Source organism: Streptomyces sp. NPDC002276, assembly GCF_053891435.1.
In genome coordinates this window covers 52313-166015 of sequence record NZ_JBSFCQ010000005.1, presented here as the reverse complement: position 1 = coordinate 166015, position 113703 = coordinate 52313, and the positions used below count along the sequence as shown (strand labels likewise).

At 71.0% G+C, this 113703-nt stretch carries 104 protein-coding genes, 1 tRNA gene, 1 pseudogene and 1 riboswitch (1 of these 107 running past the window's edge); of the genes and pseudogenes, 39 read left to right on the top strand and 67 right to left on the bottom strand.

The features are described 5' to 3' along the window. The 16 genes and pseudogenes from ACWIHT_RS15365 to ACWIHT_RS15290 form a co-directional block, all read left to right on the top strand. On the top strand, nucleotides 1–844 hold the 3' portion of the coding sequence (locus ACWIHT_RS15365) for a GH3 auxin-responsive promoter family protein (RefSeq protein WP_456168291.1). It extends 836 nt beyond the left edge of the window; only the last 844 of its 1680 coding nucleotides appear in the window; its start codon lies beyond the left edge, outside the window; its stop codon occupies nucleotides 842–844. A 26-nt stretch (nucleotides 845–870) separates the two neighbouring features. Next, complete coding sequence (locus ACWIHT_RS15360) at nucleotides 871–1728, top strand: class I SAM-dependent methyltransferase (protein ID WP_456168289.1); 858 nt, start codon at nucleotides 871–873, stop codon at nucleotides 1726–1728. Beyond that, nucleotides 1725–3170 carry an NAD(P)/FAD-dependent oxidoreductase gene (locus ACWIHT_RS15355; RefSeq protein ID WP_456168287.1) on the top strand — a complete coding sequence of 482 codons (1446 nt, stop codon included), beginning with the start codon at nucleotides 1725–1727 and terminating at the stop codon, nucleotides 3168–3170. Before ACWIHT_RS15360 ends, ACWIHT_RS15355 begins: the two co-directional genes overlap by 4 nt. Beyond that, nucleotides 3170–4294 carry a hypothetical protein gene (locus ACWIHT_RS15350; RefSeq protein ID WP_456168285.1) on the top strand — a complete coding sequence of 375 codons (1125 nt, stop codon included), beginning with the start codon at nucleotides 3170–3172 and terminating at the stop codon, nucleotides 4292–4294. The genes ACWIHT_RS15355 and ACWIHT_RS15350 overlap by 1 nt, the downstream gene beginning before the upstream one ends. Next, nucleotides 4291–5040 carry a DUF6182 family protein gene (locus ACWIHT_RS15345; RefSeq protein WP_456168283.1) on the top strand — a complete coding sequence of 250 codons (750 nt, stop codon included), beginning with the start codon at nucleotides 4291–4293 and terminating at the stop codon, nucleotides 5038–5040. The genes ACWIHT_RS15350 and ACWIHT_RS15345 overlap by 4 nt, the downstream gene beginning before the upstream one ends. Nucleotides 5041–5042: 2 nt before the next feature. Beyond that, nucleotides 5043–5702, top strand: coding sequence for a LysR substrate-binding domain-containing protein (locus tag ACWIHT_RS15340; protein ID WP_456168281.1), 660 nt, complete (start codon nucleotides 5043–5045; stop codon nucleotides 5700–5702). Then, nucleotides 5699–6478 (top strand): alpha/beta fold hydrolase, encoded by a 780-nt coding sequence (locus ACWIHT_RS15335; protein WP_456168279.1) that lies wholly within the window; start codon nucleotides 5699–5701, stop codon nucleotides 6476–6478. The genes ACWIHT_RS15340 and ACWIHT_RS15335 overlap by 4 nt, the downstream gene beginning before the upstream one ends. Nucleotides 6479–6483: 5 nt before the next feature. Then, entirely contained in the window at nucleotides 6484–7359 is an 876-nt protein-coding gene (locus ACWIHT_RS15330; protein WP_456168277.1) for a class I SAM-dependent methyltransferase, read from the top strand. Between the two features lie 42 nt (nucleotides 7360–7401). Next, a complete protein-coding gene (locus ACWIHT_RS15325; protein WP_456168275.1) occupies nucleotides 7402–8736 on the top strand; it encodes a cytochrome P450 in 1335 nt (444 codons plus the stop codon). 290 nt (nucleotides 8737–9026) lie between these two features. Then, entirely contained in the window at nucleotides 9027–10325 is a 1299-nt protein-coding gene (locus ACWIHT_RS15320) for a lysine N(6)-hydroxylase/L-ornithine N(5)-oxygenase family protein (RefSeq protein ID WP_456168273.1), read from the top strand. 61 nt (nucleotides 10326–10386) lie between these two features. Next, on the top strand, nucleotides 10387–11055 hold the full coding sequence (locus tag ACWIHT_RS15315) for an FMN-binding negative transcriptional regulator (protein ID WP_456168271.1): 669 nt from the start codon (nucleotides 10387–10389) through the stop codon (nucleotides 11053–11055). Then, nucleotides 11052–12203 carry an N-methyl-L-tryptophan oxidase gene (gene solA, locus ACWIHT_RS15310; RefSeq protein WP_456168269.1) on the top strand — a complete coding sequence of 384 codons (1152 nt, stop codon included), beginning with the start codon at nucleotides 11052–11054 and terminating at the stop codon, nucleotides 12201–12203. The genes ACWIHT_RS15315 and solA overlap by 4 nt, the downstream gene beginning before the upstream one ends. A gap of 53 nt (nucleotides 12204–12256) precedes the next feature. Continuing rightward, nucleotides 12257–12442, top strand: coding sequence for a 2-hydroxymuconate tautomerase (locus tag ACWIHT_RS15305; RefSeq protein ID WP_456168267.1), 186 nt, complete (start codon nucleotides 12257–12259; stop codon nucleotides 12440–12442). Nucleotides 12443–12602: 160 nt separating this feature from the next. Beyond that, the gene (locus tag ACWIHT_RS15300; RefSeq protein WP_456168265.1) at nucleotides 12603–13619 is read left to right on the top strand and encodes a cation diffusion facilitator family transporter; all 1017 of its coding nucleotides are present in this window, start codon (nucleotides 12603–12605) and stop codon (nucleotides 13617–13619) included. Between the two features lie 115 nt (nucleotides 13620–13734). Continuing rightward, nucleotides 13735–14223, top strand: a pseudogene (locus ACWIHT_RS15295) (hypothetical protein). A 73-nt stretch (nucleotides 14224–14296) separates the two neighbouring features. After that, complete coding sequence (locus tag ACWIHT_RS15290) at nucleotides 14297–15259, top strand: alpha/beta hydrolase (protein ID WP_456168263.1); 963 nt, start codon at nucleotides 14297–14299, stop codon at nucleotides 15257–15259. Here ACWIHT_RS15290 and ACWIHT_RS15285 read toward each other — a convergent pair. Beyond that, nucleotides 15252–16043 (bottom strand): helix-turn-helix domain-containing protein, encoded by a 792-nt coding sequence (locus ACWIHT_RS15285; protein WP_456168261.1) that lies wholly within the window; start codon nucleotides 16041–16043, stop codon nucleotides 15252–15254. The two genes, ACWIHT_RS15290 and ACWIHT_RS15285, sit on opposite strands and share 8 nt — an antisense overlap. A 244-nt stretch (nucleotides 16044–16287) precedes the next feature. On the opposite strand from ACWIHT_RS15285, the gene ACWIHT_RS15280 reads away from it, so the two are divergent. The 3 genes from ACWIHT_RS15280 to ACWIHT_RS15270 all read left to right on the top strand — a co-directional run bounded on the left by ACWIHT_RS15280 (nucleotide 16288) and on the right by ACWIHT_RS15270 (nucleotide 18710). Next, nucleotides 16288–16953: a DUF4097 family beta strand repeat-containing protein gene (locus tag ACWIHT_RS15280; RefSeq protein WP_456168259.1), complete on the top strand. Its 666-nt coding sequence runs from the start codon at nucleotides 16288–16290 to the stop codon at nucleotides 16951–16953. A gap of 58 nt (nucleotides 16954–17011) precedes the next feature. Beyond that, on the top strand, nucleotides 17012–17830 hold the full coding sequence (locus ACWIHT_RS15275; RefSeq protein WP_456168257.1) for an alpha/beta fold hydrolase: 819 nt from the start codon (nucleotides 17012–17014) through the stop codon (nucleotides 17828–17830). A gap of 262 nt (nucleotides 17831–18092) precedes the next feature. Beyond that, nucleotides 18093–18710, top strand: a complete 618-nt coding sequence (locus ACWIHT_RS15270) for an FHA domain-containing protein (RefSeq protein WP_456168255.1) — start codon at nucleotides 18093–18095, stop codon at nucleotides 18708–18710. An 8-nt stretch (nucleotides 18711–18718) separates the two neighbouring features. Here ACWIHT_RS15270 and ACWIHT_RS15265 read toward each other — a convergent pair whose 3' ends face one another. From ACWIHT_RS15265 to ACWIHT_RS15255, 3 genes are all read right to left on the bottom strand, one after another. Beyond that, nucleotides 18719–20671, bottom strand: a complete 1953-nt coding sequence (locus tag ACWIHT_RS15265; protein ID WP_456168253.1) for a potassium transporter Kup — start codon at nucleotides 20669–20671, stop codon at nucleotides 18719–18721. 184 nt (nucleotides 20672–20855) lie between these two features. Beyond that, nucleotides 20856–21461: a dihydrofolate reductase family protein gene (locus ACWIHT_RS15260; protein WP_456168251.1), complete on the bottom strand. Its 606-nt coding sequence runs from the start codon at nucleotides 21459–21461 to the stop codon at nucleotides 20856–20858. A 90-nt stretch (nucleotides 21462–21551) separates the two neighbouring features. Further along, nucleotides 21552–22160 carry a TetR family transcriptional regulator gene (locus tag ACWIHT_RS15255; RefSeq protein ID WP_456168249.1) on the bottom strand — a complete coding sequence of 203 codons (609 nt, stop codon included), beginning with the start codon at nucleotides 22158–22160 and terminating at the stop codon, nucleotides 21552–21554. 193 nt (nucleotides 22161–22353) lie between these two features. Here ACWIHT_RS15255 and ACWIHT_RS15250 point away from each other — a divergent pair, with 193 nt between their 5' ends. Beyond that, a complete protein-coding gene (locus tag ACWIHT_RS15250) occupies nucleotides 22354–23337 on the top strand; it encodes an aldo/keto reductase (protein ID WP_456168247.1) in 984 nt (327 codons plus the stop codon). Between the two features lie 42 nt (nucleotides 23338–23379). Here ACWIHT_RS15250 and ACWIHT_RS15245 read toward each other — a convergent pair whose 3' ends face one another. The 4 genes from ACWIHT_RS15245 to ACWIHT_RS15230 all read right to left on the bottom strand — a co-directional run bounded on the left by ACWIHT_RS15245 (nucleotide 23380) and on the right by ACWIHT_RS15230 (nucleotide 25424). After that, entirely contained in the window at nucleotides 23380–24126 is a 747-nt protein-coding gene (locus tag ACWIHT_RS15245) for a phosphotransferase family protein (RefSeq protein ID WP_456168245.1), read from the bottom strand. Between the two features lie 162 nt (nucleotides 24127–24288). Further along, on the bottom strand, nucleotides 24289–24519 hold the full coding sequence (locus ACWIHT_RS15240) for a hypothetical protein (protein WP_456168243.1): 231 nt from the start codon (nucleotides 24517–24519) through the stop codon (nucleotides 24289–24291). A gap of 13 nt (nucleotides 24520–24532) precedes the next feature. Then, nucleotides 24533–24904 (bottom strand): hypothetical protein, encoded by a 372-nt coding sequence (locus ACWIHT_RS15235; protein ID WP_456168241.1) that lies wholly within the window; start codon nucleotides 24902–24904, stop codon nucleotides 24533–24535. Nucleotides 24905–25076: 172 nt separating this feature from the next. Continuing rightward, entirely contained in the window at nucleotides 25077–25424 is a 348-nt protein-coding gene (locus ACWIHT_RS15230) for an ATP-binding protein (RefSeq protein ID WP_456168239.1), read from the bottom strand. Nucleotides 25425–25927: 503 nt separating this feature from the next. Here ACWIHT_RS15230 and ACWIHT_RS15225 point away from each other — a divergent pair. The 3 genes from ACWIHT_RS15225 to ACWIHT_RS15215 all read left to right on the top strand — a co-directional run bounded on the left by ACWIHT_RS15225 (nucleotide 25928) and on the right by ACWIHT_RS15215 (nucleotide 27919). After that, nucleotides 25928–26803: a helix-turn-helix domain-containing protein gene (locus ACWIHT_RS15225; RefSeq protein WP_456168237.1), complete on the top strand. Its 876-nt coding sequence runs from the start codon at nucleotides 25928–25930 to the stop codon at nucleotides 26801–26803. A gap of 1 nt (nucleotide 26804) precedes the next feature. Next, the gene (locus ACWIHT_RS15220; protein WP_456168235.1) at nucleotides 26805–27041 is read left to right on the top strand and encodes a DUF397 domain-containing protein; all 237 of its coding nucleotides are present in this window, start codon (nucleotides 26805–26807) and stop codon (nucleotides 27039–27041) included. Nucleotides 27042–27103: 62 nt separating this feature from the next. Further along, on the top strand, nucleotides 27104–27919 hold the full coding sequence (locus ACWIHT_RS15215; protein ID WP_456168233.1) for an SAM-dependent methyltransferase: 816 nt from the start codon (nucleotides 27104–27106) through the stop codon (nucleotides 27917–27919). Nucleotides 27920–28086: 167 nt separating this feature from the next. Here the strand turns inward: ACWIHT_RS15215 and ACWIHT_RS15210 are convergent, their stop codons facing one another. Next, nucleotides 28087–28989: an NAD-dependent protein deacetylase gene (locus ACWIHT_RS15210; protein ID WP_456168231.1), complete on the bottom strand. Its 903-nt coding sequence runs from the start codon at nucleotides 28987–28989 to the stop codon at nucleotides 28087–28089. 438 nt (nucleotides 28990–29427) lie between these two features. Between ACWIHT_RS15210 and ACWIHT_RS15205 the strand changes: the two genes are divergently transcribed. The 4 genes from ACWIHT_RS15205 to ACWIHT_RS15190 all read left to right on the top strand — a co-directional run bounded on the left by ACWIHT_RS15205 (nucleotide 29428) and on the right by ACWIHT_RS15190 (nucleotide 34939). Beyond that, nucleotides 29428–29970 (top strand): EF-hand domain-containing protein, encoded by a 543-nt coding sequence (locus tag ACWIHT_RS15205; RefSeq protein ID WP_456168229.1) that lies wholly within the window; start codon nucleotides 29428–29430, stop codon nucleotides 29968–29970. Nucleotides 29971–30134: 164 nt separating this feature from the next. After that, a complete protein-coding gene (locus ACWIHT_RS15200) occupies nucleotides 30135–30686 on the top strand; it encodes a hypothetical protein (RefSeq protein ID WP_456168227.1) in 552 nt (183 codons plus the stop codon). Further along, nucleotides 30683–33727, top strand: a complete 3045-nt coding sequence (locus ACWIHT_RS15195; protein ID WP_456168225.1) for a M48 family metalloprotease — start codon at nucleotides 30683–30685, stop codon at nucleotides 33725–33727. Before ACWIHT_RS15200 ends, ACWIHT_RS15195 begins: the two co-directional genes overlap by 4 nt. 147 nt (nucleotides 33728–33874) lie before the next feature. Further along, nucleotides 33875–34939: a LacI family DNA-binding transcriptional regulator gene (locus tag ACWIHT_RS15190; RefSeq protein ID WP_456168223.1), complete on the top strand. Its 1065-nt coding sequence runs from the start codon at nucleotides 33875–33877 to the stop codon at nucleotides 34937–34939. 1004 nt (nucleotides 34940–35943) lie between these two features. Here ACWIHT_RS15190 and ACWIHT_RS15185 read toward each other — a convergent pair. Genes ACWIHT_RS15185 through ACWIHT_RS15170 form a run of 4 tightly spaced genes read right to left on the bottom strand, consistent with a single transcriptional unit; the run spans nucleotide 35944 to nucleotide 40610 of the window. Then, nucleotides 35944–37338, bottom strand: coding sequence for a glycoside hydrolase family 32 protein (locus ACWIHT_RS15185; RefSeq protein WP_456168221.1), 1395 nt, complete (start codon nucleotides 37336–37338; stop codon nucleotides 35944–35946). Further along, complete coding sequence (locus tag ACWIHT_RS15180; RefSeq protein ID WP_456168219.1) at nucleotides 37335–38222, bottom strand: carbohydrate ABC transporter permease; 888 nt, start codon at nucleotides 38220–38222, stop codon at nucleotides 37335–37337. The genes ACWIHT_RS15185 and ACWIHT_RS15180 overlap by 4 nt, the downstream gene beginning before the upstream one ends. Nucleotides 38223–38235: 13 nt before the next feature. Beyond that, entirely contained in the window at nucleotides 38236–39204 is a 969-nt protein-coding gene (locus tag ACWIHT_RS15175) for a carbohydrate ABC transporter permease (RefSeq protein ID WP_456168217.1), read from the bottom strand. Next, nucleotides 39201–40610 carry an extracellular solute-binding protein gene (locus ACWIHT_RS15170; RefSeq protein ID WP_456168215.1) on the bottom strand — a complete coding sequence of 470 codons (1410 nt, stop codon included), beginning with the start codon at nucleotides 40608–40610 and terminating at the stop codon, nucleotides 39201–39203. The genes ACWIHT_RS15175 and ACWIHT_RS15170 overlap by 4 nt, the downstream gene beginning before the upstream one ends. A 149-nt stretch (nucleotides 40611–40759) precedes the next feature. Here ACWIHT_RS15170 and ACWIHT_RS15165 point away from each other — a divergent pair, with 149 nt between their 5' ends. Further along, complete coding sequence (locus ACWIHT_RS15165; protein ID WP_456168213.1) at nucleotides 40760–42319, top strand: glycoside hydrolase family 32 protein; 1560 nt, start codon at nucleotides 40760–40762, stop codon at nucleotides 42317–42319. Nucleotides 42320–42377: 58 nt separating this feature from the next. Here ACWIHT_RS15165 and ACWIHT_RS15160 read toward each other — a convergent pair whose 3' ends face one another. The 4 genes from ACWIHT_RS15160 to ACWIHT_RS15145 all read right to left on the bottom strand — a co-directional run bounded on the left by ACWIHT_RS15160 (nucleotide 42378) and on the right by ACWIHT_RS15145 (nucleotide 46226). Beyond that, on the bottom strand, nucleotides 42378–42806 hold the full coding sequence (locus tag ACWIHT_RS15160; protein ID WP_456168211.1) for a VOC family protein: 429 nt from the start codon (nucleotides 42804–42806) through the stop codon (nucleotides 42378–42380). A 63-nt stretch (nucleotides 42807–42869) separates the two neighbouring features. Next, a complete protein-coding gene (locus ACWIHT_RS15155; protein ID WP_456168209.1) occupies nucleotides 42870–44438 on the bottom strand; it encodes an oleate hydratase in 1569 nt (522 codons plus the stop codon). Nucleotides 44439–44727: 289 nt separating this feature from the next. Further along, nucleotides 44728–45189, bottom strand: a complete 462-nt coding sequence (locus ACWIHT_RS15150) for a hypothetical protein (protein WP_456168207.1) — start codon at nucleotides 45187–45189, stop codon at nucleotides 44728–44730. Between the two features lie 194 nt (nucleotides 45190–45383). After that, on the bottom strand, nucleotides 45384–46226 hold the full coding sequence (locus ACWIHT_RS15145) for a helix-turn-helix transcriptional regulator (protein ID WP_456168205.1): 843 nt from the start codon (nucleotides 46224–46226) through the stop codon (nucleotides 45384–45386). Nucleotides 46227–46357: 131 nt separating this feature from the next. Here ACWIHT_RS15145 and ACWIHT_RS15140 point away from each other — a divergent pair, with 131 nt between their 5' ends. Together ACWIHT_RS15140 and ACWIHT_RS15135 are read left to right on the top strand one after the other, a co-directional pair. Beyond that, nucleotides 46358–47317 (top strand): quinone oxidoreductase family protein, encoded by a 960-nt coding sequence (locus ACWIHT_RS15140; protein WP_456168203.1) that lies wholly within the window; start codon nucleotides 46358–46360, stop codon nucleotides 47315–47317. Nucleotides 47318–47620: 303 nt separating this feature from the next. Next, entirely contained in the window at nucleotides 47621–48367 is a 747-nt protein-coding gene (locus ACWIHT_RS15135) for an IclR family transcriptional regulator (RefSeq protein WP_200710473.1), read from the top strand. A 1-nt stretch (nucleotide 48368) separates the two neighbouring features. Here the strand turns inward: ACWIHT_RS15135 and ACWIHT_RS15130 are convergent, their stop codons facing one another. The 6 genes from ACWIHT_RS15130 to ACWIHT_RS15105 all read right to left on the bottom strand — a co-directional run bounded on the left by ACWIHT_RS15130 (nucleotide 48369) and on the right by ACWIHT_RS15105 (nucleotide 55567). After that, nucleotides 48369–49499, bottom strand: coding sequence for an aromatic ring-hydroxylating oxygenase subunit alpha (locus tag ACWIHT_RS15130; RefSeq protein WP_456168201.1), 1131 nt, complete (start codon nucleotides 49497–49499; stop codon nucleotides 48369–48371). A 76-nt stretch (nucleotides 49500–49575) separates the two neighbouring features. After that, the gene (locus ACWIHT_RS15125; RefSeq protein ID WP_456168199.1) at nucleotides 49576–50745 is read right to left on the bottom strand and encodes an NAD(P)/FAD-dependent oxidoreductase; all 1170 of its coding nucleotides are present in this window, start codon (nucleotides 50743–50745) and stop codon (nucleotides 49576–49578) included. Continuing rightward, on the bottom strand, nucleotides 50742–51104 hold the full coding sequence (locus ACWIHT_RS15120; RefSeq protein ID WP_456168197.1) for a bifunctional 3-phenylpropionate/cinnamic acid dioxygenase ferredoxin subunit: 363 nt from the start codon (nucleotides 51102–51104) through the stop codon (nucleotides 50742–50744). Before ACWIHT_RS15120 ends, ACWIHT_RS15125 begins: the two co-directional genes overlap by 4 nt. Before the next feature lie 170 nt (nucleotides 51105–51274). After that, nucleotides 51275–51943 (bottom strand): hemerythrin domain-containing protein, encoded by a 669-nt coding sequence (locus ACWIHT_RS15115; protein ID WP_456168195.1) that lies wholly within the window; start codon nucleotides 51941–51943, stop codon nucleotides 51275–51277. Between the two features lie 8 nt (nucleotides 51944–51951). Further along, complete coding sequence (locus ACWIHT_RS15110; protein ID WP_456168193.1) at nucleotides 51952–52869, bottom strand: LLM class F420-dependent oxidoreductase; 918 nt, start codon at nucleotides 52867–52869, stop codon at nucleotides 51952–51954. A gap of 115 nt (nucleotides 52870–52984) precedes the next feature. Further along, nucleotides 52985–55567 carry a BTAD domain-containing putative transcriptional regulator gene (locus ACWIHT_RS15105; protein WP_456168191.1) on the bottom strand — a complete coding sequence of 861 codons (2583 nt, stop codon included), beginning with the start codon at nucleotides 55565–55567 and terminating at the stop codon, nucleotides 52985–52987. 148 nt (nucleotides 55568–55715) lie between these two features. Here ACWIHT_RS15105 and ACWIHT_RS15100 point away from each other — a divergent pair, with 148 nt between their 5' ends. Continuing rightward, nucleotides 55716–56387 (top strand): phosphatase PAP2 family protein, encoded by a 672-nt coding sequence (locus tag ACWIHT_RS15100; RefSeq protein WP_456168835.1) that lies wholly within the window; start codon nucleotides 55716–55718, stop codon nucleotides 56385–56387. A gap of 7 nt (nucleotides 56388–56394) precedes the next feature. Here the strand turns inward: ACWIHT_RS15100 and ACWIHT_RS15095 are convergent, their stop codons facing one another. The 24 genes from ACWIHT_RS15095 to ACWIHT_RS14980 form a co-directional block, all read right to left on the bottom strand. After that, nucleotides 56395–57726, bottom strand: coding sequence for a glutamate-1-semialdehyde 2,1-aminomutase (locus tag ACWIHT_RS15095; protein ID WP_456168189.1), 1332 nt, complete (start codon nucleotides 57724–57726; stop codon nucleotides 56395–56397). Nucleotides 57727–57733: 7 nt separating this feature from the next. Then, entirely contained in the window at nucleotides 57734–58285 is a 552-nt protein-coding gene (rfbC, locus tag ACWIHT_RS15090) for a dTDP-4-dehydrorhamnose 3,5-epimerase (RefSeq protein ID WP_200710454.1), read from the bottom strand. After that, entirely contained in the window at nucleotides 58282–59508 is a 1227-nt protein-coding gene (locus ACWIHT_RS15085) for a polysaccharide pyruvyl transferase family protein (RefSeq protein ID WP_456168187.1), read from the bottom strand. The genes rfbC and ACWIHT_RS15085 overlap by 4 nt, the downstream gene beginning before the upstream one ends. Next, complete coding sequence (locus ACWIHT_RS15080) at nucleotides 59505–60452, bottom strand: glycosyltransferase family 2 protein (RefSeq protein ID WP_456168185.1); 948 nt, start codon at nucleotides 60450–60452, stop codon at nucleotides 59505–59507. Before ACWIHT_RS15080 ends, ACWIHT_RS15085 begins: the two co-directional genes overlap by 4 nt. Continuing rightward, entirely contained in the window at nucleotides 60449–61744 is a 1296-nt protein-coding gene (locus ACWIHT_RS15075) for a hypothetical protein (RefSeq protein WP_456168183.1), read from the bottom strand. The genes ACWIHT_RS15080 and ACWIHT_RS15075 overlap by 4 nt, the downstream gene beginning before the upstream one ends. Further along, complete coding sequence (locus tag ACWIHT_RS15070; RefSeq protein WP_456168182.1) at nucleotides 61741–63015, bottom strand: DUF4910 domain-containing protein; 1275 nt, start codon at nucleotides 63013–63015, stop codon at nucleotides 61741–61743. Before ACWIHT_RS15070 ends, ACWIHT_RS15075 begins: the two co-directional genes overlap by 4 nt. After that, complete coding sequence (locus tag ACWIHT_RS15065; RefSeq protein ID WP_456168833.1) at nucleotides 63012–64037, bottom strand: NAD-dependent epimerase/dehydratase family protein; 1026 nt, start codon at nucleotides 64035–64037, stop codon at nucleotides 63012–63014. The genes ACWIHT_RS15070 and ACWIHT_RS15065 overlap by 4 nt, the downstream gene beginning before the upstream one ends. A gap of 5 nt (nucleotides 64038–64042) precedes the next feature. After that, the gene (locus ACWIHT_RS15060; protein ID WP_456168180.1) at nucleotides 64043–64690 is read right to left on the bottom strand and encodes a PIG-L deacetylase family protein; all 648 of its coding nucleotides are present in this window, start codon (nucleotides 64688–64690) and stop codon (nucleotides 64043–64045) included. Next, nucleotides 64687–65481 (bottom strand): sugar phosphate nucleotidyltransferase, encoded by a 795-nt coding sequence (locus ACWIHT_RS15055; protein ID WP_200710460.1) that lies wholly within the window; start codon nucleotides 65479–65481, stop codon nucleotides 64687–64689. Before ACWIHT_RS15055 ends, ACWIHT_RS15060 begins: the two co-directional genes overlap by 4 nt. After that, nucleotides 65478–66713 carry a methyltransferase domain-containing protein gene (locus tag ACWIHT_RS15050; RefSeq protein WP_456168178.1) on the bottom strand — a complete coding sequence of 412 codons (1236 nt, stop codon included), beginning with the start codon at nucleotides 66711–66713 and terminating at the stop codon, nucleotides 65478–65480. The genes ACWIHT_RS15055 and ACWIHT_RS15050 overlap by 4 nt, the downstream gene beginning before the upstream one ends. After that, the gene (locus tag ACWIHT_RS15045) at nucleotides 66710–67951 is read right to left on the bottom strand and encodes a glycosyltransferase family 4 protein (RefSeq protein WP_456168176.1); all 1242 of its coding nucleotides are present in this window, start codon (nucleotides 67949–67951) and stop codon (nucleotides 66710–66712) included. Before ACWIHT_RS15045 ends, ACWIHT_RS15050 begins: the two co-directional genes overlap by 4 nt. A gap of 2 nt (nucleotides 67952–67953) precedes the next feature. Continuing rightward, the gene (locus ACWIHT_RS15040) at nucleotides 67954–69303 is read right to left on the bottom strand and encodes an O-antigen ligase domain-containing protein (protein ID WP_456168174.1); all 1350 of its coding nucleotides are present in this window, start codon (nucleotides 69301–69303) and stop codon (nucleotides 67954–67956) included. Between the two features lies 1 nt (nucleotide 69304). Further along, entirely contained in the window at nucleotides 69305–70840 is a 1536-nt protein-coding gene (locus tag ACWIHT_RS15035; protein WP_456168172.1) for a right-handed parallel beta-helix repeat-containing protein, read from the bottom strand. Then, nucleotides 70837–72807, bottom strand: coding sequence for an alginate lyase family protein (locus ACWIHT_RS15030; RefSeq protein ID WP_456168170.1), 1971 nt, complete (start codon nucleotides 72805–72807; stop codon nucleotides 70837–70839). Before ACWIHT_RS15030 ends, ACWIHT_RS15035 begins: the two co-directional genes overlap by 4 nt. After that, on the bottom strand, nucleotides 72804–74993 hold the full coding sequence (locus ACWIHT_RS15025; protein ID WP_456168168.1) for a bi-domain-containing oxidoreductase: 2190 nt from the start codon (nucleotides 74991–74993) through the stop codon (nucleotides 72804–72806). Before ACWIHT_RS15025 ends, ACWIHT_RS15030 begins: the two co-directional genes overlap by 4 nt. A gap of 15 nt (nucleotides 74994–75008) precedes the next feature. Then, on the bottom strand, nucleotides 75009–76943 hold the full coding sequence (gene asnB, locus ACWIHT_RS15020; RefSeq protein ID WP_456168166.1) for an asparagine synthase (glutamine-hydrolyzing): 1935 nt from the start codon (nucleotides 76941–76943) through the stop codon (nucleotides 75009–75011). Between the two features lie 2 nt (nucleotides 76944–76945). Continuing rightward, nucleotides 76946–78499 (bottom strand): Wzz/FepE/Etk N-terminal domain-containing protein, encoded by a 1554-nt coding sequence (locus ACWIHT_RS15015; protein ID WP_456168164.1) that lies wholly within the window; start codon nucleotides 78497–78499, stop codon nucleotides 76946–76948. Beyond that, nucleotides 78496–79866, bottom strand: a complete 1371-nt coding sequence (locus tag ACWIHT_RS15010; protein ID WP_456168162.1) for a Wzz/FepE/Etk N-terminal domain-containing protein — start codon at nucleotides 79864–79866, stop codon at nucleotides 78496–78498. The genes ACWIHT_RS15015 and ACWIHT_RS15010 overlap by 4 nt, the downstream gene beginning before the upstream one ends. Next, the gene (locus ACWIHT_RS15005; protein WP_456168160.1) at nucleotides 79863–81128 is read right to left on the bottom strand and encodes a glycosyltransferase family 4 protein; all 1266 of its coding nucleotides are present in this window, start codon (nucleotides 81126–81128) and stop codon (nucleotides 79863–79865) included. Before ACWIHT_RS15005 ends, ACWIHT_RS15010 begins: the two co-directional genes overlap by 4 nt. Next, a complete protein-coding gene (locus ACWIHT_RS15000) occupies nucleotides 81118–82434 on the bottom strand; it encodes a nucleotide sugar dehydrogenase (RefSeq protein WP_456168158.1) in 1317 nt (438 codons plus the stop codon). Before ACWIHT_RS15000 ends, ACWIHT_RS15005 begins: the two co-directional genes overlap by 11 nt. Before the next feature lie 70 nt (nucleotides 82435–82504). After that, nucleotides 82505–84004 (bottom strand): sugar transferase, encoded by a 1500-nt coding sequence (locus ACWIHT_RS14995; RefSeq protein ID WP_456168156.1) that lies wholly within the window; start codon nucleotides 84002–84004, stop codon nucleotides 82505–82507. A gap of 824 nt (nucleotides 84005–84828) precedes the next feature. Then, on the bottom strand, nucleotides 84829–85782 hold the full coding sequence (locus ACWIHT_RS14990) for an ornithine cyclodeaminase family protein (protein ID WP_456168154.1): 954 nt from the start codon (nucleotides 85780–85782) through the stop codon (nucleotides 84829–84831). A 102-nt stretch (nucleotides 85783–85884) separates the two neighbouring features. After that, on the bottom strand, nucleotides 85885–87519 hold the full coding sequence (locus ACWIHT_RS14985; RefSeq protein WP_456168152.1) for a Rieske 2Fe-2S domain-containing protein: 1635 nt from the start codon (nucleotides 87517–87519) through the stop codon (nucleotides 85885–85887). 98 nt (nucleotides 87520–87617) lie between these two features. Then, nucleotides 87618–88883 (bottom strand): glycoside hydrolase family 3 N-terminal domain-containing protein, encoded by a 1266-nt coding sequence (locus ACWIHT_RS14980; protein ID WP_456168150.1) that lies wholly within the window; start codon nucleotides 88881–88883, stop codon nucleotides 87618–87620. 199 nt (nucleotides 88884–89082) lie between these two features. Here ACWIHT_RS14980 and ACWIHT_RS14975 point away from each other — a divergent pair, with 199 nt between their 5' ends. Further along, nucleotides 89083–90375 carry an MFS transporter gene (locus ACWIHT_RS14975; protein WP_456168148.1) on the top strand — a complete coding sequence of 431 codons (1293 nt, stop codon included), beginning with the start codon at nucleotides 89083–89085 and terminating at the stop codon, nucleotides 90373–90375. A 62-nt stretch (nucleotides 90376–90437) separates the two neighbouring features. Here the strand turns inward: ACWIHT_RS14975 and ACWIHT_RS14970 are convergent. Continuing rightward, a tRNA-Pro gene (locus tag ACWIHT_RS14970) sits at nucleotides 90438–90511 on the bottom strand. A 158-nt stretch (nucleotides 90512–90669) separates the two neighbouring features. Between ACWIHT_RS14970 and ACWIHT_RS14965 the strand changes: the two genes are divergently transcribed. Further along, nucleotides 90670–91377, top strand: a complete 708-nt coding sequence (locus ACWIHT_RS14965; RefSeq protein WP_456168146.1) for a transketolase — start codon at nucleotides 90670–90672, stop codon at nucleotides 91375–91377. 55 nt (nucleotides 91378–91432) lie between these two features. Next, on the top strand, nucleotides 91433–92353 hold the full coding sequence (locus tag ACWIHT_RS14960) for a transketolase family protein (protein ID WP_456168144.1): 921 nt from the start codon (nucleotides 91433–91435) through the stop codon (nucleotides 92351–92353). Between the two features lie 24 nt (nucleotides 92354–92377). On the opposite strand, the gene ACWIHT_RS14955 is transcribed toward ACWIHT_RS14960, so the two are convergent. The 9 genes from ACWIHT_RS14955 to ACWIHT_RS14915 form a co-directional block, all read right to left on the bottom strand. Continuing rightward, a complete protein-coding gene (locus tag ACWIHT_RS14955) occupies nucleotides 92378–92737 on the bottom strand; it encodes an MmcQ/YjbR family DNA-binding protein (RefSeq protein WP_456168142.1) in 360 nt (119 codons plus the stop codon). Between the two features lie 30 nt (nucleotides 92738–92767). Next, complete coding sequence (locus tag ACWIHT_RS14950) at nucleotides 92768–93307, bottom strand: N-acetyltransferase family protein (RefSeq protein WP_456168140.1); 540 nt, start codon at nucleotides 93305–93307, stop codon at nucleotides 92768–92770. Next, on the bottom strand, nucleotides 93304–93852 hold the full coding sequence (locus ACWIHT_RS14945; RefSeq protein WP_456168831.1) for a helix-turn-helix domain-containing protein: 549 nt from the start codon (nucleotides 93850–93852) through the stop codon (nucleotides 93304–93306). The genes ACWIHT_RS14950 and ACWIHT_RS14945 overlap by 4 nt, the downstream gene beginning before the upstream one ends. 68 nt (nucleotides 93853–93920) lie before the next feature. Next, on the bottom strand, nucleotides 93921–94823 hold the full coding sequence (locus tag ACWIHT_RS14940) for a LysR family transcriptional regulator (protein ID WP_456168138.1): 903 nt from the start codon (nucleotides 94821–94823) through the stop codon (nucleotides 93921–93923). Nucleotides 94824–94888: 65 nt separating this feature from the next. After that, complete coding sequence (locus tag ACWIHT_RS14935) at nucleotides 94889–96082, bottom strand: glycine C-acetyltransferase (protein WP_456168136.1); 1194 nt, start codon at nucleotides 96080–96082, stop codon at nucleotides 94889–94891. A gap of 14 nt (nucleotides 96083–96096) precedes the next feature. Continuing rightward, the gene (gene tdh / locus ACWIHT_RS14930) at nucleotides 96097–97125 is read right to left on the bottom strand and encodes an L-threonine 3-dehydrogenase (protein ID WP_456168134.1); all 1029 of its coding nucleotides are present in this window, start codon (nucleotides 97123–97125) and stop codon (nucleotides 96097–96099) included. A 164-nt stretch (nucleotides 97126–97289) separates the two neighbouring features. Then, complete coding sequence (locus ACWIHT_RS14925; RefSeq protein ID WP_456168132.1) at nucleotides 97290–97664, bottom strand: YybH family protein; 375 nt, start codon at nucleotides 97662–97664, stop codon at nucleotides 97290–97292. Between the two features lie 15 nt (nucleotides 97665–97679). Further along, on the bottom strand, nucleotides 97680–98393 hold the full coding sequence (locus tag ACWIHT_RS14920) for an SDR family NAD(P)-dependent oxidoreductase (RefSeq protein ID WP_456168130.1): 714 nt from the start codon (nucleotides 98391–98393) through the stop codon (nucleotides 97680–97682). Between the two features lie 180 nt (nucleotides 98394–98573). Then, nucleotides 98574–99494, bottom strand: coding sequence for a LysR family transcriptional regulator (locus ACWIHT_RS14915; protein ID WP_456168128.1), 921 nt, complete (start codon nucleotides 99492–99494; stop codon nucleotides 98574–98576). Between the two features lie 138 nt (nucleotides 99495–99632). Here ACWIHT_RS14915 and ACWIHT_RS14910 point away from each other — a divergent pair, with 138 nt between their 5' ends. Then, a complete protein-coding gene (locus ACWIHT_RS14910) occupies nucleotides 99633–99926 on the top strand; it encodes a muconolactone Delta-isomerase family protein (RefSeq protein ID WP_456168126.1) in 294 nt (97 codons plus the stop codon). A 30-nt stretch (nucleotides 99927–99956) separates the two neighbouring features. Then, on the top strand, nucleotides 99957–101273 hold the full coding sequence (locus ACWIHT_RS14905) for a YbfB/YjiJ family MFS transporter (RefSeq protein WP_456168124.1): 1317 nt from the start codon (nucleotides 99957–99959) through the stop codon (nucleotides 101271–101273). Between the two features lie 117 nt (nucleotides 101274–101390). On the opposite strand, the gene ACWIHT_RS14900 is transcribed toward ACWIHT_RS14905, so the two are convergent. The 6 genes from ACWIHT_RS14900 to ACWIHT_RS14875 all read right to left on the bottom strand — a co-directional run bounded on the left by ACWIHT_RS14900 (nucleotide 101391) and on the right by ACWIHT_RS14875 (nucleotide 106391). Then, nucleotides 101391–101990, bottom strand: a complete 600-nt coding sequence (locus tag ACWIHT_RS14900; RefSeq protein WP_456168122.1) for a TetR/AcrR family transcriptional regulator — start codon at nucleotides 101988–101990, stop codon at nucleotides 101391–101393. A gap of 23 nt (nucleotides 101991–102013) precedes the next feature. Then, nucleotides 102014–102589, bottom strand: coding sequence for a GAF domain-containing protein (locus ACWIHT_RS14895; RefSeq protein ID WP_456168120.1), 576 nt, complete (start codon nucleotides 102587–102589; stop codon nucleotides 102014–102016). Between the two features lie 71 nt (nucleotides 102590–102660). Then, on the bottom strand, nucleotides 102661–103278 hold the full coding sequence (locus ACWIHT_RS14890) for a GTP-binding protein (protein ID WP_200708952.1): 618 nt from the start codon (nucleotides 103276–103278) through the stop codon (nucleotides 102661–102663). Further along, nucleotides 103256–103627: a DUF742 domain-containing protein gene (locus ACWIHT_RS14885; RefSeq protein ID WP_200708959.1), complete on the bottom strand. Its 372-nt coding sequence runs from the start codon at nucleotides 103625–103627 to the stop codon at nucleotides 103256–103258. Before ACWIHT_RS14885 ends, ACWIHT_RS14890 begins: the two co-directional genes overlap by 23 nt. Nucleotides 103628–103629: 2 nt before the next feature. Further along, nucleotides 103630–104064, bottom strand: a complete 435-nt coding sequence (locus ACWIHT_RS14880) for a roadblock/LC7 domain-containing protein (protein ID WP_019069670.1) — start codon at nucleotides 104062–104064, stop codon at nucleotides 103630–103632. Between the two features lie 71 nt (nucleotides 104065–104135). After that, a complete protein-coding gene (locus ACWIHT_RS14875; protein WP_456168117.1) occupies nucleotides 104136–106391 on the bottom strand; it encodes an ATP-binding protein in 2256 nt (751 codons plus the stop codon). 559 nt (nucleotides 106392–106950) lie between these two features. Here ACWIHT_RS14875 and ACWIHT_RS14870 point away from each other — a divergent pair. Next, entirely contained in the window at nucleotides 106951–107337 is a 387-nt protein-coding gene (locus ACWIHT_RS14870; protein WP_456168115.1) for a hypothetical protein, read from the top strand. A gap of 91 nt (nucleotides 107338–107428) precedes the next feature. On the opposite strand, the gene ACWIHT_RS14865 is transcribed toward ACWIHT_RS14870, so the two are convergent. Continuing rightward, nucleotides 107429–108667, bottom strand: a complete 1239-nt coding sequence (locus ACWIHT_RS14865) for an MBL fold metallo-hydrolase (RefSeq protein WP_456168113.1) — start codon at nucleotides 108665–108667, stop codon at nucleotides 107429–107431. 255 nt (nucleotides 108668–108922) lie between these two features. Between ACWIHT_RS14865 and ACWIHT_RS14860 the strand changes: the two genes are divergently transcribed. Next, the gene (locus ACWIHT_RS14860; RefSeq protein WP_456168111.1) at nucleotides 108923–110101 is read left to right on the top strand and encodes a Glu/Leu/Phe/Val dehydrogenase dimerization domain-containing protein; all 1179 of its coding nucleotides are present in this window, start codon (nucleotides 108923–108925) and stop codon (nucleotides 110099–110101) included. Nucleotides 110102–110145: 44 nt separating this feature from the next. Beyond that, entirely contained in the window at nucleotides 110146–110760 is a 615-nt protein-coding gene (locus ACWIHT_RS14855) for a TetR/AcrR family transcriptional regulator (RefSeq protein ID WP_456168109.1), read from the top strand. 271 nt (nucleotides 110761–111031) lie between these two features. Here the strand turns inward: ACWIHT_RS14855 and ACWIHT_RS14850 are convergent, their stop codons facing one another. From ACWIHT_RS14850 to ACWIHT_RS14840, 3 genes are all read right to left on the bottom strand, one after another. Further along, nucleotides 111032–111817 (bottom strand): SGNH/GDSL hydrolase family protein, encoded by a 786-nt coding sequence (locus tag ACWIHT_RS14850; protein ID WP_456168107.1) that lies wholly within the window; start codon nucleotides 111815–111817, stop codon nucleotides 111032–111034. A 189-nt stretch (nucleotides 111818–112006) separates the two neighbouring features. Next, nucleotides 112007–112927: a M23 family metallopeptidase gene (locus tag ACWIHT_RS14845; RefSeq protein WP_456168105.1), complete on the bottom strand. Its 921-nt coding sequence runs from the start codon at nucleotides 112925–112927 to the stop codon at nucleotides 112007–112009. Nucleotides 112928–112931: 4 nt separating this feature from the next. Further along, nucleotides 112932–113094: riboswitch (cyclic di-AMP (ydaO/yuaA leader) on the bottom strand. Between the two features lie 301 nt (nucleotides 113095–113395). Next, nucleotides 113396–113703, bottom strand: a 308-nt coding sequence (locus ACWIHT_RS14840) for a GH36 C-terminal domain-containing protein (RefSeq protein ID WP_456168103.1), incomplete at its 5' end; no start/stop codon positions are given.

Below are 113703 nucleotides of genomic sequence, written 5' to 3'. Positions count from 1 at the left end.
GCTCGCCGACTACTTCGGTGTCGTGGAACCGGCCCATGTGTGGCCCCGGATCCGTGCGTTGTTCGGTTGGACGACGGGTGTGGCGTCCCTCTACCTGCCCGCGCTGCGTGAGCGGTTCGGTGCCGGTGTCGCGGCCCTGCCGGCGCCGGTCGCGGCGTCCGAGGGGCCCGTCGGGGTGCCCCTGGACCGGCACGGCTCCGCCGGAAGTCTCGTCGTGTCGGCGGCCGTGTACGAGTTCGTGGACGCCGACGCCGATCTCACGCCCGACACCCAGACCCTGCTGCCGCACGAACTGGAGGTCGGGCGCGAGTACCACGTGATCTTCAGCCATGTCGGCGGGCTCTACCGGTACGCCGTCGGCGATGTCGTCCGGGTCGAGGACCTGTTCGACGGAGTGCCGCGGGTGGCGTACGCGGGCCGGGCCAATCGTTCCGACGCGGTCGGTGAGCGGCTGCGCGAGTCCCAGGTCGTCCGGGCCCTGCGAACCGCCCTCGACGCCACCGGCCTCGGTGTCTCCAACGTCGCCTGCCGGGTCGAACGCCAAACGGGGGCCCCGCACTACGTCTTCGCGGTGGCCCCGCACACCTCCTGGCAGGACGCCGAGTCCAGCCGCTTCGCAGTTCTGCTGGACGCCGCTCTCCAGCGGGAGTCCGCCGACTACCGGCGAGCCCGTACGGACCGTCGGCTCCACGCCCCCGTACTCCGGCTCCTCGACCCCACCGCCTTCCACCGGGACTGGCACGCCGCGGTAGGCAGCGGAATCCGCCCGACTCAGGTCAAGGACCGGCTCTTCAGGCAGGACGACCTCCTGTGGCAGCGCCTGACCGGCACGACACCGGCCTGACCCGTACCGAGAAGCGAGGAACTCCGATGACCGACCTTCTGAACCCGGTGGAGCGGACCGCGTTGCTCACCGCCGCCCTGCGCGCCGCCGAAACCCTGCGTGCGGACCGCCTGTACGAGGACCCCTACGCGGCCAGGCTCGCCGGAGAGGCCGGCCCGCAACTGTTCGCCGAGGTGTACGCGGCGACCTTTCCGCCCGACCGGCCCCGGTCCCTGCCGAGCACTCCCGACTACAACGCGATCCGCACCCGGTTCTTCGACGACTTCCTCATGGGCGCGGCGCGGGACCGGCGGATGAGCCAGATCGTGCTGGCCCCTTCGGGCATGGACTCCCGGGCCTACCGGATGTCATGGCCCGACCACATTCGCTATTTCGAGGTCGACCGGCCCGCCGTCCTGGACTTCAAGAGCGAGCGGCTCCAGGGAGTCGCCCCGCGTGTGGCCCACCGGTCGGTGGCCGTGGACCTCACCGCCGACAACTGGGAGAGCCAGTTGTTCGACGCCGGATACGACCCGACGCTGCCGTCCACATGGCTGCTCGAAGGGCTCCTCTATTACATCCCCGAACCGGACACCCACCGCATGCTGGAGCGGGTCGCCGCCATCACGGCGCCCGGCAGCCGGATAGCGGCCGATGTGGTCAACGCCGCCGCGCTGAACCTGCCGCACATGCGGGGACTGCTCGACCTCTTCGCCAACTGGGGCTGCCCGTGGCTCTTCGGCACCGATGAGCCCGAGGACCTTTTCGACCGCTATGGGTTCAGCGTCGAGGCCACGCAACCCGGCGAGCCCGGCGCGGACTTCGGCCGCTGGCCGGACCCGGTCCCGCCGCGTCACGTCAAGAACGTCCGCCGGGTCTTCTTCGTCCATGGAACACGCCGATGACCGGGCCCGCTGTCGTCGTGGGCGGGAGCATCGCCGGTCTCGCCACGGCTCTGGCACTCGCCGAACGAGGCTTTCCGGTACGGATCCTGGAGCGCTCGGCCCCGCCGCCCGAAGGCCCGGCCGGCAAAGCGGCCGAACTCTGGCAGCGCCCCACCGTCCCGCAGAGCGACCACTCGCACATCCTCACGTCGCTCGGCGTGCGTGTGCTGCGCCAACGGGCCCCGCACCTGCTGGAGACCGCCCAGGAGGAAGGAGCACGGCTCCTCGACCTCACCAGGGCGGCACCCAAGGACACATGTGAACAGGAGGCGGACGACCACGAGTTGGTCGCTCTGGCCGTCCGACGCCCCTTCCTCGAACTGCTGCTCCACCGTGCCGTGCGTGCCCTTCCCGGGGTGACCATCGACCACGGAACCGCGGTGCGGGGGCTGATCCTGGACCCGGCCCGGTCCCGTGTCGCCGGTGTGGTGACGGATCGGGGCGAACAGGTGCCCGCGCGGTTCGTGGTGGATGCCACTGGCTGGAAAGCGGCGGCCCTGACCTGGCTCAGGGAATCAGGGATCCCGATCGGCGAAGACCTGGTCGGCACCACGCAACTGCGCTGTTTCACCCGGTTCTACCGACTGGATTCGCCGGGAGCCGACTGGCCGGGGCCGCTCAACCGGGGCAACGCGGCGGGAGGCATCTGGGACCACTACGCGGCGGTCGTGCACCCTGCCGACAACGGCACCTTCGCCATCGCCGTAGGAGCCCTGACCTCCGACCCGGCCACCACGATTCTGCGCGAACCCGCCGCCTTCACCGCCGCTGCCCGGATGTCCCCCTACGTGGCGGCATGGATCGAGGAGGGGACCGCGACGCCACTGGCGGACGTACGCGCCATCACCATGCCGCCCAATGTCCTGAGGTCCACGGCCCGCGGCGGGCAGCGCCGGATCGCCGGGCTGTTCTCCGTCGGTGATGCCGCCTGTGTCACCGACCCGCTCTTCGGCCGCGGCATGTCCCTCTCCCTCCAGCACGCCTTCCAGCTGGCCGATCTCCTCGCCGCTCGTCCGACGGCGGACGAGCACCAGAGCGAGAACGCCGTCCGGCTGGCCGAGGAGATCCATCGCCCGTGGTACGAGCAGGCCGTCCACGACAGCCGGGTGTACGGCGGGCTGTGGCGGGCCCGCGCCGAGGGAGTCGCACCGTCTCCGGTGCCGCCCGCGGTTCCGGGCCGCCCCTCCATGGCGGACGTGGCCCGGGCCGCCGGAGTCGACTCCACGGTCTGGCGCGGCCTCCTGCGCGTCCTGATGGGCCTCGACACCCCCGCGAAGATCTTCGACAGTGCCGCGTTCCGGGACAGGGTGCGTGCCGTCCCCGCCGACGGTGTCCCGCCCGGCCCCCGGCCGCCGACCCGGCAGGAACTGCTGGCGGCCGTCACAGCCGGGAGGGAGGGCTGATGGGCGCCACCCGCCGGAAAGTACTGCTGGCTCCGATCACCGTCACACCGTCCAAGCCGTTGACTCCGAGCCATCTCAAAGGCCTGCTCTGGGCGGACGTGATGTACCGTGCCACGGCTCAAGTGGCCGATGTGACCTACCGCTACAGCCACACGACGTACCACCCGACCGAACAGACCCTGGGCTTCTGGGAGTTCCTCGACCGGACCCGGGGTGACACCGACTACTCCTGCCTCTCGGAGGAGGAGATCGGTGAGCTGTACGTGCGCTACCGGGCCGAGGGGGCGGCGCCCTCGGTCAGGATGGCCCCGTACGCCGAGGCCGTCGAACACACCGACTACGTCCACCCGGCGGGGGCCCGCGTCCTGCGCCTGTGGGCCGGCCACTACGAACGGCTCGGCCTGCACGATCCCGGACTGCTGGCACACCAGCCGCCCAGGCTCGGCCTGCGCGAGATGGTCGACGAACTGGTCGCGGAGGAGCTGGGTCTGGACCAGCGGGACCTGGGCGGCCCGGTCTATCTCGACGCCACCCGATTCGGCCTGCCCCTGCGGCAGATAGTCGCCGCCGACGGGCGCCCCAACTACCTCGCGTGCGCGTTGCGCGAACTCCTGCCGCTCGCACCCGAGTACGACGAGGTCGTGCTGCTCTACGACCGTGAGCTGGACCCCGACTATCAGCTCCTGGAACGGGTTCTGACCCACAAGGGAACCATCGTGCACCGGGTCCCCATAGGCAGGGTGCCGATCGACGGGAAGATCACCTCCGCTCGGCAGGGCGGCTGGCACGACCACACGGTGAGCGCGTTCCTGCGCTCCGTCGGCGACGACCACGAGCCCGCGGCGCTACGGCTCGGTATGCGTCTGTACTTCATCGCCGGACTCGGGCCCGGCCAGCAGGAGTCCTTCCGGTTCGATCTGCTCCGCAAGAGCCTGAGGCGCGCCGAGAAGCTGCTGAGTTCGGCGGAAGAAGCGCCGAAGGGCGACCGGAGTGCCCTGTTCGGGCTGTTGGACAGGCATCGGCGCGGCCACACCCACATCGACCCGTACCGGCTCACCTCGTCTCTGCTCGGCCGGGGAGACCGTGCTCCCGGCCGAGCCCTGCTCAGCGCGGTGTTCCTATGACGCTCAGCCCTGATCTCCTGCTCACCGTGGCCGCCGACCGACTGCGGGCGACGCGGCCCGAGTTGGCCGCGCACCTCGACCTGTCCACCTCCGAGGCGCTTCGCAGGGCCAAGGCCACCCTCGCGGGCGGGGAGGCGGACGGGCCGCACGACGGTACCGCCGTTGTCATGGTGGTCGGCCGCTTCTCCCTTCCGGACTGGGTGCGGGAGACCTGCCGCTTCGCCCTGTCGGTGCCGCCGGACCGGACCGGACCGTGGCAACGCTCGTTCACCCGCACCCTCTTCCTCGCGGGCCGGCCGAACAACCTCAAGGAGAGATTCACCTTCGACCACATCGCCGACGACGGGTCGACGGCCTGGATCGGACCCGCTCCGGACGAGGCCACGACCGCGCTGCGCCGGTTGCTCAAGTCGTTCGACGGCACACGGGAGTTGCCCGCCCGGGCCCCGACCACCGTGGCGATACCCGTGCCTGTCGGTGAACGGTCCGCCCGTTGCCGTCCGGTCCACCGCGACCTGTACATCGCCACCGCGGGGGTGACTGTCTCCGACGCACTCATCCAGGTCAACCACCTGCTCGCCGAAGCCGTGCTGGACGGGCTGATCCAGCCCGGCGACCGGCTGACCCTGCGTTCCGTGCCGCGCCTGGCCGGCCTTGCCATGCGGTTCGCCGCCCTGCGCGTCGACACCGACACCCACCGGCCCGACGAGCTCCGGGCCTACGCCGGACTGACCGAGGAGATCTGAACATGCCCGCCCCAAGTACCACCCCGACACCCGACGCCACGCGACCTCTGCGTTTCGGCATCCACGGCTCGCCGCACCTGGCCACCCGCATCATCACCGCCGCGGGCCATGGACCGCAGGAGGTCGAGTTCGTCCCGTACGACGTCGCCGACCCGTTCGGCCCGCTGCGGGACCGTTCCCTGGAGATCATGATCGTCAAATACGGACTGCGGGAACCTGACATCGCTGTCAGCCGGCCCGTGAGCTTCGACGGCCGCGCTCTGCTCGTCTCCGCCGACCACCCGCTCGCCGAGCGAAAGACCGTGTCGGTCGAGGAGGCAGCGGAATACGACGCCTTCCGCTGCCCGGGGGACTTTCCTCCGTATGTCTGGGACAAGGTGGTGCCGCCGCTCACCCCCGGCGGAACTCCGATCCGCCGCGTCCACCCCATGACGACGGTGGAGGCGATGACCGAGATACTCGCCCGCACGAACGCCGTCCATCTGTCGTTCCAGTCACTGGAGTCGTTCCTGCCGCCCCACATCAAGGCCGTTCCGGTCCACGACCTGCCGCCCGCACCCGTGACGCTCGCCTGGCTGCGTAAGGTGGCGCTGTCCCCACGGGCAGCCACCCTCGTCGCCGATGCGGAGCGGAGCGCGGTCGACGAGCGGGCCGGGCGATGACGGGGAGCCAGGACGCGCCCGTCGTCCTGCTGCACGCCCTGCCGCTCAGCTCCGCCATGTGGCAGGAACAGGCGGCGGCGCTGCGAGCCCGCGGGCACACGGTCATCACCCCCGACCAGCGCGGATTCGGCACCGCGCCGCTGGGAACCGCCGAGCCCTCCCTCGACACCGTGGCGGCCGACCTCGCCGAACTCCTCGACGAGCGCGGCATCGACCAGGTGACGCTCGTCGGATGCTCCATGGGCGGCTACGCGGCGATGGCCTTCCTGCGGCGCTGGCCCCACCGCGTCCGTGCCCTCGCGCTGTTCGCCGCCCGAGCCGGCGCCGACCACCCCCAAGCAGCCGCCGAACGCCTGAAGTTCGCCGATCTGATGCTCGACGACGCCACCCGCGATCACGTGGTGGCTCGCACTACACCGCTGCTCCTCGGCGCCACCACCAGGGCTCGGCGCCCCGACCTGGTGGACCGGGTCATGACGATGACGAAGGCTGCCTCGCCCGAGGCGACGGCCTGGGCGCAGCGTGCCATCGCGGCGCGTCCCGACTCGTTCCCCGTGCTGCGGAACACCGACGTGCCCGCCGTGGTCGTCACCGGCGAGGAGGACGAACTCGTCGCCCTGGACGAGGCGAGGAGCACGGCCGACGCTCTGCCGAGGGGGCGGCTCGTCACCGTACCGGGTGTCGGGCATCTCCAGCCTCTGGAGGCACCGGACCAGGTCACGGACCTGCTCACCGCACTGCTCGACGAGGCCGCGACAGCGGACCGGAAGGGGTGACGCGCATGCCGACGAAAGACCATGCCTCTTGGGGGTACGCCGCATCGACCGGACTGGGTTTCACTCATGAGGAGATCGTCGAAGCCCACTTCGAGGCCTGCGAGGTCCCGTACCGGACGGCACTGGAGCTGGCCGACATCCGAGCCGGATGGCGCGTGCTGGACGCCGGTTGCGGCAGCGGCGCCTTCCTGCCCTGGCTGGCCGACCTGGTCGGCTCCCGCGGCCATGTGACGGCCATCGACCTCGCCGAGGAGAACGCGTCGCTCGCCGCCGAGCGCATGCGCCGCAGCCGCCCCAGTTGCTCCTTCGATGCCCGGCAGGGGGACCTGCGCGACCTGCCGTACGAGGACGACACCTTTGACGCGGTCTGGTGCGCGAACACCACGCAGTACCTCGATGACGATGAACTCGACCTGGTCCTACGGGAGTTCAGTCGCGTGGTTCGACCGGGAGGGGTTGTGGCGATCAAGGATCTCGATGCCTCCCTGATCACCGCGCGTCCCGGAGACCCCTTCTTGTTCACGGACTTCTTCCGGCACGCGTCCCGCACGCCCGGCTACGCCCGCCAGCTGCTGCGCACTCGCGATCTGCACCGCCGGCTCGACGGGGCCGGCCTGGTCTCGGTACGGCAGAAGACGATGCTGATCGAACATCACGCGCCGCTGCGGCCCGCTGCCCAGCGGTTCTACGCACTGGCCTGCGCCCGCATCGCTCAGCAGGCCGTCGACATGGGGCTCCAGGGAGACTGGCGGCCCTTCCTGGACCCGGACAGCGCGGACAACCCCCTGAGCCACCAGGACGGTTACATCAGCGAAGGCAACACCGTGGCCGTGGGCCTGGTCCCACCGGCCGAGGGCAACTCGTCCGTCGCCGCCCGATGAGGCACCGCCTCGGACACACTCGATCGATTCAGGAGCTCGCCGATGCCCATTCCCGCGTACTGCCCACCCGCCCCCGGACGGGTACCCTTCCTCGGCCACGGTCCCGCCCTGCTGCGGAGACCCCTGTCGTTCTTCGAAGCGACACGGACCGCCGACCCGCTGGTCCGCGTCGGGTTCGGGCCGGCCAGCCTGTTCCTGGCCAACGAACCGGCCCTGGTCCACCGCATCCAGGTGGACACCGACACCTTCGAACGCGGCCGCTTCTTCGAGGCGCTGGCCGGCAACTTCGGCAACCCGCTCATCGCGGCCAGCGGCCCACTGCACCGGCACCAGCGACGTACCCTGAAGCCCACCTTCAGCCGTCGTAGCGTCCGCAACTACACCGAAGTCATCACCGACGAGAGCGCGGCGCGCATCGGCAGTTGGCAGGCCGGTCGGACGGTGGCCGCCGACCAGGAGATTTCCGACCTGGTCGCGGCGGTGGTCCTGCGCTGTCTGTTCAGCACCGAGCTGAGCCACGCCACCGTGCGCGACTTACGTGAAACCATGTACGCGATCTCCCGGCGGCTCCTCCCCCAGACCATCCTGCCGGCGGTCCTCGGCACCATCCCCACCCCCGGCAACCGGCGTTTCATCGCTGCCGTGAACCGGTTCCACGCCACCGTCGACAAGCTGATCCGCGAGCGTCGTGCCGCCCCGGAGCGGCACCACGACGTCCTGAGCGCGCTCCTCGACTCCCGGCATCCCGAGACAGGCGCTCGCCTCACCGACATCGAGATCCGCAGCGAATTCCTCATCCTGCTCTTCGCCGCGCTCGAAACCACCAGCACATCGCTGAGCTGGGCGGTCTTCGAGTCCGTCGTGCGACCCGACGTGCAGCGGCGTCTCCAGGAAGAGGCCGACCGGGTCCTGGGGGACGGCCCGGCGACCTACGACAGGCTCACCGACCTGGTGTTCACCCGGAAGGTCATCGACGAGACGCTTCGGCTGCATGCCCCGATGCTGTTCACCCGCCGCGCCAAACGCGCCGTGACCCTGGTCGGGGTCGTCATCCCCGAGGGCGCCGAGGTCGGCTACAGCCCGCGCGCCATGCACCGGGCCGCGGACCTCTACGAGGCCCCGAGGGACTTCGATCCGGACCGGGCCGGACCCGACGACGGGACCGACCGCCCGCGTGGCGCCTACTTCCCCTTCGGTACCGGACCGCACCGGTGCGTCGGAGAGCATCTCGCCCTGACCACCATGACGGTGGCCCTCGCCTCCCTCGCCGCCCGCTGGGACCTCCGGATAGCGCCGGGCACCGGGCGGATCACCGAAGTCAACAGCTCCCTGCCCCACCTCAGCAGCCTGCCGCTGCTCCCCACCCCCCGCGTCTGACCACGTGACGTGGAGAGAGCCGAGACCGGGAAACCGTCGGGAGTATCCGAACCGGCCAATTCCCGATCGGCTCAAAGTGATCCAGAAGTAAATAAAACTACTCAGGATCATGTGTGAACCGGCCAAAACGGATCGTGATCGGGTCATCGCCGACAACGCGGCTTGTCTGGGCGGAGGGCCCGATCAAGGATGAATCCGGTCCCGCCCGGCCCCGGCCGCACGACGGTCCACGGGGGCATCGCACACGTCGGGACGCAACCCGTTCTCCACTTCGTCAGAGGAGCCCCACCATGCCGGAAACGGTGCTCGACCTGGTCGGCGTCGGATTCGGACCGTCGAACCTGGCCGTCGCGCTCGCGCTGGACGAAGCGGGCGCGACCGCCGGGTGCGACGCGTTGTTCCTGGAGCGGCAGCCGGACTTCGGCTGGCACACCGGAATGCTGCTGGACGAGGCGACGATGCAGGTCTCGTTCCTCAAGGACCTGGTCACCATGCGGAATCCGACCAGCCCGCACAGCTACCTGTGCTACCTGCGGGACCGGGGCCGACTCGCCGCGTTCATCAACCAGAAGTCGCTGTTCCCGCTGCGCATCGAGTTCCACGACTACCTCGCGTGGTGCGCCGAGCGGGTCGGACACCTGGTGCGCTACGGCGCGCGGGTGGTGGACATCCGTCCGGTGTCCGGCCCGGACGGGGCCGTCGACCTGCTCGACGTCGTGGTGCACCGCGACGGGGCCGAGGAGGTGCACCGCACCCGGAACGTGGTGATCGCCGCCGGTCTGCGGCCCTGGCTGCCGGACGGCGTCGAACGGTCGGACCGGGTCTGGCACACCTCCGAACTGCTGCACCGGCTGCCGGAGTTCGAGTCCGTCGCGCCGCGCAGCCTCACCGTCGTCGGTGCCGGGCAGAGCGCCGCCGAGGCGGTGGCGCACCTGCACGGGAGGTTCCCGGAGGCCGAGGTGCGGGCCGTGTTCGGGCGCTACGGGTACAGCCCGGCGGACGACTCCCCGTTCGCGAACCAGATCTTCGACCCCGACGCCGTCGACGAGTACTACGTGGCGCCCGAGCACGTCCGCCGCCGGCTGGTCGACTACCACCGCAACACCAACTACGCGGTCGTGGACCTCGAACTGATCCAGGACCTGTACGCGCGGTCCTACCAGGAGCAGGTGCGGGGCACCCGGCCGCGGCTGGTCATGATGAACGTCAGCCGGCTCGCCTCGCTGTCGCAGGAGGCCGACGCGGTACGGCTGGTCGTGGAACACCTGCCCACCGGGGAGCTGACCGAGTTCGAGACGGACGCGGTCGTGTTCGGCACCGGGTACCGCCCGGCCGATCCGCTCACCCTGCTCGGCTCGTTGGCCGACCAGCTCAAGCTGGACGACCGGTCCCGCCCGCACCTCGACCGCGACTACCGGCTCGTCACCACCGACCGGATCCGCGCCGGGATCTACCTTCAGGGCCCGACGGAGCACACCCACGGCCTGGCCTCGACGCTGCTCTCGGTCACCGCGGTGCGCGCCGGCGAGATCCTCGCGGCCGTGACGGCCGCGGTTCCCGCCCAGGTCCTCACGGCGTCCGCCCAATGACCGGGTTCCCGGAGGCTTCCGGGAGATCGGGCGGGCGCCCAGGAGAAAGGAGACGCACGAGATGTACGTTCCCAAGATCTACCAGTCCCCGGACGCCGAAGCCGTCCGCCTGATCCGCGCGTACCCGCTGGCCCTGCTGCTGAGCAACGGACCCGCGGCACCGCTCGCCACGCACCTGCCCGTGATCTTCCCGCCGGCCGCCGAGCCCGAGGGGATCGAGTCGCTCAGCGGCGTCACGCTCTACGGCCACCTCAACCGGGCCAACCCGCACTGGGAGAGGCTGGCCGAGGGGCAGCACGCGATCCTGGTGTTCCAGGGCGCGAACGCCTATGTCTCCGCCGCCGTCTACGAGCAGACTCCGGCCGCCCCCACCTGGAACTTCGCCACCACCCACGTCCAGGGCCGGATCCACCCGATGCCCGCCCGGGAGGACGCGCTCGACGTGGTGCGCTGGACGGTGGCGGCCTTCGAGGCCGAGCACGGCCTCGGCTGGGACCCGGGCCCGTCGCTCGACTACTTCGACAAGATCGTCGACGGCGTCGGCGCCTTCCGGTTCACCGTCGAGTCGGTCGACACGATGCTCAAACTCAGCCAGGAACAGGCCGACCGCACCAGGGACAAGGTGGTCGCGCACTTCGCCGCCAGCCCGGTCGGGCTGCGCCAGGAGGTCAGCCACCTGATGAGGACCGCCGCCCCGACCGCCACCACCGGAGAGTGGGAGAGAACATGACCGAGACCGCTGATGTCCTCATAGTCGGCCTGGGTGGGCTCGGCAGCGCCGCGGCCTACCACCTGGCGGCACGCGGCAGCCGGGTGATCGGCATCGACCGGTTCGGGCCCGCGCACGCGCGCGGCGCGAGCCACGGCGAGAGCCGCGGGGTCTGGAAGGCGTACTTCATGGGCGCCGGGTACGTCCCGTTGCTCGACCGCGCCTACGACCTCTGGGACGAGCTCGGCGAGATCCGCGGCGAGACGCTGTTCCACCGCACCGGCGGGATCTGCGTCGGCCCGGTCGGCGGCGCGCTCGTGCCCGCCGCGCTCGCCTCGGCCCGGGAGGCGGGCCTGGAGTTCGAGTACCTGGAGAGCGACGAGATCCGCTCGCGCTTCCCGGAGTTCGACCCCGGCCCTGGCGATGTCGCCGTGTGGGACCCGTCCTCGGGTTACGTGCGTCCCGAGCAGGTCGTCACCGCGCACCTCGACCTCGCCCGCGAGCACGGCGCCGACCTGCGGTTCGACGAGAAGGTGCTGGACTTCGCGGACACCGGCAGCGGTGTGCGGGTGCGCACGGAGACCGGCGTGTACGAGGCCGACCGCCTGGTGGTCGCGGCCGGCGCCTGGGCCCCGCAGCTGCTCCCCGAACTCCGGCCGCACATCAAGGTCCTGCGGAAGGTGATGCTCTGGTTCGACCCGATCTCACGGGCCGAGGACTTCTACACCGGCCGTCAACCGTACTGGATCTGGGAGGCCGAGAACGGCACGGTCGGCTACGGCCACCCGGCCGTCGACGGCCCCTCCGGCGGCGTCAAGGCGGGCATCCACAGCGGCGGCGATCTCGCGGACCCGGACTCCCTCGACCGCCACGTCAGCACACGGGACGTCGAGGCCGTGCGGGAGTTCCTGGCCAAGCGGATCCCGGCCCTGCCCGGCCGCTACCTGCGCAGCCGCGTCTGCATGTACGACAACTCGCCCGACCTGGGGTTCATCATCGGCCCGTCGGCCCAGAGCGACCGGATCACCGTCGCCGCCGGCACCTCGGGCCACGCCTTCAAGTTCGCGCCTGCGCTCGGCGACGTGATCGCGCAGCTGGCCACGGAGGGCGCCAGCACCCACGACATCTCGCTGTTCGACCCGCGCCGCCTGACCGACGCGGACACGTGACCGGTACATGTCAGGTCGACCCGCCGATCCCCAACCCCCTTGAGGAGAACCACATGCCCATGATCCGCGTGCAGATGTTCCCCGGTCGCACCTCCGACCAGAAGGAAGCCCTCGTCAAGGAGGTGACCGAGGCGATCGTCCGCACCTGCGACGCCAAGCAGGAGGACGTCTGGGTGATCATCGAAGAGGTCGACCGCGAGCACTGGGCGCTCGGCGGGACCATGTACTCCCGCCTCTAGCCGCGACCTGTCACGCCGTAGCCGCCGGGGCGCGGACAGCCGCCCCGGCATCGCCGCAGGTGACAGTGGTAACGGTGCTCATTGCAGGCTTTGGTGAAACCCTCCGGGGCGCGGTTGACTTGCCCTCCGCCGACGCACGACAGCGACCCTGGGAGCCCCCGTGTCCGACCACCACGACCACGACCACGAGAGCGGTGGTGGTCATTCCGGTCACTCCCACGGAGTGTCCGCGGACGCCGACCGGCGCTGGCTGACGATCGCCCTGACGCTGATCAGCGTGTTCATGCTCGCCGAGGTCGTGGTCGGGGTGGCCGCCAACTCCCTGGCGCTGATCTCGGACGCCGCGCACATGCTCACCGACGTCGCCTCCATCGTGCTGGCACTGGTCGCGATGCGCCTGGCGGCCCGCCCGGCGAAGGGGCACTTCACCTACGGCCTCAAACGCGTGGAGATCCTGTCCGCACAGGCCAACGGCCTGACCCTGCTCCTGCTCTCCATCTGGCTGGCCTACGAGGCGGTACGTCGCCTCGTCTCCCCGCCGGAGGTCACCGGCGGCCTGGTCCTGGTCACCGCCCTGGTCGGAGTGGCGGTCAACCTCGTGGCCACCTGGTGCATCTCCAGGGCCAACCGCACCTCGCTGAACGTCGAGGGCACCTACCAGCACATCCTCACCGACCTGTTCGGCTTCATCGCGACCGCCGTCGCCGGAGCCGTCGTCCTCACCACCGGCTTCGCCCGCGCGGACGCGATCGCCTCCCTGTTCGTGGTGGTCCTGATGCTCAAGGCCGGCTACGGCCTGGTCCGCGACTCCGGACGGATCTTCCTCGAAGCCGCGCCCGCCGGGATCGACCCCGACGCTGTCGGTGACCGCCTGGCCGCGCAGGACACCGTGGTCGAGGTGCACGACCTGCACGTCTGGACGATCACCTCCGGCCAGAGCGCCCTCTCCGCCCACGTCCTGGTGGAGCCGGGCGGCGACTGCCACGCCGTGCGCCGCGGCCTCCAGAAGATGCTCCTGGAGGACTACCGCATCAGCCATGCCACGTTGCAGGTCGACCACCTGGGCGAGGACTCCCCGGACCTGCTCCAGATCACCAGCGCCACCACCGACGACCGGGACACGCACTGCGACGACGCCCACGGCCCCGTCCACCGCCCCGGCCCACACGACCACTGACCGGCCGACCACCTGGCGCGTCTGCGCGACACGCGTTGCGGGACCCACGGACGGCGGTGCCGGCGGTGGAGAGCGACCGCACCTGCCCGGCCGCCGACGCGAAGGGCTGCTGCTGATGAGCGCCGGGACACCCCTGACCCCGCCGGGCCCGGCCCTGCTGCGCCGCGACCAACTGGCCCGCCGCATAAGGCTGTTGGTGGACGCGACCATCGCGTACAACGTCGTCGAGGCGGTCGTCGCCCTGACGGCCGGGACCGCCGCGTCGTCGAACGCGCTCATCGGCTTCGGACTCGACTCCGTCGTGGAGGTGTCCTCGGCGGCGGTCGCCTGGCAGTTCGCCACGGCCGACCACGCGGTGCGCGAGGCCGGGAGGCCCGGGCGCCGCGGATCGTCGCCCTCTCGTTCTTCGCCCTGGCGCTCTACGTGGCCGTGGATTCCGTACGTGCTTTCGTCGGGGCCGGCGATCGCGGCCGTCGCGGTCAAGGAGGGCCGCGACGCCTGGCGGGGCCAGAGGTACTGCGCTCCAACTTCCGTCGCCGTACCGCCAGTTGAGGCCGAGGTGGACCCGTGCGGCTGTCGGGCGGGCCGCGCGTGCTGTGTCTGACCGGGACCCGGCGGCGGGCCACGGTCCGACGCGGTCGAGGGCTCGTACGGATCACGATGGCATCCTGGCCCGCATGGCCGAACCGATCGACGCTCCGCTCGCCGATACCCAACTGACCGCTTTCGTCAAGGCGGTTCGTCAGGATCCCGGGCCTCCCGCCCGGGTCGTGGGCGCGGCGGAGTTGCGTCGCGCGCAGCGACTGCGTGCCGCAGCCCGGCCGCCGGGGCCCGAGGTCGCCCACGTCGAGGATCTGACGGTCGGTTCGGCTGCCGTGGGGGCCCGCCTCTACCGGCCCTCGGCGAAGGGCGGGCCCCTCGTGGTGTTCCTGCATGGCGGGATGTGGACGATCGGCGATCTGGAGTCGCACGACCGGGCATGCAGACGACTGGTGCTCGGTGCCGGGACGGCCGTGCTGAGCGTCGACTTCCGGCGGGCTCCGGAGGACCCGTGGCCGGCCGCTGTCGACGACTGCGTGGACGCGATCCGGTGGGCGGCGGCGGGCGAAGTCCCCGGGGTCGGGGGCGGGGGCGCGGGTCCGCTCGTCGTCATGGGTGACAGTTCTGGCGGCAATCTCGCCGCGCTCGCCTGTCTGCGCCTGCGTGATGAGGGCGGACCGCTGCCGGCCGCCCAGGTTCTGCTGTACCCCAACACCGATCTGACGCTCTCCTGTCCCAGTACCCGGTCGAAGGGCACGGGCTGGGGCCTGGCGACCGACGACGTGGCGTGGGGCGCCGAACAATGGGTCCCCGATCCGGCCCGGCGCGCCGACCCCGAGGTCAGCCCGCTGCACGCCGTGGACCTCGGCGGGCTGCCGCCCGCCGTCGTCGTCACCGCCGAGCACGATCCGCTTCGGGACGAGGGCGATGCCTACGCCGCCCGGCTGGCCGCCGCGGACGTTCCGGTCCGACATCGCCGCGAGGCCGGGATGGTCCACGGATTCCTCACCCTCGACACCCTCTCGCCGACCGCCGCGGCAGCGGGAGAGAGGGTCTTCGCGGACGTCACCGACCTGCTCGCCGACGTCCGCTTCAGCTGACGCCTCGTCGGGCGGCGGCCGCCTGTCCGCGATCCGCGTCGGCCGGGGTGGGGTCACCGGTGTCGCCCCGGCTCTCGGGCTTCGTGTAGAGGACTTCGCGGACCTGCTCCGCCGCGCGGAGGATGCTCTCGCTGATGAAGTCGCTGAACCGGGCGATGTTCTCCAGGCGGGCGGCGGCCGGGCTGTCGCGGCCGAGGACACCGACGCCCCGGCGGGCGATCGCGGCGACCTGGGCGGTGCCGCGGGCGCTGGCGATGGTCGACTGGTACCAGACGTCGTCGTCGACGTAGTAGCGCTCGCGGCGGCGGTCGTCGCGTGACCGACTGACGAGGCCCTGCTCTTCGAGGAACGAGATCGCCTTGGAGACGGACGCCGCGCTGACCTGGAGGCGCTGGACGAGTTCGGCCGCGGTGAGGCTCCCCGCGTCGGCGATGAAGAGGCAGGTCAGCACCCGAGCCGACATCCTGGGCAGGCCCTGTTGCATCAGGAGCGTGGTGAACGCCTCCTCGTACTCGCGCACGGCCTCGTCGTCGCGCCCGCGGTCCCGCACCGGCGCTCCCTGTCCCGGGGGCGGGGTGTGCTTGCGCCGGTGGGCGCGGCGTTCCGTGGCGCGGTGGGCCAGGTCGGCGCGGTAGGTGGTGGGTCCGCCGTTGCGCATCACCTCGCGTGTGATCGTCGAGGTGGGACGGTCGAGGCGGCGGGCGATCTCGGCGTAGGGGAGGCTGTCGGCCAGTCCCAGCGCGATCTGCTGACGTTCCTGCTGGGTGAGCCTGCCTCCCGGCATCGCGGTCTCCTCGGTGATCGTTCGTGGCGGTCCCTGATCTCCTCACCATAGCGTTCACTTTTCATCCATTGCAATGAACGACTTACCGTCGTTGCATTATCCACAAGTCCGTTGCAACGATATCTAAGCTCCGACCTGCACACATATAGATTCCGCGCAACGAGTACGTTGCCACATCATGAAAGGCAACGTAGCGTTTCCGGTGTCAGAAACAACGAACCGACACCGACACCCGGAGTACACGATGCAGAAGTTCGACACCACCGCCCCGATCTCCGTCGTCCTGGACATCCCCGCCGGACGCGTCCAGTTCATCGCCGCGGAACGCGCCGACACCACCGTCGAGGTCCTGCCCGCCGACCCGTCCAAGAGCCGCGACACCAAGACCGCCGAGCGGACGGAGGTCGCCTACGCCGACGGCGTTCTGCGCATCACGACCCAGGCCTCCGACAACAAGCTCTCCGGCCCCTCGGGATCCCTGGAGGTCACGGTCCAGCTGCCCGCCGGCTCCCGTGTCGAGGGCACGGCCGCCGGTGCCGAGCTGCGTGGCGTCGGACGCCTCGGTGACGTCGCCTTCGAGGGCGCGTACCGCCGGATCAAGATCGACGAGGCCGCGGGCGTCCGCCTCACCGCGGTCGACGGCGACGTCGAGGTCGGCCGGCTGGGCGGCCCCGCCGAGATCAGCACCACGCGGGGCGACATCCGGATCGCCGAGGCCGTACGCGGCACGGTCGTACTGCGCACCCGGTCCGGTGACATCTCGGTCGGCGCCGCCGCCGGCGTCTCGGCCGCCCTGGACGCCGACACCGGCTACGGCCGCGTCGGCAACTCCCTCAAGAACGACGGCACCACCGCACTCGACATCCGCGCCACCACCTCCCGCGGCGACATCACCGCCCGCAGCCTCTGAAGCACCACGAGCCGCAAAGCCGTACCAGAAACCCTCACGCGACCAGGAGGAACAGATCATGGCGAAGAACAGCACTTCCTCGACCGGTTCGACGTGGACCGGCATGGTGCCGGTCGACGACACGGCCCTGGCCGTCACCGACACCGGTGGCAGCGGAATCCCCGTGCTCTACCTCAACGGCCAGTTCGCCACCCAGGGTTACTGGGGGCGGGTCATCGCCGAACTGGGCACGGAGTGGCGGCACATCACCTACGACGAGCGGGCCCGCGGCAGAAAATCGAAGCGCTCCGCGGACTACTCCTTCGAGGCCGCCGTCCGCGATGTCGACGCCGTCCTCGCGGCCCGGGGCGTGGCACGGGCGCTGGTGGTGGGCTGGTCCTACGGGGCGTTCGTCGCGGCGCACTGGGCCGCCCGCAATCCCGAACGCGCCCTGGGCGCGGTCCTGGTCGACGGCGCCCAGCCGCACGACTGGCTGGACGAGGCCATGGAGTTGCGGATCCGGAAGACCTTCCGGCGCTTGAACCTGTTCATGCCGCTGCTGCGCCCGACGGGCCTGACCCCGCGGATGAACGCCGGTCAGATGGCGGAGAGCAACATCGAGCTCGGCAGGATCGCCCGCGAGCGGGAGTTGGGCCCCGTCCTGGACGGCATCACCGTCCCGGCGCGCTATGTGGTCGCTTCGGGGGCGTCCCTCGGAAGCAAGGGCGACGAGCAGGAACGGATCCGCGCCAGCCTCGACGGAGTGGTCGCCCGGAACGCGAACATCAAGATCAGCGCGAAGGTCGCCAGCAACCACGACGCGATCCTCAAGAAGGACGCCCCGGCCGTCGCCGACGCCGTACGCGAGGTCGCCGCCCTCGACCGCGACGGACTCTGACGAGCACGAGTCTCCGGGGCGCCCCCGCTCACGCACCTCACCGGAACTCGTCGAAGCGTGGCCGCGGTCCGAAGCCCGAAGTCCGAGGACGGCGCGGCCGGGCGGGCACATGGGCCCAGTGGCGGCTGCGCGGAGCGGCCCGCGCGGCCACGGTCCGGTGCCGGAGGCGGTTCCCCGGGGTGCCCGGCCGTGGCCCCCCGGCCGCCCGCGGGTCGTCACGGTCTCTCCCCTGCCGCGCGGCGGGGCGAAGAGAATGGACGGCATGTCGAACTGTCCGAATGGTCACCGGTCCGAGACCGACGACTGGTGCGAGGTGTGCGGCCACCGCATGTCCGCCGCACCCACGCCGCTCGCGGCGCCCGCGCCGTCCGCCGAACTCTGTCCCGACTGCGGATCGCCCCGCGCCGACCTCGCCCGGTTCTGCGAAGGCTGCCGCTACGACTTCGTCACCCGGGTCGGCCGCGGCGCCACCGAGGCGACCTGGACCGCGACCGTCCGTGTCGACCACGACTACTTCGCCAGGGTGATGGCGCGCAGCGAGCCCGAGGACCAGGGCCTGTACGTCCCCGCCCACTCCCCCGACCTCTACATCCCGCTCACCCGCGGCGTGATGACGATCGGCCGTCGCCATCGGTCCACGGGCGAGGTCCCTTCCATCGACTTGGAGAGCGGTCCCGGGGACCCGGGCGTGTCCCACGAACACGCCCTCCTCGTGCGGCAACCGGACTTCACCTGGTCCCTCGTCGACAAGGGCTCCACCAACGGCACCACGGTGAACGACGCCGACGACTCCGTCCCGCCCTATGTACCGGTGCCGTTGAGGGACGGTGACCGCGTCCACGTCGGACTCTGGACGACGATCACCGTCCACCGGGACTGACCCCGCCGCTACACCTCGATGTGCCAGCCCATGATGACCGTACGGTCGCGGGGCAGTCCGAAGTGCTCGGCGGCGTCGGCGGTGATGTGGGAGGTGGCGATGAAGAGCCGTTTGCGCCAGGGCGCCATCGTCGGTGCCGGGCCGCGCCGGAGCTCGATCGTCGACAGGAAGTACGACGCGTCGTCGAGCAGCAACGGCCCCTCCGTGTCGGCCGGTTCGAGGAGCGCAAGCGTGCCGGGCACGTCCGGTGTCTCCATGTAGCCGAAGCGGGCGGTGACATGGACGATGCCGTCGTCGGCGTAGCCGAGGCCGTCGACGACGATCCGCCGGTCGACCGGGACGCGGGGCACGGGTTCGGTCTCGATGGAGAGGATCACGACCTGTTCGTGCCGCACATGGTTGCGTTCCACGTTGGCCCGCATGGCGAGCGGCGCCGTCTGCTTGCCCCGGTTGAGGAACACCGCCGTGCCGGGGACCTGGAGCACCGGCCGTTCCCCGCTGCGGAGTTGGTCGACGAACTCACGCAACGACCCCTCGTGCTCGGCCCGTTCGGCGGTGACGACCTCACGGCCGCGCTGCCAGGTCGTCATGACGGTGAACGCGGTGATGCCGATCAGCAGCGGCAGCCACGCGCCGTGGACGAGCTTGGTCAGGTTGGCCGCCACGAACAGCAGGTCGACGGAGAGCAGCAGGGTCGCGCCGGTGACGATGAGCCACTTGGGAGTGCCCCATTTCGCGCGGGCGACGTAGAAGAACAGCAGGGTGGTGATGGTGATGGTGCCGGTGACGGCCATGCCGAACGCGAAGGCCAGCGCCGCCGAACTGCGGAACGCGAAGACCAGGGTGAGGACCGAGACCATCAGCAGCCAGTTGATCCAGGGGACGTAGATCTGGCCGATGGTGGACTCGGAGGTGTGCGCGATCCGCAGCCTCGGCAGATAGCCGAGCTGAGCCGCCTGCGAGGCGACCGAGTACGCGCCGGTGATGACCGCCTGGGAGGCGATGACCGTGGCCGCCGTGGCGAGCAGGACCATCGGCCAGCGTCCCCAGTGGGGCACAAGGAGGAAGAACGGGCTGCTGATGTTGTCCGGGTCGTCGAGGATCAGGGCGCCCTGGCCGAAGTAGCTCAGGACGCAGGCGGGGAAGACGAGGAACAGCCAGGCACGGGTGATGGCCCGGCGGCCGAAGTGGCCCATGTCCGCGTAGAGGGCCTCCGCGCCGGTGACCGCGAGCACGACCGCGGCGAGCGCGAAGAAGGCGGTGCCGAAGTGGCCGAAGAGGAAGCCCAGCGCGTAACTCGGCCACAGCGCGCGGAGGATGGCCGGGTGGTCGGCGATGCCGACGACACCGCAGGCGCCGATGGCCGTGAACCAGAGGATCATGATCGGTCCGAACACCCGGCCCACCGCGGCGGTTCCGCGCCGCTGCACCAGGAACAGCACCACGATGATCACCGCGGTGATCGGCACGACCGCGTCGTCCAGCGACGGCTCGACGACCTTGAGCCCCTCGACCGCCGACAGCACGGAGATCGCCGGCGTGATCATGCTGTCGCCGAAGAACAGCGAGGCGCCGAAGATGCCAAGTCCGGTCAGGACGAGGGCAGTTCGCCCGCCGTGCTGTGAACTCCACCGTCGCAGCAGGGTGATCAGGGCCATGATGCCGCCCTCGCCCTCGTTGTCGGCGCGCATCGCCAGCAGCACATAGGTGACCGTGACGATGACGACCACCGACCAGAACACCAGCGACACCACCCCGTACACGTTCTGGGTGCTGACCGGGACCGGATGCGGGTCGCTCGGGCTGAACACGGTCTGGAGGGTGTAGATCGGGCTGGTCCCGATGTCGCCGAAGACGACGCCGAGAGCACCGATCACCACCGCGAGCCGTACCGCGTCCCGGCCGCTCCCGTGATGAGCCCCCGAGGGGGCCGTCTCCGTCCCCTGCCGGCCGTCCGCCATGGTGATCCTCCTCGTCGCGGACCGCGGTGCCGCGGGCCCGGTGCGTCGGGGCGGACACTACCGATACCCCGGCGCGAACCCCCGCAGGTGTGGTCCGCTCCCCCTCCCATCGTGTCGTACCGCCGGGCGGGGCCACGGCCGACGGGTCATCCGCGTGAATCGCCCGGTCCGTGCCGTGCTGCGCCTAGTAACTGTCGTGGCCGGGCCCGCCGTTCGGCCGGTAGACACCGACGACGGTGCCGCTCTTCGTCGTCGAGACGCTGACCGGCTCCAGCGCGGTGGGGATCGTTCCGTCGGCGAACAGCCGCTTGCCGGTGCCGATGATCACCGGGTGGATGGTCAGCCGGTACTCGTCGACGAGCCCGTGCCGAATGAGGGTCTGGGCGAGGTCGCCGCTGCCGACGACGTTGATCGGGCCGCCGTCGGACGCCTTCAACTCGCGTACGGCATCGACGATGTCGCCCTCCAGCAGCGTGGAGTTCTGCCACTCGACGGACGTCAGGCTCCGGGACGCCACGTACTTGTGCATGCCGTTCATCCGGTCGGTGAACGGGTTGGCGGGATCGGCGGTCGGCCAGTACGACGCGAAGATGTCGTACGTCTTGCGGCCCAGCAGCATCGCGTCGGAGTGCTCGTACCAGCCGGCGACGGCCGCGCCGACCTCGTCGTCGGACACCGGTTTCTGCCAGCCGCCGTGCTCGAAGCCGCTCTCGGCGTCCTCGGCCCGGCCGCCCGGCGCCTGCATGACGCCGTCCAGCGTCAGGAACGTGCAAACGATGATCTCGCGCATGGTGCGCTCCCTTCGTCTCGTCGACGGGTAGACCGCGCGACCCCCGAAGACTCATCGGTGCGAGACCGCCGACAAGGCCACCGGGAGGAGCTAGATCCCGCTGCCGCCCGAGGTGTCGGCACTGGCGGGAAAGAGCCGCTGGACCGCCGTGACGACGGCTGCGCGCCGGGCGGCCGGGGAGGGGTCGCGGACCTGGTCGCCGGCCGCGTCCACGAGGTCGAGCTGGCCGGACCAGGCCATGGCGATCTGGTTGACGAAGACGAGGATGTCGATGGGATCCCAGACGGGATCGAGGTGGCCGGCGTCCTGGGCCTTGCGCAGCTGCTCGGCCTTGTGACGGACGGTGTCGGTGAAGGCGGTGTCGGCGGCGGTGCCCGCCAGTTCCATCCGGCCCCAGGTCATCAGTCGGCAGCGGTCGGGGTGGCGCTGGAAGTAGTCGTGCACCCGGCCCGCGTATTCGGGCAGGTCGGTGGGGTCCAGGCGGGTCGCCTCGGACACCGCGGCCATCTCCCGCTCGGCGACGAAACCGTAGAGGGCCTCCTTGCTGCGGAAGTACGCGTAGAGGCGTTCCGAGCTGGTCCTCGCGGCCTTGGCGATGCGGGTGATCCGCGCGCCGGCGATTCCGTACCGGGCGAACTCGGCCCTGGCCGCGGCGACGATGCGGTCACGGGTCGAGTCTGCGTCGGACGAAGGAACCATGCCGCAAGGCTACCTGGCCAAAAAGGTCTGTTTGGCGAAGGGCGTCTCCAGGGCGTACGGTCAAAGCAAACATTTTGGTTTGACCCGCGTTCCAACCTTCCCCAACCTTCCCCAACCTTTCCAACTCTTCCGACTTTGTCGGCTCTCCCAACTTTCTCGACGTTTTCGACGTTTTCGACTTGAGGAGTACGTCATGCAGCACCGGACACTCGGCGGCCAGGGCCTGGAGGTCTCGGCGATCGGCTACGGCGCGATGGGCCTGACGATGGCCTACGGCCCCGGCGACGAGCGGGAGGGCGTCGCGGCCGTCCAGCGCGCCCACGACCTGGGCGTCACCTTCTTCGACACCGCCGAGCTCTACGGCTGGGGCACCGGCTCCAACGAGATCCTGCTCGGCAAGGCGGTCAAGGACTTCCGCGACGACGTGGTCCTGGCCACGAAGTTCGGCTTCGACCTGTCCGACCTGTCTCAGGGTTTCGGCCTGAACAGCCGCCCCGAGAACATCCGCAAGGTCACCGACGACAGCCTGCGTCACCTCGGCACCGACCGCATCGACGTCCTCTACCAGCACCGCGTCGACCCCGAGGTGCCCATCGAGGACGTGGCCGGCACCGTCAAGGAACTCATCGACGCCGGCAAGGTGAAGTACTTCGGTCTGAGCGAGGCCGGCCCGGAGACCATCCGCCGCGCCCACGCCGTACAACCGGTGTCCGTCCTCCAGACCGAGTACTCGCTCTTCGAACGGGACGTGGAGCAGCTCCTCCCGGTCCTCGACGAACTCGGCATCGGCTTCGTCGCCTACTCCCCGCTGGGCCGCGGCTTCATCACCGGCACCGCGAAGCCCGCCGGCTCGTACGACCCCACCGACATGCGCAACTCCGACCCGCGCTGGGCCCCGGGCAACTTCGAGAAGAACACCGAGGCCGTCGACCGCCTCTCCGACCTGGCCGTGATCAAGGGCATCACCGTCTCCCAACTGGCCCTGGCCTGGCTGCTCACCCGCGGCGAGAACGTCGTGCCCATCCCCGGCACCCGCAGCCCGAAGCGCATCGAGGAGAACGCCGGCGCCGCCGACATCACCCTGACCGAGGCCGACCTCGCGTCCATCGACGCGATCCTGCCCTACGGCGGCTTCGGCGCCCGCTACACCGAGGGCCACGTACCCAACTGGATCTGACCCCGCTCCCGCCCGGGCCCTGTCGGAAGGGCCCGGGCGGACTCACATCCGGGATCTCAGTACGTCGACCTCGCAGCCCGGTGCGAACGGGTCGAAGCCGTGCTCGGTCAGCCAGCGAACCACCAGCAGGCTGCGCACGGACCACCACCCGCGGATCACGTCGAGGTCGATGTCGGTGCCGTAGCCGGCGAGGACGTCGGCGAGGCGGTCCTCGTGTCCGAGCGTGAACGTGGCGAGGTCGTACAGGGGGTCGCCCCGGCCCGCCTCGGACCAGTCGATGATGCCGGTGACCTCGTCGCCGTCGACGAAGACGTGTGCGATCTGGAGGTCGCCGTGGGTGAACGCCGGAGTCCACGGCCGGAGCGCGGACTCGGCGACCTCGCGGTTGCGGGTGACCAGGTCGGCGGGCAGGACGCCGTTCGTCACGAGGGACTCGCACTCGGTGTCGAGTTCCGCCGCCAGCGCGTCGATGTTCCGGCCGGCCCCGCCGGGTCGGGGCGGCAGGGGCGCGTCGTGCAGTTTCCGGATGGCGGCGCCCGCCGCGGCCCACGCCGCCGGCGACCCGGTCGCCGGCCCGCCGAGGCGCCCGAGCGTGGCCCCCGGGAGTGCGGCGATCGCGAGCACATGCGGCATGTGCCACAGGACCCGCGGCGTCGGGACCGGCACGAGGGACAGCGCCTCGACCTCGTTGTCGATGCGCGCCTGATCGGCGTCCACCTTCAGGAACATGTCACCGACGCGCAGGGTGGCGCGCTCGGAATGGGCGACGACGACATCAACCTCATCCATGGGCGACCAGTATTCCGGGGCGTAGACGAGCTGACGACTACTCCGGGAGTTCCAGACGCGGTTGAGGCACAGTGCGTGCTCGTGCCGGTCGAGCGGCCGGTGGCGGTGTCGTAGGAGAGCGCGCGGCGGTCGCCCTGGTGCATGTGGCCGAGAGGAAGGCGCTCAGTCCAGAGCGGCGATCACCGCCTCGGACACCCTCACCCCCGCCTCCTGGATCCGCTGACGCATGTCCCCTTCGTAGAGCCAGGCGCAGGCCTCGATCGACGGGTGGAGTTCGGCGAGGATCAACGCCGCGCGCTTCGGTACGTGGGTCGCTTCTCTCCATGCCGTTCCGCAGCGGTCGATCTCCTCCTCCAGCTTTCGGAGCGCCTGCTCGTCGAACCCCTCGTTCATACGGAGTGGCAGGTCAGTTCGCCCCGTCCAGGGACCAGAGGGGAGTGCTGCCGGCGACGCGGCAGGTGAGGAAGTACAAGGGTATCGGCGGGGTGTAGGGCTGCCCGGTCTCGGGGGAATGGATCAGCCGGGGATGCTCACGGCCCGGTTTCGGGCGGGTGCTCGTCCAGGAGGGGTCGGCCACCTGGGCGCCGATCGCGTAGCTGATGGACGGCGGCCAGATGACGCCGATGTGCGAACCGGCCGGCACGATCCACCACCAGCGCCGGGCGTCGGCGAAGATGCAGCCGACGCGTTGCAGACGGTCCAGGATGCGTTCCCCGTGTTCCCGGGGCATGCCCACGGCGTCGTAGCCGAGGCTCGCGCGTAACGGCGCGGGGATCACCAGGCGTCCGGGGCGGACGCGGTCGTGCGTCGGTGGTTCGGCGGGATTCGGGGGCGGAGGGGAGCCGGGGGCTCGGAGGGGGACGGGATGGGGCCGCGGCTGCGCGATCGGTACATGGGGGACCCTTCGGCCGGTTGTGGGGATGGGCCGGGCGGGGAGGCTCGGGCGGACGTCAGGGCGGGGTGGGTCTGCCGCCGTCCGTGGCGAGTTCGGCCCAGACGATCCGCCCGGACCGGTGCGGGACGTCCGCCGTGCCCCAGTCGCTGCTGAGCGCCGTGACGAGCAGGAGACCGCGCCCGCCCTGGTCGTCGGGGCCGGGCCGACCGGGTACCGGGAGGGTGGAACCGCGGTTCTGGTCCTCGACCTCGATCCGGAGGACTCCGTCCGCGATCCGCACCTCGCAGACGATCCAGTCGCTCGCGGAGTGCGTGAGCGCGTTGGTGACGAGTTCGGAGGTCACGACGACAGCGTTGTCCCGGACGGCTTCGCGGACGCCCCACGCGATGAGCAGTTCGTCCACGGTTCTACGGGCCGGACCGACCGACGCCGGAGTCGCCGGCAGGCCGAACAGATGGCTGTGGCGGGGGTGTTGGTTCCCGGAGACGAGCCGGCCGGGGCCTTGGGGCCCAGGGAGTCGGCCAGGACGCCCGCCTCCGGGAGGTCGGTCCAGCGGCTGGGGAAAAGAGGGCGGAGCCATCGCCGTACGCCTTTCGTGTGCCTTCGCACCCTGGGCGGTGCCGGTGTCGGGCCGACCGGCCGCGCACGAGGCGCGGTTGGCGACCCGGCCGGGCCAACGCAGGTCGCAGCCCTTTCCCCCAACTGGGCTGCGCCGTCTCGCTCTTGGACGAGCTGTGACGACGTGCTTACTGTGACACCTGCCAACAACGCATCGCAACCGGCAAGTTGAAAATTGCATCTCGCGAAGTGCATGCTGCTTCCGCCAGGAAGTGATCGAAAGTGTCTGTGAAGAGCGAAACCCTGCCAGACTGCCGCCCGGAGCTGGAGGCGCAAGGGAGGTAGACCGTGACCGCAGAGACCGACTGGGGCGGAGTCCCCTCCGTCCTGCGCATGATCCTCGGCCGCCAGCTGGAGGAACTGCGGACCCGCGCGGGGCTCACGTACGAGGAGGCGGGCGCCGCGATCGGTGTCAGCCACTCCACGATCCGCCGCATGGAGGCCGCCAAGGTGGCCCGGCTGCGCCTGGCGGACGCCGAAAAGCTGCTCCAGGTCTACGGGGTGACGGACCGTCAGGAGATCGACACCTTCCTGAAGTCGGTCCGCGAGGCCAGCAAGCGCGGCTGGTGGCACACGTACCGCGATGTCATGCCGGACTGGTTCGCCGCGTATCTGAGCCTGGAACAGGCGGCGTTGCAGGTCCGCGCCTACGAGAACGAGTTCGTGCACGGGCTGTTGCAGACCGAGGAGTACGCACGGGCCCTGCTCGGCGCGGGCAACCCGCACGCCCCCACCGAGGCCACGGAGCGCCGGGTCGCCCTGCGCATGCGCCGCCAGGAACTGCTGACCCGCGAGGCGCCGCCGCGGGTGTGGGTCGTGATGGACGAGACGGTGCTGCGGTGGCCGGTCGGGGGTGCCGAGGTGATGCGCGCCCAGGTCGACCACCTGATCGAGGTCAACCGGCTGCCCCAAGTGACGTTGCAGATCATGCCGTTCGCCAACGGCCCGCACCCGGCCATGCGCGCCGGGGCGTTCCACCTCTTCCGGTTCCGGGCCCCCGAACTGCCCGACGTCGTCTATCTCAACGGCCTGGTGGGCGCTGTCTACCTGGACAAGAGCGACGACGTCGTGGTGTACCGCGAGGCCCTGGACCGGCTGGGTGCCCAGGCGGCGCCCGCCCGCAAGACCGAGGCCCTCCTCGGTGCGATTCGCAAGGAGCTCTGACGTGCACCACCACATACGCAACGGCATACCGTCCCGGAACCTGGGCGCCCGCGGCTGGACCAAGCCGTGGAGCGACGACGCCGGTGGCGCCTGTGTGGAAGTGAAGAAGCTCGACGACGGACGCGTCGCCGTACGTCAGTCGACCGACCCCGACGGCCCGGCGCTGGTTTTCACACCCCGCGAGATGACCAGCTTCGTGGCGGGCGTGAAGGCGGGGGACGCCGACTTCCTCCTCTGAACTGCCCTTGTTTTACTGAGCGTTGATCCCGAAACTCCACGACTCGCATGGGAGACACGGCGTTGCCCGACAACGGATGGCCGGCCGACCGCATCGACACCGAGCACGCGCACTCCGCGCGGATCTACGACTACATCATGGGCGGGAAGGACTACTACCCCGCCGACAAGGAGGCGGGCGACGCCATGTCCCGGGAGTGGCCCGCGCTCCCGATCCACATGCGCGCCAACCGCGACTGGATGAACCGGGCCGTGCGCTGGCTCGCCGAGGAGGCGGGCGTACGCCAGTTCCTGGACGTCGGCACCGGCATCCCCACCTCCCCGAACCTGCACGAGATCGCCCAGCACGTGGCTCCCGAGTCACGGGTGGTCTACGTCGACAACGACCCCATCGTCCTCACCCTGTCCCAGGGGCTGCTCTCCAGCACGGCCGAGGGCCGGACCTCGTACATCGAGGCCGACTTCCGGGATCCGTCCACGATCCTCGACGCGCCGGAGCTGCGCGAGACCCTGGACCTCTCCCGGCCGGTGGCGCTGACGGTGATCGCCATCGTGCACTTCATGCTCGACGCGGACGACGCGGTGGGCGTCGTACGGCGCCTGCTGGAGCCCCTCCCCTCGGGCAGTTACCTCGCGATGTCGATCGGCACCGCCGAGTTCGCGCCGCAGGAGGTGGGCCGCGTCGCCCGCGAGTACGCGGCCCGCGACATGCCGATGCGGCTGCGCACCATCGACGAGGCCCACGAGTTCTTCGACGGGCTTGAGCTGGTCGAACCCGGCATCGTCCAGGTCCACAAGTGGCACCCGGACGGCACGGGCGAGCAGGACATCCGCGACGAGGACATCGCGATGTACGGGGCGGTCGCGCGCAAGCCGTGACCCTCTCGGTGCCGGGGCGGCCGCACGGCCGTTCCCGGCACACACCGGCCCCAACTGGTCGGCCCGTGACCAGGATCCCGCACCTCGACGCCGATCCCCGAGAACCCGGCTTCGTATCGAGGCCGTAGTGCAGATCCGTCCCTCAGCCAGTCATCTAGACCTGTTCCTCAGCCCGGCGGCCCGCCGACCGGGATGCCGAGCCGGTCGGCGACGGTCGTCAGGGCCGTTCCCAGCGGCAGCGCGACCCGGGTGCAGGCGTGCGGGTCGCCCCGGGTGGGGTCCCGGTTGACGATCAGTACCGGCTTGCCCTCCTGCGCCGCCTGACGGACGAACCGCAGTCCGGACATCACCGTCAGCGAGGAGCCGAGGACCAGCAGCGCGGACGACTCGCGGACCAGCCGCCGGCAGTGCTCGACGCGCTGCGGCGGGACCGACTCGCCGAAGAACACCACGTCCGGTTTGAGGACGCCCCCGCAGTCGGCGCACGGCACGACACGGAAGTCCGCGACCTGCGCGTCGGTGAGGTCGGCGTCACCGTCCGGGTTGATCCCGGCGGCGACCGGGTCGAAGCCCGGGTTCTCGGCCTCCAGACGCCGGGCGAGTTCACGGCGCGGGCTGATGGCACGGCAGGAGAGGCACACGACCCGGTCCAGGCCGCCGTGGAGTTCCACGACGTCCTCACTGCCTGCGGCCTGGTGCAGGCCGTCGACGTTCTGGGTGATCACGCCCGAGACGCGGGCGGGATCACGGGCGAGAGCGGCCACCGCCAGGTGTCCCGCGTTGGGGCGGGCCCGCCCGAAGGTGCGCCAGCCGAGGTGGCCGCGCGCCCAGTACCGGCGCCGCGCCCGCAGGCTCCCGGTGAAGTCCTGGTAGGTCATCGGGGTGTGCCGGCTCAGGCTCCCGCCCTCGCCGCGGTAGTCGGGGATGCCCGACTCCGTGGAGATGCCCGCCCCACTGAGCACCAGCACACCACCGGCGCTCAGCGCGTCGACGACCGGCGCCAGGTCGGTGGTACCCGGCAGCAGGTCCGCCGCCGCGGGGGTCCAGCTCAGGGTGGGACGCATGCGCATGCCGCAAGGGTACGGAATCGACGACGGCTCCCGACGGACACGGACGGACGGTCGCCGGGGAACCGTCCGCCGTCCCCCGCAGGCAAACCGGCGCCCGACGCACCCGGCAGGCGCGCGGGCGCGCGGACACCCGCCGCGGTGAGCGCGAGCGCCGTTGCCGGGCGACCGACCGCGGAAAGCATCTCCCCAATACCGCGGATGACCTCAGTACCGCAGGTACGGAATTGACGGCGGCTCCCGACGAACACGGACGGACGGTCGCCGGGGAACCGCCCGCCGTCCCCCGCAGGCAAACCAGCGCCCAGCGCACCCGGCAGGCGCGCGGGCGCGCGGACACCCGCCGCGGTGAGCGCGAGCGCCGTTGCCGGGCGACCGACCGCGGAAAGCATCTCCCCAATACCGCGGATGACCTCAGTACCGCGAGTGGGGAGGCATGTGATGTCCAGCGAGTTCCAACGGACCAAGCTCCGGGCCATGTTCGAGGCGTTCGACGCGGACGGCAACGGCTATCTGGAGGAGGCGGACTTCGTGGCCCTGGCGGACCGCTGGGGCCGACTGCCGCGCGTGAGAGAGGGCTCGGAACTGGCCGCGCGCGTGGACGGCGTACTGAAGGGCTGGTGGCGGCAACTGGCGGAGAGCGTGGACACGGACCGGGACGGCCGGATCGACCTCGACGACCTCCTCGCCATGGTGGACCTGCTGCCGACCATCCCCGAGGCCGTCACCGCCACCGCCGACACCATCTTCGACGCGGTCGACGAGAACGCCGACGGACGCATCTCGCGCGGCGAGCACCAGCGTCTCGTCGACACCTGGCACGGACGGCCCGTGGCGACCGGCGGTGCCTTCGACCGGCTCGACCACGACGCCGACGGCTACCTCAGCCGCCCCGAGTTCGCCGCGCTGTGGACCCAGTTCTGGATCAGCGACGACCCCACCGAGCCCGGCAACCTGATGTGCGGCCCGATCGCCGCCGGGTGAGAACCCCTTACATCACCCCGAGGCACATCACCCACCATTTACCAATATTCACGGCACTCTCCCGCAATTCCCCTACGGTCAGGCACCGAAAGAGCTGAGCGGACGGCCCGCACGTCAGGGACGCGTCCGCGGCATCTCATGGTGACTCTGGTCTGGGGGACGGCGTGAAGACATCGCGTCAGGTGTACGACTCCGAAGCGGCGGACGTGGCGGAAGCGGCACGGGGAATGCTCGATCGGGCCGCCGATGTGGCACCGGAACGGGTCGCCGCCGAACGCCGGGCGTTCGACATGCTGTGCGCGGCCTACTTCAGTGATCCGAAGCAGGCGCTGACGCCCGGCACCGACGCGCGCGGGAGCGGGCCTCTCGGGTTCGGTGGGCCGGAGGCGGAGCAGTTGCTGACCCCCGTGTTCCTGGCGGCGGCGTCCGCGGTGGGGGCGTATCTGGGCGACAAGGCGGTCGGCGCGTCACGGGGTCTGATCCGCAGGATGTTCACGTGCCCGCCCGCCGACGGCTCCGCGGAGGAGGGAGCGCGGGATGCCGGCTCGGCGGGAGAACCGACCGAGGGGGTGCGACTGGATCCCGAACAGTGGCGCGAGGTACGGCGGATCGTGCTGCGCACGCTGGTTCGCCACGGTGGCATGCCGCAGGACAGAGCGGAACTCATGGCCGCGGCGGTGGTGGGTGACGGGCTGACCGGGGAGCCGCCGCGGTGACCGAACGTGTCGGGGTCTTCGAAGACATGGCTCCCCGCGAGGTCCCGCCCGATCCTGTCGCGGTGCCGGAGCGGCCGCTGCGGGCCAGGACGGACCTGCGGTTCGCGGTCCTGGTGGGCGCGGTGCTGGCGTCCAGTGTCGTGGCGTTCGGTGTGGTGTGCGCCGCGCTGCCGTCCTCCGAGCGCCTCTCGCGGGACCGGGTCCGTCCCTGCTTGGCCCGGATCGATCCGGCGACCGCCTGGATCCTGGAGCAGGGTGACCGTCTGAACGCGCAGATCACGATGGCCAACGCGTGCGAGCGACCGTACGTCCTGCACGAGGCCGGGTGCATCGCGATCGGGCTCATGGTCGAAGCGGCCGTCGCCGTCCTTCTGTACGCGCTCCACCCCTGGTGGCCGGGGCTCAGGCGGCAGCCGGCCGGGAGTGTCCGGCTGCCGCGATGGTCCAGGAAGGTCCGGCTGACCGGCGACGAGAACGCCGACGTACTGGAGGAACTGGACTCCCTGGCCCGCGCGACCGGGTTGTCCCGGCTTCCCCTCTGGCTGGTCGATCCCTACGCGACCACGACGGGCGGCCGGGCGTACGGTCTACCGGGACGTCCCCGGATCTGTCTCGACGTAGGGCTGCTGGTCCGCTACGACCTCGACCGGGACGGCTTCCGCGCCGTCGTCGGACACGAACTGGCCCACCATCGCCATCGCGATGTCGGCCGCACCTATCTGACGGTCGCGCTCTGGTGGTCCTTCGTCGCGACAGCGCTCATACCCTGCGTGCTGCTGTCCGTATATCCCCGCGCGCTGCTGGCGGCCGGAGCCGCGGACGACCCGACGGACCGCGGGGAGAAGCTGACGTACCGACTGGTCGCCCTCGTAGTGCTGAGCATCACCGCCTACCTGGCCAGGAACATGATCCTGCGCGCACGGGAACTGCACGCCGACGCGGTCGCCCACTCCTGGGACTTCACCCGCGGCTCCCTCCCCCGGATGGTCACCGGCCTGCCCTGGCCGCGCACGCGTGCAATGTGGCGGTGGGTGCCGACCGGATGGACGGGCTGGACGGGCTGGACGGGCTGGACAGTTCGTACCGGGACCCATCCCAGTCCCGGTCAACGGGTGGCGGCGATGCTCGATCCCGTACGGCTGCTGCGCACCGGCGCCTGGGAGATGGCCGGAATCGGACTGCTGGCCGGTCTGGCCCTCCACAATCTCGCCCTGCTGACGGGGAGTGTCACGGGGCGCTTCGTCACGGTAGGTCTGACGGTGCTCGCGTTGCCCGTCGGTGTCGTCGTCACGTCGACGCTGGCCTCGGCGCTGGTCGCAACGGCGGGCCGCCGCACGCCGGTTGACCCGGAGGCGCGGCGTTCCCGGTGGGACGTCGTCGTCCTGCCGGCCGCGCTCACGGTCGGCATGGTGTGCAGCGGGAAGATCTCGCTGGGAACGGCCGACCTGACGGTGGTCGATCCGACCCTCGGCCAGTACGCGCTGATCGGTCTCGTCCAGCTCGCGATCCTGCTCGCGCTCGCCCTGTGGACGCGGTCGGTGCACCGCCGTGTCTCCCCGGAGGAGTCGGGCGTGCCACGCGGGCCGCGCCCACGCGCGATCGTCGTCACCGCCGGAGCCGTCTGGGGACCGCTCCTGGCCCTCTGGAACAGCCGCCGACTGGACCCGGCCGACCTCACTGGCACGCCCCTGCACGCGGTACCGGCCGTGGGCCGGACGATCGGCTGGTACACCGCTCTCACCGGCGACCTCGCCGACGCCTACTTCTACGTCCCCCTCGTCCTCGTCCGTGCCACCCCCTTCCTGCCCGTCGGACTCGTCCTCGTCTGGGCCGTCCCGCTGCTGCTGACCCGCCGTCGGCGCGGGTCCCTCGCCGCGACCGAAGGCATCGGCAGGGCTCTGGCGGTCGGCGCGGTCGCGGGCCTCGCGGCGGTCGCGGCCGGAATCGCCCTGCCCTTCGCCGCCCGGGGCGCGCTGCCGCCCGAGGTCCGCCGGGTCGCCGACCCGTCGGCCGTCCTCGGGACCCTGCCGTTCTCCGTCGTGCACGCGAGCACCTACCTGGCGGTCACCGCCCTGCTCCAGGCGGCAGCGGCGGCGGCGGGGACCGCTCTCGTCTGCCGCGGGCCGCGCCCCGTGCTGGTTCCGCTGGCCGTGACCGTGACCGCGGTCCTCGGCACTCTGGGCTTCTACGTCGGCCGCGGCACCTCCCTGTGCGTCGCCGTCACCGGCGTCGCTCCGGACGTCTGCGGCGCGCGGGTGTTCCTGCCCGATGCCGACGCGGCCTTCCATCTGCACGAGGTCGTCGCCTGGGGAGTGGTCGCCGCGGTACCCGCAGGACTGCTCGGCGCCGGTGTCGCGGCACTGTCGTCCCACCGCCGACGACCGTCGGACGGTGGGACGACGGACACCGCACGCGGGACCGCCCGCCGCCCGGTGCTCCTGTCGCCGATGCTCGGACTCCTGGCGGCGCTTCCGCTCGCGGGCGCGGCCGCGGGGATCCCACAGGACTACCTCATCTGGCGACCCGCCGCCCCCGCGGTGGTCGCACAGCCCCCGACAAACCGCCAGGACACCTCAGGCTCAACAGTCCTGAACAACGACCCCTGTCTCCTGGGCAGTTGGCGCGCGTTCCCGGCCAGGCAACGTCTACGCGTCGACGGAGGCAACGTGTGGCTGACCGGCGAGGGCGGCACCTGGACGTTCCGGCCCGACGGCACCCTGATCGTCGACCACGGCGAGGGCGTCTCGGAGACGGCGACTCTCCACGGCCGCCCCGTGGTTCTTCGGACAAGCGGCAGCGTCACCACCCGGTACCGCACGGCCGACGGCGAGATCGGCTACTACGGTTCGGCCGTACGCCGCCCCGGCGAACTCAGTCTCCGCGTGGGCGAGACCTACGTCGTCCGCGAAAAGCGCACCGCGTCCTTCTCCCCCGATCGCTACCGCTGCGCGGACAAGGCCGTTCATCTGACGCCGACGTCCCAAACGACCGACTTCCCCTACGAGGTGACACTCACCCGGCTGCCCTCGGAACGGAACTGACCCCGGCCCCGCCCTCCGCGAAACCCGGTGGTCGGATCGGACGCCCGCGCCGCGGCGCCCCGAGCATCTCCCGTGTCCCGTGACGCTCCCCGCGGATAGGGTGGACGGTGATCGACGGGGACGGGCTGGGTGAGGGCGGCGGACGGCGTGGCTGGTGCCGAGGAGAGCAGGAGCACGGGCACCGGGCGCCCGACGTCACGGGACGTCGCCCGGCTCGCCGGTGTGTCGCACACCGCGGTGTCCTTCGTGTTCAACGGCCGGGCCGACGGCAACCTCTCCCCCGCCACCCAGGAACGCATCCGCCAGGCCGCGGCCCAACTGGACTACCGCCCCGACCCGGTGGCCCGCGGTCTGCGCCGTCGCCGTACGGCCGTGATCGGGCTGGTCACCGATGAGATCGCGTCCTCGCCGTTCGCGGGCCGGTTGCTGCGCGGTGCCATGGAGACCGCGTGGGACAGCGACCATCTCGTCCTCACCGTCGACTCCGGCGGTGACCCGGCGAAGGAGGACGCGGCCGTCGCGGAACTGCTCGACCGGCGCGTGGACGGCATCATCTACGCGGCCATGTCACTGCGCCGGGTCCGCGTGCCCGAGGGCCTGCACCGTACCCACTCCGTGCTGGCCAACTGCCTGCCCGAGGACGACTCCCTGCCCGCCGTGGTCCCCGCCGAGCGCGCCGGTGGCCGTACCGCGGCCCGGCTGCTGCTCGGCGCGGGCCACCGTCGGCTCGCCGTGATCGGCGGTCTGGACGACATCGCCTCGGTGGAACGGACCCGCGGCTTCCGCGACGCGCTGCGCGCGGAGGGCGTCACCGTGCCCAAGGAGTGGATCGTGCGCACCGGCGGGGAGATCTCCGCAGGCTACGCGGGTGCGCTACGGCTGTTCGACGGCGTCGAGCCGGGCCGCCGCCCCACTGGCGTCCTCTGCTACAACGACCGGGTCGCGGCGGGCGTCCTGCACGCCGCGACCCGGCTCGGGATCGACGTGCCCGCCGATCTGTCCGTGGTCGGGTACGACGACCAGGAGCACATGGCCGCGTTCCTCACCCCGCCCCTCACCTCGGTCGCCCTGCCGCACCGGGCGATGGGCGAGACGGCGGCCCGACTGCTCCTGGACGCCATCGAAGCGGGCCGCACACCACCGACGACCGTCCGCCGACTGACGTGCCCTGTGGTCAGCCGCGCTTCCGTGGGCCCGACACCCAGCCGATGACCTGGCCGATCCCCCGACCCGCACGTACCCAACCGCGCTTCCGCGGGTCCAGCGCCTCCCAACGACCCGCACACCGCTAACCAAACGCGCCCCCACAGGTCCAGCACCTCCCAACGCCCCAGACACCCGACCCGCGCCCCCGCAGGCCCGACACCTCCCGACGCCCGGACATCGAACCCGCGCCTGCCCAACCTCGCCTCCACGGGCCCGACGCCCAGTCGGTACCCCGCACACCCAGCCCGCGCCCAACCAACCGCACCTCCGCAGGCCCGACGCCCAGTCGGTACCCCGCACACCCAGCCCGCGCCCAACCAACCGCACCTCCGCAGGCCCGACGCCCAGTCGGTACCACGGACACCCAGCCCGCGCCCGCCCAACCGCGCCCCCACAGGTCCAGCGCCTCCCGACCGACCCAGACACCCGACCGGCGCCCGCCCAACCGCGACTCAGCGGACCCGGCACCTCCCAACGACCCGCGCACCCAGCCCGCGCCTGCCGAACCAGCCCGCACAGGCCCGGCACACCCGACGCCCCGCACAGCCAATCCACGCCTAACCAAACGCGCCCCCCACAGGTCCAGCGCCTCCCAACGCCCCCGACGCCCGACCTGCGCCCAACCAACCGCGCCTCCGCAAGCCCGACACCTCCCAACGCCCCAGACACCCAACCCGCGCCCGCCCAACCGCGCCTCCGCGAGCCCAACGCCCATTCGGTACCCCGGACACCCAGCCCGCGCCCAACCAACCACGCCCCCCCACAGGCCCGGCGCCCAGTCGGTGCCCCGGGCGCCCGTTCCGGGTGTGGCCTGCACTCTGGTCCGCCGCGACTCCGTGGGGCAGGCCGCCCGTCTGGTGATCTGGGCTGAGCGGGCGTTCCGCGCCTGCACTGCCCTGCCCCCGTCGTCAGCCGCACCTCCGTAGGTCCGGCGCTCCCCGATGAACCAGGCACCCGGCACCCGGCACCCGGCCTCCGCCTCCCCTGCCTCCGCCTGCCCTACCCCGTCGTCAGGCGTGCCTCCCTGAGGCGGGCGCCCACCCCGTGACCCGCGCACCCAGCCCGTCGACGACCAGCTCGGCGATGTCGTCGGGGCGGCGGTAGACGCGCTCGGTGACCATCGCCCGGTCCGCGACGAAGAGTTCGAGGAGTGAGCCGTCGACGAGGAGGCGCAGCGCGAGTTCCGGTCCCTTCGGCACGTGCACGGTGATCGGGGTGGAGCCTTCCCTGCCGGTGCGAGGCCAGGCGGTGCGGTCGAGGACGACGGTCCCGGAGGCGGGGTTTGCGCGGACGGTCAACTCCCGCCCCGCCGCGTCCCGGAGGAGGCTCACCGTGGTTGGTCCACACGCGGTGACCGTCAGGTCGTAGGTGTGGGGAAGCGGGACCCGCCCCTGCGGCCCGGTGACGAACGGCTCGGCCGGGCGCAGCAGTTCGAGTTCCGGGGCCGGGGTCACACGTAGTGAACCGTCGGGGTGGACGTCGACCACCCGGGGTGCCGTGAGTACGCCCGCCCATCCGGCCCGGCGCACCTCCTCCTGCGGGCGGGCCTCCCACGACCAGCCCCACAGCAGTGCCCGGTCCGGCTCCTGGAGCACGGCGGGAGCGTAGAAGTCCCGCCCCTGGTCGAGTCGACCGCCGGCGCGCGGCACCAACCTCAACGCGCCCTGTCCATCAGACTCCAGACGGCCCGTCAGATACCCCGTGGAGCAAGGATCCCCGTCCCACAGCGACACCAGAAGTACGTGCTCTCCACCCGCCGTCCGGTACAGGTGCGGGCACTCCCAGCCCACCGACTTGTCGCCGAACACACCTGCGGCCACTGGGTCGTTGCCGTCCAGCAGCACTCCGGCGAACCGCCAGTCGGTCAGGTCGTCGCAGTCGTAGAGCAGGACCGACGGCGTGCCGTCGGCGTGCCCGGCGCCGACGAGGGCCCAGCGCCTGTCCGAGTGGTGGAAAACGAACGGGTCGCGGAACATCACCACATCCAGGCCCGGTGGCGGGCCCGCCACCACCGGTGTCGGCAGCGGTTTCCACTCGGTCAGCCGGTCGTCGTCCGGGGCTGCTGCCCGGGCCAGGCAGATGGTGCCGAGTCCGGTGTGGGCGTGGTCAACTCCCGTGTATACGGCGGTCGGTGTGCCCGCGTCGTCGGTCACGCAGCCCGACCAGCAGCCGGCCTCGTCGGGGCCGCCGGGCGTCGGGGTGAGCGCGATCGGGTGGTGCTCCCAGTGCGCGAGGTCGGTGCTGGAGGCGTGACCCCAGTGGACGTTCGCGTGCACCGGTGCGTCGGGGTTGTGCTGGTAGAAGAGGTGGTAGCGGTCCCGCCAACGGAACGGCCCATTGGGGTCGTTGATCCAGCCGGCGGGCGGACGGACCCTGAAACGCGGCGCGTTGGGGTCATGGCTCAACGGTTGACTCCTGCCGAGGTGATGCCCTCACGCAGAGGGCGCTGGCCGACGACGAACACGGCGAGGGCGGGGAGCATGGAGAGGACGACACCGGCGAGGACGACGGAGATCGAGCCGGTGCCGAGGTTGCCCTGGAGGGAGACCAGGCCCAGCGGAAGCGTGTAGTTCTGGCTGGAGGTCTCCAGGATCAGCGGGCGGAAGAACTCGTTCCAGTGGTAGTTGAAGGCCAGCACGCCGACGATCGCCAGGCCGGGCGCGGCCAGCGGCGCGTACACCGAGCGGAAGATCCGCCAGGGCCCGGCGCCGTCCAGCATGGCCGCCTCGCCCAGGTCCTTCGGCATACCGAGGAAGTACTGGCGCATCAGGAACGTGCCGAAGGCCGTCGGGAAGGCCGGGAGGATCAGGCCGAGAAGTGTGTCGGTGAGGCCCATCGACTTCAGCACCAGGAACACCGGCACGATGGTGACCTGCAACGGCACCATCATGGTCGCCAGGACCAGGCCGAAGAGCGGCCTCTTGAAACGGAACTCCAGGCGCGCGAAGGCGTATCCGGCCAGGCCCGCCGTGATCATCTGGCCTACGGCGACCAGTGCCGTCACGAGCGTGGAGTTCAGGGCGAGCAGCCACACGTCGATCTGGTCGAAGACCCCGCGGTAGGCCGCGGTCGTCGGGTGCGTCGGGACGATCTGCGGGGGCAGGTCGAAGGACTGGGCCGGAGTGCGCAGCGAGGTGGAGACGGTCCAGATGACCGGGCCCAGCGTCAACAGGGCACACACGGTCAGTGCGGCGATCCGGGCCCAGGGCGCGAGTGAATGACGTACGCGGCTCAGGGTCGGGGTCGGGGTCGTTTTCAGGGTCGGGGTTGCTTGGCTGACAGCGCTCATGCGGCTCACCGGCTCACTGGTAGTGGACGAAACGCCGGCTGAGCCGGAACTGGAGGGCGGTGACCGCCATGATCAGCGCGAAGAGCAGCGTGCCGACCGCGGACGCCTCGCCGAAGTCGAGCTGCTCGAAGGCCCGTTCGTAGATCACCATCACCACGGTGCGGGTGGCGTCACCGGGGCCGCCGTCGGTGAGGACGTAGGGCTGCTCGAAGACCTGGAGGGCGTTGATGATGCCGACCACCGACGCGACGAGCAGCGTCGGCGACAGCAGCGGCAGCGTGACGCCGAGGTGCTTGCGCAGGCCGGTCGCGCCGTCGAGGGCGGCGGCCTCGTGGATCTCCTTGGGGATGTTGTTCAGACCGCCGACGAACAGCAGGAACGAGAAACCGAACTGCTGCCAGACGTAGACCAGGACCACCGTGGCCATCGCCGCGTGCTCCGAGGTCAGCCAGGGCACGGGCGCGATGCCGACCAGGCCGATCAGCCAGTTCACCACCCCGAAGTCCTGGTTGAACAGGTACTTCATCACCACCGAGATGGACGCGGCGGACAGTACCAGCGGGAAGAAGAACGCCGAACGGAACAGCGACCGCAGCCACACCGGCATCCGCGCGTTCAGCGCGAGCGCCAGCGACAGCGCGATCAGCAGTTGCAGCGCGACCGCGAGAACCATGAAGACGAGCGTGTTGCGGAAGGAGACCAGGACGGTCGAATCCGTGAAGGTGGTGCGGTAGTTGGCGCCGCCCGCGAAACGGGGCGGGTCGATCACGTTCCAGTGGAACAGGCTCAGCACGACGGACCCGATGATCGGCACGACCGTGAAGACGACGATCCCGACGACCGTGGGCGCCAGGAACAGCCCGGCCAGCAGCCGGGAGCCGCGGTCGCGGACGGACGGCCGTACGGCGACGGCAGTTGGTGGTGTGGCGGGCCGCGAACGTACGCCCGGCGCCTCGGAGTTGGGGACCTGAGTGTTCGTCATATCTCACGCTCCATGGCCTGCTCCAGGTCGCCCTGCATCCGGCGCAGCGCGGGACCCACCGCACGCGGCGAGGCGAGCGCGGTGCCGGTGTACTTGAGCAGGACGTCGGTCACCTCGGCGACCTGCGGCGGCGCGGGGATCGGGCCGGTGTCGGGGAACTTGTCGAGGGTGTCGTAGAAGACCTGCCAGTGGGCCGGGCCGCTCTCGGCGTAGCGTGCGGCGTTCAGCATCGAACGGCGGGCCGGGGTGGTCTGGTTGCTCTGGAACAGCCGGGTCATGGTGTCCTTGCGGGCCGCGTACTTGATGAACTCCCAGGCGGCTTCCTGCTTTTTCGAGGTGCGCAGCAGCGCGTAGCCCGCCGCGCCGAACTGGTGGCGCTGGGTGCGCCAGCGGGGGAAGTACTGCACGTCGTAGTCGGCGGCCCGCATGCCGGCCTGGTGCAGACCGCCCGCCCAGAAGCCGCCCGCCGGGGTGACACCGACGCGGCCGGTGGAGAACACGCCGACCAGATTGCTGCCGTTGCCGCCCTCGGGCCGGGTGCACAGGTCCTCCTGGACGAGGGAGGCGAGATAGTCGTACGCCTCCTCGACACGGTCGGCGGTGGCCTGCGGGGTGCTCCAGCGGAAGCCTCCGCCGCGCCCCCGCCGGTCGGCGGCCGGGTAGAAGGCGTCCCACAGCCAGGAACCGCCGGGCGCCTTCGACTCCTTCAGCAGGTTCGTGCCGTTCGCGAAGAGCCACGGGACTACGCCGCCCCACAGCCGGTTGGTCCAGAAGTACGGCGTGAAGTGCGCGTCGCCGACGCGCTTCATCTCCCGCAGCAGCGCGGTGAAGTCGTCGCGGGTCCAGTCGGCGGCCGGGAACCCGGCGCCCGCCCTCTTCAGCACCTGCTTGTTGAGGTAGATGTCGGCGGCGTTGAACTCCATCGGGAGTTGGTAGAGGTGCCCCTCGTACATCATCGACTCGACCAGCGAGGGGTGGACGTCGGCGAAGTACTCACGCAGTTCCACCGCGTCCCGTCGCACCCAGCGGTCCAGGGGTACGCCGAGCTTCTGGGCGAACAACTGCACGCCCTCGGTGGCCACATACACCAGGTCGGGGGCGGTGCCCGCGGCGATCTGCGTGAGGATCTTCGCGAAGAAGTCCGACCAGTCGACGGCCTGCACCGCGTTCACCCGCAGCGGGATGTCGGGGTGGAGGCGGTGGAAGCCCTTGGTGAGGGCGTCGACGGTGGCCGGGTCGAAGGCGGAGCCGAGGGTGGCGACGACCAGGGAGCCGTCGTCGCGGCCGGGGATGTCGGCTCCCGTGAGCCGGTCCCAGCTCGCGGCGGTCCCGGCCAGGGCGGCTGCCCCGGCCCCGTACGCGCCGTACCGCAACAGCGTGCGGCGGGGGATGTGCGAGTCAGTCATCAACGGGCCTAACTCGTGTTAGTTCAGGGGTGATGCCCAGATGATGGGAACTGGGCGGCGGGCCTGTCAAGGGTCGGGAAGGCTTGACCTTTAACGAGTTAGGTCTACAGTCCTCGTTCACATGAGCCGCACGAGAGGAACCATGTGCCATGCCCGGAACATCGGGGATTTCCAGGAGATCGGTGTTCGCCGGATCGGCGGCGGGAGCCGCCGCCGCGCTGCTGTCCAGCGGAACGGCCACGGCCGAGAGCGGGGCCAAGTCGGCCGCGTGCGGGGCGAGTTACCGTGCCGCGTACCACTTCACGGTCCCCGACCAGTGGAAGAACGACCCGCAGCGGCCCGTCTGGATCGACGGCGAGTACCGCTACTACTACCTCTACAACGCCGACTACTTCACCGGCGCCGTCGGCACCGCGTGGCGCCTGGCCACCACCAGTGACCTGGTCTCCTTCACCGACCGCGGGGTCGCGGTCCCCAAGGACACCACGCCCAACGGCGACCTCTGGTCGGGTTCGGCGGTGGTCGACACGGGCAACACGGCCGGATTCGGCGCGGGCGCGGTCGTCGTCATCGTCACCATGTCCCCCGGCGGCGGCACCGACCAGCAGGAGCAGTTCCTGTACTACTCGACCGACGGCGGCCTCACCTTCACCGACTACGGGACCGACCCCGTCCTGCCCAACCCCGGCGTCGCCGACTTCCGCGACCCCAAGGTGATCCGCGACGAGGACCGGGGCCGCTGGGTGATGGCCCTCGCCGAGAACGACAAGGTCGGCTTCTACCACTCCGACGACCTCAAGTCCTGGACGTACGTGGGCGGTTTCGTCCACGACGGCATCGGCGTCCTGGAGTGCCCGGACCTGTTCCGCATCACCGCGGCCGACGGCACCGTGAAGTGGGTGCTCGGTGTGAGCGCCAACGGGAAGGGCTCGGGGCTGCCCAACACGTACGCCTACTGGACGGGTTCCTTCGACGGCAGCGCGTTCACCGCTGACACGAGTGACCCGCAGTGGCTCGACCACGGCTGGGACTGGTACGGCGCCGTCACGTTCGAGAAGCGGGACGCGAGCGGCGCGGTGGACGCGGCCGCCCGGTACGCGATCGGCTGGGTGAACAACTGGGACTACGCCAACACCACCCCCACCATCGACTGCGACGGCTTCAACGGCACGGACTCAGTCGTCCGCGAGGTCACCCTGAAGAAGGCGTCCGACAACATCTACTACCTCGCCTGCCGGCCTGTCACCGGCCTCGACTCGTATGTCTCCCGCACGGTGAACCTGGGCGACGTGACCGTGGACGGCACGAAGGTGCTCGACTACACCGGCATCTCCTACGAGGTGACGACCGAGCTGACCTGGTCCCAACTCACCGGCGCCGGGCTCCAGTTGAGGCGCTCGCCCGACGGCGGGCGGCACATCGACGCCGGGATCTACGCCGACTACGCCTTCCTCAACCGACGCGACACGGTGAACGCGGACACGTCCGGCAAGTGGCAGGAGAGCCACACTCCGTTCGACCCGTCCGCCGGCACGGTGAAACTGCGCATCCTGGTGGACCGTACGTCGGTGGAGATGTTCGTCGACGACGGCCGCTATGTGCACACCAGCCAGGTGTTCCCGTATCTGCTGGACACCCGGCTCGCGCTGTTCACGATCGGGGGCAGCGCGGTGTTCCGGAACACGGTGATACGCGAGTTCTCGGTGTGAGGCCGGTTGGGCGCCTCGCCCTCGCGGGTGGCTCCCGCCTCGTCGGCACGAAGGGGGCTCAGTCGATGCAGAACTCGTTGCCCTCGATGTCCAGCATCGGGATGCAGGCGTCATTGCCGTCGTACAACGTCCGCACGTGTACCGCGCCGAGCGGCTCCAGCCGAGCGCGTTCCGCCTCAAGTGCGGCGAGGCGCTCTTCACCCACGAGGCCGGTGCCGACCCGTACATCGAGGTGCACCCGGTTCTTCACGGCCTTCCCCTCGGGGACGCGCTGGAAGAACAGTCGCGGGCCGACCCCTGAGGGATCCACACAGGCGAACCATGAATCCTGCCGCTCAGGGGGCTGCGAACGCCTGAAGTCGTCCCACGTCGCGAACCCCTCCGGTGGCGGCGGTACGACGTACCCCAACACCTCGCACCAGAAGCGGGCGAGGCGCTCGGGTTCCGCGCAGTCAAAGGTGACTTGGAACTGCTTGATCGATGACATCGGCGCACCGTACCAAGAGGCTCCGTCGCCCCGTTCCGCGCGAACTCCGAGCGCCGCCGACGGTCAGCGGCGGTGCATCGTCCGCAAGGCCTCGACCAGCACCTTCGGGTCGTGTTCGCCCTTGTGGACCGGCGGTGGCCGCCGGTCGAGACCCAGCAGCCCGGCTACGGCGGTCCAGGCGGTGCGTACCGAGTACTCGACGGTGAAGACGACATCGTCCGGCACCTCGGCGTACTGGCCGATGAAGGCCAGGTTGGTGGAACCCTCCGGAACGACCTGCGGGCGGTCGCCGGCGCTGCGGACCAGGAACTGGCTGGTGATGTACGGCATCAGCGCCGGGATCACGATCGAGTGGTCGAGGATCTGCGGGCCCTGCTCGAACCGCAGATGCCGCAGCACCTCGTCCAGGATCTCCCGGCCGGTGCACTCGCGCATCGGCTTGCCGACGAAGTCGCCCTCCTTGTCCGGGAAGAGGCCGTAGCCCCACCACACGAAGGTGTCCTCGGGCTGCTCGCGGAAGTGCGGCTGGTGGTTGAGGACGATGGTCAGCAGCCAGTTGGAGTCCTTGAAGGTGATCAGGCCACCCTTGCCGGCCTCGCTGCCGCTGAACTTCTCCATCAGCTCGAAGAAGGTCGGATCCTTGGTCGTGACCGTGAAGGACGCCCAAGTCGAGTCGGCGATAGAGGAGTTGAACACCGAGGGGGCGCCGAGCCGACCCGGCCGTTTCGCCACGAGTGTCTCCCACAGCCGCCAGGCCCCCGCGTCACCGGAGGTGTCCAGAACGGGTGCGGTGTCGGTCGAGCCGAGTGTGGAGTCGGCGGTCATCGAACCGTTGGTGACCAGCACCAGGTCGCCGGGGGCGAGCACCGTCTCCTCGCCGCGCCCCTCCCTCGTCCAGGTGAGTGCCTCGACGGTGAGTCCGTCACCCTCGGCCAGCCTCAAGTCGGTTACCCGGGTGCCGAGTTGGATGCTCACGCCCTGCCCGGTCAGCCACTTCAGCAGCGGGCGCACGATGGAGTCGTACTGGTTGAAACGGGTCCGGTAGATCCCCGACATGGAGTCGAAGGTCTTGAAGAGGTGGACGAAGCGGTTGAGGTAGCGGCGGAACTCGATCGCGCTGTGCCAGGGCTCGAAGGCGAACGTGGTGCACCACATCCACCAGAAGTCGGTGCGGAAGAAGCCCTCGCCGAAGCAGTCGGTGATGCGCTTGCCGTCGAGCAGCTTCTCCGGGGTGCTCACGCACTTCACCAGTTCCAGCCGGTCGCGCTCGGAGAACCCCATCGAACGCGAGTCGACGACCTTGCCTGCCGCGTCGACGAGCCGGGCGTGGTCGTCCCAGGCGAAGTCCTCGTGGAAGGCGAAGGTGTCCTCGGTCACCGACTTCGACGGGTCGTCCAAGGAGGGGATCGAGCTCAGCAGGTCGTAGGTGCAGTCGAAGTGGACCTCGAACATCCGGCCGCCGCGCATCGTGTACCCGGTCTCGGGCGATCCGGCCGCGTCCAGGCTGCCGCCCTTCCGGTCCTGTTCCTCCAGGATCACGATGTCCGATCCGGCGAACCCGCCCTCGCGGATCAGGAACGCCGCTGCCGCCAAGGACGCGATGCCGCTTCCGACCAGGTATGCCTTCGCCATGAACGCCGAACCTCCTTCGTGCCGCGCCCGCACGCGGCCCGGGCGGTGCGCGGGCGTTTCGCCGCTGTGCGGTCGGCTACTTCAGCGTCGGGCGGCGGCTCGGTCCGTGCAGCAGGGCGGGCCCGAACGAGTGAACGAGACGCGCCGCGCGATGCGGAGGCGTTCGAGGTGACGCAGGGCTCACCGTGCGCGGCTTCGCCCTTTACGTGGCCTTCGACGGCGTCGGAGTTCCTCGCGGGATGCGGTCCCGCGGTGGGGCGCCGCTTCGGCGCCCCACCGTGGGGAAACGTCAGTCCACGTACCACTTGCCGCACAGGGTGGTGCCGTCGAGTTCGGCACAGGCGCGTGCGGCGTAGTTGGCGTTGAAGACGGACTGCGTGCGACTGCCGGTGTAGGGGCCGCACATCTTCCAGCCATCGCTCTTCGCCGACTGGTCGCTGACGATCCCCTTGAAGTTGGGGAACGCGTGGAAGCTGCGGTCGACCCACAGCCGGTCGCCGGCCTTGCGGCCGGACTTGATCTCCGCGCGGCTGTAGCGGTCGAGCGCCGACTCGTTCTGCAACTCGACGCGGCGACCGTTGTAGTTGAACGAGGCTCCGGACTCGACGGCTTTGAAGACGCCGATGACGCCGATGCCGTCGCAGTCGGCCTCGGTGGCCGAGGCCGCCGACGCGGGGACGAAGGCTATGGCGCCGCTGCTGATCAGCACGGCCGAGGCCGCGACCACACGGCCCATACGGTGCTTCTTCACATGGATTCCTTTTCCACTCGGGTGACATAGGCGGGTGGGGAGCGACCGCCACGGCGGCGTTCCGCGTTGCCGACCGGATCGTGCGTCACGAACCTTGTGGAAACCTTGTGAGCCTGCTGTGCCCCCGGGAACTCGACACGCACACAAGGTGTTCGAAGCCGATGCCGGACCGCGGGATGGGGCTCCGCGTCGGGTCAGCCGGCGTCCAGCAGGTCCCTGAGCAGTTGGAGTCGCTCGGCGTCGAGGCTGTCCTCGGCGGCGGTGCAGACCATGAGCGCGGGACCGGGGTTGCCGGGTATCGGGTAGGCGTCCCAGTCCAGGTTGAGTTCGCCGACCCGGGGATGGTTCAGGCGCATCTGGCCGCGGGTGGGTTCCTCCACGTCGTGCAGTGCCCACAGGGCCGCGAACTCGTCGCTGCGGACGGCGAGTTCACCCACCAGCTCGACCGCGCGCGGGTGGCCGGGGTCGGCGGCGACCTGGGTGCGCAGCATCCCGATCAGCTCCGCGACGGTGGCCGCCCGGTTGGGGCAGGTCCGGTCGGCCTCAGGGTGCAGGAACAGTGCCAGGAGGTTCCGTTCCTTCTTCGGTTGTCGCGTGAACTCGCCCAGCAGGGCGCCGCCGAGCGGGTTCCAGGCCAGCACGTCGAGGTGGCGGCCGACGACCAGCGCGGGCGAGGTCATGGTGCGCAGCAGCCGTAGCGTGGTGTCGGGTACCTCTTCCGGCTCGTCCGTACGCGGCGGGCGGGCCGGGGTGCGGGCGGCGGCGGCGAGGCTGTGCAGATGCCGGGTCTCCTCGGCGGAGAAGTTCAGGGCGCGCGCGAGAGCGTCCAGTACCTGCTCGGAGGGCCGGACGTCGCGTCCCTGCTCCATGCGCTGGTAGTAGTCCGAACTCACCCCCGCCAGCAGGGCCAACTCCTCCCGGCGCAGCCCCGCCACGCGCCGCCTCCCGCCGGGCTCCAGCCCAACGTCCTGCGGCCGCAGCCGAGTTCGGCGGGTGCGCAGGAAATCGGCGAGTTCGCGTCGAGGGTCGTCGGTCACGGCGCCAGTATGCCGTGGCCGGAACCGCTGAGGGTGGGTCTGCCAGACCCAGGAAAAGGAGAACGACCGTGATGTCGCGTGGGGAGGCCAGCATCGGACGCACCACATCCGGTCACGGAAGGAACAGCGACATGAAGGCCGTTCAGATCACGAGCTTCGGTACCGCGGACATGCTGCGGATCAACGACGTGGACCGTCCCGCTCCCGGCGCCGGTGAGGTGCAGGTGGCGGTCGAGGCGACCAGCGTGAACGGACACGATGTGATCGTCCGGGGCGGGGAGTTGAAGATGGTGTCGGGGCGCCGCTTCCCGATCGGAGTGGGTCTGGACTTCGCCGGCGTCGTCGCCGCGACCGGCGCCGGTGTCGAGGCCTACCGGGTCGGGGACCGGGTGTGGGGCATGGTGCATCCCCGGCAGCGGCACTCTGTCGCGGGGGCGGCCGAGTACGTCGTGGTCCCCGCGGCCCGCCTCTCGCACGCCCCGGCGGACCTCTCGTCGGTCGAGGCGGCCTCCCTGGTGGTCGCGGGTTCCACCGCGCTGATCGCGCTGCGCGACAGCGTGCGCCTCGCGGACGGGGAACGGGTCCTGGTGCGGGGCGCGGCCGGTGGAGTCGGCACGGCCGCAGTTCAGTTGGCGCACGCGATGGGCGGCCACGTGACCGCGCTGGCCCGCGACCGCCACGCCGAACTCCTCACGGACCTCGGCGCCGACGAGGTGCTGGACTACGGCTCCACCACCTCGGAGCGGATCGGGCCGTTCGATGTCATCGTCGACACCGTCGGCACCGAACTGCACTGCTACCGAAGCCGGTTGGCCAAGGGCGGCCGCATGGTCACCGTCGGACTGTCCCCGTCCGCCATTGCCGCGATCGCCGCCTCCAGCGTGCACGGCTCCCGCCGCATCCGTACCTTCAGCGCCAACCCCGAAACCCCCGTACTGCGCGATGTGGCCGACTTCGTCACGTCGGGCTCGCTGCGCCCGGTGATCGACAGCGTGTACCCGCTCGCGGACATCGCCACCGCGCACCGGGCCTTCGAACGCGGAGGCGTCGTCGGCAAGCACGTGGTGACCGTGCCGCGCGGCTCTCTGTGACCAAGTCCGGCCGTCGAAGTGTGACGCTCGGGTCGGTGTCGCGGCTCGGGCGTCGGCCGTAGCGATGAGGAACTTTTCCTTGAGACCCAACCCGGGTCATCCAGCACCCCGTCGACCGACAGCGGCCGCAACAAGGCGCTGACCGTATCCGCTCCGCCCTCCGGCCCTCGAATCAGCCGGTACCAGCCCAAAAGACCTGGTCAGAGTCCCCGCAGTAAACACCTTGTAGCGTACTACGCGTATAGTTTCGCTGTGAGCAACTACAGTCCAGATACTGAAACGACAGGTTCGCCGTCCGGCGGGGTGCAGTCCGTGGACCGTGCGATCAGCGTGCTGGAGATTCTCGCCCAGCGCGGCGAGGCCGGGGTCAGCGAGGTGGCCGGGGAGATCGACGTGCACAAGTCGACCGCGTTCCGGCTGCTCGGCGCGCTGGAGGCGCGGGGGCTCGTGGAGCAGGCGGGTGAGCGCGGCAAGTACCGGCTCGGCTTCGGGATCGTGCGGCTGGCCGGTGCGGTCACCGGGCGGATCGACATCACCCAGCAGGGCCGCCCGGTCTGCGAGCGTCTCGCCGAGGAGATCGGCGAGACGGTCAACATCGCGGTGATGCAGGAGCAGTACGCGATCAACCTGTACGAGGTCCGCGGCCCCGGCGCCGTCACCGCGCACAACTGGGTCGGTGAACTCACCCCGTTGCACGCCACGTCCAGCGGCAAGGTGCTGCTGGCGCACCTGCCCGCCAAGGAGCGTGCCGCGCTGCTGTCGGAGGCCGGTCTGAAGAAGGTGACCCCGGGGACCATCACCTCGAAGACGAAGCTGGAGAAGAACCTCGCCGAGGCCCGGGAGCGCGGATACGCCTGGACGCTTGAGGAGTTGGAGGTCGGGCTGCACGCCGTGGCCGCTCCGGTGCGCAACCGGGACGGCGAGGTCATCGCCGCGGTGAGCGCCTCGGGACCGGCCTACCGGTTCACCGAGGAGCGGCTGCACGAGCTCGCCCCGATCCTGGTCAAGGGCGCCGAGGAGATCAGCCACCGCATGGGCTACCTGGGCTGAGTCACCCCGGGTTGATGCCCAGGCGCTCGTTCACCCAGTCGTGGAACGCGCCGATGTGGTGCTCGCTGGGCACCAGCACCCCGCCCTTGGCGTACATCCGTGAGCTCATTCCGGGCTGTGTGCGCTCACACGCCTCGAAGTCCTGGCGGTTGACCCGGTCGAAGAGTTCCACGGACCGGCTGACGTCCTTGCCGCTCTCGACGACGTGCGGGAGGTAGAGCCAGTCGCACTCGACGATCGTGCGGTCGACGGCCACCGGGTACATCCGGTGGAAGATCACGTGATCGGGGACGAGGTTGATGAACACCTGCGGCTTGATGGTGATCGCGTAGTAGCGACGGTCCTGGTCCTCGCTCACCCCCGGGATGCGGTCGAGTCCCTCCGAGCCGTCGACCGTGAATCCCTGGACCTCCTCGCCGAACTCCGCGCCGTGGCCGACGTAGTACTGCGCGGCGTAGCCGTCGGCGAACTCCGGGAGTACTTCGGTGAGTTCGGGGTGGATCGTGGCGCAGTGGTAGCACTCCATGAAGTTCTCGATGATGAGCTTCCAGTTGGCCTTCACGTCGTAGACGATGCGCTTGCCCACCGAGAGGTGGTCGACGTCGTAGTGCTCAAGGGACTCCACGTCGCCGAGTCGGGTGACGACCTCGCTGATGACGTCCTCGTCGAACGACGGCGGGTTCTCCGCCAGGTTGACCCACACATAGCCGAGCCATTCGCGGACGGCGACGCTCACCAACCCGAATTCGGTACGGCCGACATCGGGCATCTTCGTCAGGTTCGGCGCCGCGACGAGCTTGCCGTTCAGGTCGTACGTCCAGGCGTGGTACGGGCATTGGAAGGCCCGCTTGACCTCGCCGGTCTCCTCGGTGCAGAGCTTGGCGCCGCGGTGCCGGCAGACGTTGAAGTAGGCGCGTATGGAGTTGTCGCGGGCCCGGGTGATCAGGATGCTCTCGCGGCCCACGTCCACGGTCCGGAAGGCGCCCGGTTTGGCGAGTTCGGAGGAGCGCACGGCGCAGAACCACATCGTCTCGAAGATGCGTTCCTGTTCCTGGGCGAAAACGGCCGGGTCCGTGTAGGAGGAGCCGGGCAGGGTGGCGATCAGGCTGTCCGGCAGGCTGGTCGAGGTCACAGTGCACTCCTCGGAGAACGTCGTGGATCGGTCGGTCACGCGCCGGGACGAACGACTCCGGACGGCGTAGTTACGGTCAACTCACCGTGGCGGCAAGCTGTTTGCGCCACCGCATGAACAGTCGCGGCTGGTCCATCGCGAGCACGGCGACCGGCTGCCCGGCACACCGGTAGACGGCGAGGAAACTGCGGTCGCCCGGGGCGCCCTCCTCGACGGTCACACTGTCGGCACCGGCGGCGTGACCGGCGAACTGGATCTTCACGCCGTACTGGTCCGACCAGAAGTACGGCGGCCGGGGCACCCCCGGCTCCGCCGCCCCCCACGACAGCAGCGCGGCCACCGCCGCGTCGGGCCGCTCCCGCGCCCCGGTCCAGTGCTCGACCCGCCGGTGCGAACCCGCCCGCGGGTCGTACCAGTTGGCACAGTCCCCTACGGCGACGACGCCGGCGAGGCCGGTACGGCCGTCCGCACCGCACTTGACGCCGTTGTCCAGTTCGACGCCGGAGCCTTCGAGCCAGTCGACGCACGGGCGGGCGCCGACACCCACGACGACGGTGTCGGCGGGGACGGTGCGCCCGTCCTCCAGCAGCACCGCGTCGACCCGCGCCTCGCCGCTCAGCCCCTTCACGCCGACACCGCACAACAGCCGTACGCCGTGGGCCTCGTGGAGGGCGGAGACGATGCCGCCCATGGTCTCGCCGAGCGGTCCCGCGAGGGGGGTCGGTGCCGCTTCGATCACCGTCACGTCGAGTCCGAGGGCGTACGCGGTGGAGGCGACCTCGGCGCCGATGAAGCCGCCGCCGATCACCACCAGCCGTCCGCCCAGGGCGAGTTCGTCCCGCAGGGCGCGGGCGTCGTCCAGGGTGCGCAGGGTGTGCACACCCGCCAGGCCGTCGGTGCCCGGCAGGTTCCGCGCCACCGCGCCGGTCGCGAGGACGACACCGTCGGCCCGTACCTCCCGGCCGTCGTCGAGGGTCAACACCCGTTCCGCGCCGTCGACTTGGAGGGCGACGGCACGGGCGCCGAGCAGCCACTCGGCGCGCAGGTCCTCGTCGTCCGACTCCAGCGCGAGATCGGCCTCGCCGAGGGTGCCCGCCAGGAACTCCTTGGACAACGGCGGTCTGTCGTACGGGCGATGGAGTTCGTCGCCGATGACGACGAGCCGTCCGTCGTAGCCCTGTCTGCGCAGCGAGCGTGCCGCGGACAGCCCGGCCAGCGAGGCGCCGACCACGGCCACGGTCCTCACGCGGGTCCGCCGGCGAGCCGGGAGGCGACGCAGGGCGGCAGGTTCGGGGCGTCCGTGGACGGCACGACGTAGATCATGCCGTCCTGGACGAGTACCTCGTGGGTACGCACCGAGCGCTTGGCCGGCGGGGCGTCCACGGCGCCGGTCCGCAGGTCGAACTTCGAGGCGTGCAGCGGGCATTCCACCTCGCAGCCCTCCAACCAGCCGTCGGCGAGCGAGGCGTCCTGGTGAGTGCACGTGTCGTCGATGGCGAAGACCTCGCCGTCGTCGGTGTGGAACACCGAAACCGGCGGATCGATGTCGAGCCGGTAGGCCTCGCCTCGCGGCAGATCCACGAGAAGGCACGCGGGAATCATCATGACACCTCGGTGCGTATAGCGAAACGGATTGCGGTAAGCGCAACGTCAGTTTGAGGGCGCCCCCAAACCCTTGTCAAGGCATCCAGAGGACAGGTGAACCCCGGATCCGACGTTGCCTCTCACGCAACAAGCCTCACGATAAGCAACGCACTCTGCCTCCCCCCAGTGGCTCAGCCCCCGTGGTCCGCGCGCAGACGGGCCTCCCGGCGGGCGTGGGAGCGGCGGCCGGACAGGCGCCAGAGGAGGCGGGCGGGTGCCGGGGCCTTGGTGAGGAGGGTTCGTTGTTCTTCGGGGGTCGCTACGGCCATCAACGCGCTGAAGGCGCGCAGCAGGTGCTTCTTGTCCAGCTTCGCCAGGCTGATCTCGCCGAGTTCCTCCCATTCGGCGACGCTCAGATACTCGGCCGCCAACGGCAGGACGGTGTTCTCCTCCTCGTCCATGTGTGCGGTCAACACCGAGCGCAGTTGGGTGAGTTGGTCCGCGACCTGCTCGGCGAGGGACGGCCGGGGGTCGGCGGCCAGTCCGTCCAGCGCGCGCCTGACCTCCGTGACCAGTTCTTCGAGGCGGTGGTGCTGTTCCTCCATGCGGGCGACCGCCTCGGCGCGCACTCCCGTCCGGGCCGTGAGCAAGGGCCAGAGGTATTCGTCCTCGCTGACGTGGTGGGCTTCCAGGCCCATGAGCAGGAACCGGACCGCGTCGACGACCAGCGCGGCCCGCGCGCTGTCGCCGGGGCGCAGCCCGCGCACCAGGTCCGGCAGTTCCGCGCACGACTGCCGGAACGTGCGGTGCACCACGACCATGTCGTGGACATCCGGTTTCGAGGTGACCGTGTCGGACATGATGCTCCCTAACCCTTGCTCAGCTGCTCGTGGAAACGGTGTGCCAGGTCCGTCAGCTCGTCGGCGCTCCGCGCGGTCTGCTGGAGGTCGACGAGGACCTCGTCGGCGCCCGCCGCGTGGGCGGCGAGCAGGTAGTCCGAGACCTGGACGATCGTTCCGCGGTGCGGAACGGCGTCGTCCGGTGCGGCCTCCGCCGTCACCACGGGGTTCACGCGCACGACGGTGCGCAGGGCGTCGGGGTCACGTCCGGCCGCCTCCGCGATCTGCCGGATCTGGCTGATGACGTAGGCGAGTTGGGGCACCGGCAGGGCGACTCCGGCCCAGCCGTCCGCGCGGCGGCCGATGCGTTCCAGCGTGGTCGGGGTGAAGCCGCCCAGGAGCACCGGCGGGCGGGGACGCTGCGCGGGGAGCGTTTCGAGGTGCGCGCTCGGGATCGTCCACAGCTCCCCCTTGTACTCGGCCGGGGAGCCGGACCAGACGTGTTCCAGGACGTCCAGGATCTCCTCCAGCCGGGCCCCGCGCCCGCGCCACGGCACCCCGATGGCCTCGTACTCGTCGGAGGACCAGCCGAGCCCGAACCCGACGTCGAGCCGTCCCCCGCTCAGGATGTCCACGGACGCCAGCGAGCGGGCCAGCAGGAGCGGGGAGTAGAAGGGGGCGTTGAGCGTGCTGGTGCCGAGGCGCAGCCGTCGGGTGGCGTGGGCCAGGAAGGACAGGGTGACGACGGGGTCCAGGAAGGTACGGTACTCCTCCGGTACCGGGCCGCCGCCGGGATAGGGGTCCTTGGGGTGCGTCGGTACGAGGGCCCGGTCGCCCACCCACAGGCTGTCGAAGCCGATCTCCTCGACGGCGGCGGCGAACCCGGAGAGGGTGGCGGGGTCCGTGAACAATCCGTACTGGGGCGCTCCCAGTCCGATCCTGAGCATGTGTGTCACCTGTTCGAGAAGCTGGTGCGGTCCGTTCTCGATCACCGTGCCGAACGCGGATCGACGTCCGGTCGACGGCGCGTGAAAGCGGGGTCGACCCGGCGGGCGGACAGGCTCAGCGCCCCGCCGCTTCCTTCCGCAGCCGGTCGCTCACCTCGTGCACATGCTCCGCCGCGGAGATGTCGACCTCGGCCCGGTCCGAACTCAGCGCGGTGAACAGGCGGGCCACTTCCTGGGCGAAATAGGCCGGGCTGCTCGGATCGTCCTCCGCGCCACCGACGGCCTCCGACTCGGCGAAGAAGTCGACGGCCTCCGCGCTCCGCCCCTGGTCCACGAGTACGACCGACAGCAGCCGGGTGGACATGAAGAGCGTCAGCGGGTCGTCGCCGTCGCGGGACTGCCGGATCCCCTCGCGCAGATCTGCCTCCGCCGCTGTCAGATCACCGCGGATGAAGCCGAGCCAGGCCCTGATGTGCCGGGTCTGCCACGACAGCGCCGGGTCGTCGCCCAGGTCCGCCGCCGCGACCGCGTGGTCCGTGACGCGTTCCAGCTCCCGCTGATGCGCGGGCCCGGCGAAGAGCCCGCTCGACGCGATCACCGACAGCGCGGCGACGACGATCTGCGAGGCGCCGGGGATGTCGCGCAGCACCCGGGAGAACACCGCGACCAGCAAAGTGTGCTCGGCCAGCAGCCAGCCGCGCGCCTCAGCGGCGTCCGCGAACCGCATTCCCGTCTGCGGCACGGAGAAGAGATGGATGCTGAGCGAACCGGCCTGCTCGGTCGCGCTCATGGCCTGGAGCAGGGTGGCGTGCAGGAACATCGTCAGCCGTACGAGTGCCGCCTCGCGGTCCGCCACGGGGTCCTCGCGGTCGGCGCGACGGGCGGCGAAGGCCCGTACCAGATCGTGGAACCGGTAGCGGTCGGCCGAGTGCGGCTCCAGCAGACCGGCCTCCACCAGATGCTCCAGCTGCTCCTCGGTCTCCGCCTCCGGCTGGTCGAGCAGTACGGCCGCGACCGCGACCGGGAAGTCCGCGGCGTCGAGCAGCGCGCACAGGCGCATCGCCCGGGCCTGCGTGGGGGCGAGGGCCCGGTAGCCGACCTGGAAGGTGGCCTCCACCGATATGCCTCCGGCCCGCAACTCGTCGAGCTGGTGCTCCTCGGCGCGCAGCCGCAGCAACTGCGCACCGAGCCCGCGCCCGGGACGGGCCGCCGCGCGGGCACCGATGATGCGCAGCGCCAACGGCAACTGGCCGCACGCGTGCACCAGTTCCAGCGCGAGGTCCGGGTCGGCGGCGATCTCGGCGTCGCCGGTGAACCGGCCCAGCATCGCCACCGCCTCCTCCTGATCGGGCAGCGGCACCTCGAAACGCGTCGCGCCCGGCGGTACGAGCGAGCGGTGCCGGGTCGTGATCAGCGCGGCGTTGCCGGGTGTGCCCGGGAGCAGCGGGGTCACCTGGGCGGTGTCGGACGCGTTGTCCAGGAGCACCAGGATCCGGCGGTCCGCGGTCAGGGTGCGGTAGGCCCCGGCGCGGGCGGTGGGTGTGGCGGGGATCGCGGCGGCGGGCATGCCGAGCGCGAGCAGGAAGTCGACCAGCACGTCCGCGGGATCGGCGGGTTGGCCGCCGTCGCCCCGCAGATCCACGTAGAGCTGTCCGTCCGGATAGTCGGCGCGGATGCCGTGGGCGAAGCGCAGCGCGAGCGCGGTCTTCCCCACCCCGCCGATACCGCTGAGCACCGCGAGCGCCACGGCCTCCCCGCTGGGCCGCAACGCCAGCCGAAGCCGCTCCCGCAAGCGCTCCCGCCCGACGAAGTCCCCCGGCGCCGGGGGCAGTTGCTGCGGTCGGACTCCGGCCGGGGCCTCGTCGGCCGGTGCGGCCGCGACCCGGCCGGTGTCGGAGGCGGGGCCCGATTCCTCGTTGACCGGACTCGGCTCCGCAGGGGCGGGCTCGGTGCCTGCGAGGATACGGGTCTGCAAGTCGCGCAGTTCCGGTCCCGGGTCCATGCCCAGCTCGGCGACCATGGTGTCGCGGGCGGCGGCGTAGACCGCGAGTGCCTCGGCCGCCCGCCCGGCGCGGTGGAGGGCGCGCATGCGGAGCGCGTACAGGTCCTCCCGCAGGGGGTGGTCGGCGATCAGTGAGAGCAGTTCCGTCGCCACGCGGGCGTGCTCGCCCAGTTCGTCGGCGCAACTCAGCCGCGCCACCTGGGCGTTGAGCCGCAGGTCGGCCAGGCGTCGGCGGTGCCGCTGGGCGTAGGGACCGGGCACCCCGGACAGCGGCTCCCCCGACCAGAGTGCCAGCGCGGCGTCGAACGCGCGCAGGGCGGCGCCGGTCCGGCGCGCGGCCCGCAGTTCCTCGGCGTCACGGACGAGGCGTTCGAAGCGCAGGGCGTCGACGGCGCGCTCCGGGATGTCGAGCCGGTACCCACTGGCCGTGGTCCTCAGCCGGGAACGCTCCTCGCCCAGCGAGAGACGGATGCGGTAGACGTACGTCTGCACCGAGCGCACCGCGTTGCCGGGCGGCTCCTCCCACAGCGCGTCGACGAGGTGGTCGAGGCCGCACTGCCGTCCTTCGCCGAGCAGAAGCCGGACCAGGACCGCGCGTTGCAGCGGACTGCCCAGATCCAGTCGCCGCCCGTCATGGCGAGCGCTCGGCGACCCCAGCAGCCCGAACTCGTATCCCTCCACCACCGCCGTCGCCACCCGCCGGAGTCTAGCGGGCCCCAACGCCCGGGCCTCGTGAGCCGGATTGCGGTTAGGGTTCTGATGACCCGCGAAGGGGACACGAGGGGGGCTCGCGTTGGATCGTCCGGCAGGAGAGGGCCCGGGCCGGTTCGGAGCGCGCGCCGTGATGCCTCCGTCGCTGCGCCCCCGGCTCGCCCTGATCGCGGTCCTCGCCGCGCTGGTGGTCGGCGCGCTCGGGATCCTGTACGCCGGGCACAGCGCGCCCGGTGCGGTGGACAGGTGGATCTTTCCGCCGACGTCGGACAGTGTGGGGCCGCCGTGGCGTCAAGTCGCCCTGGTCCTGGACTTCTTGGGGGAACCCGCGGGATCGGCGATGGTGATCGCGGCCGGTGTGGTGGGCTGTCTGGTGGTTCGGCGTCCCCGTGCGGCGGTGCTCGTCGTGGTGGGCGCCGGTGCGACCGTGGGGACGACCACGCTGCTCAAGCACGTGGTGGGGCGGACCATCCACGGCCCCGGCAATCTGTCCTACCCGAGCGGGCACACCGCCTTCGCCACCGCGCTCGCCCTCATGGCGGCGCTGTTGGCGACGGACCGGCTCGGCCTGGGCAGGACGGCCGGTACGTCACTCGTGCTCGGGGCGGGGCTGGTGGCCGGCGTGATCATGGGCTGGGCCGAGGTCGGTCTCGGCGCGCACTATCCGACCGACGCCCTCGGCGGCTGGTGCACCGCGCTGGCGGTGATCCCGGCGTCCGCGTGGCTGGTCGACCGGACGGCCGACCGCCTGGGCGATCGGCAAGCCGGTCAGCCGATCGACGCCGGCCGACGCACACCCCGCTGACGTCATCTCACGCCAGGCGGCGGAACACCGGCTTCACCGCTCGTCCGGCCAGCCAGGGGTTGGGGTCGGCGGCGTCCAGTGCCTTCCGGTACACGGCACATGCCTGGGCCACCACGTCGACGGTGCGGTCGATGTCCTCGTCGTCGAGGGCGCTGCTGACCACGAAGGACGGGGCGAGCACTCCACCCGCGAGGAGCCGGCGCAGGAACAGGGTGCGGTACTGCTGCGAGGGCTGGAGGTTCTCGTCGAGGGTGGCGAAGACCAGGTTGCTGGCCCGGCCCCGGACGACGACGTGGTCGCCGACGCCCATGGCCTCCGCGGCGTCGCGGACACCGGCGGCCAGCCGCTCGCCGAGGGCGTGCAGTCGCGCGGTGATGCCCTCCTCGACGTAGGTGGTCTGTACGGCCATCGCGGCGGCCAGGGAGTGGGTCTCCGCGCCGTGGGTGGTGGACAGCAGGAACACCCGGTCGCGGGCGCCGGAGTCACGCAGTCCGCCCCGCTCCATCAGGTCGCGGCGCCCGGCCAGCGCGGAGACGGCGAAGCCGTTGCCCAGCGCCTTGCCGAACGTGGAGAGGTCGGGGACCACGCCGTAGAGGCCCTGGGCGCCCGCCTCGGACCAGCGGAAGCCTGTGATCATCTCGTCGAAGATCAGGACGCAGCCGTACCGGTCGGCCAGTTCGCGCAGGCCCGCGAGGTAGCCGGGCGGGGGCTCGGTGTGGGTGGCGGGTTCGAGGATCAGGCAGGCGATCTCGTCCGGGTACCGGGTGAGCATCTCCTCCGTGGCGGCCAGGTCGCCGTAGGGGAAGGACGCGATGAGATCGGTGGTCGTCGACGGGATGCCGGCGGACATCGGGGTGGTGCCGATGAACCAGTCGTCGACGGAGAAAAAGGGGTGGTCGGAGCAGAGGGCCACCCGCGAGCGGCCGGTGGCGGCGCGGGCGAGGCGGACCGCGGCGGTGGTGGCGTCGGAGCCGTTCTTCGCGAACTTCACCATCTCGGCGGTCGGCACGGTGGCGAGGAAGCGTTCGGCGGCCTCGACCTCCACGATGGAGGGCCGGACGAAGTTGCTGCCGCGGCCGAGTTCGCGCCGCACCGCCTCGATCACGCGCGGGTGGGCGTGACCGAGGCTGACCGACCGCAGGCCGGAGCCGTACTCGATGTAGCGATTGCCGTCGACGTCCCACACGTGGGCACCGCTGCCGTGGCTGATGACCGGGGCCAGGTTCTCGGGGTACTGGTCGTCGCCCTTGGCGTAGGTGTGAGCGCCCCCGGGGATCAAGGCGTGCAGCCGCTCGTTGGCTGTCCGCGACAGGGGCAGGTCAAGCACTTCGGTGTCCACGAGGACCTCAACTTTCTCTGTGCTTCAGGACCTCTGCGAGGCTCGGTGCCTCTCGGTCCCGTTGGGACATCAGCGCAACCGGCAGCGGCCAGGGAATGGCCAGCTCCGGGTCGTCGTAGGCGATGGTCACGTCCTCGGTCGGATCGTGCGGGCGGTCGATCCGGTACGAGGTGTCGGCGATATCGGTCAGTGCCTGAAAACCGTGCGCGCATCCCGCGGGAATGTAAAGAGTTGGTTGTGATTCTCCTGTGAGATCAAAAGAAGTCCAATGGCGGTAGGTCGGGGAATCCGGCCGCAGGTCCACGACGACGTCGAAGATCCGCCCGTACGAGCAGCGCACCAACTTGGCCTCGCCCGCACCGGATCGCAGATGCAAACCACGTACCACGCCCCGGACAGAGCGGGAGAGGCTGTCCTGGACGAAGGCGTCCGGGTCGAGGCCCACCGAGCGGACCACGTCGGCGTCGAACGTGCGGCAGAAGAAGCCGCGTTCGTCCGTGTACGGGGTCGGTTCGAAGAGGAACGCGCCCGCGATCTCCGGGACTTCGGTCGCTTTCATGGAGCCTTCCGGGAAGTGGGGTCGGTCGCGGGGAACACGGCCGCGGTCAACGAGTCGAACTGGTCCCGCAGTTGGCGGGCGGCGGCCCGGTTCCGCTCGGCGAGGGTCCCGCGCAGTTCGGGCGATCGCTTCTCCAGCGACCGGAATTGCTCCAGCAACCGGTCGGCGTCGACCTCGCGCGCCGGGTGGCAGTACGCGCCCAGGCCCATCCGTTCCATGAGCGCGTCGCTCTTCGCCGCGTAGCTGAGCGCGAGCACCGGTGTTCCGGTCTTCAGCGCGCAGATCAGGTTGTGGTACCTGACGGCCACCACGGTGTCGGCGGCCGTCATCTCCTTCATCAGGTCGTCCAGGGAGGTCGGTTCGGCCGCGGTGACCAGCGGGGAGTCCACCGCTTCGAGGATCGCGGCGACCACCGTCGCGTCGCACCGGTCGCCGGTGAGCAGCCGGATCGGCCTGCCCTCCTCGACCAGCGTGCGGACGAACCGGATCGTCCCGTCGAGATAGCGGCCGTAGATCTCGTCGGCGCGGGCGCGGTCGTCGTTGCCGCCGTGGAAGTCCATCACGCCGACACAGACCGTGCCCGGCACGTCCGAGGGCGCGCTCGCGGGTGGTGACGGGAGGGAGAACGCCAGATCGGGGTAGACCTCGTCGCGCGCGGTGTCCACGCCCATCGCCCGCATCGCGTCCCGGGACTGGGCGTCGCGGTAGGAGCGGTAGGCGGCCAGGCGGCCCGACCAGCGGACCAGGGCGCGGGTGGGCCGGTTGCGGATCTCGGCGGCGCCGACGCTGACCAGGGCGACCTTTGTCCGCGTCAGGCGACCGCTCGCACAAAGCAGGAACAGCGAGTACGGGAAGCCCCAGGGCCGGAGCGGCAGGGTGGCCTCCAGGACGCCCATGCCCGGCACGATCACCACGTCGTGGCGGCGCACCCAGGCGGCGGTGCGGAAGATGTCGACGAACTTGCCCAGGCCCTTCGACGCGATCGAGCCCAGGCGGGACGCGGTGCGGTACTCGGCGCGGTTCCAGTGCATGCGGGTGGCGGGGATCCCGAACCGGGCCGTCACGGCCTCGGGTCCGCCGCACAGGGCGTCCACCACCGCGTCCGGGTGGTCGGCGCGGAGGTAGCCGAGGACGGCTTCGAGCGAGCCGTCGTTGCCGAGGTTGCCGGAGCCGAGGAGGCCGAACACCCCGACGCGCACCGGCAGTTGGGGCGCGGAGGTCATGCGTGCCTCCCCTCGCGGCCGGCGACGAGGGCGTCCACGGAGACCGTGAGCTGGGACGGGTCGACCGGGGCGCGGTCCTCGACCCGCTCGCCGACGCCCGGGCGGACCCGGCTGGTCATCCAGGAGGCCAGGTGGCGGTAGCAGGCACGCCGGTCGGCCGGGGACAGCGGGGCCCGTCGGATCGCGGACGCGAAGCCCCAGATGTACTCGGCGAGCAGCCGGGGCGTCGGGTGCAGCACGCCCGCCCGGCGCGGGTCGAGGTTGACGCAGCGGGCGCGCTTGGAGGGGTTCGCGCGTTCGGCGCGGGTGGGGTGGTCGCGGCGGAAGTAGAGGAGTTCCGGGACCTGGTGGAAGCGTCCGTGCAGGGTGATCTCGGCGACGAACGTGCGGTCCGCGTGGTGGTAGCTGTCCATCGGTTTCACGCGGCGCAGTACGTCGGCCCGTATGACGCCGTAGAAGTCGTCGCCGCCCGGTTCGAAGAGCAGGCTGCGGAAGCGCTCCGGCGCGCTCGGGGAGCCGGTGGCGAGCGTGTACTCGTACGGGACCGTCACCTGCCCGTCGCCGTCGATGACCGCCTGGTCGGTGTGGGCGAGGATGACGTCCGGCCGCTCGTCCAGTGCCTCTATGCAGCGCGTCAGCAGGTCGCGGCCGTAGAGGTCGTCGTGCGAGGCCCACTTGAACAACTCGCCGCGGGACTCGGCGAAGACGTGGTTGTGGTTCGGGGTGGCGCCGATGTTGCGGGGCAGCCGGATGTACCGGATGCGGGAGTCCTGCGCGGCGTACTTGCGGCAGATCGCCTCGGTGCCGTCGGCCGAGGCGTTGTCGGAGACGACCAGTTCGAAGTCCTCGTAGGTCTGCCCGAGCAGGGCGTCGAACGACTCGGCCAGGTACTCCTCGCCGTTGTACACGGGCAGGCCGATGCTCAGCCGTGGTCGGTCGGTCATGAGGTCCTCACTTCGGGGATGGGTTCGCGGTGGCGCTCGCGCAGGGCGGCGCGCAGTTGCAGCCACCAGACGGCCGAGCCGCTGATGGTCGCGGCGGCGACGCCCCAGGCCGAACCGGACGTGCCGCCGAGGGCCGCGCCACCGAGTCCGCCGCCGACGTAGCAGGCGGAGGCGAAGAGCTGGCAGCGCAGGCTGCGCTTGGCGGCGCCGAGCGCGCGCAGTCCGGCCGCGGCGCCGGTGCCGAGGCCCGCTCCGGCGACGCTGAGGGTGATCTGCACGATGAGGTGCGAGGAGGAGCGCCAGACGTCGCCGAGCGCCAACTCGCCGAGCCGGTCCGGCATCAGCAGCAGGGCCGAGCCCCAGAGCAGCGCTCCGGTGGCCTGTCCCCCGCCGAGGTAGAGGCAGAACCGGCCCAGTCGGTGCGGGGCCTGCCGCAGCACGCGGGCCGCCTCCGGGACGGTGACCAGGGACAGCCCCATCAGTACGGCGAGGAAGGGGCCGAGGAGGAGTTCGGCGCCCCGGACGGCGCCGACCGCGCTCACTCCTACGATCACGCCGAGGCCGTACGCCCGCAGTTGGCTCGCGCCGCTGAGGCTGACGTTCTCGACCAAGTACCGGTAGCCGAGATCCCGTTGTTCGCGCAGCCAGGCGCGGGCCTGTGCCATCCGGGGGCGGATGCCGGACTGGATGCAGCCGTAGCCCGCCGCGACCGTGGCGGACGCGCCCCAGGCGAGCACGAAGGCGGCCACGGTGTCGACATGGGCCGCCACCACCATGGCGGGGATCAGCGCGATGCCCCACACGATGTCGTTGACGAAGGCCTTGCGTCCGTCGCCCGCGGCGAAGAACGAGAACCGCCAGGCGTCCTGGAGCAGCAGCCCCGGCATCATCAGACCGAGGGCGGCGAACGCGGGCCCGACCCGGCCGCCGAGCCCGAGCCCGGCCGCCAGGCACAGCACACCGAGGGCCGAACCGACGCAGAGCGCGGTACCCGTCGAGCGGGCCACCGCCCCACGCCAGGACGCCTGCGGCACCCCGCTGAAGCGGACCACGAGCGGGTCGGTGGCCAGGCCGCGGGAGACGTTGAGCACCACGCCGTAGGTCACCCAGGCGAGGCTGAACACGCCGAAGGCGGTGACTCCCAGCGAGCGGGCCACATAGATGCCCACCGCGAAGTTGCTGATGCTGGAGGCCGCCTGGTCTGCCAGCCCCCAGGAGAGCCGGCCGACGAGGGCCCGCTTGGCGGACCGCACCGGCGCCGCCTTCTCCCCGTCGGTGGTCGTCGATGTCATGTCTTGATCAGACCTGCCTCGTGCAGGGCATCGGCCGCTCCGGCGACGCTGTCGAAGGGCAGCCCGGACCGTTCGGCGACGTCCAGCAGACTGTGGTCGCCGTCGGAGAGGTTGAGCACCCAGAGCATGGCCATCTGGGCCGTCTTCGTGTCACTGCGTCCGCCGAGCGCGTCGTACAGCCCGCGCCGCCCCAACTGCGGTTCGCCGTAAGGGCTGAGGTTGAGGTAGCGCCGGTTGCGGTCGAGGACGGTGAACGCCTCGCGGCACACGGAGAGGGTGTCGGCCATCGCCTCCGGGGAGACGAAGTCCGGGTTGTCCGCCGAGGTGTGGTACTCGGGGTAGCTCGCGTACGGGGTCCGGCTGAGCGACCCGACTCCGAGGTTGAACCCGGGTGAGCAGTACTGCCGCTCGTCGTAGCCGTACGGCGTGAACTCGTTGATGTGGTGCGGGCGTTCGGACGCGGTCAGCACGTGTCGCAGCACGCGGTCGATCTCCGCGTCACCGCGTCGGCTTTGTTTGTACGTCAGTTGGCCCGTGTCTCCGGCGCAGGCAAGGACGAGCCCGTGCTTGACCCGGTCGATGCGTTCCGCGTTGCGGGCCAGCCAGGTGATCGCCCCGATGGTGCCGGGCGCGTAGATGAACCGGTAGGTGTAGTACGGCGTTTGCTGCGCGAGTGCGCGGGCCAGGAAGGTCGCGACCGCGATGCCGGCGAGGTTGTCGTTGGCCAGCGACGGGTGGCAGGTGTGGCAGGAGACGATGACCTCGTCGGCCACCTGTCCGGGCACGACGTGCTCGGCGTAGGTGAGGTGGCCGTCGGCGAGGGTGGAGTCGACGCGCACCTCGTAGTCGCCGTCGGGCAGCGCGTCCAGGGTCTCCTGGGCCAGGCAGAAACCCCACTCCGGCTTGTAGTAACTCGTGCGGTACGGCACCCAGTTCGGGTGGTCCGGCAGTGTGTGCAGGTGTGCGCGCAGCTCGGCGAGCGGCATGGTCCTCGACACCGGGACGCTGTAGCCGAGCACGTGCAGGCTGTTCGCGGCGAAGTCGACGACCCGCCGGCCGGTGCTGTCGGCGATGTACGCGTCCCGGATGTTCCACTCCTGTGGAACGGTCCAGTCGAGGACCTGGGTCCCGGTCGGCACCTCGTGCACGGTCAGCGGGAGGTACTCGCCGACGATGTCCAGGGTGGCGCGCACGCCGTCGCCGGTGATGCTCCGGCAGAGCGGGTACAGCCGCTCCACCAGTGCGTGCATCTCCTCGCCGACTTGGGTCATCGGCGCCACCGCAGGGTGTCGTCGACGGTGCCGGCCTCGGAGGCCGCCTTGAGGACGGCGAGGCGGGTGAAGCGCTGCTCGAAGTCCTCCCGGGTCAGGTCGAACTTCCGGTAGGCGTCGGCGAGTTCGAGGGCGCCCTGCTTGACCGTCCACTCGCAGTCGAAGTCGGGGATGGCGTTGCGGAAGCGGGAGAAGTCCACCCGGTACGAGCGGGGGTCGGCGCCGTTCTCGCCGGTGATGACGACCTTGGCGCCGGACACCGCCTCGGCGACCTGCTCGGCGATCTCGGCGACGGTGACGTTGTTGACCTCGCTGCCGATGTTGAACGCCCGGTCGTGGACCGCCTCGCGCGGCGCGGTGAGCGCGGCCGTGAAGGCGCGCGCGATGTCGGCGGCGTGGACGAGCGGGCGCCAGGGGGTGCCGTCGGAGAGGACCAGCACCTCGCCGGAGAGCAGCGCGTGGCCCACCAGGTTGTTCAGCACGATGTCGGCGCGCAGCCGGGGCGAGAACCCGAACGCGGTGGCGTTGCGCATGAACACCGGGGTGAAGTCGTCGTCGGCCAGCGCGTGCACGTCGTCCTCGACCCGCACCTTCGACTCCGCGTACGGCGTCACGGGGCGCAGCGGGGCGTCCTCGGTCACGAGGTCGTCGCCACCGGAGGCGCCGTAGACGGAGCAGGTCGACGCGTAGAGGAAGCGTCCGACTCCGGCGTCGCGGGCCAGCTTTGCCAGCCGTACGGAGGCGTGGTGGTTGATGTCGTAGGTGAGTTCCGGGGCCAGCGAGCCGAGCGGGTCGTTCGACAGGGCGGCCAGGTGGATCACGGCGTCGAAGCCGGCCACGTGCTCGGCGGTGAGGTCGCGCAGGTCCACCCGCGTCCCGGGCGGGTCGGCGGGCTGGGGGCCGAGGACGGAGTCGGCGAACAGGCCGGAGTCGAGGCCGACGACCTCGTGTCCTGCGGCGGTGAGGACGGGTGCCATCACGGTGCCCAGATATCCCTGGTGTCCGGTCAGTAGTACGCGCAAGGTGTTCAACCCCCCAGGTTGAGCGTGAGTTTGGTGACGGCGAAGGCCTCGGCGTAGCGCGCGTGGCATTCGATACCGCGGATCCGGGCGAGGCCGAGGAAGGCCTCCCGGTCGTACCAGGGCCGGTGCCGCTGCGAGGGATAGTGCTCCTGCAACAGCCGTACCTTCTCTTCGGCGGTCTCGGTCTCCAGCGGCTGGTAGGCCGCCGGCCGGCCGAGGTCGCCGTCCCACTTGACGATCTCGTAGCCGAGCACGAGGTGGTCACGGAACGCCGTGGTCATCAACTGCGCCAGGCCGCGGTGGTCCTGGTGGGCGTCGTCGGTGCGCGGCGCGAGGACCAGTTCGGGCTCGGTCTGCGCGCGCAGTTCCTCGACGGCGGCCTTGGCCTCCTCCCAGTGCGCGGGCAGGCGGCCGTCCGGCATTTTGTGCACGGTCAGGCGCAGGTCGGCGCCCGGGCAGAAGGCGGTGAGCGCGGCCTGTTCCTCCTGCTCGCGATCGGTGCCGCCGCCGGAGAGCACCAGCGCGTCGACGCGGATGCCAGGGCGCGCCTGACACAGCGTCAGCAGGGTGCCGCCGGCGCCGATGGCGATGTCGTCGCAGTGCGCGCCCACCGCCACGATCCGGTCGAGCGGACCGGCTCCGAGCCTGATCACGCACGCACCCCCGCGCTGTCCCGCTCCCACAGGGCCCACGGGCGGTCGCCCCGGGTGTAGGACTCGTCGAGCGCGGCCCGCTCCTTCACGGTGTCCGTCGGCTTCCAGAAGCCGCGGTGCTGATGCGCCACCAGCCGTCCCTGCTTGGCCAGTTGGGCACATCCGTCGGCGACCAGGTCACCGTTCTCCGGTATGTGGTCGAAGACCTCCTGGCGGAGCACGAAGTAGCCGCCGTTCTCCCACAGCGGCATGTCGCTCACCGCGGTGATGCCTCCCACCAGACCGTCCTCGCCCAACTCCACGCAGTGGAAGGAGGATTGGGGCGGTACGACCATCATCGACGCGCCCGCGTCGCGCTGGGCGAACTTGTCGATCATCTCCGGCAGCGGGGCGTCGGTCAGCACGTCGGCGTAGTTGGCGAGAAACATCTCGTCGCCGTCGAGGTGATGACGCACCCGGCGCAGCCGCTCACCGATGGGCGACTCGATGCCGGTCTGGGCGAAGGTGATCGTCCAGTCGGCGATGTCGGTGGAGAGCAACTCGGTCTGTCCGCCGCGCAGGACGAAGTCGTTGGACACCGTCTCCTCGTAGTTGAGGAAGAAGTCCTTGATGTGGTGGGCACCGTAGCCGAGGCACAGGATGAACTCCTTGTGCCCGAAGTGCGCGTAGTAGCGCATGACATGCCAGATCAGGGGTCTCGGACCGACCATGGCCATGGGCTTGGGGACGTCGTCGGAGGTTCCGTTGCGCATGCGCATCCCGTAACCACCGCAGAAGAGAACGACCTTCATGACTTCACCTCTACGATGCTCAGTTCCGGGATGGGAAAGACGAGCCGGCCGCCCCACTCATGGACGAAGGACAACTGCTCGGTCAGCTCGGCCCGCAGGTTCCACGGGAGGACGAGGACGTAGTCCGGTTTGTCGGCGGCGATCTGCTCGGGCGGCAAGATCGGGATGCGGGTGCCGGGGGTGAACCGGCCGTGCTTGTACGGGTTGCGGTCGACCGTGTACGCGAGCAGGTCGGGGCGGATGCCGCAGTGGTTGAGCAGGGTGTTGCCCTTGCCGGGGGCGCCGTAGCCGACGACCGTCTCGCCGCGGTCGGCCGCGTCGATGAGGAAGCGGAGCAGGTCCCGGCGGACCTTGGCGACCCGGGCGGAGAACTCGGTGTATCCGGCCAACTCCTGGAGCCCTGCGGCCTTTTCGCGGGCCAGTACGTCGGCCACCCGCTGCGAGGGCTCGCCCGCGACCTCGGCCGGGCGGGACCACAGCCGGATGGAGCCGCCGTGCGTGGGCACCAACTCGACGTCCACGAGCGTGAGTCCGCCGCTGGCGAGGGCCCGGATCGCGGAGGCGACCGTGTAGTACTGGAAGTGCTCGTGGTAGATCGTGTCGTACTGGTTGTCCTCGATCAGGGTCAGCAGGTGCTGCACCTCGATGGAGACCCAGCCGTCGTCGGCGACCAGGGCGCGCAGGCCCTGGGTGAAGCCGACCACGTCGGGGATGTGCGCGTACACGTTGTTGGCGACGACCAGGTTGGCCGGGCCGTGCTCGGCGCGGACGGCCGCGCCGGTGTCGGGGCTCAGGAAGTCCGTGAAGGTGGGCACGCCCGCCTCGCGCGCCGCGGCGCCGACGTTCACCGAGGGCTCGATGCCCAGGCAGCGGATCCCCCGGTCCACCACGTGCCGCAGCAGGTAGCCGTCGTTGCTCGCGACCTCGACCACGAAGGAGTCGGAGTCGAGGCCGAGGCGGTCCACCGCGCCCTCGACGAAGGTGCGCGCGTGCTCCACCCAGGAGGTCGAGAACGAGGAGAAGTACGCGTACTCCTTGAACGTCTCCTCCGGCGTGATCAGCGGCGGTATCTGCGCCAGCCAGCACTCCGTGCAGACCCGCAGATGCAGCGGGTACGCCGGTTCCGGCAGGTCCAGTTGGTCCGCTGCGAGAAAGCTCTCACACGGCGGTGTCGCCCCCAGGTCGACGACGCTCGCCGTCGCTTCCGAGCCGCAGAGTCGGCATCGTGTCATGTGCTGTCCCCATCCCCCCTGCCCGCGTGGGTGTCCCCACCACGAGCCAGTGCCGACCGTCCCGCGATCGCGGTGCGGTACTCCTCCAGCAGGCGCTCCAGGCCGACGGCCGGGCTGAATCCCTGCTCGTAGCGGTGCCGGGCCGCCTGCCCCATCTCCCGGTTGCGGTCCGGGTCGTTCGCGATCCGGCGAATGCCGGACGCGAGCGAGGCGGACTCGCCAGGCGTGTGCAGCAGTCCGGTGACGCCGTCCTCGACGAGTTCGACGAAGGCGCCGTGACCGGCGGCGACGGTCGGCACCCCGGCCGCCATCGCCTCCACGACCACCAGGCCGAACGCCTCAAGCCAGGTCGAGGGCGCGACTACGGCGACCGACCGTGCGATGGCCTTGCGGCACTCCGCCGGGTCCAGCAGGCCGAGGCAGCGCACGTCGTCGCGGCCCGCCGCCCAGGCGGTGACCTCTTTCTCCAGCGGGCCGGTCCCGGCGATCGCGAGCGGGACGCCCACACCGCCGCCCGCCGCGACCTCGTCCCACGCGGCCATGAGCAGCCGTACGCCCTTGGCCTCGGCGAGGCGGCCGAGATAGAGCACCTGCTCGCCCGCGCCCTCCCGGCGGATGTCGGGTTCGGGGACGAAGTTGTGCTTCACCGCGAGGCGTTCGGCCGGCATCCCGGAGGTCACCAGGACGTCGCGCTGCGCGGCGGAGATGCAGAGGAAGCGCTCCACGCCGGTCCACCAGCGCTTCCGGTTGACGGAGAGGCTGACCGCGAGCGGCACGGTGGCGAGGCTGGAATTGCGGTAGCAGCCGTGCCGGACGGCGGGCAGCGGGGTCGCGCCGACGCACTCGGTGCACGGTCGGCCGTCCCGCTGGAGTGTGCCGGGCGGGCAGACCTGGGTGTAGTTGTGCAGGGTGGCGACGGCGGGCACTCCGGCGTCGGCGCAGGCGGCGAGGACCGCGGGCGACAGCAGCGGGAACACGTTGTGGACGTGCACCACGTCCGGCCGCTCGGCGCGCAGCTTGGCCGCCAACTCCTTGCGCACGCCCGGGTTCCACGGCACCAGGAGCGGTACCGCGACCTTGCCGAGGAGGGAGCGTCCGCCGATGTCGTCGCTGCGCCGCTCGAACAGCTCGACCCGGTGACCGGCCGCGCGCAGCAGCGCCACCTCCTGGTCGACGACGTTGTTCTCGCCGCTCGGCTGCGCCGAGTTGTAGCGGTTGTGCACCACGAGGACGTGCATGCTCAGTTCACCTCCGAGCCACGGGCCCAGCGCGGGACGTGCCGTCGAGGGGCGTCGGACTTCGAGAAGGTCTTCGAGAGGGTCTGCGGGAGGGGCTTCGCGAGCGGCTTCCCCAGCTGCGTCGAGAGCGGAGCGGCCTGTGCCGGTGCCGCCAACAGCGAGGCGGCCAGGGCCAGATGGAGCAGATACGGCGAGGCGTCGCCGAGACCCGCCTCGGTGTACGAGGCGATCGCGCAGTAGCTGATCAGGAAGATCGCGCAGGCCCGCTGGAGCGAGGGTGGGCGCAGCAGCGCGACACCGCCCAGCACAACGATGATCACCGCGACGAGGGTGACACCGACCAGGCCCTGTTCGTTGTAGACGGCCAGCCAGCTGTTGTCGATCGGCAGCCCGCCGAACGACTTGTCGCCCAGGCCCACGCCGAACAGTTGCTGCGCGGTCGACCGGGGCTCGGCCAGCAGGGCGTTCCAGACCTTGGCCCGGCCGGTGAGACTGGAGAAGTTCTCCTGGCTCTGGCCGCGCAGGAACCAGGTCTGGAGCGCGGAGGCGAAGCCGACCGCGGCCACCACGGAGATCAGCACCGACCAGCTGAAGAAGCGGCGGGCCGCGGCGCTGGTCAGGATGAGCGAGCCGATCGCCAGCGTCAGCCCGAGCAGCAGGCCGAGGGTTGCCGTCCGGGTGTGGGTCAGCGCGAGCAGCACCAGCGACGGCACGATGACCAGCACGGCGCTGGTCCGGTCGGTCCGTCCGCCGATGACGAGCAGCGCGGTGAGCCCGATGATGACCGCCGCGTACTGCCCGATCTGCGGCGGGGTGAGCGGCCACAGCGCGCCGACGAGGCGTCCGCCGTAGAGGTCGGGCAGGGCCTTGCCCGGGGAGACGACCAGGCCGAGGGCCACCGAGCCGAGGACCGCGAAGTACGCCCGGATGTGATAGCGGACGAACGTGAGGCTGCCGTCCCACCAGCGGCTGAGCAGCCACAGCGTGCCGACGAAGAGCGTCAGCCGGAAGCAGCGGAACAGCGCGCCCATCCCGGACTCCAGGCTCGCGCTGGAGATCACGCTGGACACCAGCAGCAGGCTGAGCAGCAGCACGTAGGCGCTGGACCTGACGCGCACCCGCTGGTTGACCAGGAGTGCCAGGCCGAACGCGGCGACCAGCGAGCCCATGGTGACCATCTGGATGAGGGAGCGGGGCAGCGGGACGATGGTCTTCGCCCCGGCGGAGCCGAGCGTGTTGAGGACCAGCAGCCCCCAGACGATCCCGACGATCTTCGGTGTGGCGGCCGGGCTCGGTGCGGCGCCGGGCAGCGTCTTTGCCGGGTCCGGTCCGCGCGTCGAGTTCTCGCTCATCTCAACCACCTGCCTGGAGGTCGAGGGTGCTGCCCTTGTCCTGCTGGTACGGCGCGGTCTGCCACTGGCCGAAGTCGAGCACCTTGCTCTGGTCCTCGACGACGAACTTCCACGGCCCGACGTAGACGTTGTCGTGCCAACTGTTGTGCTGGTCCTCGGTGATGGCGTCGGCCACCCCTTCGCCGTGATAGGGCGACCAGTCCGGATAGGTGCCGTAGTTGGAGAGCACCCCCATGCGGTCGCACATCTCCGTGCACTTGACGACGGACTCGTCGAGCACGAAGCGGTTGTCGTGGATGTCCACCCGCTGGGTCTTCCACCGGCAGTCGGAGAAGAGCGGTGCCTTGGTGATCGCCGGCCGTACGCAGCTGCTCGTCTTCTTCACCAGCAGGGTGCAGTCACCGGACGAGGTGTTGGCCGGGCTGTTGCAGAACCGGTCGGCGTTCTCCCACAGGGTGATCCCGGACCAGTTGTTCTCCAGCACGTTCCCGTAGATCTCGATCTTGTCGGTGCGGGCCTTGACCCGGGGTTCGCCGCCGGACTCGGACAGATAGATCGTCGCGTACGGGAAGTTGTCGCCGCTGTCGGCCGCCTTGCGGCCCTCGACCCAGTTGTTGCGCCGGATCGTGTTGTCCTTGATGACCGCGTTGTAGCTCGTCTCGTAGATCAGCGCGGCACCGTCGTTGGCCTCGATCACGTTGTTCTCGATGAGGAAGTCGTTGTTGTTGGTGTCCGCCCACAGCCCGGTGCCGCGGTTGTCGTGCACCCAATTCCCGCTCACGTCGGCGCCGTTGACCTCCCAGAACTTGATGCCTCCGGTGCAGCCGCAGCCCTTCTGCTTCCGCTCCCAGTCGCCGGTGTTGTTGCCGACGATCTCGTTGCCCTGGACGACCAGGCCGGTGAGGGGGCCGTTGCCCTTGTAGGCGTTCATGCCGTACTGGCCGTTGTCGCGCAGGCAGTCGGCGCGGACCTGCTGGCGGGCACCGGCCATCAGTCCGGCACCGGCGTTGTCCTTGATCGTCGAGTGTTCGATGATCCATCCGTCGGCCGAGTCGTGGTTGACGACGCCCTCGTCCTGCGGCGCGACGAAGCCCTGCACGGTCAGATAGCGGATGGTGACGTCTGCGGCGTTGCCGGTGAAGGCGTACTGGTTGACCTTCCGGCCGTCGAACACCGCGCCCGGCGCGCCGATGTAGTGGTCCCCCTTCTTGGGGATGACCTGGGCGTAGCGGTCCCGCTCAAGCCTGTGGGTGCCCGGCTTGAGCCAGAACGTGGTGTTCGGGGGGCTGTTCTTGGTCTTCGTCGCCAGATCGCCGACCACCTTGGGGTCGACGGTCACCGCGCCCGCCGGCGCCTTGGCCGGTCCGGCGGCGGGGTTGGCGCACACCCGGGCCACGGTCCGGGCGGCGGACGTGGCCGTGGACGGCGCGGCGCTCGGCTTCGTCGTGGCCGGGGCGCTCGACGTGCTGTCGCAGCCGGTCGCCGTCAGCAGGATCAGCGCCAGCGGTGCGACCGCCGACGCCCAGTGCCGTCTCATGTTCCGCACACACTCCCCTGACCGCGGAACCCGAGGACGGTGGTGAACCCGTCGGTGCCGTCGGCGAATCCGGTGCCGATCAGCGTGGTGGTGGGTTCCTTGCGCCCGAATCCGGCGGAGTACCAGCCCAGCGGCGGTTCGCTCTCGCCGCGGTGCGTCCGCCAGGACAACTGCTCCGGCAGGTCGAGCACCGCGGAACGCCCCTCGCCGTCGCGGATCCAGGTGAGCACCGCGCGGTGCCCCACCAGGTCCGCGGCGATCTCGGGTCCGAGGTGGAACGCCAGCCGCACGTCCCGGCGCGGGCCGCCGCGCACCTCGTCGACGATCCTCAACTCCTGGCTCTCGGCCGTGAGTTCCACCCGACGGCGGTGCACCGAGCCCTGGTAGCCGTCGTGCTCGGCGGTCCAACGGGCCACCCCCGCACCGGAGTTGTCCACGTCCAGCACGCGGGTGCGGGCCTGCCGGGTCCACAGGAACGGGCCGCCCGAGACGGACTGATCTCCGCCGTCCAGCTGGAGGGTGTTGTGGCCGAGCGTCGAGCGGAAGTACTCCCGCCACTCGGGCTGCCCGTGGTAGCAGTACGTCCCCGGGTCGGCGAGCACGTCGATGCCGTCGTGCCGGACCTCCACGGACAGCGCGTCGGCGTGGGCGTGCGCGGCGATGGAAAGGAAGCCGTGCGGGCCTCCGTCGCAGCGGCACCAGATCTCCCCCGGCCCGCGCAGGACGGTGAGCCCCGCGTCGGCGAAGCGGTCGGGCCTGGTCGCCGGGCGGGCGGTTGCGTCCTTCGCGTACGGCTTGATGAGTGCGGCCAGCAGTGGGGTGCGCACGTCGGTGGCGGTGACCGTCGGCCACCAGTCGAGGCGGCCGAACACGGCCTCGCCGGTGGCAAGCAGCGAACCCCAGCGCTCGGTGCCCTCGCCGTCCAGGATCAGGCCGAAGCCGTCGTCCGCGTCCCCCTGGCGGGGCGGGCGCAGCCGGTTGTCCACCACGGCCGCGAGGGCGTCGGTCATCCGCAGCAGCACCAGCCGGAGCGAGTCGGGCACCGGCACGTCCGCTGCGTCGGCCTCGGCCAGCGCGGCCAGGCCGAGTTCGAGTACGAGTCCGTGGTACTCGGTGGCCAACTCGCGGTTGAGGCCGGAGTCGAAGGTGTTGGCCCGCAGCTCCCGGTCCAGCGACCGCAGTGCGTCGGACCGCCAACGCGCCGACGAGGGGAACCAGTCGAACGCGCAGGCCGCGGCGAACTGTCCGGCGGTCTCGGCGATGACGTGGTTGTTCGCCGAGGAGCCCCGGCTGGGGAAGGCGGCCAGCCAGCGCTGGTGGTGCCAGATCTGGTTCAGGGCGACCGGGTTGTCCTCGAACAGCTCGGCCGCGCCCTCCCAGCCGTCGAGCAGCCGGCGGACCCACACCCAGGACAGCAGCCGGATGCCCAGCTCGATGCCGCTGATCCAGTGCACGCCCCGCAGCGGCGGGTTGGCCGCCCACCACGACCGCAGATGCGCGGCGACGCGCTCGGCGTACCGCTCGTCCCCGGTGACCGCGTAGGCGGCGGCGAGCACGGTGAGGTACTGGTGCCGGGACGGCTCCCAGATCTGCTTGATGTCCCCGGCCGACTCCTCGTCCCGGTACGGCACGTCGAAGGCGTAGCCGGACGGGGCCCGGCGCCCGGTCTTCGGGTCGTAGGACCAGTCCGGGTCGATCAGGTCGTCGCGGACCACGCCGAAGAACTCGGCGTGCCCGGCCATCAGTCGGTCCGCCTCGGCGACGAGACGCTTCACGGCGTCCGACGGCACCTCGGCGATCGTCCCCGCGGGCAGGACCGCGGTGAACCGGGCGCCGGTGACGCTCGGGCAGTCCGGCCGCGCCGACCGCCAGCGGCGTCTGCGCAGGGTGTCGCCCGCCCGGCCCGCGATCTCGCGCGGGCCCATCCGGGAGAGCCGGCGCAGGTACCAGCCCGCGCTCATGGTCATGGCGTCCTCGCCAACGTCACCGGCGCACCGGCGGCCAGGCCGGTCCCCACGGCGAGGGTGGCCGCCGTGGTGGCGACCAGCGACTCCAGCGGCACCGGCATCGGTCCGCCGGTCCGAACTGCCTTGATGAACGCGGCGAGTTCGGCGTTCTGCCCCTTGTCCCGGGCCTTGGGCAGCCGCGAACTGACCCACTTCTTACGGCCGTGGACCGACGCGCGGACGAAGTCGTCGAGGCGCAGCACCTTGCCGTCCCCGACCAGGTCGAGGGTCTCCTTGGGGAAGCCGGAGGCGCCGGTGGTGACGTAGCTGATGGTGGCGGTGGAGCCGTCCGGGTAGCGCAGGACGGCCTGGAGGTCCTCGTTGCCGGGCGCGGCCGTCGCGTACACGGAGACCGGGTCGGCGTCGAGGAGCCAGCTCGCCGTGTCGATGAAGTGGCCGCCCTCACCGGCGAACCGCGAGCCCTCGGCGCCCTGTTGGAGGTACCAGCTGCCGTGCTGGAGCTTGCCCGCGTTGACCAGGTAGCGCAGGTTCGCCGGACCGGTCCGGGCACCGAACCGCTCCTTGGCCTCCTGGAGCAGCGGTGCGAACCGGCGGTTGAAGCCCACCTGGAGGCGGTCGTTGCCGGACTCCTCGACCGCCGCGAGGACACCGGCCAGCTCGTCCTCGGTGAGGGCGAGGGGCTTCTCCACGAACACGGTCTTGCCTGCCAGCAGCGCCTGCCGGGTCAGTTCGGCGTGCGAGCTGTGCCGGGTGACCACGAACACCGCGTCGACGGACTTGTCACCGAGCACGGCGTCGAGGTCGGTGGTCGCCTGGGCGAAGCCGAACTTCCGCTGCGCGTTGGCCCCGGAGAGCGCGGTCGTGGTGACGACGGTCGACAGCTCGACGCCCTCGCGCTGTGCCAGGTGCGGCAGCAGCATCGACGTCGCGTAGTTGCCCGCGCCGACGAACGCGAGGCGCACCGGGGTCTTCGCGGACCGGGCCGGGGTGGACACCTTGGCGGTGGGCGGTACCGCGGGCACGGCCACCGACGGGGCCTCCGGCTCCCCCGCTTCCCCTTCCTGCTCGGGGTAGCGGAACAGCACGGCCACGGCCTTCAACTCGCCGTCCTTCAGGCGCTGATACGTCTCCACGGCGTCGTCGAAGTCGGCGATGTGGGAGACCAACGGCTCCACGTCGACGCGGCCGCGGGCGACGAGGTCGAGGAAGCAGGCCAGGTTGCGGCGCTCGGTCCAGCGGACGTAGCCGATCGGGTAGTCGCGGCCCTCCAGCTCGTACGACGGGTCGTAGCGGCCGGGACCGTAGGAGCGCGAGAAGCGGACGTCGAGTTCCTTCTCGTAGTACGCGTTCCAGGGCAGGTCGAGGCGGCACTTGCCGATGTCGACGACCCGGCCGCGGTCCCGGGCGAGGTGGGCGGCCAGTTCGACGGGCTGGTTGCTGCCGCCGCCCGCGGCCAGGAAGACCTGGTCGACGCCGTGGCCGTCGGTGAGTTCGGCGACGGCGGCCTCCACGGCGGCGGAGGCGGGGTCGCCGCAGGCCACGGCGCCCAGGCGCTCGGCGAGTTCGCAGCGCGCCGGGTCCGGGTCGGCGCCGACCACGCGGACTCCGGCGGCGGTGAGGAGCTGGACGACCAGCTGCCCGATGAGGCCGAGGCCGATGACGAGGGCGACCTCGCCGAGCTGGGGCTCGCCCTGGCGGACGCCCTGCATCGCGATCGAGCCGACGGTGCCGAAGGCCGCGTGCCGCGGCGCGAGGCCTTCGGGGACGGGGGCGTAGAGGTTCTTCGGGACCCAGTTCAGCTCGGCGTGTAGCGCGTGCTCGTTGCCCGCGCAGGCGACGAGGTCGCCGACCTTCACGTCGTCGATGCCGGCGCCGACCTGCTCGACGACCCCGCACAGCGAGTAGCCGAGCGGGGTGTAGGAGTCCAGCTTGCCCATCACCTTGCGGTAGGTGGCGGGCAGTCCGTTGGTGGCCACGCTCTGCATGACCTTGGCCACCTGGTCCGGGCGGGAGCGGGCCTTGCCCAGCATCGACATGCCGGCCTCGGAGACCTTCATCAGCTCGGTGCCGGTGGATATCAGCGAGTAGGCGCTGCGCACCAGCACCCCGCCCGGCTTGCACCCCGGTACCGGAACGTCGAGCACCGCCAGCTCGCCGCTCTTGTAGTTCTGTACAACCTGCTTCACCAGAACTCCTGTTTTCTAAGCCGTCGTCCGAGCGCTCTGGGCGGGGCCAGAGGTCGCGTCGCGATACCAGTACTCAAGGGTCAGTACGTGCCACAGATGCTTGGAGTAGTCCGCCTGTCCGGCGGCGTCCTCGGCGACCATCCGGGCCAGCGCGTCGCGGCGCAGCAGCCCGGACCGGACGAGCTCGCCGTCGTTGACCACCTCGCGCACCAGCGGTGCCAGGTCCCGGCTCATCCAGGCCCGCAGCGGGGCGCTGAACAGGCCCTTGGGCCGGTACACGATCTCCTTGGGCAGGACCGAGGTGGCCGCCTCCTTGAGGACGGCCTTGCCCTGGCGCCCGACGATCTTGCGGTTGCCGGGTACGGCGAAGGCCGCCCTGACCACCTCGATGTCGACGTACGGCGTCCGCACCTCGGTGGACGCGGCCATGCTGGAGCGGTCCGTGTAGGCGAGGTTCAGACCCGGCAGGAACATGCGGGAGTCGGTCAGGCACATGCGGTTGACGAAGTCGTCGAGGTCGTTGTCCTGGTAGACGTCCGTGTGCTCGGTGATCACGTCGTCGACCGTCCCGGCCAGGTCCGGATTGAGCAGCGCGAGCAGCTCGTCCTGGTCGTACATCGTGTAGCTGCGCCGGAACGCGGTCTCCTCCGGCAGATCGGCGAAGGAGAGGAACCGCTTCGCGAACCGCACCGACCGGTAGCCGCGGGTGGCCGAGGCGACCGGCAGCCGGTCCACGACGCCGGACACCCCGCGCCGCAACGGTCGCGGGACGCGCTGGTAGCGCAGCGCGAGCAGGTTCGCGAAGTGCTTGCGGTACCCCGCGAACAGTTCGTCGGCGCCCATGCCCGAGAGCATCACCTTGACCCCGGCCTCCCGGGCGGCCATGCAGATCAGGTAGGTGTTGATCGCGGCGGGGTCGCCGATCGGCTCGTCCAGGCTGTACGTCATCTGCGGCAGCAGGTCGAGCACGTTCGGGGCGATCTCGATCTCGTGCAGGTCGACACCGAACTGCGCGGCCACCTGCCGGGCGTAGCGCAGGTCGTCGGGCATCGCCTCGAACTTGGCGTCCTCGGCGCGGAATCCGATCGTGTAGGCCGAGATCCCCGGCTGGTGGCGGGCCGCCAGCGCGGTCAGATAGCTGGAGTCGAGGCCGCCGGAGAGGAAGGTCGCCACCGGCACGTCGGACATGAGGTGGCGGCGGGTCGACTCCTCGACGATGGCGGCGAGGTCGGGCCGCTCACCGGCCAGGGCGCGGTCCCGGCCCTCGGCGGCGACGTCCTTCAGGTTCCAGAAGCTGCCGCGCTCCACCCGGCCGTCGGGTCGGCACCGCAGCCAGCTGCCCGGCGGCAGCTTCTCCGCCTCGCGGAACGCGCAGCGGGAGTCCGGCACCCAGTAATAGAGGAGGGAGGCCACCAGCGCGGCCTGGTCGACCTCAAGGGACTTGCCGGTCGCGGCGGCGAGCGCCTTCAGCTCGGAGGCGAACATCAGGCCCTCGCCGCGCCGGAGCAGGAAGAGCGGCTTGATGCCGAGCTGGTCGCGGACGAGCACGAGGTCACCGGTGCGTTCGTCGAAGATGCCGAACGCGAACATGCCGCGCAGCCGGGGCAGGCAGTCGGTGCCCCAGCGCCGCCAGGCCTCCAGCAGCACCTCGGTGTCGGAGGTGCCGCGGAAGCGCACCCCGCCGGCCTCCAACTCGGCCCGCAGTTCGGGCGCGTTGTACAGCTCGCCGTTGTAGGTGAGGGCGAGGCCGTCCGAGACCATCGGCTGGGCGCCGGTCTCGGACAGGTCGACGATCGCCAACCGGCGGTGTCCGAGCTGTACTTCGCCGTCACCCAGGGGGTGGCCGTAGCGGCCGGAGCCGTCCGGGCCGCGGTGGGCGAGGGTGTCGGTGAGCCGGTCGGTGACGGCCTTTCCGTCCGGCCATCGGTATGTGCCCGCGATGCCGCACATGTCTACCTCACCTCCTGGTCGTTGTCGGGGACCCGTGCGGCCCGTATCGGCTGCCGCTCGGTGAGCCGTCGGCCCTCCCCCACCGCCTGAACGGCGTGGGCGGCGGCCCCACCGTTCTGCCAGGTCGGCCGTTCGGTCCGGCCGCGCAGGGCGTTGGCCAGCCCGTCCCACAGCGTGCCGTCGGTGCGGTCGCGCGGGTCGGGGTCGATCAGCACCACACCGACGACCGGGATGCCCTGGTCGGCGAGCTGCCGTGCCACGGTGTGCAGCCAGGAGGCGCTGCCGTGTCCGGCGCGTACGACGAGCACGGTGCGGGTCCCGAGGTACTGGAGGTCGGTCCACGCGGTGCCGGGTGCCACCGAGCCGACGCCGATCCGCTGGTCCTGCGGGGACACGGTCGCGGCCTTTTCGCCGCCGACCACGGTGGGGTCCCCCGGTTTCGGGCGGCGGCCCGAGAGCTGGGTGCCGGGGAGACCGTCGACGACGGTCACCGGCCCGTCCGCCGACAGGGCCCGGGCGAGACCGAGGGCGATCCCTGTGGTGCTGCGCGCGGAGCCCAGTTCGAGCAGTGACAGCGGTTCCGCGGAGCCGCGCGCCGTGCGGGCCAGCGTGGTGGTGAGGCGTTCGCGGGCCACCCGGGTCCGCCGCCGCTGCCACAACCTGCCGGAGCGGCGGGGCAGTTCGGCGATGACCGAGGCCCCGAGGTTCGCCGCGATGTCCCGGCGCAGCACGGGCCGGTCCGCGACGACCACCCCGACCGCGGCCAGCGCGAGCCCGACGAAGAGCCCGAGGACGAGTCCGACCACGCCGTCGGTGACGAGGGCCTTGGGCAGCGAGTGCGCCACCGCGCGGGGGGCGTCCACGATCTGGGTGCCGGCGACGAGCTGGGGGGCGCCGACGCGTGCCTCCTCGGCGCGTTGGCCGAAGTCGGAGATCTGCGAGGTGAGTTCGGCCCGCTGGGCGAAGAGCGATTCGAGGTTCGCCGAGTCCTTCGGGTCGGTGTCGGGCGTCCGGCCGCCGATCGTCTTGTTGACGTCGGCCAGCTCCGCCTGCATCCGGGCCTGCTGGTCGAGCAGGCCCTGGGCGTTGGCGTCGGCGATGTCCTGGATGCGCTTGGCGTGGTCCGCGACGAACGCCTGGGCCAGTGCCTTGGCGCGGGCCACCGCCTCCGCGTCGGTCTTGCCCGTCACATCGATCTCAAGGACGTTGTTGGTCAGTCCGGTGCCCCGGTAGTCCTTCATGAAGTCCTCCGGTTTTTCGGGGGACTTGAGGATCTTCAGGGCCTGGCCGGCGATCCGCGAGGTCGCCAGCAGCTGGGCGTCGGTGCGGATCAGTGTTCCGGTGTCGTTCGGCTGGTCCTCCTGATGCGCGACCAGGACCTTGGTCACGGCGGCCGGGGCCGGGGGCAGCAGGACGGCCACGGCCGCACCGGCCAGCAGTCCGAGCAGCGCCATGGCGCCCCACAGGCGGCGGCGTCTGCGCACCGCGACCACCAGTGCCTGGAGGTCGAGGAGCGGGGTGGCGGCCGACGACTCCGAAGTCGTGCTCGTCGTCACGCTGGATCTCCTGTCGCGTGGCCATGGACCGCGAACGTCAAAGTGGCGTCGTCGGAAAGTCGGTCGGCGGTTTTTACCGCCGGTCGGGCGCGGACCGTTCCGGCGACGACGACGCCGACCAGTTCGTGCCCGCCGTCCGCGCACGCCTCGGCGATGCCGGCGAGTTCGGCGGCGGTCCAGCTGCCCGCGCTGAGAACGGCGAGGGCGCCGGACTCGGTGTCGCGGTCCGGCACGATCGGCCGGTCCACGGAGACCTCGACGATCCGCAGCCGGGGGTCGTTGGTGGCCTCGGCGACGAGCTGTCCTGCGGCCAGCCGGGCGACCTCGTCGCCTTCCGGTACGACGACCAACAGCCGCCGGGGGGCGGGCAGTTGGTCCCGGAGACGGGCGCACACCCGCCGGTAGCGGATGCGCCGCTCGGTCTCGTCGCCGGAGCGCTGCGGGGCCGGTACGTCCCATCGGACGTCGGTGCCGAGCAACCGGCGGAGCCGGGCCCGTGCGCCATGGCTCTCGGGCCGGTTCCCGTGCCGTTCGCCGGGTACGTCGACGCTGCCGAGGAACGGCGAGCCGAGCGCGGCGGCGATCTCCGGTTCGGTGCGCAGCCTGCGGCTCACCCGCGCGGCGGCGAGATGGCCGACGACGGCGAGCAGGAAGAACAGCAGGGCCCCGGCGCCGATGAGCTGTGTCCTGGTCGGCGCCGACGCGCCGGTGGGCCGGGGTGCCGGTCCCATGACGACCATGCTGGCCTTGGCGGACGCCGGGTTGGCCTCCTCCAGCTTCTTCATGGCGTCCTGGAGTCCGGTGCGCAGGCCTTCCAGCTCGGTGCGGGCCTGCACGCCCTCCACGGTCTGCCCCGGGTCCGCCGAGTTGGCGAGGTCGGTGATACGGCGGTTGGTCTCGGCGACCTGCTTGCGCAGGGCCTCCGTCGCCGTGTCCGCCGCGGGGTCGGTGCTGCCGCCCGCGATACGGGTGGCGAAGGTGACGAACTGCTGGGCCAGCTGGTCGGAGAGCCGTTGCGCGCGCTCCGGGGTGTCGGCCGTACCGGACACCTTGATGATGTTCCCGTCGTCGGCCTTGGCACTCACGTCTTTCTGCAACTCGGTGCCGTCGACGCCCCACTTCAGCGCGTCGGCGGCCCGGTCGACCACCGCCGAACTGGTCGCGATGTCCACCTGGGTCAGCAGTTCGCGCTCTTCCCACTGGCCCGGCAGCAGGACCGACGCCTCTGCCGTGTAGCGCGGCGGAAGCAGCAGCACCGAGGTGCCGTAGCCGAAGAGCGCGCCCACTACGGCGAGGACGGCGAGAAGCCGCCATCGCCGGCGGAGAATCCGTCCGATCGTGGCCAGACGGATCGTGTCGTCATTCAATGGTGCGGCCTCTTCCCCTTACGGACCGGCCCACCCGCGGCCACCGGGACCTGTTCCCGGCAGGCGGCGGTGTAGGCGGCGAGCAGTGACGCTTGCGAGTTCTCCCAGGACAGCGGTCCGCCGATCCGCTCCTGGCCGATCTTGCCCATCCGGGCCCGCTTCTCGGGATCGTCGAGGAGCAGCGCGACGAGCTTGGCGAACTGGGCCTCGTCGTTGGCAGGCGCGTAGACGGCGGCGTCACCGGCGGAGACGCGCGCCTCCCGGAGGTCGAACGAGACGATCGGCCGTCCCATCGCCATGTACTCAAGGACCTTGTTCATGGTCGACACGTCGTTGAGCGGATTGTGCGGGTCGGGGGAAAGGCATACGTCGGCGGTGCACAGGTAGCGCACCAGGTCGGCGTCCGGGATGCGGCCGGTGAACTGCACCTGGTCGGAGAGGCCGAGCTGCCGGGACAGTTCGACCATCGCGTCGAAGGCGTCGCCGGCGCCGACGAAGACGGCGTGCCAGTCGGTGCGGCCGACCTCGTCGCGGAGTTTCGCCAGGGCCCGCAGGGCGTAGTCGACGCCGTCCTGGGGGCCCATGACACCGAGGTAGCACAGCAGATGGGGCTTGCCGCGCTTCAACTCCGGCTCCGGGGGCACCGGTTGGAACCGGTCGGTCGCGGGCGCGCTGCGCACCACGAAGACGTCCTCCGGCCGCTTGCCGCCCCGGCTCAGCGCGACGTCCTTGTAGCTCTCGTTGGTGGAGAGCACGATGTCCGCGGCCCGGTAGGTGCGCCGCTCCAGCGCGCACACGGCGCGGTAGAGCAGGTCCTCGCCGCGGTCGAACCGGGAGAGGTACAGCTCGGGCACCAGGTCGTGCTGGTCGAAGACGAATTGCGCGCCGCGCCGCTTCATCCACAGGGCGGGCAGGAACAGCAGGTCGGGCGGGTTGCAGGCGTGCACCACGTCGACCGGGCCGACCTTGCGGGCCAGCCGGAGCGTGTGCCACAGCGCCGATCCGTACTCCCGCAGATAGCCGGCGGGTCCTCCGGTGGCCGCGCGCAACGGGTAGCGGTGGATCCGCACCCCGTCGATCACGGCCTCCGGTTCCGTGTCCCGCTTCTCTCCCCGGGGGCAGATGACGTGCACTTCCCAGCCCGCGTCGCGCAGCGTGGTGCACTCCTGCCAGACCCGTCGGTCGAAGGGGACCGAGAGGTTCTCCACCAGGATCAGCGCGCGACGGTTCGTGCCGTCGCCACTGGTCTCGTTACCAAGCAAGGCCTATGTACCCCGGTTCGGTCCGGCGCGTGTCGGCGTCGGGAAGGCGGATGAGGTCGATGATCGCCGGGTCGCCCGTGTGGGGCAGGGCCGCCAGTACGGCGGGGTCCTTGCTCCCGACCAGGCACACCTCGGCGTGCTCCAGCACCTCGTCGACGGAGTCGGCGAGCAGTTGCGCGAGGTGCGGGAGGCGGCTCTCGATGTACTCGCGGTTGGCGCCGAGCAGTCGGGAGAGGCTCACGTTCGCGTCGTAGATCTTGAGGTCGTAGCCCTTGCCGAAGAGCCGTTCCGCGAGTTCGACGAGCGGGCTCTCGCGGAGGTCGTCGGTGCCGGGCTTGAAGGAGAGGCCGAACAGGCCCACCTTGCGCTTGCCGGTGCGCTCGACCAGGTCCACCGCGCGTTGGAGGTGGTCGGAGTTGGAGGCCAGGACGTGGGACAGGATCGGCACCGAGACGTCGGCGCGCTGTGCCGCGAAGACCAGGCTGCGCAGGTCCTTGGGGAGGCAGGAGCCGCCGAAGGCGAAGCCGGGGCGCAGGTAGGCGGGGCTGATGTTGAGCTTGCGGTCGGCGAGGAACACGTCCATCACCTGGTGCGAGTCCACGCCGAGGGCCTGGCACACGGCGCCCAGTTCGTTCGCGAAGCCGATCTTGAGGCCGTGGAACGCGTTGTCCGCGTACTTGATGGCCTCGGCGGTCGGGATCGGCACCCGGAACACCTCGCCGGGCAGGCCGTCGTAGAGCGCCGCGACCGCGTCGCCGCTGGCCGGGTCGAGTTCGCCGATGACGGTCTTCGGCGGGTCGAAGAAGTCCTTGACGCTGGTGCCCTCGCGCAGGAACTCCGGGTTGACCGCGACCCCGATGTCCACCCCGGCGGTGCCGCCGACGTGCTTCTCCAGGATCGGTACCAGCAGGTTCAGGCAGGTGCCCGGGAGCATGGTGCTGCGGAACACGACGGTCTGGCGGCCGCCCCGCTCGGCGAGCGCGGCGCCGATCTCCTCGGTGACCCGCTCCAAGTAGGTCGTGCACAGGCTGCCGTTGGGCTCCGACGGGGTGCCCACGCAGATCAGCGACACCTCGCTGTCCGCGATCGCCTCGCGGACGTCGCGGGTGGCGCGCAGCGCGCCGGTCCGTACGACCTCGGCGATGAGTTCGCCGATACGTTCCTCCACCACGGGTGCCTTGCCGTCGTTGACCAGGTCGACCTTCACCTGGTTGACGTCCACCCCGATGACCTCGTGGCCCATGCTGGCCAGGCACGCGGCCGACACACAGCCCACGTAGCCGAGCCCGAAAACGCTGACTCTCATGACCGGTCTCTCCCCCCAGGCAGGCCCCTGCGGCCTGCGGTCCGCGCGCCGGTCGGTCGACCCCCGCGCATCAGTAGGCCCCCTGCCCGTGGATCACGGCACGCAAGGTCTTCCACAAGATCACTGTGTCCAGGGCGAGCGACCAGTCCTCCACGTACCGGAGGTCGAGGCGGACGGCCTCCTCCCACGGCAGGTCGCTGCGTCCGCTGATCTGCCACAGGCCGGTGAGCCCGGGCTTGACGAGCAGCCGTCTTCGGATGTCCGGGTCGTACGCGGCGGACTCCTCCGGCAGCGGGGGCCGGGGGCCGACGAGCGACATGGATCCGGTGAGTACGTTGAAGAGCTGCGGGAGTTCGTCGATCGAGTACCGGCGCAGCACCGTGCCGACCCGGGTCACCCGCGGATCCCGGCGGAGCTTGAACAGCAGGCCCGCGCCCTCGTTGCGTTCGGCCAGCGCGGCCCGTGCGCTGTGGGCGTCGGCGACCATGCTGCGGAACTTCAGCATGGTGAACTCGCGGCCGTCCTTGCCTACTCGGCGCTGGCGGTAGAACACTCCGCCCCGGCTGTCCATCAGCACGAACAGCGCGACGAGGATCATCAGTGGCGCGAACGCGATCAGCAGGATCGCGGCGCCCAGCCGGTCGACGACCCCCTTGATGGCGCGGCGGCCTCCGGTGAAGGTCGGCATGCTGACCCGCAGCAGCGGTATCCCGAGCACCGCGTCGACGTGCAGCCGCGGGCCGGCCACCTCCATCAGCACGGGGGCGACGATCATCTCGGCGTCGCTGCCTTCGAGGTTCCAGGCCAGCCGCTGCAACCGGTCCGGTGACCAGTGCGGATCGGGCGTGACCGCGACGACCCGGTAGCCGTCGTGGCGGACGTGCTTGGCGACGTCCTCCAGCAGGCCGATGACCGGCACTCCGTCCAACTGGTCGCCGTCCAGGGCGCCTTGGTCGCCGTCGACCCCGCGGCCGTCCTCCGTGCACACGGCCTCCACGCGCCAGCCGAGGTGCGGGAACTTGCGGGTCCGGCTGATCAGGTCGCGCACGGTCGCCGGGCTCCCGGCGGCGAGCACCGGTCTCAGGCAGCGTCCTTCGTTGCGCTGTTTGTGCAGCCAGAGGCGGAGCACATACCGCTCCGTCATGGTGACGATCGCGATCGCGGGGATCGCGACGAAGATCCAGAGCTTGATGTTGCGCGAGGTCAGCGCGATCCCGCCGAGCGCCAGCACGACGGTCGCCGTGAACAGTGAACGCCCCAACCGGCGGAATTCCTCGGCTCCTTGGCCGAGTACGGCCGGGGACCACGAGCGGCTCACCGCCAGCGCGCCCAGCACCAGCAGCTGGGTGCCGAAGGCGAGAATGCCCCATTTCTCATGCCAGTTGGCCGCGTCCCGGGCCCCGAAGAAGTCTCCGATCCCGCCCACGACGCAGGCGGTGGCCACGGTGTCGCTGAAGATCACGGTACGTCTGTACCGCTGCTCCCATTCGATCGCCGGCTGTCCGATCGCCCCTTCCGCCAGACGCCCGCGCGCCGTCGGAAAAGGCCCGACTATTCCCCCCTGCCGCACAGAACCCCCCAAGGTCCCCAGTGGTTTTGACGTGGTCGCCGCACACTGTCACTCCCCTACGGGAGGCCCCCGCCCCCCGCACTGCAACTCCCCCGCGGAAGCTTCCGCTCCGCTGTTCCCCCTCGGGAAGCCCGCGCCCCCGGCGCCTGGCGTCCCGGCCGTGTCAATACTTCGTGAGCACCTCACCCTGGCGACATCGGACTCGCAGGTCCCACCAGACTCCTGAAGCGCACGGGAACCCGGCGCGACCTCGGATGTTCTCCATGCCCCAAGCCCCCCTCGGGCCAACAGAATTGATCACCCCCACATCCGGCGCGAGAGACACAACTGCTGGCCATCTGCATCGCCGGACACATAGATCATCTTTTGTCGCCTGGTGTCACACCGTGCGAAGCAAGGTCAATCTAGACCATGTGTGCCCGCCTGAAGAGAGGTCTGTGTGGAATTTGTGCACAACATTTGACGCCGAGTCGATAGATCTGTGACTGCCCGCAGGTGCTTCGGTGACGCAAAACATGCCGTGTGCCCGGTGGCGGCGGGAGTTCTCCGGACCGTTGGCACTGGCAATCAGAGGTGTCCGACGCTGATCGACACTGATCGACCGCACCGGAGAAGAGGAGTTCACCGCTCCGGGTGCTGGTGAGGTCGCCGACGTGGTCGTGGGCACTGCCGTCGCCGCCGTTCCGGGACGACCGGGCGCGGTCGCCGGGCATGTCGAGGCGGGATGTGTCCGGTTCCGGCGGGCCCCGGCCGCCGCGGACGCCGCTGACGCCGCTGACGAATGGCGCGAAAGCGACGGAGGGGTTCCCGTTCCCGGGGCCCCCTCATCGACCGCGCAGGTGCTGTTCGACGATTTCCTCGGCCACGACCAGGTCCTGCCAGGACATTCCCACGCTCTTGAAGACCGCGGTGCGGTCCGGGGCGAGCGTGCGGGTGCCCCGGACGACGTCCGTCATCGGGATCAGTTCGTCGGCGTGGAGGTGGCCCTCGTGGATCGCGAGGACGACGTCCCCGGCCTCGCGCAACGCGGTGCGGACGTCCTCGACCACGACGTTCGCGCGGGCCATCAGCGAACCGTCCAGTTCACGCGCGTCCGGTTCATGGGATCCGACCGCGATGACGACCGTACCGTCCGTCAGGTGCGCGGAGTCGAACAGCGGGTCACGGGCACCGGTGGCACAGACCACCATCTGTGCCCGCCCGAGCCGTACCGGCACGTCCGGTGAGTCCGCGGCGACGACGGTGGCACCGGGCGGCAGTCGCCCGCGGGCCCGGTCGGGGTGGCGGACCACATGGGTGACGTCGGCCAGTTCGATCGTGCCGGTGGCCCGGATCGCGTCCACGTGGCCGACCGCCTGGGGGCCCGCGCCGAAGACCACCAGCTCGATCGGCCGGGTGAACCGGGTGAGCAGCGGAGCGGTCGCCGCGACGGAGACGGCCGGCGTGCGGAGGTTCGTCACCGCGACCCCGTCCATGATCGCCCGCAGTTCGAGCGTCTCCGCGCCGAACAGCAGGTAGGCCCCCTGGATCCGGGGCAGTCCGCGGCCCGGATTCCCCGCGGCGAGCGTCACCGTCTTCAGGCCTACGGCGGCCGCCCCCGCCGACGGCATGAGCAGCAACTGGCCCCCGGCCACGTCGAGAACGGACCGTTCCAGGTCCTCGCCCGGCTCAAGTCCCGCCCGCAGCGCGCGAGTCAGGGCCGCTGCCGCCCGGTCCCGGGGCAGTGCCCGCTCGACGTCGGCGGCCGAGAGGATCGGAAGGTGCTCGAAAGATGTCATCGCAGCACGAATCCTGACGCGGGAGGCCCCCTGGGATCAACGATGAACTCGCGGTCCGTGGGGTGCCGTTCGTACGGCGCCCCGGCCGGAAGGCGGTTCGGATCAGGGGATGATGCCGTTCACCGGGTCGGCAGACAACCCGTCGGCGATCCGCGGGTAGGCCGCGTCCGCCTCGCCGGACGGGGTGTCGAGCGGCTCCTGGGGCCGGACGGCGAGCTTGCGGTCGTCGCTGGTCAGGCAGCGTCCGGTCGCCAACTCGAATTCCCACCCGTGCAGTCGGCAGGTCAGCACGCCGTCGGCGACGGTGCCGAAACGGACCAGGTCGGCCTTGAGATGCGGGCAGCGGCGCTGGACCACATGGCCGTCGGCGAGGGCGTACTCCTCGACCCCCGACGACTCCGCGTAGTAGCCCTCCACGTACGCCATCCGGGCCTGCGACAGCGACTTGAAGAAGGTATAGACGAATTCGTTGTACGGCCCCGAGCGGGACGCCTCGAAGCGGCACGACAGGAACAGTTCGTTCACCCAGTCCTCGGCCCGGTCCCGAACGAGCCGCTCGATCAGGGGTCTTGCCGCGCGGAACCGGTAGCAGAACGGCCGTCCGTCGTGCGCGACGATCTCGCGGCTGAGGAAGTCGAAGACGATCGCCTCGTCGTCCCCGCCGTCCACGGCCGCGACGTCGAGCAGGACGCGGCCGTTCACTCCGGCGCAGGTGTGGTCGGCGGTCCGCAGCAGCGGTTCGACCCACTCCTTGAGTCGGCCGACCAAGTCCGAGCGGTCCTGCGGCAGTTCACCGAGGATACGGTCGATGACCGGCAGGGTCTTCTGCTGGTACGCCAGCAGGTACGGGCGCCGGTCCCGGACGCGTGCGATCTCCTCGTCCGGTATCTGTGTCACCGCGCACTCGTGGTCCGGGGTCAGTTCGACCGTGGTGCCGGTGAGGAACAGATGCGCGTTGTCCCTCCCCTGTTCGCGCAGAAAGTCCAGGAAGGCGAACTGGTCGGGGAACACGTTGGTGTCGTCCTGGCCGAAGTCGTTGAGGTGGAACAGGTCCTCGTCCAGGAAACAGGGCGGGCCCGCGAACGGCAGCACGTGCGACGCCTGGTACTGCTCGATGTAACTGAGCGCCCGCGCCATGCCGTTGAGGCGTTTGCGCTGCCCGAGGGCCCGTTTCGTCCGCTCCGGGAAGTCGTAGACCATCGGGTACCAGATGGCGCCGGAGAACTGGAGGAAGTGCGCGTGCGGCGGCCCGAGTTCCTCGATGGGGCCCGCCGCGACCGGGCGGGCGTCGTTCTGGTTGAACACCCGCACCCGGCCGTCGTCGACCACCAGCGCCGAGTCTCCGATCGGTCCGTCGGTCGGGGAGACCAGGGCGCTGATGAGGACTCTCAGTCCGCCGTCCAGTTCCATGGCCTTGTCGTTGCGGGTCTGCACGAACCGGTGGAACCCGAGGTCGGCGAGGGCGTCGCGCAGATGCGGGACGGGATAGTCCGGCAGCAGCACCGTCACGTCCTTCGACATGTGCCGCTTCAGCCAGTCGGGGTCGAAGTGGTCGCGGTGCAGATGGGAGACGTAGAGGTAGTCGGCGTGGGTGAGCAGGCCGGGGTCGATGCCCGTGTTGTCGGGGAACGGTACCCAGGAACCGAAGTAGGCCGGGGTGAACCAGGGGTCGCAGACGATCCGTCCGGCGGCCGTCTCCAGCAGCAGGCCGGCATGGCCGAGGGAAGTGATGCGCATGGCGCGGGGGCTCCTCGCGTCGGTTGGTGCGGGGTTCGTGGGGGCGTCACCCGTGGCGTGATCAGCGGTCCGGGTGGGTCGGCAGCGCGAGGCCGACGTCAGGCGGGGCAGGTCAGCAGGCCCGCCGCCCGCTTCGCCGCGAGGACGCGCCGCACGCTCGCGTCGACCCGGGTCCGCAGCGCCGGGTCGGACCGCGTCGCGTCGAGGACGGCGGAGGTCATGGCCGGTACGTCGTCGGTGTTCACCGTCACGACGAGGTCCCCGCCCGCCCGCAGGAACGCCAGCGCCCGCTGTCCCGGCGGAACGGCCTGGACGGCGGCCGCGTCGCCGAGGTCGTCGGAGACGACGACGCCGTCGAATCCCAGGTCCTCGCGGAGCATTCCGTCGATCACGGTGGTCGAGAACACGGCCTGGTGTGCCGGGTCGATGCGGGTGTAGGTCGCGAGCGACACCATGACGAACCGTGCGCCGGCGGCGATCCCGGTGCGGAAGGAGTTCAGATCCAGCGCGTCACGGGTCAGCGTCGTGTCCGTGACACCGGCGGTGGTGTCGGTGTTGTCCCGGACCCGGCCGAGCCCCGGGAAGTGCTTGAGCGTGGTGAGGACGTGCGCCTGGCCGAATCCCCGGACGAAGGCACCGTCCTGGCCGCCCACCGTCTCCGGACCGGAACCGAACTGCCGGTCGTACCGGCCGATCGGGCCGTTCGCCCGGCCGATCGAGGCGGGCACCACGTCCGCGACCGGGGCGAGATCGAGGCGTACACCCGCCTCGTGCAGTTCCTCCGCCCAGCCGGCCGCCTGCCGCTCCAGCCGGGACGCGGTCCACCCGCCCTGCACCTGGGCGCTCGGGATGTCGGTGAATCCCGCCCCGCTCAACTGCTGGACCTGCCCGCCCTCCTGGTCCGTGGCGACCAGGGTGCCGACCGTGGCGTGAGCCACCGACAGGTCGAGCTGCCCCATCGCGCCCACGACTCCCCGCACACCGCTCAGCCCGGACCGAACGGGACCCATGAGGATGACCGATCCGACGTCATGCCGTTTCAGCACCGCCACCTGCGCCCGCTCGGTGCCGACGGTGGCGCCCGGCCCCGCCGAGACCGCGCCCATGAACAGCTGGCCGACCCGCTGCGAGCGGCTCATGCCCGCCAGGACACGACCGGCGCAGGAGGAAGCGGCAGCCGAGGCTCGGGCCGTGGGCGCGGCGGAGGCGGACCGGTCGGGGCTGTCCGGGCTGTCGGCTCCGGGCGGTACGTCACCGCAGCCGACGGCGGCGACGGCCGTCACCGCCAGCGCGGTGACCAACCGGGGAATCCGCGTCAACCGCGCACGCCGGACCGTACGTTCCGGGTCTGCCGAGATCTTCACTTCGCTCCTGTGCAAGGCGAGTGCTGTCCGGCGCCTGTGCGAACGCCGCTGTCCACTCAGTGAGTTGTGCGGTGCACGGGAAAAGTTCGGTGACCTCACTCACAACCGGAAGGCCGCAAGGAACTGACGGGATTTCGGCGATGTCCGTGGCCGAAAGTGACGTGGACATGGGCGGAGGCGCGCTGACACCATCCGATGGATGGCCAACAACAGCGGAACGCGTTCCTCGATCTGGGACAACCGCGAATTCCTGCTGTTGTGGGGCGGCCAGACGGTCAGTGAGATGGGGACGCAGATCACCGTTCTCGCCCTGCCGTTGGTCGCCGTCGTGCTGCTGGAAGCCTCCGCGTTCCAGGTCGGTCTGTTGGCGGCGGCGGAGACCAGTGCGTTTCTCCTGGTGGCACTGCCGGCCGGGGCCATAGTGGACCGGATCGCCAAGCGCGGCTTGATGATCTGGTGCGACCTCGCGCAGTTCGTGGTGATCGGCTCGGTACCGCTGGCACACGCCGCCGGAGCGCTGACGCTCGCTCAGCTCTATGGTGTCGCACTGGTCTCCGGCGTGCTCTCCGTGTTCTTCTCGGTCGCCTACCAGGCCTATCTGCCGACGGTCCTCGACCGCGACCGGCTCATGGACGGCAACGGCAAGCTCGCCGCCTCCCGGTCGGTCGCGCAGATCGCCGGACCCAGCACAGGCGCGGGGCTGGTGACGCTGGTGGGCGCCGCAGGGGCGATGGCCGCCGACGCGATCTCCTTCGCGTTCTCGGCAGGCTCACTGTCGGCGATCCGTACCCGTGAGCCGCACCGCCCCCGGCCACAAGCCGACCGGCGTCCCCCGCTGCGGTCGCAGATCCGTGAGGGCCTCGACCACGTCTTCCGCGATCCCATCCTGCGCAACTCGGTGGCGTTCAACGGCACCGCCAACTTCTTCGTCATCATGGTGGAGACCCTCGGCCCGGTATTTCTGATCCGCACGCTGGGTCTACGGCCGGGCCCGGTCGGGCTGCTGCTGGCGCTGGGGGCCGTCGGCGGGGTGGCGGGCGGTGTGGCGGCGCGGTATCTCGCCCGGAGGTTCGGCTCGGCGCGGATCAGCTGGATCTCGATGACCGTACTGTCGCTGCCCGGTCTGCTCATCCCGCTGGCCGGGCGCGGTGGATGGGTCCTGCTGTTCGGCGTCGGCTGGATCTCGTGGACCTTCTCCTCCACGGTCGCGGGCATCTCCCTGACCAGCTACCGCCAGGCCGCCTGCCCGCCGGAGCTGCTCGGCCGGGTCAGCGCCGCGGCTCGCTGGGTCACCTGGGGCACCCTGCCACTCGGCGGTCTGGCCGGCGGCGCGCTCGCCACCGCCCTCGGCGTCCGCACCACGTTGTGGATCGCCGTCGTCGGCGGCTGCTGCGCGGGACTGTGGCTGTTCTTCTCACCGCTGCGCGGCATGCGCGACATCCCGCTCAAGGAGCCCGAAGCCGAGCCCGACGTCTTGGCCGAAACGCCGTGACAACACACGAAAGGCCGCCCTCTCATTGCGAGAGAACGGCCTCCGACCCGCCAGAAGCAAAGTCGGGACGACAGGATTTGAACCTGCGACCCCTTGACCCCCAGTCAAGTGCGCTACCAAGCTGCGCCACGTCCCGTTGCCCGTCTGACCTGGGGTTTCCCCTGGTCGAACCTGCATGGAAACAATACCGCACTCGCGTCGGTGATCGCGCACGCCTTTATCGGGGGCGGCTCACGGGCGGCTCGCACCGCGACGCTTGACCTGAAGTTTGGTTGAGGTTGCACGATCGTCCGCATGACCACCACCACGGAACACAGCCGCCCGTACACGCACGGCGACCTGCCCCGGCTCATGGGCCTGATGACCGGCGACGAGAAGCACGGTCCGGCGGCGACCTCGACGCTGGACGTGCTGTGGGTGCTCTACGACCGGGTGCTGCGGGTCGGCCCGGAACGCATGGGCGACCCGGAACGGGACCGGTTCCTGCTCTCCAAGGGGCACGGGCCGATGGCGTACTACGCCGTGCTGGCCGCCAAGGGATTCGTCCCGGTGGAGTGGCTCCCGGACTTCGGCTCGTACGACTCTCCGCTCGGGCACCACCCGGACCGGGTGCTGGTGCCGGGCGCCGAGATCGGCAGCGGGTCGCTGGGGCACGGGCTGCCGATGGGCGTCGGGACGGCACTGGGGCTGCGTGCGCAGGGGCTCGCCGAGCCGCGGGTCTGGGTCCTGGTCGGGGACGCCGAGCTGGACGAGGGCAGCAACCACGAGGCCATCGCCTTCGCCGGGCCCGCCGGACTGGACCGGCTGCACACCGTCGTCGTCGACAACTCCTCCGCCACTCACGCCCGGCCCGGTGGTATCGCCGCCCGCTTCGAGGCCGCGGGCTGGTCGACCGTGACGGTCGACGGCCGCGACCACGACGCGGTGTACGGCGCCTTCACCGCGCCGCATCCCGGTCGGCCTCATGTGGTCGTGGCCCGGGTGGAGCCCAAGTCCGCCTGATCGTCCGCCCGTTCACCAACCCACTCACCAGCGGCTCAAGAAGGGCTGTCTTTCCATGGACACCATGCGTGACCGTTTCGCCCCGGTCGTCTCCCGGCTTCTCGACGAGGATCCACGCGTCGCGGTCGTCCTCGCCGAGATCGGCGCGGCCGGTCTCGCCGAGGCACAACTCCGCCACCCGGACCGGGTGATCAACGTCGGCATCCGCGAGCAGCTCCTCGTCGGGGCGGGCGCGGGACTCGCGCTGACCGGGATGCGCCCCGTGCTGCACACCTTCGCCAGTTTCCTCGTCGAGCGACCCTTCGAGCAGGTCAAGCTGGACCTCGGGCACCAGGGCGTCGGCGCGGTGCTGGTGAGTGCGGCGGCCTCGTTCGACTGGCCCGCCGGTGGGCTGACGCACATGGCTCCGGGCGATGTGGCCCTCCTCGACACGCTCGACGGCTGGACCGTGCACGTGCCGGGCCACCCGGACGAGGCCGAGACCCTGCTGCGGCACGCGGTCGCCGCGGGCGACGACAAGGTGTACGTACGGCTGTCCGTCCAGTCGAACGCCGACACTCTCCCGGTCGACGGCGAGCGTTTCCTCCCGGTGCGCGAGGGCCGCTCCGGTGTGGTCGTCGCGGTCGGGCCGATGCTCGACGCCGTACTCGACGCCACGGAGGGCCTCGACGTCACCGTCCTGTACGCCACGACCGTACGGCCCTTCGACGCGCCCGCGCTGCGCCGTGCCACGCGGACGGCCGGGACGGACGTCGTCCTCGTCGAGCCGTACCTCGCGGGCACCTCGACGGCCGCCGCGAACGACGCGCTCGCCGACGTGCCCCACCGGGTACTGGGCCTGGGCGTGGCCCGCCCCGAACTGCGCCGCTACGGCACCCTCCCGGAACACCTGGCCGCCCACGGGCTCGACGCCCGGTCGCTGCGCGAGCGGATCGGGAGTTTCGTCGGGGGCGGACGCGCCAACCCGCGGGGCTAGGACCGGCCGGCCGCTTCCAGCGGCTCAGCCGTCGGACGGCAGGCCCAACTCCGGGTAGGACTCCAGGAGTCGGGGCGGGGCCGCCTGGCGCCAGGAGTCGGCGAGGATGTCGCGCAGTTCCTCGTCGCTCTCCAGCGCGGCGAGCCGGGCCCGGACCCAGGCGAAGCCCGCCTCGTGGTCGGCGACCCAGAACTTCTCGGGTTCGGCCAGGACGAGTTCGTCACGCTCCTCCTTGGGGCAGCGCACGGCGATGGAGGTCTCCTCCTCGGGCACGGTGACGAACATCTTCCCGGCGACCCGGAACGTGGGCATGTTCCAGGCGATCTTCTCCGTCGTGTCCGGGAGGGAGAGGGCGATACGGCGTACGTCTTCGGCATCCGGCATGACACGCAAGATAGCGGCAGGCACTGACAATCACCTGGTGGGAGTGTGTACCCCCGCCCCCACCCGCTTGTAGTAGAGCGTCGTCGGCCGCAGCACCCCGGCCGGGCTCGCCGCGTAGTCGGGGATCGTGCCGACCCGGGTCCAGCCCGCCGAGTCGTAGAGGCGTTCGGCGGTGCTGTCCGTCTCGGTGTCCAGGTGGAGGAGGGTGATGCCGGCCGCCACCGCCGCGTCCTCCGCGACGGTCAGCAACCCGCGCCCGAGGCCCCGTCCGCGGGCGTCCCGGTGCACCATCAGCTTGACCAGCTCGGCGCGGTGGCGGCTGTTGGGCTTGTCGGCGAAGGCCAGGCTCACGGTGCCGACGACCCGTTCAACGTCCCGCGCCGCCCACACGGCGAGCCGCCCGGCGCTCACCGCGTCGGCGCGCTCCCGCCACCAGGTGACGGCCGCCGCGCGGTCGAGCGGCGCGAGGAATCCGACCGACGCTCCGTCGTGCACGGTGTCGGTCAGCAGGTCCGCCAACTCCTCGACCACGGCGAGCAGTTGGGGTGCGCTCAGCTGCTCGGTCCTCATGGCAGCACCACCGCCAGGACGTAGCGGACCTCGTCCGGACCCGGGCAGCGGAACCGGGTCGGGCCCCACACCCGCAGCCGTAGACAGTCGCCGGTGTCGAGATGGTGGTCGGTGTTCCCGACTGTCACGTCGAGGGTGCCCGCCAAGACCCAGATGTGCTGTTCGAGGCCGGGGACGGGCGGGCGGTCGTAGGCGATGTCGGCGTCCGGTGTCAGTCGTCCCTCGACGAGTTCGCCGCGCAGGCCGGTGTGCGGGGGCGACACCGAACGTCGTACGAAGCCGGAGGTGCGGTCCTCCCACACGGGCTGGTCGGCGGTGCGCAGCAACGGGGTGGGCTCGGCCTCCACCTCGCTGAGGAGTTGGGACATGGTCCGGCCGTAGACGCCGCAGAGGCGGTTGAGGAGGGAGGCGGTGGGGCTGGTCTCGGCGCGTTCGGCGCGGGACAGGGTCGACCGGCTCACTCCGCTGCGTTCCGCCAACTCCGCGAGGGACCAGCCGTGTTGGGCCCGCAGTTCGGCCAGGCGGGCACCGAGGCGGGCGTCCATGGGGTCAGGGGCTGCCTCGTCTTGTTGCTTCACATCCGGGACAGTATCCCTGATATGAAACGGCGAGGTTACGTCCGTGCTACCTCCGCCAGCGCGTCCAGGACCGGGCGGATCAGCGGATGCTCCTCCGTGCCGCGTCGTACGGCCGCGAAGACCCGGCGGGTCGGTGCGACCCCGTCGACGGGCCGTACGACGACTCCCGTCAGGTCCATGCCGCGCAGGGCGGAGCGGGGGACGAGGGCGACGCCCGCGTCGGCCGAGGCGAGGGCGACCACGGCTCGGAAGTCGTCCGAGGAGTGTTCCAGGCGGGGCTGGAAGCCGGCGTTCTCGCAGGCCAGGACGACGACCTCGTGGCAGGGGTTGCCGGGGTAGGGGCCGATCCACGGGTCCTTGGCCAGTTCGGAGAGGCGGACCTCGTCGGCGTCGGCGAGTCGGTGGGCGAGCGGGACGACCGCGTCGAAGGGCTCGGCGTAGAGCGGGACGTGGATGAGGCGCGGGTCGTCGGCGGGCGGGGCGCCTCGGTACTCGACGGCGACCGCTACATCCACCTGGCGGTCCAGCACCATCGGCAGACTGGCGTCGCCCTCGGCGTCCTGGACGCGGATCCGGATGCCGGGCGCGAGCGAGGAGAGCCGGACCACCGCCGGTGCCACGACCTGTGCGATACCCGTGGCGAACGCGGCCACCGTCACCGTGCCGGCCTCGCCCGCACTGTAGGCGGCGAGTTCCGCCTCGGCCCGCTCCAGCTGGGCCAGGACGACGTTGGTGTGGCCGAGCAGGATCTCGCCGGCCGGGGTCAGCCGTACCCCCTTGGCGCCGCGCTCGACCAGGCGGTGGCCGGTCTCCTGCTCCAGGGCGGCGAGCTGCTGGGAGACCGCCGAGGGGGTGAGGTACAGCGCGGCGGCCGCCGCCGTCACGGTGCGGTGGTCGGCCACCGCACGGAGGATATGGAGCCGCCGCGCTTCGATCATGGGACCGATTATCGCAATATGTCCGGGGCGGTGACCGCCACGGTGTGCTCAGCCCCCGGCTCCGCTCAGCCCTCCAGCTCCGCGCGCGCCGCGACGAACGCGTCCACCGCCCGGTTCACGTCGTCCGTCGAGTGCGCGGCGGAGAGCTGGACCCGGATACGGGCCTTGTCCTGCGGGACGACCGGGTACGAGAAGCCGATCACGTACACGCCCCGCTCCAGCAGCAGCTCCGCCATCCGGCCGGCCACCGCCGCGTCGCCGATCATCACAGGCGCGATGGCGTGGTCGCCGGGGAGGATGTCGAAGCCCTCCTCGGTCATCCGGTGCCTGAACAGGGCGGTGTTCTCGGCGAGTTGGACGCGCAGGTCGTCCGCCGCCTCCAGCAGGTCGAGCACCTTGAGCGAGGCCGCCGCGATCACCGGGGCGAGGGTGTTGGAGAAGAGGTACGGCCGGGAACGCTGGCGCAGCAGCGCGACGATCTCGGCGCGGGCGGCGACGTAACCGCCGGAGGCGCCGCCGAGCGCCTTGCCGAGGGTGCCGGTGATGATGTCGACACGGTCCATGACGCCGTGCAGTTCGGGGGTGCCCCGGCCGCCGGGGCCGACGAAGCCGACGGCGTGGGAGTCGTCGACCATGACCATCGCGTCGTAGCGGTCGGCGAGGTCGCAGATCTCATGGAGGGGGGCGACGTAACCGTCCATGGAGAAGACGCCGTCGGTGACGATCAGCTTGCGCCGGGCGCCCGTGGCCTCCTTCAACTGCTGTTCCAGATCGGCCATGTCGCGGTTGGCGTACCGGTGACGGCGGGCCTTGGAGAGGCGGATGCCGTCGATGATCGACGCGTGGTTGAGGGCGTCGGAGATGACCGCGTCCTCGGGGCCCAACAGGGTTTCGAAGACACCGCCGTTGGCGTCGAAGCAGGAGGAGTAGAGGATCGTGTCCTCCTGGCCGAGGAAGGAGGAAAGGCGCGCCTCAAGTTCCTTGTGGACCTCCTGCGTTCCGCAGATGAAGCGGACCGAGGCCATGCCGTAGCCCCAGCGGTCGAGGGCCGCGTGGGCGGCGGCGACGACCTCGGGGTGGTCGGCGAGGCCGAGGTAGTTGTTGGCGCAGAAGTTGAGGACCTCGCCGGGGCGGCCGCCCGAGGTGACGTTCACGGTCGCGGACTGCGGGGAGCCGATCACCCGCTCGGGCTTGTGGAGTCCGGCGGCGCGGATCTCGTCGAGGGTGGCACCGATGTCGTCGCGCACGGAGTCGAACATCTTCAATTCCCTTGCTACAGAGTCCAGTCGAGGATGACTTTGCCGCCGCGTCCACTGGCCGCGTCCGCGAACGCCGCCTCGAAGTCGCGGTGTCCGTACCGGCCGGTGATCACGGGCGCGAGGTCCAGGCCGCCTTCCAGCAGCACCGACATCGCGTACCAGGTCTCGAACATCTCACGGCCGTAGATGCCCTTGATGGTGAGCATCGAGGTGACGATGCGGGACCAGTCGACGGGGAACTCCTCGGAAGGCAGTCCCAGCATGGCGATCCGGCCGCCGTGGGTCATGTTGGCGATCATGTCGCGCATGGCCTCGGGGCGGCCGGACATCTCCAGGCCGATGTCGAAGCCCTCGCGGAGGCCCAACTCCCGCTGGCCGTCCGCGATCTGAGCGTCCGTCACGTTCAGGGCGAGGGTCACGCCGATCTTGCGGGCCAGGGCGAGACGTTCCTCGCTGACGTCGGTCACCATGATGTTCCGCGCGCCGGCGTGCCGGGCAACCGCCGCCGCCATCAGGCCGATCGGCCCCGCCCCGGTGATGAGGACGTCCTCGCCGACGAGCGGGAACGACAGCGCGGTGTGCACCGCGTTGCCGAACGGGTCGAAGATCGCGGCCACATCGAGGTCGACGGGGACACGGTGCACCCATACGTTGGCGGCGGGCAGCGTGACGTACTCCGCGAAGGCGCCGTCGCGGCCGACGCCGAGCCCGACCGTGGCACGGCACAGATGGCGGCGCCCGGCCAGGCAGTTGCGGCACTTGCCGCACACCAAGTGGCCCTCGCCGCTGACCAGTTCACCGATCGCGATGTCGGCGACGTCCCGGCCGGTCCCGACCACCTCGCCGACGAACTCGTGCCCGAGCACGAGCGGCGTACGGATCGCCTGCCGCGCCCACCCGTCCCAGGCCCTGATGTGCAGGTCGGTGCCGCAGATCCCGGTGCGCAGCACCTTGATCAGTACGTCGCCGGGTCCGACGGCGGGCTCCGGGACGTCCACGAGCCACAGCCCGGGCTCCGCCTTCTCCTTGACCAGCGCCTTCAACGCTACGGCTCCTGTGCATGAGGCCCGGGGCCGGGCTCGGTCCGGACAGGCCGGACGAGCCCGTTCCGGGGTGGGGGGTGGATTGTGCTAGCAATCTGCCCTACCGGAGCGCCCGGGTCCATCGAGGTTTTCTTAAGCGGTGTCGCAGCTTTCCTTCACACCTGTCACCCGTCCAGCCGCGAGACCTGGTAGTGGGCGATGTACCAGCCGTCGGCCAGCCGCCGCACCAGCACGGCGAGCTTGACGTCGACCGGCGGCCGGTCGGTGAACGTGAACTCCGTGTCCAGATAGCCGAGTACGAGGTCGTCGGCGTAGCGCCGGGTCTCCAGGACGTCGTAGGCGGCCTTCATTCCGAGGGGCTGGGAGGCGTAGTACTCGGCGACGGCCGGCCGGCCGACGCCGTAGGGGTGCAGCCCCTGGAAGATCGCGTCCTCGGTGAAGAGCCGGGCCACCTCCTCCGGTTCATGGGTGTCGACGGCCGCCTTCCAGGGGTCGAGGACACCGCGCAGGACGAGTTCGTCGTCGTTGCCGCTGTTCATCTCCGCCGACCTTTCTCAGTGACCGGCGCTCATGCCGCCGTCGACATGGAGGATCTCGCCGGTGACGAAGGGAGCGTTCTCCAAGAAGACCACGGCGTCGACGATGTCGCTCACCTCGCCCATCCGGCCGACCGGGTGCAGGGCGGCGAGGAAGTCGTGGGTCTCCGCCGCGTGCATCGGAGTCTTGATGGTGCCCGGGGACACGGCGTTGACGCGGATGCCCCGGGTGGCGTACTCGACGGCGAGGGACTTGGTGGCGGACTGGATTCCGCCCTTGGTCAGCGAGGCCAGGACGGAGGGGACGCGGGCGTCCGCGTTGTCGACCAGGCTGGTGGTGACGCTGACGATGTGGCCGCCGCCCTGGGTGAGCAGGTGCGGAACGGCCAGCTGGGTGAGCCGGAAGAACCCGGCCAGGTTGATGCCGAGCACGCTCGCGTAGTCGTCGGCCGTGTACTCCGTGAAGGGCTTGGCGACGAAGACGCCCGCGTTGTTGACCACGGTGTCGATCCGGCCGAACCGCTCGATCGCGGCGGCCACGACCCGCTCGGCGGTGGCCGGGTCGGCGATGTCGCCCTGGACGGTCAGGATGTCCGCGTCGTCGGCGGGGGCGATGGTGCGCGAGGTGGCGACGACGGCGTATCCGAGCTTGCGGTAGGCGTCGACGACGCCCGCTCCGATGCCCTGCGAGGCGCCGGTGACGATCGCGACCTTCTGGTTCCGAGTGCTCATGACGACCTTCTCCGAAGTGGTGGTGAATGCGGTGCGGTGCTCCCGGTCGGCTGTTTTTACTAGCCGACCGGTCGCCTATGTATGAACGTAGGCGACCTGGATCGGCGAAGGCAAAGGTCAGATTGGCTTTTCCCAGGACCGGAATCCTCGCTGCTGGGAGGCCTGGCCTCCCAGTCCACGTCAGCGGTGCGGGTCGCCCGTCGGCAGCCAGGCGCCGGGAGCCCGGAGTCCGAGGTCGCCGACGCCGTCGCACAGCGCGTCCACGGCGGCGAGGACCGCGGCACGCGTCTCGCCCTCGCGCCACACCAGGGACCAGGTCCAGTGGACAGACGGCTCGACGACCTCGCGGCGGACGAGGTCGGGCGGCAGCGGAGTGGTCTGCCCCTTGGGCGAGTTGACGACCGGGCGGCGGCTGCGGCGGACGTGGTCGAAGAACGCGGGGCCGGTGATCCCGCCGTCGGAGATCGGCACCGCGTGCGCCCCGGTGTCGTGGGCCAGTTGCTCGGCGTAGACGTTCCAGGACGACCAGGACTGGGTGTCGTCGTCGAGGAGGACGGAGGTGTCCCGGGCGCGTACGTCACCGGTGTCGGTGCCCGTGGCCACCGCGTACAGCCGGTCGGCGCCGAGGAGGCGGGCCCGCAGTCCGTGCCGTTTCAGGTCCTCGTCCCGTACCCAGCACACCGCGAGGTCCAGGCTGCCGTCCGCGACCCGGGCGGCCTGCGTGTGCGAGGGCGCGATCCAGGCGTCCACATGGACCTGGGCCACACCCGCGGTGCGCGCGGTCAGATCGGCGGGGAGCCAGTTGACGTAGCCGAGCCGGACCGCCTCCGAGCCCGCCAGCCGGCTGGCCCGGCGCCTGAGGTCGTCGGCGCGCTCCAGCAGGGCGCGGGTGTGCGGGAGCAGGGCGGCACCGGCCGGGGTGAGGGAGACCGAGCGGCGGTCGCGGTCGAAGAGCCGTACGCCCAGATCGCGTTCGAGGGCCTTGATCTGCTGGGAGAGGGAGGGGCCCGCGATCAGGAGGCGGTCGGCGGCCCGGCCGAAGTTCAGCTCCTCGGCGACGGCGACGAAGTACCTCAGTTGGCGCAGCTCCACGCCCGTCATGCTACGCGGGCTGGGAGGCCGGAACTCTCAGCAGGGAGCGAGCCCGTCGTGGCGCCCGTGCCGGTACCGGGCCACGATGAGGGCATGGAGACCCGGCACCCTGTCGCCTGGCCGGGCGGGCCCGAACGGAGCGAGGTCATGCGAGAGTTCCTTGTCGAGATCACCACCACCGTCCCGGAGGGCACCCCGCCGGAGGAGGTCGACCGGCGCCGCGCCGCCGAGGCCGTCCACTCCCGCGAACTGGCCGCCACCGGACACCTGAAACGGCTGTGGCGCCCGGTCGGCAAACGGCGCAGCATCGGCATCTGGCTCGCCGACGACGAGGACCAGCTCCACGAGAAGGTGCTCCGCACACTGCCTCTCGCCCCGTGGATGACCTTTGCCGTCACCCCGCTGGAACCGCACCCGAACGACCCCGGCCATGCGGAGTAACTCACCCTGGCTGTAAGGGATTTGGCTGCCATGAGCGCCAGCGCCCCGGTCCCCTCGGCCCGGGCGGGCGGCCCCCTCCTGTCACCTTGGGCTCATGTCGTCCGGGTCGCCTCGGCGCTCGCCGCGGGCATGGGGGTCGGCCGCTTCGTCTACACCCCGATCCTCCCGCTGATGCACGCCCAGGCGGGCCTGTCCACCGACGCCGGCGCGCACCTGGCCACGGCCAACTACGTCGGCTACCTGGTCGGCGCGCTCGCGGGCACCCTCTCCCCCGCCCTGGTCCGCTCCCGCACGACTCTGCGCGGCGCGCTCGTGCTGCTGATCTGCACGCTGGCCGCGATGCCCGCCACGCGGCACACCGGGGTGTGGCTCACGCTGCGACTGCTGGCGGGCGTGGCAAGCGCGCTGATCTTCGTCGTCGCGGTGAACTCGCTCCTCGGCCACCTCCGGGACCACCCGCCGCATCTGCCCGGCTGGGGCTTCGGCGGTGTCGGCGCCGGGATCGCGCTCTCCGGCCTCCTGGTCCTCGCCCTGCGCCCGATCGCGGACTGGCGGACCGTCTGGTGGGCCTCGGCCGCGCTCGCCGTGGTCCTGGCGGCGGCCTCGTGGAATCTACGGCCGGAGGTGGCGGTGCCAGCCGGGACTGTGTCTGCCGCGCACGTGTCGACGGGGCCCATGTCGGCCACCCACATGTCGCCCGAGCACATGTCGTCCGTGCATATGTCGGAAGCCGTCACGGCGACGGTCGACCGCCGTTTCGTCGCGCTGTTCGTCAGCTACAGCTTGGAGGGTGTCGGGTACATCGTCGCCGGGACCTTCCTGGTCGCCGCGATCGCACAGGGCTCCCCCGGCTGGATCGGCGGTGGCGCGTGGGTGCTCGTCGGGCTGGCCGCCGTACCGTCCTCCGCGCTCTGGGCCCGGCTCGGCCGCCGCTGGTCGCGGCCCGGGCTGCTGCTGGTCGCGCTGGTGATCCAGGCGGTCGGCATCGCGCTGCCCGCGCTGGTGGGCGGGGTGGCCGCGGCCCTGGTCTCGGCGCTGCTGTTCGGTGCGACCTTCATCGGCGTCAGCACGCTCGCCCTGGCCACCGGGACCGAGTTGCGCTTCCCGCGCTCGGTGGCGCTGCTGACCGCCGGCTACTCCGTCGGCCAGATCCTCGGCCCGCTCACTGTCGCCCCGCTGCTGCGCCACGGCTACCGCCCGGCCCTGCTCCTGGCCGCCCTGGTGGTCCTCGCCGCGGCCGTCGCCGCCGCCGTCCTGCGGGCCGGTTACCCGCACCACGCGGTGGCGGTACGACAGTCCGTGCCGGAGCGGGTACGGCGGACCACGCCCACCGACGCGGGCCGCTGATCAGCCGAGGTGAGCCCGAGCGGAGCACAGCAGTTGCCCCGCAGAGGGCTCAACCGCCCCGCAGTCCCCGGCGCGATCGACGCACCGCGCCCACCGACGCCGACCGCCGACCGCCGGTCAAGCGGCGCTCGCCCCCAGCAGGGCACGGCAGTTGGCCCAGAGGGGGGTCAGGCGTCCGGTGTTGTTGTAGAGCTTGGCGAACATCACCTGGCCCTCCAACTGCGCGACGACAGACCGTGCCGCCTCCCGGGTGTCGGTGACGGTGACGTCGCCGCGGTCGCGGGCCTCGGTGACGACCGCGTCGACCATTTCGACCTGGGCGTCGAAGATCTCCTGGAGCCGGGTGCGGACGGCCTCGGTCTGGTTGCTCATCTCCAGGCTGAGGTTGCCGAACAGACAGCCCAGCACGGTCCCGCAGCCCTGCTGTCCGGCTCGCAGACCGGCCTCCGTCGCCTCGAACAACCGCCGCAGCCGGTCCAGCGGTTCGGCATCCCCACCGAGGATCCGGGCCCACTCCCGCCGCTGTTCCGCCCAGTGCTCGTCGACGACGGCCAGCGCGAGGGCCTCCTTCGACTCGTAGAAGTAGTAGAAGCTGCCCTTCGGCACCCCGGCCGCCCGGCAGATCTCGGCCACGCCCAGCGCCGAGTAGCCGCGCGCCTCGAAGAGCGAGCGCCCGGCGGCAAGGATCTTCTCTCCGGCATCACTGGTCCTACCCATACGGCAACTGTACGACCGGTCGGCTATGAGCCACCGAGCCCCTCCAGCCGGGCCACCAGCTCCGCCGCCGTCGACTTGATCGTCTCCAGGCCCGGCCTCCCCCACGGCCGCGGCTCCGTGTCGACGACACACACGGTGCCCAGCACCATCCCCGTGGAGTCGATGAGCGGCGCCCCGAGGTAGGAACGGATGCCGAACTCGTCGACGACCGGATTGCCCGCGAACCGCGGATAGTCACAGACATCCTCAAGAACCAGCGCCTTACGTCTGACCACCACATGGGGGCAGAACCCATATTCACGCGCCAACTGCCGCCCCACCTCGGGCTTGGCGTGCTCCCCTCCCTTGACGGCCCGGGGCAGTCCCGTACCGCCCGGAGTGTGCAGACCGGCGAAGAACTGCCGGTTCTCGTCAATGAAGTTGACCATGGCGTACGGCGCCCCGGTCAGCTCGGCGAGATGATCCGCGAAGGCGTCGAGCGCCGGGTCCGGGTGCTTCCCCAGGCCCAACCCCCGTAGCCGCCGCACCCGTTGGGGCGCCTCTTTGTCCTCGGGCGTGAGCAGCAGACGACCGGCCGGACGCGGCGGGTCGTAGCTCATGGGCGTACTCCGTCCCTGTGGACGTATGTCATAGAGGAACTCCGTGAAGGGGGTGCAAGGGTGTGCGGGGATCACATGTGGGCACCATGGCTCGGTGCGTGCGCCGGGGCGTGCTCGATGAGATGGCGTACGAGGGTCAGCAGGGTCTGCACCCCGGAACTGGAGATCCGCGCGTCGCACCGCACGACCGGGATCCCGGGGTCGAGATCTATGGCGGCCCGCACCTCCTCGGGGTCGTAGCGGTAGGAGCCGTCGAACTCGTTGATCGCGACGATGAATCCGAGGCCGCGCTGCTCGAAGAAGTCGACGGCGGCGAAGCACTCCTCCAGGCGGCGGGTGTCGGCGAGGATGACCGCGCCGAGCGCGCCCTCGGACAGTTCGTCCCACATGAACCAGAACCGCTCCTGTCCGGGCGTGCCGAACAGATAGAGCACGTGTTCCGGGTCGAGGGTGATCCGGCCGAAGTCCATCGCCACGGTCGTCTCGACCTTGTTCTCGATGCCTTCGAGATCGTCGGTCGCGGCGCTGACCGTGGTGAGCAACTCCTCCGTGCTGAGCGGCGCGATCTCGCTCACCGCGCCGACGAAGGTCGTCTTGCCGACGCCGAAGCCGCCCGCCACCAGGATCTTCAGTGCGGTGGGGAAGGGGTCGTGGCCGCTCACGTAGTCAGAGCTGTCGTCGTAGTCCATCGAGCACTGCCTCCAGAAGAGACCGGTCAGTGGGGTTGTGGTGGAACTCGGGCGGCTTGGTGGTCAGCGCTCCGCAGTCGACCAGGTCCGACAGCAGCACCTTGGTGACCACCGCCGGCAGCTTCAGGTGGGCGGCGACCTCGGCGACCGAGACGGGCGCGCGGCACAGGTCGAGCGCCTGCGCGTGCTCGGGGCCGAGATAGCCGAGGGGGGTGGAACCGGTGGCCATCACCTGCGACAGGAGGTCGAGCGCGATGGACGGCCGGGTACGGCCGTTGCTGACCGTGAAGGGGCGCACAAGACGTCCGGCCGCGTCGTCCAACCAAGGCCCGTCGCCGGCCGTCGCCACGCTCAAGGCCTCATCGCAGGGGATTCGACGGCGTGCTGGCGGGGCGCGGTCACGAGGTAGGGGCGGACGCTCTTGACCAGCATCGCCATCTCGTAGCCCAGCACGGCGGCGTCGGCCTCGCGGCCGGCCAGTACGGCGAGACAGGTGCCGGAGCCTGCGGTGGTCACGAACAGCAGCGTCGAGTCGAGTTCGACGACGACCTGCCGGACGTCCCCGCCGTCACCGAAGCGGACGCCCGCGCTCCGGCCGAGGGAGTACAGGCCGGAGGCCAGCGCCGCCATGTGGTCGGCGCTGTCGGGGTCGAGCCCGTGGACCGACTTCACGAGGCCGTCGCAGGAGAGCAGTACCGCGCTGGTGGTGTGCGGTACGCGCTGCACGAGGCCGCTCATCAGCCAGTCGAGATCGGATACATGGCCGGTCGGCGCGTCGCTCGCCATGGTGGATCGACTCCTTGGGGTACGAAGGTCTGCGGGAGCGCGGGTGGGGGTGAGGGCGGGGGCGTGCGTGGTCATCCGGCTGATGCGCTCCCGTCGTGCCGGGCGGTGAGGTCGTGACCGGGCGTATGCACGTGGGCTTCGGCTATGGGGGCCGCGTCCATGTGGGGGGCGAGGAAGAAGTTGTCCGTGCCGGTGCCTGTGCCTGCGGCGGAGAGGGCTGGGCTGGTGCCGGTGCCTGCGTTGGTGCCCGCACTGGTGCCGGTACCCGCGCTTGTGTCGGAGCCCATGTGGTCGGAGCCCATGTGAGGCCGGCTCATATACACCCCGCCTGTGTGCACGCCGTTCGTGTGCACCCCGTTCGTGTGCGGGAACTCCGTGCGGCTTGCCTCCGTGTGGGCCGACTCCATGTGTGCCGTGTCCACGAGTGACCCGTCCAGGTGAGGCAACTCCGCATGCGGTACCTCCACGCGCCGGACGTCCATGTGCGGCACCTCCACGTGCGGCACCTCCACGTGCGGGACGTCCACGTGGGGTGACACCATGTCGGTCCCCTCCGCCAACTCCGTTGCCTCCATGTGCTGTTGTGCCTCCGCGAGGCCGATCCCGCGTTGGAAGGACGCCATCAGGTCCGGGTCATGGCCGACGGGGTGCTCGGAGTCCTGGCGGGGTGCGGGGCCGTCGCGGAGTTGGGGTGCGATGTGTTCCTGGGCGCGACGCCGGGGCAGTTGGGGCGGCTTGCCCATGGTGCCGCGTACCGCGCCGCCTCGTGGGACGGGCGGTGTGGCCGCGTTCGTCGCCACGGTGTGCCGGTCGTCGGGCCGGATACCGGGGACGGCCTCGGCCGGGTTGGCCCGTTCCGCGTGGGCGCCGCGCACGGGCAGCGGCACCGGTCCGCCACCGTTCGGCACCGGCGCGACGGGCGGTGCGGAGTCCCGTCGTTGATGCCGTCCCGGTGCCCCGGCGTCACGCTGGTGCCGCCCGGGCGCTGCGGGCGTCGCCCCGGGCGTCCCACCCTGTGTCCCGCCCTGCGTTCCTCCCTGCGGGGACTGCTGCGGAGGCAGAAGCGGACGCCCCCCGCCCATCGTGTCCTCCGGCCGGCCTACGGCTCCGGGAGCACCCGGTGCCGTACCCAACAGGGCCTGTGGCACGACGAGTACGGCCTGTACGCCGCCGTAGATGTTGGTCTGGAGGCGGACGTGGATGCCATGGCGGCGGGCGAGTTGGGAGACGACGAACAGGCCGATGCGGCCGTCGGCCAGCAGGCTGGCGACGTTGACCTGGTCGGGGTCGGTGAGCAGGGTGTTCATCCGGCTCTGTTCGCCTACGGGCATGCCGAGTCCGCGGTCCTCGACCTCGACGGCGAGGCCCGAGGTCACGAGGTTGACGCGGAGCAGTACTTGGGTGTGCGGGGCGGAGAACACCGTGGCGTTCTCGACGAGTTCGGCCAGCAGGTGGATCACGTCGGCGACGGCGTGGCCGCGCAGGGTGCCGTCGATGGGCGGCACGAGTTTGACGCGGGAGTACTGCTCGACCTCGGCGATGGCGGAGCGCAGCACCTCGGTCATGGAGACCGGGTTGCTCCACTGTCTGCGGGAGACGGCGCCGCCGAGGACGGCGAGGTTCTCGGCGTGGCGGCGGATGCGGGTGGCGAGGTGGTCGACGTGGAAGAGGCCCTTGAGCAGGTCGGGGTCCTCGATCTCGTTCTCCAGCTCGTCGAGGATGGAGATCTCCCGGTGTACGAGGGACTGAAGGCGCCGGGCGAGGTTGACGAAGACCTCGACCTTCTGTTCGCTGCCGGCCTGGCTGGAGAGCTGGGAGGCGGACACGACGGCGGTGACGGCGCCGTCGTGGGCGCGTGTCAGGTCGGCGGCGAGCAGGTCGAAGTCGTCGGCGTCCCCCGGCGGCCGACCGCGCGGCTTGCGTTGGGGCGGGCCCTCGCCGCGGCGCAGCGCCTCGACCAGGTCGCGCAGATCGGCCTCGCCGCGCGCGGTGTCGCGCCGCAGGGCGCCGATGCGGTCGCTGATGGAACCGGCGGCGCGGCCGGCGGCCACGGCGGCGATCAGGATGCCCGCGCACGTCACCGACGTGGCTCCGGCGAGGACACCCCAGAAGGTGAGGCTGGTCCGTGCTCCGGTGGAGCGGACGGTGAACAGGACGGCCGCGCTGGCGCTCAGCGCGACCGCGACGGGCGGGAGCACGGCGAGGCGCAGGAGCTGGGATCGTATGTGCGTCTCGGGCAGTGCGGGCACGGGTCGGGCGGCCGGTCGCCCGTGCCGGCCGCCCTCACGGCGGTCTGCGCGTGCGGCCGGTGCACGGAGTTGAGACATCGGCGTCCTCGTACTGGTGCGTCGGACCTGTTTGCTCGCGCGGGGTGCGCGATTCGGGCATACGCCATCGCGGTGCCGGTCGGGAGAGCCGAAGAATTCGGCCCCGCGTCGCCCGGCGGACACTCACAGTAGTCGTCAACGCATCAGGTGCGGTGGGCAGTTGACAAAGTCCCCCGGGGAGCGTCCCGCTCTGGTATGAGGCTTCGCACGACAGACCGATAACCCGGGCGGCCGTATGACGAAGAGGGACAAAGAATCGATCGCCCCTGATCGGAACCGGTCACGAACGGGCGCCGGGAGCCCGGGAGTTGGATGCCGCCCGGCTTCGCCGTCCGCCCGCTCCGGGCCCGGCGGCCGGGTCGGCGGAGCGATTTCGGGTGATCCGTCCCACCGTCCGCCGCGACCCCGCCGCGACCCCGGCACGTCACAGGCAGTGTCCGTCGGAGGCCGTCCGCCGAGCGTGCGGAACCGATCCTGTCCGGATGATGTCCGGACAGGAGTGGTAGCTCTTCTCTTTCTGATCCTGGTTCTCTCGCCGTACGTGACACCGTTCGTGTGCGTGGCCGCGGCCGCGGGACTCGCCTGGCGGGCCTGCCATCGGCTGCCGGTCAGCGGATGGTGGCGGCTGCCGAGCGTCGGAACCTGCGCGCTGGTGGCGGTGCTGGCCGGCTCGGCGGCGCTCGGCGCGTACACGTGGGGCGCCATGTCGGGGTTCTATGTCCTGGACCCGGACCAGATGTGTGCGGCGATGGGTGCGGCGGGCGATCACGTCGTGACGCGGATGACGCTGCCGGTCAGTTCGCAGTGCGTCACGTCGGGGGGCGTGGGCACGGAGTTGGTTCCGGGCTGGGTGAACCCGGTGGTCTTCCTGGGACTCCTCCTGCTGGTGCTCGCGCTCACGACGGGGACCTACACGGGAGTACGGCGGCTCCGCGCCCTGCGGTGAGACGTCCCCTTCGACGACGCGGCGGACCCGGCCATCGACGCCATTGAGTCCATTGACGCCATCGGCGCCGTCGAGGGGACTGTCGCCCGGGTCAGCGCTCGTTCGCCAGGTCGAGTTCCTCCTGGGTCGCCGCCGCCTTCGACTCCGGCTCGGATCCCGCCCCCGACTCCGACTCCGAGTCCGCCCCCACCGGCTCGGCGCCCCGCCAGGGACGCGCGAGTGCGCCCCCGAAGGGTCCCCACCAACGGTCCGTCGTCAGTTCGGCGCCCGGTTCGAACGGCTCTCCCGGCCTCGGGGTCGCCACCGCCTGGCCCGCCGCTTCCGCCGCGTCCGCGGTCCACTCGCCGGGCTCGGCCCACGCGTGCAGGGCCAGATTGAACGTGGCCCAGTGGATGGGCAGCAGCACCCCGTGCGCCTGCCCGCCCTGGAGGTCGAGGTGGGCGCGCATGCCCTCCTCGGGCGTCATGTGAATGTCGGGCCAGAACTCGCTGTAGGCGCCGATCTGGATCATCGTGGCGTCGAACGGGCCGTGCGCCGCGCCGATGTCCTTGAAGCCCTCGAAGTAGCCGGTGTCGCCGCTGTGGTAGATCCGGTGCTCGTCACCGGCGACGACCCAGGAGGCCCAGAGGGTGTGCTGGGTGTTGCGCAGGCCGCGGCCGCAGAAGTGGCGGGCCGGGGTCGCGGTCAGGGTGAGGCCGCCGACCTTGGTCTCCTCGTTCCAGTCCAGCTCACGCAGCCGGTCCGGGGAGACACCCCAGTGCTCCAGGTGGGCGCCGACGCCCAGCGGGACGGCGAACAGGGTGTCCGTGTCGGCCAGCGCCTTGATCGAGGGCATGTCCAGGTGGTCGTAGTGGTCGTGCGAGATGACCACGACGTCGACGGGACCGAGGGCGGCCAGCGGCAGCGGCACCGGGTGGAGCCGCTTGGGGCCGGCGAACGGGAACGGGGAGCAGCGCTCGCCCCAGACCGGGTCGAAGAGGACCCGGTGGCCGTCGATCTCCGCCAGCACGCTGGAGTGGCCCATCCAGGTCAGGCGCAGCCCGGTGGCGGCGGGCCTGGCCAGGTCGGCGAGGGTGGTGGCGTGTACCGGCAGCGTGCCGTCGGGGGCGCGGCGGACGCGCGCCTCCTTGTCGAGGTAGGCCTTGCCCATCTCGCGCATCGTGCCGCCGGACGGGCGGACGTTCGTGTTGCCCCCGGGGTTCTGGAAGACCCCGTCCTTGAAGTGGGGCGATCTGCGGATGCGCGCCAGGCGCTCGCCGCTCGGGTCCGCGCCGAAGGCCGCGGGCTGCAGCGCGCGGAGCCCGGAGCTCAGGGTACGGATTCCGGTCACGATGCCTCCAGGTGGAGTCGGTCAGGCTTTCCATTATGGTCGACCCCTGTGACAACGCCGGTGCATCGGCTTCACGGGGCCGTCATTCCAAGGAAAGACCAAAGTTCCGCGCCCGTGGTTGACACCTCCGGGCGGAATTCGATCTTCCGTTGACAGGACCCGGCCCCACTTCCCATACTGACTCGCCGTTCAGTACCCGCCGTCCGGTACACGCTTCGCCACCTGCCCTGTCGGCCGACGCCGCGAGGAGTCCGTATGACCGCCCCCTTGATGTCGCTCACCTGGACCGACCACGTCACCGGCCGCCGGGGCTTCCTGGTCGTCGACCGGCTGGTGCGCGGTGTGTCCAGCGGCGGGCTGCGGATGCGGCCGGGCTGCACCCTCGACGAGGTGGCCGGGCTGGCCCGCGGCATGACCATGAAGGAGGCGCTGCACTACGACCCGGCGGGCCGCTACATCCCGCTGGGCGGCGCCAAGGGCGGCATCGACTGCGACCCCCAGGACCCGGAGTCGTACGGCCTCCTCGTGCGGTATCTGCGCGCCATGCGGCCGTACGTCGAGAGTTTCTGGACGACGGGTGAGGACCTCGGGCTCAGTCAGGACCTGGTGGACCGGGCCGGGGCGGAGGCGGGGCTCGTGTCGTCGATCCAGGCCGTGTATCCGCTGCTCGACGACGAGGCCGCGGCGCGGCGGCGGCTCGCGGACGCGTTCGCGGTCGAGGTGGACGGGATCGGTCTCGACGAACTGGTGGGCGGCTGCGGGGTCGCCGAGTCGGTGCTCGCCGCGCTGGACCGGGCGGGCGTGCCGTACGCGGGGACGCGGGTCGCCGTGCAGGGTCTGGGGACCATGGGCGGGGCCACGGCGCGGTTCCTCGCGCGCGCGGGGCTGGCGATCGTGGCCGTCGCCGACGTCAAGGGGACGATCGCCAATCCGGCCGGGCTCGACGTGGACGCACTGCTCGCGGCGCGGGACGCGTACGGCACCGTGGACCGGTCCGTGCTGCGCCCCGGCGACCGTGAACTCCCGGGCGGGGACTGGCTGTCCGTCGAGGCGGAGGTGCTGGTTCCGGCGGCGGTGTCGTACGCGGTCGACACCACGAACCAGGGGGCGGTCACCGCGCGCTGGATCGTCGAGGCGGCCAACATGCCGGTACTGCCGGAGGCGGAGGAACTGCTCTCCGCGCGCGGGGTCGTCGTACTGCCGGACGTGGTCGTGAACTCGGGGACGAACGCCTGGTGGTGGTGGACCCTGTTCGGCGACATCGGTGCGGACGCGGACGAGGCGTTCGCGCACACCCGGCGTTCGATGCGCGCCCTGATCGAGCTGATGCTGGCCCGCGCGGACGCCGACGGGACGACACCGCGCGCCGCCGCGCACGCCATCGTCGCCGACCGGCTGCCGGTCATCGCGGAGCGGTTCGGCTGGTACCGGTGAGACACGGGGCAACGGCTTCGCGGGCCACGGAATAGGGTGGCCGCGTGGCGAGAGTGCGGTTGGGCGTGGCGGAGCGGCGGGCGGAGTTGCTGCGGGCCGCCGTCGAGCAGATCGAGGCGCGGGGCGTGGCGGCGGTCAGGATCGCCGACGTGGCCTCGGCGCTCGGGGTGAGCAACGCGCTGGTGCTCTATCACTTCTCGACCAAGGAGAAGCTGGTCGCCGCCGCGTTCACCTTCGCCGCCGAGGACGATCTCGCGCATCTGCGCAAGCTGCTCGGCCGCCGGACGACCGCGCTGCGCCGGTTGCGGGCGGCGGTGCGCTGGTACGCGCCGACCGGGCAGGCCAAGGGCTGGCGGCTGTGGATCGAGGGCTGGGCGGCGGCGCTGCGCGAACCCGCGCTCCTGGAGGTGACGCGCGATCTCGACCGGCAGTGGAAGCGGGCGCTCGCGGAGGTCGTCGCCGAGGGAGTGATCGCGGGCGAGTTCCAGTGCGCGGACCCGAACGCGGCGGCCCTGCGCCTCACCGCCCTCCTGGACGGCCTGGCCGTACAGATGACGGCGTACGGGGGCGCGGTGTCGCGGACGCGGGCCCTGGAGTGGGTCGACGAGGCGCTCGCGCGGGAACTCGGCCTGGAGCGGGCGGCGTTGACGACGCCCTGAACCGCCCTTCCTTAGACGGCGGCCCGGGGCGACGGCGCGGCCACGCGCGCGTGCGGACGCACCCCGTGAGGACATCCTCCGCGCGGCCGATCTCACCGCGGCCACGCGCGCGTGCGCACCGCTGCACGGCACCTGGCCGCCCTGCGTGTCGGCCGCGGCCACGCACGGACGGGACGCACCGCGGTCGCCGTCGCCGCGCTCGGTCTCACGACACATGCGGCCGTGCGCGCGAACGCGTCGGCGCCCCGCGAGCCCTACGCCCTACGCCCCGTCAAGCCACCCAATCGATCCGCATCTTGATGTCGTCGGGCGACAGCGCGCCCTTGGCCTCCACGTGGTCGCCGGAGGACTCGCCGCGCAGTCGGCGGCCGATCCACGGCACCAGGTACTCGCGCGCCCAGTGCACGTCGTCGCGGCGGATGTCGAGCGTGCCGCGCGGCGGCAGCGGCGGCCAGGGCTGGTCCGGGTCGGCCGGTACCTCGACGCCGAGGACCTGGCCGGCGCGGAGCGCCACGCGCGTGTGCCCCTCGGGAGAGAGGTGGAGGCGGTCGCCGTCCCAGGCCCGCCGGTCCTGGACCGTCTTCAGGGACCACAGGTCGAGCACCGGGCAGCCGTAGCGGTCGGCGATGGCCCGCACATGTCCGTTGTAGGTGGCGATCTTGCCGCGCAGATGCTTGAGCACGGGCACGTTGCGGGTGTCGAAGCCGGTCGTCACCAGGACGGTGCCGACGGCGGAGGTGAGGTCGGCGACCGCGCGTTCGAAGCGCTCGGCGACCTCGTCGGGGTCGGTGCCGGGACGGATGATGTCGTTGCCGCCCGCGCAGAAGGAGACCAGGTCCGGGCCGATCTCCTTGGCCCGGGTGAGCTGGTCGACCACGATCTGGTCGAGCAGTTTCCCGCGCACCGCGAGGTTGGTGTACTCGAAGTCGCCCTCGGGCCGCCGGTCCGCGAGCAGTACCGCGAACCGGTCGGCCCAGCCGACCATCGCCCCGTCGGGCCCGGGATCGCCGACGCCCTCGGTGAAGCTGTCCCCCACCGCCACGTACGACCCGATCACTGATCTGTTGTCACTCTTCGAATCGTTAGCCACGGCAACCATAATTCACCCTGGACTGTGACCTACGCGATCGTATTTTGGGGTTGACGGGCGGTGAGATAAGCCACTTGTAAAGGGTTGTCCAAAGTCGGAATAAGCCCCTGGCCAGGGGCGTTGACCCCGGGAACTGCCCCGCGCCGGGCTCCGGAGTCAGCCGACGGTGACGCCGTGCGAGCGGAGGTAGGCGACCGGGTCCACGTCCGAGCCGTAGTACGGAGTGGTCCGGATCTCGAAGTGCAGGTGCGGGCCGGTGACGTTGCCGGTCGCGCCGGAGAGGCCGATCTGCTGGCCCTCGGTGACGGTCTGGCCGGCCGAGACGGACAGCTGCGACATGTGGGCGTACTGCGAGTACTCGCCGTCCGCGTGCCGGATGACGACCTCGTTGCCGTAGGCGCCGTCGTAGGCCGCCGAGACGACCGTGCCCGCGGCGACCGCCTTGACGGTGGTGCCGGTCGGGACGACGAAGTCGACGCCCGTGTGGTAGCCGCTGGACCACATGCTGCCCGCGACGTGGTAGCCGGTGCCGATGGTGCCGCCGGTCACGGGGAGGGTGTAGCCGCTGGAGGTGCTGGTGGTGTCGGCGCTCTGCGTGGCCGACGTGTCCTTCTTCGACGAGGAGGACGAACTGGAGGACGAACCGGACGACTTGGTCGTGCTCGCGCCCGTGTCCGCGCTCGTGCCCGTCGTGGCCTTCTTGCCGAGGGAGAGCTTCAGGCCCGGGTGGATCAGCGACGGGTCGGCGCCGATGGCCTCGCGGTTGTCCTGGTAGATCTTCTTCCAGCCGCCGGTGACGTCCTGGTCCTCGGCGATCTTCGCGAGCCAGTCGCCCGCCTTCACCGAATACGTCTTCACGCCCTCGGTCTTCGCGGTCGCCGCCTTCTCCGTCACCGTCTTCTCGGCGACCGGAACCGACTGAACGGCCTTTTCCGGAACGGAAGTCGAAGGGGCGGCATGGGCGCCGGTGGCTCCCATGAGCGGAAGGGCGAGCGCGGCGCCGCCGGTTCCGGCTACGGCTATCGAGCGGCTGAGGCGCTGGGACTTCGGACGGCGGTGCTTACCCTTCGCGGGCATGACGAATTCCTCTCCGGCGCCTGCGGGGTGAGCTGTCGGGTGCGGGCTGGAGATGCCCGGCCGCGCGCTGGTCGCGGCTTTACCCCAAGCCCGTTCCGGAGACCGGAACAGGCGTCCTACCTGTGGGTCCCCCGCTCCTGCCGCATACGGGTGGGTGTGTGCGGAGTCCGGTCGGCGGCAGGATTGGGCGTCCGTCCGGATTGGTGGCGAACGTAAGCGAGGAAGACGCAAAGGGACAAGCAGGAGGTTCCACGGTTTTGGGTTTCTTGTGACTTCCTGTGGGAATTCACAGTCACCCTCCGTGAATTCCCACAGGACTTCCCCCTCAATCACCCTGGAAAAGCACGTCAATTACGTGAACATGACCAGCGACGTACGGTCACGAATATGACGCTGCTCACGTACAAACTCTCAGGTTCCCTTATTCCAGAGCGAGTTGTAACGAAGGCTGCAATTCGGGCAGATGACTCAGATGCGACGCAGCCGGAGAACCGTCGCATCGAGGTCACCGCGCAGCCCGATCCGCAGTCCGTGGTGCAACAGGACGACACCCCGGTGGACTTCGCCCGTTTCGAGGCATTCGTACGACGCCGTCGGGTCGAGTCCGCGCAGCCGGAGCGCCGGGACCGGCTCGCCGTAGTGCTGCGCCTGGAGCAGGGCGAGGACGACGCTCTCGTCGCCGCGCGTGTACTGCACGGCGCTCAGTCCGCCGGTCGGCGGGCGCAGCCGGTGGAGGTCGCCGTGCTGCACGAGCGGCCGGATCTCCTTGTAGAGGG

Coding starts and splice junctions, on each gene's coding strand:
- ACWIHT_RS14985 (WP_456168152.1), bottom strand. CDS start 87,519: ATGCGCATCACTTCCCTCGGCCATGCCGGCCTGCTGCTGGAGACGGCC.
- ACWIHT_RS14900 (WP_456168122.1), bottom strand. CDS start 101,990: ATGGGTAGGACCAGTGATGCCGGAGAGAAGATCCTTGCCGCCGGGCGC.
- ACWIHT_RS15085 (WP_456168187.1), bottom strand. CDS start 59,508: ATGACCTCCGCGCCCCAACTGCCGGTGCGCGTCGGGGTGTTCGGCCTC.
- ACWIHT_RS15080 (WP_456168185.1), bottom strand. CDS start 60,452: ATGACCGACCGACCACGGCTGAGCATCGGCCTGCCCGTGTACAACGGC.
- ACWIHT_RS15275 (WP_456168257.1), top strand. CDS start 17,012: ATGGCGAAGAACAGCACTTCCTCGACCGGTTCGACGTGGACCGGCATG.
- ACWIHT_RS14955 (WP_456168142.1), bottom strand. CDS start 92,737: ATGCCGGATGCCGAAGACGTACGCCGTATCGCCCTCTCCCTCCCGGAC.
- ACWIHT_RS14880 (WP_019069670.1), bottom strand. CDS start 104,064: ATGGCGAGCGACGCGCCGACCGGCCATGTATCCGATCTCGACTGGCTG.
- ACWIHT_RS15175 (WP_456168217.1), bottom strand. CDS start 39,204: ATGACGAACACTCAGGTCCCCAACTCCGAGGCGCCGGGCGTACGTTCG.
- ACWIHT_RS15160 (WP_456168211.1), bottom strand. CDS start 42,806: ATGTCATCGATCAAGCAGTTCCAAGTCACCTTTGACTGCGCGGAACCC.
- ACWIHT_RS15330 (WP_456168277.1), top strand. CDS start 6,484: ATGCCGACGAAAGACCATGCCTCTTGGGGGTACGCCGCATCGACCGGA.
- ACWIHT_RS14950 (WP_456168140.1), bottom strand. CDS start 93,307: ATGAGGACCGAGCAGCTGAGCGCACCCCAACTGCTCGCCGTGGTCGAG.
- ACWIHT_RS14975 (WP_456168148.1), top strand. CDS start 89,083: ATGGCCAACAACAGCGGAACGCGTTCCTCGATCTGGGACAACCGCGAA.
- solA (WP_456168269.1), top strand. CDS start 11,052: ATGACCGAGACCGCTGATGTCCTCATAGTCGGCCTGGGTGGGCTCGGC.
- ACWIHT_RS15100 (WP_456168835.1), top strand. CDS start 55,716: ATGCCTCCGTCGCTGCGCCCCCGGCTCGCCCTGATCGCGGTCCTCGCC.
- ACWIHT_RS14875 (WP_456168117.1), bottom strand. CDS start 106,391: ATGTCTCAACTCCGTGCACCGGCCGCACGCGCAGACCGCCGTGAGGGC.
- ACWIHT_RS15030 (WP_456168170.1), bottom strand. CDS start 72,807: ATGACCATGAGCGCGGGCTGGTACCTGCGCCGGCTCTCCCGGATGGGC.
- ACWIHT_RS15290 (WP_456168263.1), top strand. CDS start 14,297: ATGGCCGAACCGATCGACGCTCCGCTCGCCGATACCCAACTGACCGCT.
- ACWIHT_RS15260 (WP_456168251.1), bottom strand. CDS start 21,461: ATGCGCGAGATCATCGTTTGCACGTTCCTGACGCTGGACGGCGTCATG.
- ACWIHT_RS14945 (WP_456168831.1), bottom strand. CDS start 93,852: ATGGACGCCCGCCTCGGTGCCCGCCTGGCCGAACTGCGGGCCCAACAC.
- ACWIHT_RS15245 (WP_456168245.1), bottom strand. CDS start 24,126: ATGGATGAGGTTGATGTCGTCGTCGCCCATTCCGAGCGCGCCACCCTG.
- ACWIHT_RS15120 (WP_456168197.1), bottom strand. CDS start 51,104: ATGATGATTCCCGCGTGCCTTCTCGTGGATCTGCCGCGAGGCGAGGCC.
- ACWIHT_RS14920 (WP_456168130.1), bottom strand. CDS start 98,393: ATGAGCACTCGGAACCAGAAGGTCGCGATCGTCACCGGCGCCTCGCAG.
- ACWIHT_RS15350 (WP_456168285.1), top strand. CDS start 3,170: ATGGGCGCCACCCGCCGGAAAGTACTGCTGGCTCCGATCACCGTCACA.
- ACWIHT_RS14960 (WP_456168144.1), top strand. CDS start 91,433: ATGGACACCATGCGTGACCGTTTCGCCCCGGTCGTCTCCCGGCTTCTC.
- ACWIHT_RS14905 (WP_456168124.1), top strand. CDS start 99,957: ATGAGCGCCAGCGCCCCGGTCCCCTCGGCCCGGGCGGGCGGCCCCCTC.
- ACWIHT_RS15075 (WP_456168183.1), bottom strand. CDS start 61,744: ATGACATCGACGACCACCGACGGGGAGAAGGCGGCGCCGGTGCGGTCC.
- ACWIHT_RS15050 (WP_456168178.1), bottom strand. CDS start 66,713: ATGACACGATGCCGACTCTGCGGCTCGGAAGCGACGGCGAGCGTCGTC.
- ACWIHT_RS15270 (WP_456168255.1), top strand. CDS start 18,093: ATGTCGAACTGTCCGAATGGTCACCGGTCCGAGACCGACGACTGGTGC.
- ACWIHT_RS15285 (WP_456168261.1), bottom strand. CDS start 16,043: ATGCCGGGAGGCAGGCTCACCCAGCAGGAACGTCAGCAGATCGCGCTG.
- ACWIHT_RS15110 (WP_456168193.1), bottom strand. CDS start 52,869: ATGCTCAGGATCGGACTGGGAGCGCCCCAGTACGGATTGTTCACGGAC.
- ACWIHT_RS15265 (WP_456168253.1), bottom strand. CDS start 20,671: ATGGCGGACGGCCGGCAGGGGACGGAGACGGCCCCCTCGGGGGCTCAT.
- ACWIHT_RS14890 (WP_200708952.1), bottom strand. CDS start 103,278: ATGGACTACGACGACAGCTCTGACTACGTGAGCGGCCACGACCCCTTC.
- ACWIHT_RS14860 (WP_456168111.1), top strand. CDS start 108,923: ATGACCGCCCCCTTGATGTCGCTCACCTGGACCGACCACGTCACCGGC.
- ACWIHT_RS15250 (WP_456168247.1), top strand. CDS start 22,354: ATGCAGCACCGGACACTCGGCGGCCAGGGCCTGGAGGTCTCGGCGATC.
- ACWIHT_RS15320 (WP_456168273.1), top strand. CDS start 9,027: ATGCCGGAAACGGTGCTCGACCTGGTCGGCGTCGGATTCGGACCGTCG.
- ACWIHT_RS14990 (WP_456168154.1), bottom strand. CDS start 85,782: ATGACATCTTTCGAGCACCTTCCGATCCTCTCGGCCGCCGACGTCGAG.
- ACWIHT_RS15170 (WP_456168215.1), bottom strand. CDS start 40,610: ATGACTGACTCGCACATCCCCCGCCGCACGCTGTTGCGGTACGGCGCG.
- ACWIHT_RS15115 (WP_456168195.1), bottom strand. CDS start 51,943: ATGTCCGACACGGTCACCTCGAAACCGGATGTCCACGACATGGTCGTG.
- ACWIHT_RS14910 (WP_456168126.1), top strand. CDS start 99,633: ATGCGAGAGTTCCTTGTCGAGATCACCACCACCGTCCCGGAGGGCACC.
- rfbC (WP_200710454.1), bottom strand. CDS start 58,285: ATGAAAGCGACCGAAGTCCCGGAGATCGCGGGCGCGTTCCTCTTCGAA.
- ACWIHT_RS15255 (WP_456168249.1), bottom strand. CDS start 22,160: ATGGTTCCTTCGTCCGACGCAGACTCGACCCGTGACCGCATCGTCGCC.
- ACWIHT_RS14935 (WP_456168136.1), bottom strand. CDS start 96,082: ATGTTCGACTCCGTGCGCGACGACATCGGTGCCACCCTCGACGAGATC.
- ACWIHT_RS15040 (WP_456168174.1), bottom strand. CDS start 69,303: ATGAGCGAGAACTCGACGCGCGGACCGGACCCGGCAAAGACGCTGCCC.
- ACWIHT_RS15325 (WP_456168275.1), top strand. CDS start 7,402: ATGCCCATTCCCGCGTACTGCCCACCCGCCCCCGGACGGGTACCCTTC.
- ACWIHT_RS15345 (WP_456168283.1), top strand. CDS start 4,291: ATGACGCTCAGCCCTGATCTCCTGCTCACCGTGGCCGCCGACCGACTG.
- ACWIHT_RS15210 (WP_456168231.1), bottom strand. CDS start 28,989: ATGCGCATGCGTCCCACCCTGAGCTGGACCCCCGCGGCGGCGGACCTG.
- ACWIHT_RS15070 (WP_456168182.1), bottom strand. CDS start 63,015: ATGACCCAAGTCGGCGAGGAGATGCACGCACTGGTGGAGCGGCTGTAC.
- ACWIHT_RS15035 (WP_456168172.1), bottom strand. CDS start 70,840: ATGAGACGGCACTGGGCGTCGGCGGTCGCACCGCTGGCGCTGATCCTG.
- ACWIHT_RS15305 (WP_456168267.1), top strand. CDS start 12,257: ATGCCCATGATCCGCGTGCAGATGTTCCCCGGTCGCACCTCCGACCAG.
- ACWIHT_RS14925 (WP_456168132.1), bottom strand. CDS start 97,664: ATGAACAGCGGCAACGACGACGAACTCGTCCTGCGCGGTGTCCTCGAC.
- asnB (WP_456168166.1), bottom strand. CDS start 76,943: ATGTGCGGCATCGCGGGCACATACCGATGGCCGGACGGAAAGGCCGTC.
- ACWIHT_RS15240 (WP_456168243.1), bottom strand. CDS start 24,519: ATGAACGAGGGGTTCGACGAGCAGGCGCTCCGAAAGCTGGAGGAGGAG.
- ACWIHT_RS14965 (WP_456168146.1), top strand. CDS start 90,670: ATGACCACCACCACGGAACACAGCCGCCCGTACACGCACGGCGACCTG.
- ACWIHT_RS14915 (WP_456168128.1), bottom strand. CDS start 99,494: ATGACGGGCGTGGAGCTGCGCCAACTGAGGTACTTCGTCGCCGTCGCC.
- ACWIHT_RS15140 (WP_456168203.1), top strand. CDS start 46,358: ATGAAGGCCGTTCAGATCACGAGCTTCGGTACCGCGGACATGCTGCGG.
- ACWIHT_RS15340 (WP_456168281.1), top strand. CDS start 5,043: ATGCCCGCCCCAAGTACCACCCCGACACCCGACGCCACGCGACCTCTG.
- ACWIHT_RS15360 (WP_456168289.1), top strand. CDS start 871: ATGACCGACCTTCTGAACCCGGTGGAGCGGACCGCGTTGCTCACCGCC.
- ACWIHT_RS14940 (WP_456168138.1), bottom strand. CDS start 94,823: ATGATCGAAGCGCGGCGGCTCCATATCCTCCGTGCGGTGGCCGACCAC.
- ACWIHT_RS15055 (WP_200710460.1), bottom strand. CDS start 65,481: ATGAAGGTCGTTCTCTTCTGCGGTGGTTACGGGATGCGCATGCGCAAC.
- ACWIHT_RS15045 (WP_456168176.1), bottom strand. CDS start 67,951: ATGCACGTCCTCGTGGTGCACAACCGCTACAACTCGGCGCAGCCGAGC.
- ACWIHT_RS14895 (WP_456168120.1), bottom strand. CDS start 102,589: ATGAGCTACGACCCGCCGCGTCCGGCCGGTCGTCTGCTGCTCACGCCC.
- ACWIHT_RS15205 (WP_456168229.1), top strand. CDS start 29,428: ATGTCCAGCGAGTTCCAACGGACCAAGCTCCGGGCCATGTTCGAGGCG.
- ACWIHT_RS15280 (WP_456168259.1), top strand. CDS start 16,288: ATGCAGAAGTTCGACACCACCGCCCCGATCTCCGTCGTCCTGGACATC.
- ACWIHT_RS15315 (WP_456168271.1), top strand. CDS start 10,387: ATGTACGTTCCCAAGATCTACCAGTCCCCGGACGCCGAAGCCGTCCGC.
- ACWIHT_RS15180 (WP_456168219.1), bottom strand. CDS start 38,222: ATGAGCGCTGTCAGCCAAGCAACCCCGACCCTGAAAACGACCCCGACC.
- ACWIHT_RS15335 (WP_456168279.1), top strand. CDS start 5,699: ATGACGGGGAGCCAGGACGCGCCCGTCGTCCTGCTGCACGCCCTGCCG.
- ACWIHT_RS15355 (WP_456168287.1), top strand. CDS start 1,725: ATGACCGGGCCCGCTGTCGTCGTGGGCGGGAGCATCGCCGGTCTCGCC.
- ACWIHT_RS15165 (WP_456168213.1), top strand. CDS start 40,760: ATGCCCGGAACATCGGGGATTTCCAGGAGATCGGTGTTCGCCGGATCG.
- ACWIHT_RS15155 (WP_456168209.1), bottom strand. CDS start 44,438: ATGGCGAAGGCATACCTGGTCGGAAGCGGCATCGCGTCCTTGGCGGCA.
- ACWIHT_RS15000 (WP_456168158.1), bottom strand. CDS start 82,434: ATGAGAGTCAGCGTTTTCGGGCTCGGCTACGTGGGCTGTGTGTCGGCC.
- ACWIHT_RS14845 (WP_456168105.1), bottom strand. CDS start 112,927: ATGCCCGCGAAGGGTAAGCACCGCCGTCCGAAGTCCCAGCGCCTCAGC.